Source organism: Synechococcus sp. UW105, from assembly GCF_900473935.1.
Taxonomy (GTDB): Bacteria; Cyanobacteriota; Cyanobacteriia; order PCC-6307; family Cyanobiaceae; genus Synechococcus_C.
This window is the reverse complement of sequence record NZ_UCNN01000019.1, coordinates 281,558-387,099: the sequence shown is the minus strand read 5'-3', so window position 1 is coordinate 387,099 and position 105,542 is coordinate 281,558. Positions and strand designations below refer to the sequence as shown.

Below are 105,542 nucleotides of genomic sequence, written 5' to 3'. Positions count from 1 at the left end.
CCGGGAGGTGGCCTGTGTGGCTGTTCTGTGCGGCGATCCCCACGCCATCGTCACCTTCAGCGTTCCGATTCGATTTCTCACCTCTCCAGCGGAAGACGATGGCAGCGCCGGCTCCACTGACTGAGTCAAAACGAGCCAGAGAGAGGCGAGAAACTGTGCTTATGACTAAAACAACGAGTCTTGCCGCACCGCTGAGCGAGCGACTGAGCGAGCGGGGCCTGCATGCCGCCAACCGTCGCTGAGCCACGGCAGCAGTAGCCCCTCCAACGCCTGAAGCTCGGCACCATGCGCTGGAGCGAGCCAAGCCTCCTCAAGGCCATCAGGAATCAGCACTGGCATCCGTGGGTGCCAAGGAGCAACAAGCGAGTTTGCTGACGTGGTCAACACAGCACAGGTCTCAACTTCACTGCCATCAGCCCCAAGCCAGCGTTCCCAGATCCCACCCATCCAGAACGGTCGTCGGTCATGACGACCAAAGCGATGCCGGCCTTCGAAAAAGGCGGTGGCAGGGATCAGGCAGCGACGGTGGCGCCAGGCACCACGAAAGCTGGGTTTCACTGCAACCGTTTCCGAGCGGGCATTGATCGGTCGCGGGCCTGGGCCAGGATCCTTGACCCAGCCAGGAAGAAAACCCCAAAGCATCAAGGCCTCCTTGCATACCCCCTCCTCCTGGGCCAGGGCCAAAAGGGGCTCGGAGGGCCGAACCAGAGGTCGAGGCCGATAGTGACGGCGATGCTCATCGGACAACGCGGCCTGCAAAGGAAGAGGCAGTTGGTCCGCTGTGCAATCCAGGGAGAAACGACCACACATCGGCAGATCATCGCTGCCTCAGAGGATGGCGCACCCCCAGCCAGGAGCCAAATAGCAATTTGGTAGCAACAGCTACAGAAATGCCCTATAGTGAAAGCACGTTGAGCCCCACCAGGGGCTGCAGTTCGAGCTACGCCAAGCAACGGGGGCGTAGGCACTGTGGAGTTCAACCATGAACACCCTCGAAATCACCCGCAACCGGATGCGTAAGCAGGCAGCCCTGAGCGAAGCTCAGCGGCTAATGGCCAAGGCCTATCGCGGCGTTGAATACATCGACGCCCATCACACCGCCCTCAAGCCCGAAAAGGCAACGGAACTGCGTTATCGCGGCATCCGATACAGCATCTGATCGTCAAATCAAAAAGAGCCCAAGCCCCGCAAGGGGCTTTTTCATGCTGAAAACTGGCCGAAGACGTTAGGGACCCTCAGCCAACTGACGGGTCAAGCGGCGCTCAACCTGAACAAACAAGAGCCACGCCAGAGAAGCACTCACCCCTCCAGCCCAATCCGAGCGCAGCAACTCCACAAGAGCAATGGTGCTGGCAGCAATGCGCAGACCAGCCAAAGCGAACCTGCCCCATCGCCTCCAGCTCTCTAAGCCAGTCGATGGAACACCAGATCCAGCCTGATCAGCCATCAGCAGTCGGAGCAGGAGAACTTCTGCTGCAGGCGATTCTCCAGTTCCGCAAGATCTTCAGACAGCATCAGCAATGCCATTCCCATCAAACAGAGGCTTCCAGCCAGGTCTGCATCCCCATGCATCTCAAGGGTGCGTGCTGCCTGCAAATGCTGAGCCCAGGTCAACCGCATGAAGAAGCCGATGGTTAGCTTCAATCTGAACGAGGCCCCAGTGAGCAGCGAACACAGTTACAACTTGAAATACTGACACAACGCCTGAGCGGTAGAGATCGCTACAGCCCCTCGGATTCAGACCGATACCTTCACAGCATCCTCTGGAGGGAATCATGTCGTCAGGAATCGAACTGAGCACTGAACAGCTCTTCCACCTGGAACACTTCAATCGCGCCCTCGACGCCACCAGCGACCCTGCTCAGCTGAGACATCTGGCTAAGCAGCTGCTTCAGGCTTGGCAAACCCAGAAAGCGGCCACCAAGTGGATCATCCACCAACGCAGCTTTGAACCAACCCGAGCCACCGAAATGATCAAAAGCCTGCCTGATCCGGAGCCTTAAAACTCTCCTCGCAAGGATTCAGGAGAACAGTGGTGAAGCTCCATCTCCCGAACCATCTCACCGGCAAACCAGAGCCCCACAACCTCTGCACACCGATGGTCGCCATCGCAGACCCGATAGCGACCATCGCCAAGAGCTTCAATCGACGACCCCATCGGCGTCGACACAGTCAACACAACTGACTGAATAGCCACGCGTCTCATGCGTCCAGCATCAGTTCTATCAGGTCAAATCCCCTCGAAGCGAATGTTGAGGTTGACCCGGTCAGGCCCCAAAGCCGTGGCCTGGGTGACCAGTACAGCAGTTTTCCCTGCTGGCGTGGCATCAACGCTCACACCGGCAGGGACTGCCCAGGTGGCAGAAAAGCCCCAACCAGCTTTGGTTGTACGAATCGGCTGTTCGCTGTAACCAGCGTTGGCCAGTGCCTGCTTGACCATCGAGAAGACGGAGTCTGGTGTGCCCTGGAGCTGGCCATTCAAACCGGCCTGACCGATGGCATTGCCGCTGAAGAGGGGAGCAAGTCCTGCTTTCACGGCATCCGGCAAAGCGCCCAAAAGCTCGGCAGCCGGCTCGGCCATGGCCGCTGGCGACAACGCCGACAGCGCAATCGCGGCGGCGATCAACAACCCACGCATGCGTTCCAAATAGAAGGCCCTTCGGTCTTAGTCGACCCCTTCTCGGCTGACAACATCAGAGCATCCACCCGTCCATCTCTGGCTAGCTTTGTGCTGCATAGCAGGATCACAATGCATCTTCTCAAGTTCAGCTCGGAAGATTGCGGCACATGCCATCGCATGAGCCATTACGACGCCAAAGTGGCTGAAGAGCTTGGCTGTGATTTCGTTTCGGTGATGATGCAAGACACGAACGCTTATCGCAAATATCGCAAAGTGCTGCTGGCTCAATATCCAAATAAGGAAGGAATGGGATGGCCGACCTATCTACTGGTGAGCAATCCAGAGGCCGAATTCACCATTCATGGAGAACTCAAAGGCGGCATGCAAAAGGGTGACTTTCGAACCAAACTTCAGGCCTTACTAGACGCATGAATCTCCTCCCCTAGGGAGGCTTGAGCCGAACGGCTCGAACGTGAACAGCAAGGAGGACGCCTGGGGACAAGCTCAGAGGGCATTGATGCCAGGGTCCTCGATGTCCATCACCTGCTTCTCGAGGGGCAACAACTCGTCCTCGTCGGAAGCGCGGGTGCGCACCGGCGCACCAAAGCCTCGAGCTCGAACATTGGAGACCTCAAAGGGGCCTGGGGTGCCGGAAGGAACCGCAAGCCGCAAGGCAAAGGGATGCACTCCAGGCTCGACATCTCCAATCGATCCCACTCGGGTGCGGTTCTGAAGCACCGGTTCACCGCTGGCATCGAGAATGCGGGCATAGACATCGGTGTCATACACAAAACGTCGACCAGGATTGGTCACCATGCCGGAGAGCACATAACAGCTGGCACCAGCAGTTCGGCTCACCCCGGAACGTCGTGGATCTCCACTTGGCGCAGGCTGGGCGCCAGGATCAGACTGATCACAAGCAGCAAGGGCCACTGACGTGAGTTTCAGATCGGCTGCCCAGGCAGGCTGCACAGAGGCGGTCAGCATCACCAAGGCGATCATCACACTGAACAACAAGCGCACCATTCGCAAGCTTCAAACCGACTCGTCACATCACATTCTGATCGATTTCAGCCCCGCGCAGTGATGGGCGCCATTACTTGCAGTCTCGAACGATGCTTACGGAGCAACGTCGTGACGTCAGCCACACCCAGCAGACTGGCAGTCGTTTCAAAACCGTCGTACTCATCAGGCCAAGAGCAGACGCCAGGGGAACGGTCATCCGTTAAGTCAAACCAAAAAACGGAGTTAAAAAGACAACATCGAAGCGATCAAACAAATCTTCTCTGGCTCACGACTCACTGCTACGAGCAGCTCTTGGTCTCCTTTACAAGACCAAGAATTGATCATCGCCCTTGCGTTGTTCAAGTTGTTCCTCCTCTAAGGCCAATTGCAGATCAATCCGTGTGATGCGATAGCCAAGGCGGCGAGCAGCGAGCACGAATTCATGGCGGGAGCGGCAACATTTCATCGCCCGTCGAATCACCCCATCGGTTTCAACATCGCTCACCAAACGCTCGAGCTCATGCCAGCTCATGGTTGTGCATTGCCTGAACACCCACCATGCCCTGGGGGCAACACCTCCGCCAGCCCCCTTAGAAGAAAAGCATCACGAGCCAGAACACCAACAGAACAGAGAGTCCAAGCATCGCCAAAACCAAAACGGTCGCGCCTAAGCCAGCTGCCACAAACAGCCGCGAGGCACTTCGGGGAAAGAGCAGATACAGGGTGAGGGCGAGGGCAACCGGCCAAAGAGGCGGAATCAGCAAACAAACGATGGTGACGACCCCGAGCCGGAGGCGCAAAGAGGCCTGAAGTTTCTGCTGCGCCAGGCTTTCACGCTCCGCCTGAGCTTCAGCTTCGCGTTCGTCATCGGACTGCCAGCGCCCAAGCTCCTGGGCCTTGGCCAGCTCTTGTTCAATTTTGAGTCGGCTAGCAGCGTCGCTCATACCCCAGCTTAATCAACCCAAAACAGGCTCTACGGGTGCAAGCCAGCAGGGGAAGCATCAAAAACGAACAGCAAACTCCCTGTCGCGAGCTTAAAAATGGAACCATCAGCCTCAATTAATTGCGATATTGAGCTTTCCAGCCAAAGCAATCGGTACAGACAGCAAGGCAATGGTGTGACCAAGATCACAGCAAATATTGAAGCAGATCAATAAATCGGGTGCCAATCACGGCGATGGTATGTGAGTCGGAGGGATCACCTTCGAATCAACTCACACCAACAAAGAACCATGACCAACTCGTTCCTCAGCGAAACCATTGATCAAGAGATTTCTATTGAAGAAATGGCACAACTCAACGGTGGCAACTACGTGCGTAAAGCCTGGGATTGGCTTAAAGATCAAATCACAGGAGGCAAAAGTGCCAAGGACCTTATCGAAAAAGGCATTATTTGCCAATCAGGCTCTTCTCATCAGCATGGCAACCATCCAGACGCAAACTGCCCAGACAACTCGACTAAGGTTAAAGAAGGAGGCTGCACAGACGACCTGCCTTTTTAACAGATTAATGAAACCACACTTGTCCCGAAAAGCATCTCGATCAAGCCTCGCCAAAAACGGGGCTTTTAGCTGGTTCACGGCAACTCAAAAGCCAGAATCAACTACAATCATTCTGAAACTGATCAGATCGTACAGCCACATCAAAGCTATTTTGGAGACTCACAAAGCCACAAAAAGATACACCTCTGATTTTGACCGACAACTCACCTAAGCAGATTCTTGCAGTCAGGGTTTTCCCTAACCTTGGCAATGGCCTGCCGAAGCACATTCTCATATTTTCTCGTATCTGAATCATTAACTGTTGACTCAATATAAGCTGATAAAAAGCCATTGGCGACTTCGTCATCGATGAGTCCTGCTTTTGCTAATTGACAAGCCGTAGATGCTGCACCACCGGTAAAACCGAACCAATAAGAATAAGGTTCAATTTCTTCTGGCTGGGCCTGGGCAGGCAAGGCAAGCAAAAAACCGGTGAGCAGTAGAAAAACTTTCATTGATTGATCATCTTTCCAATGATTTAGCATGGAGCTTGGGAAAATGACAGCACAGTGTCAGGCCATATCGACTAGTGCTGTTGCAGAGGCAGCCACGATGTCTGCTCCAGAGTGGGTGCCCATAGAGGGCTGAGAGCAGCCTTTGAGCACCAAGTACTTGAACGACGAAGTGAAGAAGCTGGCTGAGGGCGTTACTCCGTGAGATCCTGCAGTGGCTTACCCCACAGATGTGTAAGCGCACGTTTTAAAGGCAAGCACTGACAACGATCCACAACCACTGCTGTGCCGAAGTTTTGGGCGATTCATAAGAACTATCATCTGCTTGCGATCGCGAAGACCTAGACCTGGTGCCGGTGCCGGTCGACAGGCTCTCCAGAGGGAACGGCCATCGGCCGACTTTGAAGCGTTATAGAAACAGCGCCATTAGCCCAGTTCAAGACAAGCCAGTCCATACACATCCTCCAACCCTTGATTGGGGATGCGCCCCCGATACATGCGAAGCGTGCGGGCGAAGGGTTCAAACCCAATCCGTTCCATCAAGGGGGACGCGAACGGATTACCCCCAGGCGAATCGATAATCACAACACCAGGGTGGTCTTGGAGTAACGCGCGGATAAGCAACTCCGCCAGTTCAGGCGAATCGGCAAGCAGAGGGCCGATGCGCCAGCCTTCGCCGTCAATCAGCAGACAGGGGCGGATGCGAGCAAAGCCATGACAAGCCTGATGCTGATCAAGCAAAGCCACGACAGAGCCGGCTGGGTGGTGCAACCAGTCCGAAAGAAAATGGGGCCTCGGGCTCAGCTCCCGCTGAGCGTCATAGATCTGGAGGGCTGGCTCGGGGATGGCATCGCCGCTTAACAGTCGCAAGCCATCAGGCATCGGTAGGTCTGGGCTGCTCCCCAAGGTTGGCGCCGCGGTGGTGCGCCAACGAATGGTTGGAGAAGCGGGCTGAAAACCCCAACGGGAGTAATCATCAATGCGATCCTCCGCAGCTTCCAGGCCAATACAGGCAACACTCTCAAGGTGATCCAAAGCGTGCTGCCAAAGCTCCTTGCCGTAGCCCTGGCCCCTGTGATCAGGCCGAACGATATAAAGCCCGATAAAGCCATAAACAAGGTTGTAGCGAACGCCGGCAATGCAGCCGATCGGCTCACCGCCGAGGCATCCCACCCAGAGACCCTGGCGATCCGTATGCCGATAGATACCAACATCACCCTTGCCTGGAGCAAAACCCTCCTGTCGCGCCCAGCTGGTCATCAACGGCACATCGGCCCGATTGATGGTGCGGATCTTGAGATAGGACGCCATCTCTTCAGCCTGAAGTCAGGCCAACCTGTCGGCAAGCGATGCAGCGGCCTTCCACACAACAGTGTGCTGATCGCAACCGGGCTGAGACGCGATACGAAACAGCCCTCTCAGAGACTGTTTCGGACGATGCGGTCCAATGCCTGACGGAAGAGGTGGTCACGAAGAGGCGCTGGAAGCTGATTGCCCTGATGGCGTCGCCATCACGCTCCGGTCCACCAGTTCTGCAACTTTGCGGCCAGACCCATCGTGACCAGCAGGCTGAGCCTGGGGCAATTCAGCATCAAAGCCGCTGGCAAGACGCAGGATCGTGCAGGATGAGATCTGCTGTTGAGCCACCTTGAAAAATGTCAGCCTGGTTGAAATCCTGCTGCGCAACATCGCCAAGGTTGCGGCTGGCTCAGGTATTGCGGCACTGCTGCTGTGGCTCACCTACGTGATGCTTGACGTGCAACACATGCAGGGTGGCTTCACCCTGCCCCAGAGCAGCTATTGACGAGCTGCGAGCAATGGCTGCCAATGAGACATGGCTGCCAACCAGACATTGCGGCCAACGCGCCAAGGCCGCAAAAGAACAACGGCGGAATGACGATCAACTCATTCCTTCTTTCTGAGCACGCACCCAGCAACACCACAAACAACCTCATAGGCTTCCTCGGTTGTTTCGGTGATGACCCGCTTGGTGTAATCGCGCTTGGTCTCGCCAGCGGATCGGTCAGGAAGGGCATTCAGCAACCCCTTCTTGATCAACCGCACAGCCTCCTTCAGGCTGCTAGCCATCGCTCCTCCTGGCGTAAGCCCCGGTTTCCTGCAATCTCCTTCGGCAAGGGCACCACTAGCGAGTCGGGCAAGCGTGACTGAAACAAAACAGGGGGAAATCTTCTTGTCTCGTTACCCCCGGCCGTCAGCCAACCAGAACTGATCTCAACTCAGAAGCTGTTTGGCGAAGCCATCCATCCGATCAATCGCCAGAGCAAGATTCTGGTCAAGCGAGCGTCCTGAGCTTTTCCTCGGTTTGAAGCTGTGGTCGCCGTCTGGAATCCACGCAACGCTGATCGCGGCGGGCAGCTGATAGCCCTCCACCTCCTTGGGTTTTCCGAACGTATCGCGTTCGCCTTGAAGCACGAGCAGCGGCGATGCAAGCGCCATCAAATGATCCGTACGTAGCTTCTCCGGATGACCCGGAGGATGAAAGGGGTAGCCAAGACAAACGCAGCCTCGAACATTGCTGGAAGGACCAAGCGGCTCCAAAAGCTGGCTGGCCACACGTCCCCCCATGGACTTGCCACCAATGATCAGCCCAGGACGATCCACGAGCGCAGTGATCTGTTCGTGGAAACAAGCCTCAAGAACTGGAAAGCGATCAGGAGCAGCCTTCTTGCCTGTCTGACGGGAGCGCTGCATGTAAGGGAATTCGAAACGCACCACACCCCAATCCCGCTGGGACAAGCCCGTAGCCATTGCCGCCATAAAGGGACTGTCCATCGGAGCACCAGCACCATGGGCCAAAAGGAAGGTGAGCGGTGCATCAGAAGCACCGTCGAGAAGGAGAGGTGAGCTCATGGGCTTGATTCTCCTTCTCGAGTCACCTCAATGGCGAAACAAGAAGGCGCTTAGGCCACCATCGGGTTGGGGAGTGGTGCCCTGGCTCTAGACAAAAAATCGCGAACATCACCGCGAACGCTCAGCAGCTGTCCATTAACAGCCATCTGCCAGATCTCAACTTTGGCATCGATCGGTGCTCTGAAGCCAAAGATTTCGCTTGGCATCACAACTTTCTCCAAGTAAAAGTTGTTCGCACCGATACACTTCAACACCACCATTTTGGGTGATTCGTTCCAGTAAAGACAGTCCTCCATCAGAAAGGGTGCGAGTCGTGTCGTGACAATCTCCGAAATCAGAAGGAGTTTTTGTCAGATCAGCAACAACAAACAAAAGTCTTCCATTTTTCTCCAGAAACCTGATCTCAGCCTGCAGGACTCAGTCCACAAAACGCTTGTAAAGCCAGCGAACGAATCCACCAACCAGAGGCACCGGACCAAATGTGGGGCCAACGAAATCGAAATAGTCACGATGGTCACAGATTTTTCCGTCGCCATTGAGACGCAGGCGACTTGCACCTGGGTAAACGAATTCGATGCCCTTGATTTTTAGGCCCATCTCCCACTCCACAAATGCAAGATCAGCGTCCACGGCCACGGCTGTCGGCAAGAGGTAGACGTCATCGCAGCGCCTGATCAATCCATTTTGAGCGGCGATGTAAGCATCGACGCCGACACGCTCCTGGGTGGGATCCTGAAAATGCACATCGTTGGCATAAAGCGCTCGCCACTGCTCTTCGGACGGGGCAGGTAAGCCATAGGGCTTGGTGAACAGCTCTCTGAGCTGATCAGCAGACACGGCTGACATGGGGCATCCAACAACAGTTGGCTCAGATCCTGACGGATCCGCATAGGCTCATGGCGTTCCATCGGCAGATTCGATCCGTGCCAGACGTTGGCTACAGCTATGAACCGCACGAACCCTTTGGAGAGGGACTAACCACGCGTCGCCCTTGGAACACAGGTGCTCTAACCATGGTGGAGCTGATCAATGGACGCGTAGCCATGCTGGGCTTCGCAGCTGCTTTGATCGGCGAACTCGTGAGCGGACATGGACCCGCAGGTCAAGTGATGGCGATGGTCCGCTGGTATCTCTCGTTGTAAATCACAACCTGATCAAAAACTGACCAGAGACTGCCTCAATTCGAGGCTGAGCCTGATTGAGATGCTGCTGGGAAGAGAGCAAAAGTGATTGCATCAGAACAGCAAAATGCAGTCAACGCATCAATTGATACCCAAAGGAATGAAGTCAATCCTTAAGACTCATCCCTAAGACCTCAAGGTCAAGGCGCATGCATCGACAAACACGTCGATCGCCCACTCTGGGCTGAAGTGCAACGAAGGGCCAGGGAGCCAAGCAGCGGCGCAGCCGCTTCATACCAAGGCGCCGACCTTGCGGTTGCGCAACAGCAGAACTCATATTCCCGCCGCTGCGCTAGCTTTTTCACAGGGAGTGGAGGCTCCCTGTCGATGGTTGGTTAGGACGATGCTCCCTGGCCTTCACTCGGAGTCGGGATGGAGCTTGTTTCGCTCGGAACAAGCTCCACTCCTGATCGCCTCCTCTTCAGCCCAAAGGCCTCTGAAGCGTGAGAGCCTTCCTCTGCTTTGCCTCGCCGGCACGAGTGTTCGAACGCAGGATCACAGTGTTGCCTTTGGTGCGTTGAGATCAGGCTGTGGGGCGGTGAGCTCATGCAGAGCTGAATAGTCATCCCCATCCAACGGCGATCCCTGCGCTCGTTCCAGCAAAGTCATCAAGCCCTGGAGACCGCTGGCCTCAAGACCGATCAGATCAGCCTCACGCAAGAAAAGGGCAAGATCCTTGCGCAACAGGGCTGTACTGAAGTTGGGATTGGCGTAGTCGTGGGCAAGCATCCGCACCAGCTTCTTGTCCACGGTCGGTGCATACAACGCTGACGGCCTCAACACCTCCATGAACCGTTCAATATCGAGCCCAGAGGCCTGAACCAAGCGAAGCGCCAGGGAATAGCCATGGGTGAGGCTGGCGATCAACTGATTCAGGGCCAACTTGCTAGCGGCCCCGCAGCCCGTCGCCCCCATCAGCTTCGGATCTTGGCTCAGCATTCGCAATAGCGGCAATTGCGCCTCAAACAGAGCCCCATCTCCCCCCGCCATCACCAACAGCCTGCCCTCCAGAGCCTCCGGTTTGCTGCCGAGTACTGGTGCTTCCAGGTAGCGGCCATTCTGCGCCTGCACCTGTGATTCCAGCTGCCGTGATTCGCTGATCCCCATCGTGCCCATCGGCAGACAACAGGCACCGCCAAGATCGCCAAGACCAGCAACCACCTCCGCAGTCACCGGCCCATCACGCAGCACCGTGATCACGGCATCACAGCTCTTGGCTGCGCCAGCCAAGAGCTGAATCGGCTGCGCACCTGCTGCCACGAGCGTGGAACATTTCTCAGAGCGACGGTTCCAGACGTGAAGGTTCACACCCTGGTGCAACAAACGGCATCCGATCGCCTCGCCCAGCAAGCCTGTACCGAGAAGAGCAATCTTGAGCATCGAAACAGAGCGTCTGCGTGCTGCCGATCATCCCCTGCCTCGCGGCAGCCTGTGAAACATGGTGGGTTGGTCAGGAAGGATGGGGGGACATCAGAGTCACCATCTCCGCAGGGCTTGAAGGCGACGGCATCGGATCGGGAGCCAGTGCAGGCAGGAAACTGACAGCAAGCACAACGCCCGCAATCAGTTTCAACGGCACCCCCATGCCCAGCTTTGACCTTGCCGACGAACCTCGGTGAGGGTTGGGATCGGTCACGAAATAGGCCGGCGCAAGATCGGCTGGCAGTGGCTTGAAGCAACTCGGACAGCTGCCGCCAAGATCAGCCGCCTGGGCGCGAATGCTCAAACAGTGGGGACAGCGATAAATAGCCTTGGGAGTGCGGGCCATCGATAGCGGAGCGATTGCTCACACCTTCACGGCAGCCTGAACCAACGTTGCTGATGGTGATCACGTGCCGTTGTGATCCTGGTCACTCAGTCAAAAAAGGGCGCGGATCCTGATCAAATCGATGCTGAAGAGGAATCGCCTCAGGCTGCTGATCGCCATCCAAAGCAGCGGTTTGCTCAAGGGCCTGGCGCAGTAGTCGACCGCTGAGCAGGGGCATGTCGCGAGGAACGCAGATGCGGTCTCGCAAGTAACGCAAGCCCAAGGCGGAGCCGGCCATCGGCATGACCGGAGTGCCATGCAACAGCAATGTGAGGGCAGCGCGCAGGGGCTGATCAAAGGCGACGCCAAGGGGATTGCGGGCCATCAGGGTGAAGCGATGGCGAAGCACCGGTTCAAGCGCAAGCAGTGCAGCCGCACCGGAATCAACGTCATCGTCAACGAGATGGCGCTCCCAGCAGGCCAAACCTTCGCCAACATCGATCGCAGCGGCACAGCGACGCTGCTCCGCCGTGCCGTTCTCCCAGCAGCCCCCCATCTGCGGTGGAAGGTCATGGGCGTGGGTATGGAAATCGCTTTGAGTGCCGCGATAGGTCGTCAACTGTTCAAGGGCCCTCAGCCAAGAATCAATGCCTGGATGTTCGTTGCGCAGGCCGAAGCCTTTGAAGTAGGCCAACGACGCGTTCATGCGCTCCACATAGGGAACAAACACCAAGTCAGCGCTGCCGGGTTCCTCTGCGAGCGGGGCGTCTGGATCGAGCCAACGCCCTCCCCCCCGAGCCAGAGCCTGCTCCATCCGCCGCGCGATGGCCTGGAACTGCTCGCGAGCTTTGTGGTCCTGACGTTCGGTCAATCCAGGGGAGCAAAGCCAAATGCACCAGGCACGAAACAGCAAACGCTCCAATTGCCGCAGGTCCCGCACCCGCCGGTCCAGCATTGATGCTCCAAGCGGACCAAAGGCCTGCTCCAAAGCCAGGAGGATGTCATCGCTTTCGGTAATTAGCCGGCCATCAAGCTCCAGGGCCGGAAGCATCCCGGATGGGATTTTGGAGGTGAACCAAGGCTCCTTCGGGCCGTAACAGCGCATGGTGACCTTACGGATCCGGTAAGGGATCCGCCGGAACTCAAGCCAGAGCCATACCTTTTGGCAGTACGGGCACCAAGCATGATGATCCCGATACAGCGTCACCCTCACGGATGCCTCGGACTGACCGAAGAGGCGCAGAGTGGCCTGAGCATTGGTGGGACCGTTGATCCGGTCGATCAAGGCTGGGGCCATCGCCTCAAGTGCATCCCAGTGCAGGGCCTGATCAACAGACGCGACATCAGGCATCACGAAGGTGTTCGATGAGGTCGCCATGATGGCGCCCAGGGACGACAGCCTGCCCAGCAGACAAGCAGCAACCAGCAGCAACCAGCCGCGACCTCGATTGACACATTTGTACTACTCGAGTAGAACAGGCGTACCAGCAGCAGGCCCATGGCGCCCAGCTCCCCTTACGCCCCGTTCAAAGCCGAGGAGTGGATGCGCACCTCTGCGATCACCCCACGAAAGCGATGCCAAGGCATGGTTGGATCCAGGATCCCCGCACCAGCGAAACCAAACGGTTCCATGCCGACGAAAAAAGCTGGGGCCAGGATCCTCGCGTGTTCGTGGATTCAGGGCGACCTGTTCCTGGAGAAGCCCCATTGCTGAAAACCAGGGTGCACCTCCGCCGCGAAACGGCCGAGCTGCTTTGGCAGGAATTGCTGCGGGTGGGTTGGCGCACCTGCATTCCCCAGTGGGGAGCCGATGTCGACATTTGAGCAACCCCACCCGCCTCAACCGAAGCGGTAGTGCTTACGCACTGGCTTAGTGACATCCCAAGTGCAACAAAGGCCTGCGGAAAATTCCACCAGGTCTCCAGCGCCGAATCGCACCGGCTCTCCACCGTCAGGCGTCACCGTCACTTCCCCTTCCAACAGCAAGCAGGTTTCCCGCTGGTCGTATTGCCAGGGGAAGGTGCTCACCTCACAAGCCCAGATCGGCCAATCGCGTGCACCCAAAGCAACGATCACGCTCTCCGAGCATGGCGAGATCACATTGATCGCCACAGATCCGACACCGGAACAATCAACCTTCATCATTGCGCGGAGCCTGCCCGTCACCGGCAATCAAGCCCCGCTCCCAGCGCCTGCACTGACGCATCAGCAATCCAGCAAGCAGGCCAAGCAAAAGGCCACACCAGCTCAGAGGCCCGAACTGCCCCAGTCCCACCAGGGCTGCAGACACCCAGAGAATGCCCCAGCACCAAGGGCGAAGAGCACGAAGCCGTCTCAAGGCCGTCGAACAACTACGGCAATGGCGAGTGTGGCTGTGATAGCGATCCATCAAGAGATCTAGGTTCTGGCGCGGCGGCAACGAAACGCCATCAAAAGGCTCTCCGCCATGGGCCGTCAGCCAACGGTGCAGAGCGGCCACATACACATCGGCCTGACAGGGCATAAAAAAGGCACGGGTTGCTGCAGCACTGCCCCCTGCAGCATCAAGAACCCGCTCCTGATGGTGCAGAAACACCTGATCGTCTTCCAGCACCTTGTGATTAGCGATGTGCTGCAACCAACGAGGTCTGGCACCAACCAACAACCGCGGCAACCACGAATGAAATTGAAAAGGGAAGCGGGCAAACAATCGACATTCGCCACGGCGTGTCGGCACTGCGTACACCACGGTGAGGATGCGGGCGAACCCCTTGGCGTCCAGGTCATGCCAGATCAGCTGGGGGGCACGAAAGGTGGTGAACTGCGACCCCAGCGACCCCAGGCGAGGCCCCTCGTCCCATACGGCTGAAAAGCCATCAGCGTCTTCATGGCTGATCCTTGCTCTGACTGGAGAAGCATTGCTGCGTCGTCCAACAGTGCGATGGTGCGTGAAGGGCACATGGCTCACATCCAACACGTTTTCCAGCAAGGTGAGGGCATCCATCGGCAGGTCCCGAAAGGTGTCCTGGATGGTCCAAGTGTCCGCGGACATGTCCAGTGCCGGCACCAAAGGCACGGCCTCCGGATCAACTGAGCTGGGATCACCGCTCCAAACAAACAACAGACCCTGTCCGCTGCTGCAAGGGAGGCTGATGCAACGGGCGCGAACGCTATCGCTTCTTGTACCTGCCTCGGCCTGGGGGATCCGCTGACACCGCCCTGCACCATCAAAACTCCAACCGTGATACGGGCACTCGAGCTGGCCATCCGCATTCAGCCGTCCTTCACTCAAAGGCACCAGACGATGGGGACAGACATCGGGGAAGGCGCACCATCGCTCTTGCGAACGATCCCACCAGAGCACCAAGTCTTGATCAAGCAGGGTGAAACGATGCGGCTTTGCGGGATCGAGATCGCGCAAATAAGCCACTGGCCACCACTGCTCTGTCCAGGAAGGGAGATCCGTTCCCCACTGGCTTTTAGATGGATTAATTGAGAGCTTGTCTGGTTGCGATCGAGTTTCTGACGCCAAAGCTCCACACGAAAACCAAGGCCTTAGACGGTAAAGGGCAAGTGCTCTGTGACGAGAGAGGTCCTTTTATTTGGCTCTACACGGAGCGCAACGGGAAGGGCGAATACCGCAGACAACAACTCAATACAGCAAACGCTGTCGATACCTGTGTTGAACCACTTGGCGTTACCACGAGGGAAAGACAACAGGAGAACAAGGCTCAACCTTCTCGAAAAGCCAGTGAAGGCAAAGAAGACAGACGAATGGGTTGGATGGATTGGGGATGGGATCACGAGCACAAAGAAGATCAGAAACATCTGATCTGATCAGCATCAACAACCAGGCACATAGAAATAACTATGAACACTGATACTTGACCCATTCGACAGGCTTCTGATCTCCAAGGTCTACGGCCCGCCTCCAATCACCGCAAGCACCCTCAAGATCATTTGCCAATTCTTTCGCAATGCCACGGTTGGTATAATGATCGGAATCCTGCGAATTAATCTCAATTGCCTTTGTATAATCGGCAATGGCGCCTTGGTAGTCTTCTAAATTAAACTTAGAATTGCCACGATTGTAATAGTAATAGTCGTCCTGCGGATCAATCTCTATGGCCTTGTCAAAGTCAGCAATTGCTGCTTGGTTATCTTCTGAACTAGACCTTAGATTGCCACGGTTATTGTAGGCATCGGCATGCTGCGGATCGATCTCTATCGCATTTGTGTAATCGGCAATCGCTCCTTGGTAATCCTCTAGATCGTACTTGACAACACCACGATTATAATAGGCATCGGCATACCGCGGATTCACCTCTATCGCCTTTGTATAATCCGAAATTGCTCCTTCATAATCACCTAATTCATCCTTGGCATTTCCACGCTTGAGGTAAGCATCGGCATACCGTGGATTAATCTCAATCGCTCTTGTGAAATCAGCAATTGCCCCTTGATAATCTCCTTGCTCATACTTTTCCGCGCCACGGCTAGAAGAGATGATTGCCAAGGGATTCGTGCAACCGGAAATCAATGGAGACCCAAGGGCAAGCACAGACAGCGCAGCAGCAAGAGCAGTAGGCCTAAGAGACATCTTCCCAAAATCGTTTAAACAACAATAATAGACATACCCGGGACAGCCAGGATCAATTGAACGGCATTAGTGCACAAGGGCACTTATATCTAAGAAGACAACTATTGATGCGTTGCCTGGAGGATTCCGACAAGGCTTCGAACGTACCGACGCCGACAGGTGCGATGACTTATTCGACTGATTGATTCAGTAGCAGAAGTGCTCGATCGCTGTATACCTGTTCGGATTCCCTATGTCGAGCGGATTAAATTTCAGGAGCAGGAACTGCCGATTAGCATCATCCTCTCTGCAAGCATACATAACACGAACTTCCTCATTTTTGCTGTTAGCAGCTCGCTGGCAAGCAGAGTATGCAGCTTGACGAGAGTAGACTTTACCTAAGCCAATATCATACGGAAGAGACAATATGAATGATAGAGGCGCTAGCAGAAGCACTTGAATCACCATAGGTTCAGCCTCCGCTTGGTAGCGGCATCCATTGCATCCAATCAAACCGACCAGAAGAAGAAGAAGAAGAAGAAGAAGGGCAACGGGCTTTAAATAGAGAGAGATACCTATCGAATTGATTCCGCATAGAGCTAATTGTTGTCGTTGTTGAGCCGTTCTCGCCTTTGCTGCGCTCTCTTCATACGCTCTTGCACCTCATAGTTTGTTGTGCGGGTAAATGAGTAGACGAGCACGACCACGATCGCAGCAAGCCCAAGAGCAAGAAAGACAAGATAATAGCTTGGCACTAAGTCCAGCATAGACTTGATTGGAAGCTTTAAACGTCATTCATCATAGGCAAAAGACTTGCCCACCGCTTATTTATTTTTCCGGCCAAGACCTTTCGCTTACAAAGAGGTCTTAGGCTCTCTATAACTGCCATTGCAGTGAACAACAATCTCGTCCAACAGATATTTAGGATTTTCTTCAATATGATGCTTCATGCAGTGGTTAAAATAGTTCGCTTCTGTTTCAATTGATCCCATCTTCTGATTGATCTGGATGGCATTAACCATCCCGATACCCAAAAAAATTGTGCCTAGTGTTGCCAGCACTGGATACAGATGGGCATTAATCAAATCACGAGCGTTGGTCATAGCGGTCTAAGGGTCTGAGTCACTTACTAGCCAGGACCTTCCGCTCAGCCCACTTCGTTCTCACAACTAGGTGCCAGGGGTTGCAGAGATGCGGAACAACTTTCTGCAACCGCTTTGCTCGTTCTATCGCGATCTGGGCGCCATTTATCTGGTTCTTGACTGGTCAAGTCAAAAGCGAGAAATACAAGTGGTAGACAGCAAATGCTGACCATTCTGTCCAGCTGGATGCATGCCAGCTCAGGAGGACGAGGCATGATCGCGGCCATGGCCCTTCTTCTGCAGTGATGACTCGGCACGATGCTCAGACGCTCCTTGCGATGGAGCGCCACGTTCGTCAGCACGGCACAAGCATTAAGGCAGAAGACCTTGATGGCCGCTGGATGCTGCAGAACGTTTGGCCAAAAGGAAGCATCAAGACGGCGGCTCTGAGCAACTGGAGCCTGCGGGGTCTCCAGGCCAGGCTGGACATCACGGCGGTGTCGTCACAATGCCTCCAGATCAGAAATGCGGTCAGGCTTGGACCGTTCGAACTGCGCTTCGAGGGAGAGGGGGCGCTGGAAGGGCCACGCCCCTTACTGACCTTTAGCTTCAACCGCTTGGAGTTGCACGCCTGGGATCGCCCGGTCATCCAGCGCAGCCTCGACGCACCTGCACCAGGTCGACGCCCCTTCTTTGCATTGATCAACCGCGACACCAATGGCTGGTTGGCAGCAAGGGGCCGTGGGGGTGGCCTCGCGCTCTGGAGCCTGGATCAGAAGATGGACAATGGCCAACCAACCAGCGGACACGTCGCGCCAATCCATGCGAGTTGATGAGGGACCGTACGGCGATCCACCCAAAACACGCCGCCGTGATTACTCGATGGTGCTGGCCCAGCTGCTCTGGCGCATGCGCTTCGATCTGCTGCTGTTGCTGGGGTTCTGTGGCCTCGTACTGAGCAACCTGTTGCCAGATGAATGGTTTCAAAGCGAAAGCTTCATTCGCACGTTGGGCATTGCTGTGTCGATCTTCATCGGCTTCCGCAATACCCAGGCGATCAATCGTTGGTGGGAAGCCCGCAAACTCTGGGGATCAGTCGTCAATCACAGCCGCAACTGGAATGACAACCTGACGTCCTTACTAAGCCGTCAGCAACTTCGATCCCAAAACGGACAGAAACTGCTCACGCTGCAGGTGGCAATGGTGTGGCAGCTCAACTTCCAGCTGCGCAACTTCTGGCATAGGGACCTGAGGCATCTACAGGATGGGCTGCTCGCAAAGCTCAGGCTGCCGACCACAGCCACGCTGCGTGAGTTGTCGGAGACCCGAGCCAAAGCTGTGCAAAGCCTGCATCAAGAGGGATGGATCGATGGCTGGGGTCGCCAACAGTTGATGACGGTGGCCAACGCCTGTACCGATGCGATTGGGGGGCTAGAGCGCATCCGCAATACTCCACTACCAGCGTCCTATGACGTGTTTGTGCGCCTGATCAACTGGGTCTTTGGTTGGGAGGTGTTGGTGGAGTTTCACCGCCAGGGAAGTGGCTGGCCGAGCATCCTGATTGGCGTTGCCATCTTCACTTGCTTTCTGATGGCAGAACGAATTGGTGCCTATGTGGAAGGCCCTTTCGATGCTGACGGCAGCAGTTTCTCGCTTCCGCTGAACACCATCTGTCTGACCATCAGTCGCGATCTACTCGGGGACCAGTTCGATCATCTGATCCACCATGATTGCCGCGATCCCGTCCGCTGGAGCTGAGCGAGTGTGCGTCAGCCTTCAAGCCTGCGCCAGAAAGGGCTCCAAAAACTGCAGCGGCCTCGCCATCGTTTCCGAGAAGCCGAGGATGCCCCGATCACGATGCTCATAAAGCACGCTGTCGTCACCATCGAGCAGGAAGGTTCCACCACGCTGAGTGAGCCAATCATCAGAAGGGACGTAGGTGCGCCATTGACCAAGCACCTCGACCATGTTCTGCAAGCGAACACTGGCGAGCTCAAAGGGCCGCTGAAATCCCTCACCACCCGCCAAGCGGAACAGTGGGGTGGCCAAGCGCTGGGGGGCAGAACGATCGCCTGTATAACCCCGCACCACCTCCGCCAACGTGCCTGGGGAACCAATGCCGGCGCACATCATCAGCAAGTTGGGCCATGCACCGCCAGGCACCTGGAGGCCTGCATAAAGCCCTAGCTGTCCATGCAGACAGTTGTCAGCATCCACCTGAAGATGGGTGCGTGGCAGCTTGGTGTAGGAACAAAAACGGTCAGCACTGCCCTGATCACCGATGCCGATGGCCAACAGGTTCAGCCCTGACTGATGCAATAAAGGCAACAGAGGAACGAGAGCCTGGGCGTACTCAATCGAATCAAAGTCGCCAAGCTGGCCAAAGACAATCACAAGCCTGCGGCTGCCTGGCTCCATGCCCTCGACCAGCGCCAACCGCTTCAGTAATGCTTGAGGTGCCTGCATCCCCACCGGTGATCGAATCCAGGCATGATCGCCGATCCAGTTCAAGACCGACAGCGATGACCGCTCTGCTTGCCATCACCCTGCCCTGGCTTCTGGCCCTACTGCACCTGGTTGGACCTGTTCCTGCGGATCTAGGCCTCCAGGGAGACAGCCTGCGGCCATGCCCAAGCCCAGCTCACTGTGCCCAGAGACAATGGCCCGTGAACGACACCACAGCGGCGTTCGCAGCCCTGGAGCACAACCTGCAGACAACTCCACGCACAATCGTGGTCACGACTGACTCCGAGTTGGGCTATTTGCATGCCACAGCAAGCAGCAGCCTGTTTGGCTTTGTGGATGACATTGAAGTGCATGCCGACAACTCACGAGGCCTCATCGAGGCTCGATCAGAATCACGACTCGGAGACTCAGACCTTGGCGTCAACGCCCGACGTCTTGACGCGATGGCTGAAGCACTGAGCTGAAGAACGGAACAGCCTTGACCAAGCGAAGGCCGCATTCTGAAGACCAACCCTCGACACCTCAGATACAATGACAGCCATCAATCCTGCTACTTGCAGACAACAAAAGCGACGAGACAAAGGCAATCATCAAGCCAACCAGGCGCAATCAAAACAAGCACAGCGTAAAGCTGTGCCAGAAGCATCGACGATGCATCACCAAGCTCAGCACTGGATTACCGGATTAAACTCATAATGGCGATCACACTAAATACTGCATGACTGACAAAGACTGTGGTCGACAACGCTGTCACGGCGAAGCCCAGGCCTTGACTTGAGTAGCGTCGGCGCACCAACGCGATGACCGACACCACAAGCGCGATGAAGGCCAACAAAACAATCAATCCATTTGGCACAACAGTACCAATCACGTGCATTAGCTTCCAATCCATTTCTGGCTGGAGGGAGTTCATCAGAAGCCAGAATATCGACTGAAAGAGCTGGAGAAAACCAGCAGCAAGCAAAAGAAGAATTGGCGTGATTTGCATGGTCAACGGCCGTTTCCTCGATGGTTCATGGCGACTTATCGCCATCTCCATAGCCTATCTCTTTACCGAAAACAATCCAGCCCTCTTTAACCCCTAATCCCTAGCATTGAAGGGTGAAACCGAAGCCAGTGCATCAAGGGTGCAAGCAGCGTTGTGAATCCCCAAAACCCTGTAAACGCCACAGACATCATCAGCGCCTAATTTCATTAAAAAAAGCTTGCCGAGGCTTGGAGAAGAGCCCAATAACCTTCGCAATATTTAGAAGAAATGAGTCAGTCTTCGATCATGAAGAGAGGAGCCACCGCCCCTCTTTGCCGCTCAGCATTCAGAGCGCAAAGGATGGCCATCCAAGAGTCAGCCTCACCAGGTGGCAATCGCCTCATCCAGACTGATCAAAGGCTGGTCTATGCCGCTCGTCACCTCGATCACACGGCCAATCGCGGCAGGCGTGTGTAGCGCATCGACACAGCAGCGGGCCACAAGACGGCGTGGGATCGAATCACTGTCCTGCTGATCAGCTGGTGAATAGCGAATTCCTTCAGCCTCAATCCCTTCTTCGCGCTCCGAAAGGCCTCCAGGTCGCACCACCGTCCAGTCAAGACTGCTGGTTTCAAGCACCCGCTCGCCGACGCGCTTCCACACCAGAATCAAGCCAAACAAATTCAAGGGATGACGCCAACGACCGGTGCAAAGCGAGCTCACTAAAACCACCCGACGCACACCCACCCGCAGGCAGCTCTCAACCTGACGTTGAACCCCCCAGGCATCCACGCGCATCGGCCCGGTGAGATCGATCGAAGGACGAGCTCCTGTGGCAATCACAAGCGCATCCACGCCGGAGAGGGCCGCATCCAGGGCTGAAGAATCCGTCAACGACAACCTGTGTTGATCGCAGCTCGACAGCGAAGCGGGGAGCTTGGAATCAGTCCGCAGCAACAATCTCGGTCGATCTCCCCTTGCCTGCACTTCTTCAGCAATCCGATACCCGGTTTTGCCGGAAGCGCCGCTAATGGCAACGTTGAGCGTCATGGTCTGCAGGCAGGGATGCGACGCTAACGGCCGACACCAACCGCCGCCAGCGTTGCCATGGGTTGGAAACCTGCACAAGCGTGGACCAGCCAGGAGGCTGTGGGGGGCTATCGCCATTTCCGCCTGGTGATGCAGGGAGGGCGTGGAAACGAACGGTGGGTGGAACTTGAGGCTGTTCTCGACGCCAGCACCCGCAGGCGAATTGCTTGGCGAGATCTTTGCGACCGAGAGCAGTGGAGCAGCGGCTGGCAACAGATCCCCCCACAAGAAACAGTGGAAACGTCCAGGCCCGAGAGGCCTGAAGCCGACGCTGATCCCAGCAGCCACAACAACGCCAAAGCTTCGCAATGATGCGCAGATCGGTGAGGACTGTCTTTGGTATCCCAGGTGCTGACCCAGGCCCAGCGCATCAAGCTGGACAGCGATGACGACGCGGTCTTTTATCGCGATCCCCGCTTTGTTCATCACCTCGATGCCGGCTTCCGGCAGCGCCTGACCCAGCTCTACCGAGAGCGGCTTCACCCCACGGCAACCCTGCTGGATCTGATGTCGTCATGGGTCTCCCACCTCCCCGACGACATCCGTTATGAGCGGGTCATTGGCCACGGCCTCAACGGACAGGAGCTGGCTGCCAATCCTCGACTTGACAGTCACTGGATGCAGAACCTCAACCTCGAACAGACCCTGCCACTTCCGGACAACTTCATCGACACCAGCCTGATCGTGGCGGGATGGCAGTACCTGCAATACCCGGAAGCAGTGGCCGCCGAGCTGCTTCGCATCACGCGGCCTGGAGGCCAAGTGATCGTGTCGTTCTCCAACCGAATGTTCTTCACCAAAGCCCCTCAGATTTGGACCGAGGCTGATGACCGTGGACATCTTGATTACGTTTGCGACGTGCTGACAGCACAGGGCTGGAGCGACCCGATCCGAATCGCCGAGGAGACAAAGGCGACCGGGATGATGGGACTTCTGGGAGGGCAAGGGGATCCCTTCTTATCCGTGACGGCCAGTAAGCAGTAGCCGTGACGACCAAACGCCCATGTCAATGATGAGAGTCGTTGGCAGACGAAGTGACCATGGCTAGCCCGGGATCAAGTTCCAGGAGACAAGGCCATGGCTCCCATCGACAAGCATCTCTACGACGACACCATGGAGGAGCCAAGACACGAAGGGGTAGCCGCACCACCCAGGCCAGACCCTCTCGGCAACGAAGCGGCTGCGGGAACAGGCCAACTCAACGTGGCGCGGATGCGTCAAATCCTGAGTGAGCAGGGCCGCCAGGTTGCCGATGCGATCGATCCGCTCCAGAAAAAACTGGATCTCAAGCTGCACGAACTGGATGAAACCCTGCGGCCGAAGCTGCAACAGCCAGTGAAGGAGAAGCCCCTTCTCTCCGTGGCCATCTCAGCCGGGGTCGGGGTCTTGCTGGGCAGCCTCGGTGCCTTGACCCTCCTGGGCGGTTCCAGATCCCGTTCAGGCGATTGAGCCGTCGGATTAAAGCCCGAGCGTGTCTAGCAATTGCTGCTGGACACGCGGCCCAGCGATCGCATGGGCCGCCATCGCACCACTGGCTGCCACAGGCGGGATGCCGATCCCCGGGAACGTACTGGCACCGCAACGCCACAATTGCTTGAGGGGAGTGTTGACGCCTGGGAATAACCCTTTCGCGGCAGAGAGTGCAGGTCCGTAGCTCCCCTGATGCACGTTGAGATAATGACGATGGGTCAGCGGTGTGCCCTCCATCACCACATGGCAGCGATCGCGCAAATCGGGGATCCGCTGCTCCAACACTGACCAAAACAACTGACAACGCTCCTGCTTAAGCGCTCTGTAAGCAGCGGACCCCCGTTCCAACTCGGCCCAGCGATGCCATGGCTCACTCGCCGGGGTGTAGGCGTGCAGGACATGGTGGCCGTCAGGTGCCATCGCCGGATCGAGCACGGAGGGGATCGAGAACACGGCCGTGTTCTGCTCGGCATCAATCGGTCGATTCCAATCGCCCACCCACACCTGATGCAGGGGAAGGGGGTCGAGGCCGCTGGCGTCAAAGCCGAGATGAAGATGGAGGAAAGAACCACAAGCCGGGGTCATCTCAAGCTGCTTGCGCCAGCGCCGGGCGGCCCCATCCGGCAACATTTGCACCGTTCCCCAGGCATCGACATTGCTCACAACAGCATCGGCACCAATTCGATCGCCATTGCTGAGTTGAACGCCGCAGACGCGGTCGCCGTCGAGACAAAGCTGCCGCACTCTGGTCTGGCAGCGCAACGTACCGCCGTGCCGCACCAGACCCTCCACCAGTGCATGAACGACAGCGGCACTACCGCCCTTGGGGTAATCCAGACAAGCCTGCGGCTCAAACCACTGAGCGAACAAGCTGGCCATGGCTGCGGCATTTGTTTGCCCCATCGGCATGCCACTGATCAAGAAGCAAAGAAGATCCACCCAATGGCGTAGGAACGGATCCTGGAGATGGCGATCCACCAGCGGACCAAACGCCCCGTTCAGATGACGCAGAGCCGGTAGATGGGGAAGCAGGCGCCCACCACGCCGCAACAACGCTCCCATGGCATCAGCCCCGGGGGGAAGGGCCAGCAAGGGAAGGGCCTCGGCGGCGGCAGCCACCGGTTGCAAGGCCTTGGCAAAGTTTCGCCACTCTGCTTGCACCGGAGCACCACGCAGACTCTTCACCACCTGCTCGAAGCCGCTGCTGCCGACACCGATGCGCAGATCTCCTTCGGGACACAGCACGTCCCAATCGCGATAGGTGATCAGATCAAGGGGTTGATCAAGGGCCCGCAGAATCTGGGCCAGGGGATTGGTGCTGGGCCAGCAACTGAGACCGCTCCATAACGATGGGCCCGATTCGAAGTGATAACCGGCACGATTGAAACCATGGGCTGCACCACCGGGAGTTGCATGATCTTCCAGCACCAGTACCTCATGACCGGCCCTCGCCAATAGGGCCGCACAGCACAGCCCGCCGATGCCGCTGCCAATCACAATCACCTCAGTGCGTTCTTGCGTCATCGCCGACCTCCATCGCAGCAAAGGCTTGATTGAGCAAGCAGACAAGAGACCAGATCCACGGCGCTTCCCATGGGCGATGGGGCCAAGGGAAGCGCCGTGGCAACACCCGGAGCCTTGATCGAGTTACCGCAGAAGCCAAGCGGAAACCATTCACACCCCTGCCATGCCGCTGGCAGGGGATGGGAGGCGAGCACAGAGGTGCCTGCGAGCCTTTCTCCGATCAAAGCCAAATCGCAGTCGCACCTGGTCATAGGTCAACCCCGATCACCAAAGACGTGATCCTGTTTCACTTATAGGCTGCAGGCACCATGATCGAGGCAAGCTCCATGCCGGCATCAGCAACTGCAGGCCAACGCATCGTTGCCATGCTGCGCCGAACACCTCCCCTGGTGTTGCCGATGCTGGTTCTTAGCGCCGGACTTGTGACCGCGGGATCCGTCGCCGTGCGTGGGATCCGCACATCCGCTGACACGATCACGGTGACCGGGGCCAGCACCGAGCGCATCAAGAGTGACTATGTGGACTGGACGGTGGAAGTGCGGGGCAACGGCTCCAGCCAACAAGAGGCCTATCAGGCCCTCGAGCCCCAGGTGGAGCGGGCCGTGGCTTTCCTCAAGGAGCAGAACGTACCGAAAAGCTCCATCCAACTTGGAGTGATTCAGTCGAGCAGTCAAGACGTGCGCAACCGCGTCACCGGCGCCCTGATCACCACCCGATGGACCACCCGGCAGCCGATCCTGATCGGCAGCAGCGATGTCGGTCTGATTAGTGGTGTCTCGCGCCGGATCGGCGACCTGGTGGGCCAAGGCGTTCCCATCAGCATCCGCCAGCCGGCCTACACCTTCACCCGCCTCTCGGAGAAACGGGTCGACATGCTGGCCAAAGCCACAGCTGACGCCAAACGCAGAGCAGAAGCCATTGCCCAGCAGGCTGGCTCGGGGATCGGCGCGATCACCAAGGCCGACACAGGAACCTTCCAGATCACGGTGCCCAACTCCACAAGCATGAGCAGTTACGGCTCCTACGACACCAGCACGATCTGGAAAGACATCACCGCCGTGATGGGTGTGACCTTCCGGGTCCAGTGAGCCCAGCGGATCAGGGCCTCCCTCCCTGGCGACCGTTGTTGAAACATGCCCGCCTGAAGGAAGGGCATTCTCCGATGGGGCGATGGCTACAACTGGCATCGATTGGCCCGGATGGGAGTCCAAGGGTTCGAACCCTGGTGTTCCGAGGATGGTGGAATCACAACAGCCTTGAACTGCTCACGGATGGGCGGAGCGCCAAGCAACAGGAACTGCAGCGCGATCCTCGCTTTGAACTGTGCTGGCTGCTGCCCAAAGCCCAAAGCCAATTCCGCCTGCGCGGACATCAACACCACCTGGATCGGGATGAACGGATGCAAAGGCAACGCCACCACTGGCTAGGGCTGCAACCCGAGGCACGCGCGTTGTGGGGATGGCCACCGCCCGGCCAGGAGCTAGACAGCGCAGGCGACTGGCCTACTGCGATTCCAAACGGCACAACGATGCCCGACAGCTTTGCGCTGCTGCGTCTGGAGATCACCCATGTGGATCTTCTTGAGCTGACTCAGTCGCCTCACCGTCGCCGATGCTGGAGCGCCGAAAATGGGTGGAAGGAAGTCGCACTGAATCCCTGACCACCCCCGCCCCCAGGCCTCAGCCAGCCATCTCCTGGTCGCTGCTGCTTCCCCTTGTGCTTGTGGGGATCGCATGGCTCCAAGAACTGCTTGACACCGTTTTATTTGGGGGCCAATGGAACCTTCCCCTCGGTCCTGGCACCCCCTGGTGGTCTGTATTCACAGCCCCTTTCAGCCACAGCGGCTTCGGCCATCTACTCACCAACACGCTGGTCTTTCTCCCCCTCAGCTATCTCGTCATCAGCCAAGGGATGCGCTCTTATCTGGCCGTTTGGATTGGCGTGATCAGCGTCGAAATCCCGATCTGGCTGTTATGGCCAGCGGGAAGTCACGGCCTCTCAGGCATCGTCTATGGACTGCTGGGCTACCTGCTTCTGCTGGGATTGATCGAGAAGCGTTTGATCACATTGGGGCTGAGCGTGCTGGCCTTGAGCCTCTATGGCTCTGCTCTGATCGGACTGCTGCCCTGGGCCTCTCCCCCTGGTGTGAGCTGGATCGGCCATGCCGGAGGATTCATCGGAGGCGTGCTGGCCGCTGTGATCACGGCCCGTCCGAAGGATTAACCCTGAGCAGGTATCGCTCGTTCCACGCAGGTCCCTTTCGCTTCGATTTTGAGATCCTGCCTTGAGGTCTCTGGGATCTTGAAATCCATTTGAACAGCCATGGTCTGCTCAAAGGAGAAGGAAAGACGCCGGGGATTCAGGCGCAGTAGTCCTGCCGTGCGCAGTCGTCCCATGCTTTGAACAGGTGCTTCTGGTTCGCTGGGAGGCAACACGATCAAGGGATGCTCATAGGCAAAATCCATCAGCACCTGCCCCCCCTCCAAGCGCGGAGTGCCATCGGTTAGATGACGCAAATCACTGCGCTCCTCAGCCAGATTTCGCGGCGTGATCGCGATGGGAACACCGCCCTCAGCCATGGTGAGCGTGAACGCAGCCTTCTCCGACTTGATGGAGGTTGGCGCCACCGGCTTTCCATTGGATGTGACCCGCTCTGGATCGATCGTGCAACGCAACAGGTAAACCGGCGGTAGAGAGTTCTGAACCTGAGCCTGAGCCAACAGCAGCAGCGCAACCGGGATCACGGTTCCTCCTGGGAGAGAAAACGCCCTGAGAACCGAACAGCCATGACGACACTTGCTGCGCCATAAGCGATGAAGGTGGTCGCCTGGGCGAAGGAACCAGTGCTGTACACCTCGCCAGCGAGCAGGAGCGAATCGATCAAGGAGGCGACGGTTCCCCACAGGACCACCCACACGGAGACGTAGATCACACCTCTCACAACGGGACTCATTGTCATCACTGCAGGGATGGTGAGGTTAGAGGCAACCGTTCTCGAGGCTGCTGTGAAGAGACTGCTTTGGCGATGCTGCTGTGAAGAGGCGGCTCAGCCCCCTTCCATCGATTGCTGATGGCTGTGCTGCCGGTAAAGGTCACTGATCGGGTCGATCGGATCATCCGCCACAGGAGCAGAGTCGCAGCCCCCTGAAGGGGACGAGGGAGGCTTCGCCTTGGACTGTTCAAGGTCCTTCTCCTCCCGCTTCAGGATCCGGGCGAAGGCGTCGCTGGAATCATCCCGCTGACTGGATCTGCGTTGAGAGGCCATATACCGATCCGAGAGAACAGTCTGACGAACGCCTCAGGCAGGCGGCTGCTGGGAGCTGTGGCTGGATAGCTCACAGCCGAACTCGCAGCTGTTGAGGCCCTGTGCCTTTGGGTCAGCATCCTGGAGCCGCTGAAGGATGTGGCGAAGATCAGAGCCTGCCAGCTCACCATTGGATTCCCACTTCAGGCTGGTTCCTCGACGGGGATTACCTGCGTTGGTCATACGTCTTCCTCGGCAACAACACTCTGGATCGCCGCAACAGCAGCACGCAAAACAGAGCGACAAGCCTTAATGGAAGTTAAAAATGGTAGCGATTGCTACACAAAGCCTCGCAAGCGGCCTGTGGCCCTAGGGTCCGCCCCTGTCGTGGCGCGCAACCCTTGAGACAACGAGAGCGGGCCAACCACGTCCTCCAACGGCTGAACGAGGCCTACCCAGAACCACCGATCCCCCTTGACCACAGCGACCCTTTCACGCTGCTGATCGCCGTTCTGCTCAGCGCCCAGTGCACTGACAAAAAAGTGAACGAAGTCACACCCGCGCTCTTCGCTGCTGGACCCACCCCGCAGGCCATGGCCGGCCTCGAGGAAGACACGATCCGCCACCACATCCGTCAGCTGGGCCTAGCCAAAACAAAAGCACGAAACGTCAAAAAGCTGGCCCAGATCCTTGTGGTCGCCCACAACAGCGAAGTGCCCGCAAGCTTTGAGCAACTCGAGGCACTCCCCGGGGTTGGCCACAAAACGGCCAGCGTGGTGATGGCCCAGGCCTTCGGGGTTCCCGCCTTCCCCGTTGACACGCACATTCATCGTCTGGCCCAACGCTGGGGGCTCAGCTCAGGCGACAGCGTTCAGCGCACCGAGCAAGACCTGAAGAGGCTGTTTCCAGAAGACGCCTGGAACCGACTGCATCTGCAGATCATTTTCTACGGACGAGAACACTGCACAGCGCGTGGCTGCAACGGCACCACCTGCCCGCTCTGCCGAGAGCTTTACCCAAACAGAAGAAGACCAGTCCCTTACAAAAAGGCCTAGGAGAAGGGACTGATCCCGCAAAGGTCTGTTACATTTGTAAATAATTCGACATCTCAACATGGCCAACCAGCAAGCCACAGAGAAATGGTTCCAAGACAGTGCAGCCCGATCCATTCATACCGACCAGCTGCGCAAGGTCGAGCTCTTTAACGGCCGTGCCGCCATGCTCGGCTTCGTGATCGGAGTGATCGTGGAAGGGCTTACCGGCCAGGGGATACTCCATCAGATCGGCCTTGGACCTCTGGTGGATGGCTATGCAGCCTGCAGCACAAAGATGCTTCCCTTCTGCTTCTGAACAGTCCTCTAGCACCCTGTTGTCGGGCGGGTCGGGCGTAGCCTGACCCTTCGCGACAACCCAGGGATGGCCCGAAAGAGGCGCAAGCTTAATAAGGAGATGGAAGCGGAGATTGCCGCTGCACAAAAGAAGGTGGAGTTCATCTCGGCGATGATCCGCGACATCACCGAAGAAGACATCCAAAACGAATACGCCGAAGCATTTGCCCAAGTGCACCTCGCTGCCAAACACCTGGAAGAGCTCTACAAACTCGAGGGCTTTACCGAGGAAAGCGAGGGCACCTTGGCGCTTTACAACGGATTGCTGGCCAACTTCGAAGAGGAATACGAGCTCTAAGCGCTGATTTGCAATCTCGGCAGAGCTGCAACGATCAGCGCATAAATGCGGTGGAGACGGCGACAAGCCTGTACAACCGGTCCATCACCGTTGTTTGCCGCGGAGACCAAGCATGTCCGAGGTCAAAGGGACTTCAACTGCGCCGACCGCTTCTTGGTTCACGTTGGCCATGGCTTGCCGATGGCCCCTGGCCTTGGTGCTGAGCGCTTGGGCTCTCGCCGTGGCGGCCATTCAAATTTTGCGGGAACCCATCCCCATTGCTCTGTCACAAGACCAACCCTTCCCGGTGCGCTTGGTCGGTGATCTCAAGATCGATTCCCTGCGCCAACCCGTGAGCATTCAAGGGGCGGAGGCTCTCCAAATCCAAGCCGTCGACACCTTGCCGGTGCAAGGGCAGGTCGACGTCAAAGGCGATGTCGACATTGCCGGCAACGTCACGGTGGATGCGGTCAGAGATCCGGTCAGCGTGCAGGGTGAAGACGCAGGTCCTGTTCTCGTGGGAACGAGCCAGGATCAACCCATTCAAGTGGACGTGAGTGGTGGCATCGATGTCAACCAAGTGAACGGAAAGATCAATGTGCAGCTGCGGAATGCAGCCAAATCGATGCTGCCGATTCCCTGATGGCGGCGAATCACGCTGATCATGGGCTGAACCTGCCGCCCCTCAAGCTGGCCGTCGTCGGCCATCAGGAGTGGGTGACCTTTCTGCAGGTCGACGCCTTGCCCCGGCCGGGACGCGTGGGCCGTGCCCATCGATCTCTGGAGGAACCTGCGGGAGCCGGAGCAGTCGTCGCGGTCCAGCTGGCGCGGCTCACGGGGCGACGGGTGCACTTTTTTACAGCTCTCGGCCGGGATGCAATCGGCGAACGCAGCATCGAACGTCTGCGTGAGCTGGGCGTCGACCCGCTCGTCGCCTGGCGAGATGCACCAAGCCGACGCGGCATCAGCCTTGTGGAGAGGGGGGGGGATCGAGCAATCACCGTGATTGGTGAGCGCCATAGCCCGCTTGCAAGCGATGACTTGCCCTGGGAGCTTCTCTCCAGCTGTGATGGCGTGTTTGTCTCAGCCACCGATGCTGCCGGCCTGCAGCGCGCACGACGATGTTCCCTGCTCACCGCAACGCCCCGCCTCTCGATAGGCGTGCTGCAAGAGGCAGGGGTTGGAATTGATGCCCTGATCGGCAGCGCACTCGATCCGAGCGAACAAGTGCCAGAGGATGCTTTACAGCCTGCTCCTCAGCTCACGATCAGGACCGAAGGAGAGCAAGGGGGTGATCTCAAGCCAGGCGGTCGTTATGCAGCATGCACCCCCACCCATGAGCCTGTTGACTCGTATGGATGTGGAGATAGTTTTGCCGCAGGCGTAACAGCCGGACTGGCAGCTGGGTGGACGCCAGCTGAGGCAGCACGCCTGGGAGCATGGTGTGGCGCCGAATGCGTTACACGCTTCGGACCTTACTGATCATCTTTCGGCACGAAGGCCTGCGACAAGGCCACCAGAATGCCGGCAATCAGCAGGGCGGGAAGGATCACAGTTGGGCCGCCAGGAGACGTCTGAGAGGCAAACAGCAGAGGCATTACTCACAGTCTGATGAACGCTGACAGCCTGCCTGAAGCAGGTGGCAACAGCACAAGCGGCAACCTTTCGATATGAAATCCACCCAGCCACGTGATGACGTGCATTGCTGCGACTGCGATGTGCTGCTGTTGTTCTCCTGCAGGGGCGTCGGACCTCACTCGGATGCGTTCACCGTGGTAACAAGGCCCTCGCGACGCCAGATCTAGGAGCTTTCCCCGGAAGAGTTCCCTCTGTTCTCACTGCTGACGCACAGAACCCCAGACACAGATCACAGGGCTTGAGCATTAAGGACACGATTTAGCCATTGCTCGAGCCCCACAAAGAGTGTGCCTTAAATCACATCGCTTCGTTCACGTGTCGAAATGATCATCGATCCCTTCCACGCAATTTTGACGAGGTTAGAACCAAGGGACTTCTCCATATCGACATGGCCAACTACAAGGTGACCATTCTCAGCGAAGGCCAAGAAACAGTCTTCGACTGTCCCGATGACCAATACATCCTCGATGCAGCAGAAGAGAAAGGACTGGACCTCCCATATTCATGCCGTGCAGGAGCCTGCTCGACTTGTGCCGGCAAAGTGATGACTGGTTCTGTCGATCAAAGTGATCAGAGCTTCCTCGACGACGACCAGATCGAAGCAGGATTTGCGCTGCTCTGTGTCGCCTATCCCACCAGCGACTGCAAAGTGAGCGCTAACGCCGAAGAACAACTGTATTGAGTTCGTCGTCAGAGGCCCAAAATGATGGCCATCGCCGAGCGCGTGCCTGCCAACAACCCAGCGGGCGACCATTCCCAGCAATGAGATCGAGCCATCGCTGAAGCTAACGACCTGAAGCGACGCAACCAAGGCCCTCTCCAATCATGCCTGCCTGCGATCATCCAAACGATGATTGCAGGCAGATCTCATCGCAAGAACAGTCATGCTTGCCGAAGAATGGTTTCTGGGCGTACTGATTCAATTCAAGCAACACCCCGAACAAGACTGAAGTCAGTCGCGTCAACACCAAGTTGTTGCAACTGATACCCATTTCTCATATCTATTCACATCAACAGGGCTAAAAGGGTGCGATATCAGCATGATCCCGAAATGAATCAATGCCTTTCATGCATTGCGCCGCGATACCTCAAACCTATGCCTATCGACTGCACAGAATCATGATCCGACTTCAAAAGCTAACTCCCAGTGGCTGGACCAACCTCGCCTTTGACCTGGAAATCAATGAAGCCGTCTCGTTAGCCAAATACCTGTCGCAACAACATCAATTCTCCTATCGATTGATTACCGACGAGATGGAGACGCTTTGCTTGATCCGAAGCGATTCATTGGGTGCGAGCGAAAAGACCCTGAAAGGGTCACTTCCCACCGTCGCGCCCTGAAGCCCAAAGCCGTCGCTCACAGAAACAGAACGGAACCGTTACATTTCTACATGCAGGGCCTCAGGGACGGGGTCACTAAGGCCTTAGGTGTTTGGAGCCTGGGGCCCTTTTTCTTGGCTGGTTTGCGTTCAGGGAGGCGGAAGCCGAGAATTGACAACACGGGTTCCTGCTGATCTGCCTTGAAGCGATAAGGCCAACGCACCCCGCCGACCTTGATCCAGGCGTCCGATGTTGATGAGCAGGGTTGTCGCAAAGAGTCGTCCATAGCCTTCTCCCAGGAAGGCCAGCTTTCATCAAAACGGTGCCTTTAAAGACGTTCGCCCTCAGCAAGACACAGCACAATTACCTAGTCGGCCTGAGGGGGCCGAGCGTCGTGCCTGGGAGTCTTCTGAGGGGAGGCTCTTTTTTTTGGGTTGAGGCCAATCGCGCCCGAGCCAAAACAACCAACGGCTCATCGGCTTGCATCTCACCATCACCCAGCCAGGAAGAGACTCGTGCGAGCGATTCAGGCAACGGAGTGGGATCAGCCCCAGCCCTGGCTGGCGTTGCCCTCATGCTGAAGCCCTAGCTGGAAGGCCATACCATCGCCTCCAATTCAAAGGCGCTCAACGCTCAACGCTGTTAGGTGTTCCAGCCATGAGGGCATCAGCCACCTCCCTGGCACCGGTCATCCAGGATCTGAACAGATCGGGATCAGCCCCAGGCCGTTGGCCACGCTCCACCTTTCGATAAAGATCGGCGACGCACCAGGCTTGCGTCAGCGGGTCGCTGCCGAAGCGGGGAATCAGATGAAGGTGAAGGTGACGAGCACCCTCACCAAAGGCGATCACATAAACCCGGTCACAACCACTCACCTGCTTCACCAACTGGGAGGCACGTTGCACAATCAGCCCCCATTCACGCGCTTCCTCCGGCCAGAAGTCGGCGGGTCCGCCAAGGTGGCGACGAGAATCCAACAGACACCACCCCGACAAGGGCGCCGGCAGGGGGTGATGACGCAGGAGCCATCTCTCACTGCGCCAGATCTCGAGGGCCTCGAGTTGTTCAGAATCTCTGTGAACGGAGCAGATGCCACAACTCAATTGGGATTGGTCTCCAATGGGATTGAAGCCAACAACAGCAGCAGCATGACTGCTGTGTTGTTCAAGATCACGATGGCAGATAGACCGATCAACAGAACACGGCGAGAGAAAGACTCATGCCCATGAAAAAGCCCCCACCTAGCGGCGGGGGCTTTCCGATTCAGCTTGCGCTGAATCGTTTGGAGACTTCAGCCAAAGGCTGTCCCGATCAACCGATGGCAGGTGCTTGCAGAGCCACAGGAGTGGACTCAGCAGCAGCCAGGTCGAGGGGGAAGTTGTGAGCGTTGCGCTCGTGCATCACTTCCATGCCGAGGCCGGCACGGTTGAGGATGTCAGCCCAGGTGTTCAGGACGCGGCCCTGACCATCAAGGATGGACTGGTTGAAGTTGAAACCGTTCAGGTTGAAGGCCATGGTTGACACGCCCAGGGCGGTGAACCAGATGCCGACAACGGGCCAGGCAGCCAAGAAGAAGTGAAGGCTGCGGCTGTTGTTGAACGAGGCGTATTGGAAGATCAGGCGACCGAAGTAACCGTGGGCAGCCACGATGTTGTAGGTCTCTTCCTCTTGGCCGAACTTGTAGCCGTAGTTCTGGGACTCGCTCTCGGTGGTCTCGCGGACCAGGGAGGAGGTCACCAGGGAGCCGTGCATGGCGGAGAACAGTGAACCACCGAAGACACCAGCCACACCAAGCATGTGGAAGGGGTGCATCAGGATGTTGTGCTCAGCCTGGAACACCAACATGAAGTTGAAGGTGCCAGAGATGCCCAGGGGCATGCCGTCAGAGAAGGAACCCTGACCAAAGGGGTAGATCAGGAACACCACGAAGGCAGCAGACAGCGGAGCGCTGTAAGCAACGCAGATCCACGGACGCATGCCGAGGCGGTAGGAGAGTTCCCACTGACGCCCCATGTAGGCAGAAATGCCAATCAGGAAGTGGAAGATGCACAGCTGGTAAGGACCGCCGTTGTACAGCCACTCATCAAGAGAAGCCGCTTCCCAAATGGGATAGAAATGCAAGCCGATGGCATTGCTGGAAGGAATAACAGCACCAGAGATGATGTTGTTTCCATAGATGAATGAGCCGGCAACGGGCTCACGGATGCCGTCGATATCAACCGGAGGAGCGGCGATAAAGGCAATGATGAAGCAGATGGTGGCCGCCAGAAGGGTGGGGATCATCAGCACACCGAACCAACCCACATAAATGCGGTTATTGGTGGAGGTGACCCACTGACAAAAGTTTGCCCAGGTACTGGAGCGACCGCTGCGAATGGCAGTAGCCATGACGAAACAAGGAGGACGGGACCTGACCTAAATGCCTTCAACAGACATAAGGGCAGGGCCTAAGCCTATGGAGGGCCGATTGTTTTTTGCCAGATTTAAAAACTTCGAGTCATTGCGCAAACTTCCTTCATGAAGAGCTTCATGAAGAGTTCATGAAGCAATGTTAATCATGCTGTTTTTGCTGATGCTTGGCCCTGCATCCAGCGGCCGGCCTGTTGAAGGAATCCCTGCCAATTCAATCGCTCCTGTTCCGAAGCCTTCGCCACAAGTAAGGGAGCTTGTTGCTTCAACAGCTCCAGATCTGGCTTTGCCACACCGGCATTGAGGGCCATCCAATCAGCCATGGAGACACCCACAACCCTGGTGAGATAGGCAGCACTGAGGCCCTGCATCATTCCAGCCGCCATCCAACTTCCACCCTCCAACTTGGCCAGACCCAGCAAAGCCTGACCACTCCACTCCACCACCCCCTGTGCAAGGGCCGCAGCCGCAAGATGCTTGGCCGCCACCTGCAGAACATCGGGCGTCCAACGGCAACCCCAGATCGAACCCATTTCACTCAGCATCAAGCCATTTCCCACGGCCACAGCAAGCAAATCAGTGCTGGGTAAAGGTGAGGCGACAACAGCGCCTGCCACGAGCCACTGGCTGCGTTGAAGCAACCCACGGAAGCGTTGACGCCGCAGGCTTTCCAGCTCCGCCTGCCAATCGCGATGCAGGGCCTCCAGCAACCGTTGACGGGTCAGATCGAGACCAAGGTTGGGTTGCTGAAGCAGCTGTCGAATCGGCAGCAGAAGGGACCTGAGCTGATCGGGCGACCCATCCCAAACCAGCAAGCGTTGATGCCAACGGTCTGGCAACTGGGCCAGCAAAGCCTGGTGAGCAGCGTCCCAATCCCCCTCAAGCTCCGCACGATTCACAGCCAGCCAGGCCGGCTGGCGCAACGGCACCTCCTGCAGACGCAAGAGATCTGCCGCACGAAGCGGCAGAGGAAGGATGAACAGCAACGCATCCTGTTGCTGAATCGTGAGAGGCCAAGCCCAGCTATCACTGACGCTGGGGAGAGGATGTCCGACACAAAGGTTGAGGGCATGGCGCCCACTCAGCGCTTGCTGGAGTGACTTGCTCTCTGGCAAAGCCACCCCTTCCGATCCCACCACTGCAACTGTCAGAGGGCCGGAACGCTCCACGACCTGGTCAAGCGCGCGCTGACGTTGGTCACGGCTTGCAGCCGTGCCGGCAAGCTCTTCAAGCGCATCGAATTGGTCAAGCACGGCATCACAGCGCTTCAACCATCCCTGCACTGAAGCTGGGGACTGAAAGGCAGGTGCCTTTGCAGGCCGGCTCAGCCACCAGATGCCGCCACCCACTGCCAGCAACCCGAGGCCACCCCCAGGCACGTGGAACACGTCTGCCAGAGCCCACTGCGCCACCAGAAATCCCCCTCCTGCCACAGCGATGCCACGCAGGAGCCTCGGCTGGGCGAGGAGGGAGCCGATTGACGGCACCGGAAGCATGCGGAACGGGCCAGAAGTGTCGTCTTCCTAGCTCACCCTCGGCAAGCCGACCAGTGGGCGTTGCAGAAGCGAGGCAGAGAGCAATCCGCCCCCCGGTAGCAGACGCACGGCGTGGGACTCCATAAGTTGATTCAGTGAGTGCAGCTCTCAATGGCGAGCCACCCCGCCGGAACCGATCGACGCAAGGATGTGAAAAGAGTGCTGGTGACAGCACTGTTCATCAACCTGAGCATGACCGGCCTGAAGCTCACCATTGGTGTGCTGAGTGGCTCGCTGGCTGTGGTGGCTGATGCAATGCACAGCGCCACAGACGCCCTCTCAAGCCTGATGGGCCTGATCACCAACGGCCTTTCTGATCCAAGACCGGATCGTGATCATCCCTACGGCCACGACAAATACGAAGGCGTTGGGGCCCTCGCCATTGCAGGCTTCATCCTGTTCACGGCGATCGAGATCCTGCTGAAGGCCGGCGAACGGTTCATGGAAGGCGTGCCGCCCCTCCGCCTGAGCGGCCAGGAACTCCTGCTGCTGTGCCTTGTTCTGGGCTTCAATCTCGCTCTAGCCCTCTACGAACGTCGGGAGGGCAAGCGACTGAAGAGTCCGCTGCTACTCGCCGATGCAAAGCACACCACCAGTGACATATGGACCACTGTGATCGTGCTCGTGGGACTGACAGGTGCCTGGTGGTTCCGACTGAACTGGCTGGATGTGGCTCTAGCGGCTCCACTCGCCCTACTTCTAATCAGGGTGTGCTCGCAGGTGGTGCGGACCAACCTTCCATGGCTCGTTGATCACATTGCGATCGCACCTGAAGCCATCCATGAACAGGCCATGGCTGTTCCTGGAGTGCTCAACTGCCACGACATTGCCAGCCGTGGCGTCTTGGGACAGCGAGTCTTTATCGATATGCATATGGTCGTTGACACCGACGATCTGCCCACTGCCCACGGCATCACCGAGCGCGTTGAGGAGCAACTGGAAACGCGCTTCGGCCCCGTTCGATGCACCATCCACTTGGAACCGAAGGACTACGCCGAGCAACAGATCACCTTTCGAGGCACCCACGGCTGATTGGGCCGGTCGTCAGGGCGGCGCTATCAAGTACCGACTCCCCCCCTGTGATGCGTCACACTTGCGCCTGACTGCAGGCCACGGGCCATGACTGATTCCTACGGAGATTCCCAACAAAATGGGGGACAGGGTGAAGGTGGCCGTGATGGCGGACGCGATGGTGGTCGCCGTCGCGGTGCCGGGAATCGCGAAGGTGGTGGCTTCCGCATCCGCCTGAGTGATAACGAGATGCGCTCCGTGCGTGCTCTTCAAGAAGCCTTCAACCTGCGTTCCACTGTTTCGGTGCTGGGCTTTGCGGTGCGGAGCCTCGGCCAGATGCTCGAAGATGGCCAGTTGGATGCCCTGATCGAACAGGAGCGTGCCCGTGCCCCCCGAGGCGGCGGACGTCGTAGTGAAGGTGGCAGGGGTGGTAGCCGAGGAGACGGTGGCCATCGCGGCGACACTGGCAGAGGCGGCGGTGGCAGAGGCGGTGATCGGCCTGATCCGTTTGCCCGGCCGGCCAAACCACAGCAGGCCCCTGTGGAGGAAAGCGTGGACGCCCCAGAACCTGAGGTTGCTGCGCCAGCCAGCGAGGCACCCGAGAGCGAAGCCACGATCGAAGCCAGTGTTGCCAGCACTGTTGACAGCCCTGTTGACAGCTCTGTTGACAGCGACGCCCCTAGCGAAGAAGCACAAGCCAACCAGGAGTAATCAATGGTCCAGTCGCGGGTTCTTTCCGGCGTCCAGCCCACCGGTGCACTCCATCTGGGCAATTGGCTGGGCGCCATCCGCAACTGGGTGGAGCTTCAGCATGATCACGACACCTTTTTTTGTGTCGTCGATCTCCATGCGATCACCGTGCCGCATGATCCCCACCGCCTGGCCGAGGACACCCTCAGCACAGCGGCTCTGTATCTGGCCTGCGGCATTGACCCGAAGTGCAGCACGGTGTTCGTTCAGAGCCACGTTCAGGCCCATGCCGAACTGTGTTGGCTGCTGAATTGCGTCACGCCGCTCAACTGGGTCGAGCGGATGATTCAGTTCAAGGAAAAGGCGGTGAAACAAGGGGACAACGTGTCCGTTGGTCTTCTGGACTATCCGGTTTTGATGGCCGCCGACATTCTTCTCTATGACGCCGATCTGGTGCCGGTGGGAGAAGACCAGAAACAGCATCTCGAACTGGCCCGCGACATCGCCCAACAGCGCATCAACGCCCGCTTCGGCAGCGACGATGCTCCAGTGCTGAAGGTGCCCAAGCCCTTGATCCTCAAGGAAGGGGCCAGGGTGATGAGCCTGACGGATGGTCGCAGCAAAATGAGCAAAAGCGACCCCAACGAGGGCAGCCGGATTGCCTTGCTCGATGCTCCTGAATTGATCACCAAGAAGATCAAACGCGCCAAAACTGATCCCCAGATGGGGCTTGAGTTCGATAACCCCGAGCGCCCGGAGACGGAGAACCTGCTGGGTCTTTACGCCATTCTCAGTGGCAAGGGGCGCCAAGCCGCCGCCGAAGAATGCGCCGAGATGGGTTGGGGCAAATTCAAACCGCTGCTGGCGGAGGCTGCCGTCACGGCCCTGGAACCGATCCAGACTCGCTACCGCGAACTGATCCAAGACCGCGCCGAACTCAACCGTGTTCTGGTCGACGGCCGCGATCGCGCCAATGCTGTGGCGGAAGCGACGGTGGCAAGAGTGCGGAGCAGCCTGGGGTTTTTGGGCACCCCCTGATCAGCTCATTTCCACTGAACTGCACGGATCAGACCACTGGGAGCTAATCAGTGCAGGAGCTTCAGAAAAGCTGCGCTAATGATTAAAACTTCCTGAGAGCTTGAAGCATTCTCAGCCAGGCCATTGGAGCCCACCCCAGTGACAGCCATGGGTCCCATGGGTCCAAGCTCCTGTGCGGCCTAAGAATAAGTGCTTAAACACATGCCAAGACTCCCGTCAAGACCGGTCCCAGACCACTCGCATCCGAACCCCTCGGGTCTGCATCGTGATGGGCCCTTGAACGGACTGTGTGCCCGGACCCTTGCAAGCATGGATGCCCAACATTCTCGGTCGCGTTTTCAATGCTGACCGCCGGATGCACCTGCTTCCTGTAGCCGGAGTCATCGGAACTGTCCTGGTCACAGGACAGGCCTTGCAAGCTGAGCGCTCCGACGGACGCCTGGCTCAAGCCGAAGCAGTCAAGGCCCATCTACAAGCAGAGGATCAGAGCGTCCGCTCTGAACTCAGTGGTGGTCATTACCGAATCACCCCAGAACGCAGGGCTCTTCTGAACACCATCCGTTATGCCGAAGGCACTTGGAAGGACGGCAAAGACCTCGGCTACAAAACTCTTTATGGAGGAGGCCAGTTCGCTGACCTTTCCCGCCACCCCGATCGGGTGGTGGTGAAGCGATACGCCAGTGCCGCAGCCGGTGCCTATCAGTTTCTGCCTTCCACATGGCGGATTGTTGCCACCGAACTCCAGCTCACCAGCTTTGAACCAAAGCACCAGGATCAAGCGGCGCTGCGCTTGATTGAGCGACGCGGTGCGCTCGAGGAAGTTGACAGCAACGGCCTGACCAAAACGGCGATGCATCGCCTAGCGCCGGAATGGGCCTCGTTTCCCACCCATGCAGGCTCCAGCGCCTATGGCCAGCCGGTCAAGAGCCATGCAGAGCTTGCGAAGTTCTACTCGGACAATCTGCGTCAGATCCGTCTAGGGGCATGAGCCTGCAGGGGCAACGGCCCCGATCAACGTTCTCCACCCTCATTCGACTGCAACGAATGTTGCAGTCTTAATTCAGCTGTTCTGAGATCCGCGCCGAGAGCGACCACACCTCGGTCATCAGCTGATGCCAGGGAGACATCGCCCCCATTGAGACAGCCATCGCCTCAGGGGATGCCTCCAGAAGGGCACGGGTCGCTGTAATCGCCTTGCGCCCCTCGACAAGGCGTTCGGCCATGGCCAGGCGCTGCTCAGGGTCCATCACCTGATCCGGGCAGACCGCCAACAATTGCTCCCCACGGTTGAAACAGTCGCTGAAGTCTTTGAGCAATGAGTCGAGCAATGACCGAAGCAGCGCCTCAGCCTGCTCATCCCTGCGAGGCTCTTCGGAGCCAGACGACGTCGATTCCATAGAGCTGCATGACACGCCCATAAGATGGCGGCTGACACGCAATTACCGGTGAGCAGCACAGCAGTAACCGCCCTTCCCCCGAACGAAACGGTGGTGCTGCCTAAAACCAGCGAAAGCGAAACGCTGCTGCGCATCCGCCACTCCATGAGCCACGTGATGGCCATGGCGGTACAGAAGCTTTTCCCCAAGGCGCAGGTCACGATCGGCCCCTGGACCGAGAGCGGCTTTTACTACGACTTCGACAATCCGGATCCATTCACGGAGGCCGATCTGAAGGCGATCCGCAAGGAGATGATCAAGATCATCAACCGCAAGCTGCCCCTTCAGCGGCTGGAGGTGGATCGAGCCGAAGCAGAGGCCAAGATCACAGCTCAGAACGAGCCTTACAAGCTGGAGATCCTGGCAGGGATTCAAGAACCGATCTCCCTGTACACCCTGGGCGACGACTGGTGGGACCTCTGCGCCGGCCCCCATGTCGCCAATACCAGTGAACTCAACCCCAAGGCATTCGAGCTCGAAAGTGTGGCCGGCGCCTACTGGCGTGGTGATGAGACGAAGGCGCAGCTTCAACGCATTTACGGCACCGCATGGGAAACCGCTGAACAGCTGGCTGAACATCGCCGTCGCAAAGAGGAAGCCTTGCGCCGCGATCACCGCCGCATCGGCACCGATCTCGACTTGTTCTCAATCGAAGACGAAGCAGGGGCAGGACTTGTGTTCTGGCACCCGCGCGGCGCACGCATGCGCCTCTTAATCGAAGACTTCTGGCGTCAGGCCCACTTCGATGGAGGCTACGAACTCCTCTACACACCCCACGTTGCAGATATCAGCCTCTGGAAGACCTCAGGTCACCTCGACTTCTACAGCGAAAGCATGTTTGGGCCGATGCAGGTTGACGAACGGGAATACCAGCTCAAACCGATGAACTGCCCGTTCCATGTGCTCACTTACGCGAGCACCCTGCGCAGTTACCGGGAGCTCCCCATTCGCTGGGCCGAGCTGGGCACTGTGTATCGATACGAACGTCCCGGTGTCATGCACGGTTTGATGCGCGTTCGGGGCTTCACGCAAGACGATGCCCATGTGTTCTGCCTGCCAGAGCAAATCAGCGATGAAATTCTGCGCATCCTTGATCTGACCGAACGGATTCTCTCCACCTTCGATTTCTGCAATTACGAGATCAATCTCTCCACCCGCCCGGAGAAATCAATCGGCGAAGACGCCGTGTGGGAACTGGCCACCAACGGACTGATTGAGGCACTGAACCGCAAGGGCTGGGCCTACAAGGTGGATGAAGGGGGCGGTGCTTTTTACGGACCAAAGATCGACCTCAAGATCGAGGATGCAATTGGTCGGATGTGGCAATGCTCCACCATCCAGCTCGACTTCAACCTGCCCGAGCGCTTCAAGCTTGACTACGTGGCTGCCGATGGCTCGAAGCAACGGCCGATCATGATCCACCGTGCCATTTTTGGATCCCTGGAGAGGTTTTTCGGGATCATGACCGAAAACTATGCCGGTGACTTCCCGTTCTGGCTGGCCCCGGAACAGATCCGCCTTCTTCCCGTCACCGACGAGGTTCAGGGCTATGCCGACGACCTCTGCCAGCAGCTCACCAGAGCTGGTGTGCGCGCCTGCGTTGACCGCAGCGGCGAACGGCTGGGCAAACTGATTCGCACCGGTGAAAAAATGAAGATCCCCGTCTTGGCGGTGATTGGAGCCAAGGAAGCCGAACAGAGTGGTGCAAGCCTGCGCAGCCGTCGCGATGGTGATCTGGGCCTTGTCGATGCCGAAGTCCTGATCAAGGCGGCCAGCCAGGCCAATCAAAGCCGCAGTCAGAGCCTGTCGTTATGACTGAGAACCCGATTCAATGCCTCGAGGATTTCGCCACTCTGCGAACGGCACCAGAGCTGAATGACAACCAACGCGCGGCATTGCGACCCTCACTGGACGACGCGATGGCGTCATTTGAGTGGTTCACCGTGGGGATCATGGCCCCATCCAAGGAAAACGCCCTCAACGCTTTGCGCAGCCTGGAGAGCTCCCTCTCCTGGGAAGCGATGACGATCGAGGCGGAAGCCGAGGATGTTGGCCCTGTGTTTCTCAAGGCCAATCAATCCAATGGTCTAATCCGCATCCGTGTGGAACATGGACTTGGAGAAGGCATCCTGATCTCTGGCCACAGCAACATCCCAGAGCAAACCGGGATGACTTGGGGCCCGCTTCCACTCGATTTCTTCGCTTGACCTCCCAGTGCCTGCTTGCGGTTTTCATGCCCTGCAAGCAGCCTGAGGATCAATAGCATCACAGCCCTCGGAATGGCGGCGAACACCTTTCTGGCAGGCGATGTGGGAGGAACCAAAACCCTTCTCGCGCTGTACGGCCAACGCGAAGGGCAGCTCCAAGCCCTCTATTCCCAGCGCTATCGCTCAGGAGAGTGGTCCTGCCTTGAAGGCATCGTCCACCACTTCCTCTCCAGCCTGCCGGCCGACCTTCCCCGCCCAAAGACCAGCTGCCTTGCTGTCGCCGGCCCTGTGCAAAACGGCACCGCCACACTCACCAATCTGCCTTGGGTTCTGAGCGAAACGCTGCTGTGTGACGCCACGGGACTCAAGCATCTCGAGCTTGTGAACGACTTTGCAGTGCTCATTCACGGCCTGCCCCATCTCGATGATCAGCAACAGGTCGTTCTGCAGGGGGGGCATCCCTCTCGTTCAGCAACCTTGACCCAGGGGGGGGCAGTGGCGGTTGTCGGTGCCGGAACAGGGCTAGGGATGGCCCGCGGGATTCCTGGCCCGCATGGTTGGTTGGCCGTGGCCAGCGAAGGTGGTCATCGCGAATTCGCTGCCCGCACAGAGGACGAATGGCAGCTGGCTTCATGGCTCAAGGCTGACCTTGACCTCGATCGCCTGTCCGTGGAGCGCATCGTCAGTGGAACAGGCCTCGGCCATGTGATGCGTTGGCGCTTGCAACAACCGGACGCAGTCGGCCACCCACTGCAGAGGGCTGCCGAAGCTTGGCGCAGCCAACCGGTGGATTCAAAGGCATACCAAGACCTACCGGCCCTGACCGATCAGGCTTCACAGAGCGGTGATCCCTTGGCCCGCCAAGCTCTCGACCTATGGCTCGGCGCTTATGGCTCAGCGGCCGGCGATCTGGCCCTGCAGGAACTCTGCAGCGGCGGGCTATGGATTGGCGGAGGCACCGCCGCCAAACACCTGAAGGGACTGCAGTCCGCCACCTTTCTTGAACCCATGCGCAGCAAAGGACGCTTCCGCGCCTTCATCGACGGGCTCCGTGTTCATGCTGTGATCGATGCGAATGCGGGCCGATTTAGCGCAGCGTGCAGAGCTCGGGATCTCGCGACTGAGATCGAATCCACCTAGCAACGTTGGTGGCCACAATCGTCAAGCGGCGGCCTCTCAGGTGAGACACTGGCTTGAACAGAACAGCAGGGATGGTGCAACCACGCATTGGCCAATCGGTGGTTGTTGATGTTCCTGCCACCTCAGCCAATATCGGCCCTGGATTTGATTGCCTTGGTGCCGCACTCGATCTCAACAACCGGTTCACGATGCGTCGGATCGAGGGAGATGGAGAACGGTTTGAGCTGATCATCGAAGGACAGGAAGGAAGTCATCTAAGGGGTGGCCCCGACAACCTCGTTTATCGAGCCGCCCAGAGGGTCTGGAAAGCTGCTGGTGAAGAACCAGTGGGACTCGAAGCGCGTGTGCGTCTGGCGGTGCCCCCAGCACGAGGGCTTGGCAGTAGTGCCACAGCAATCGTGGCAGGCCTGGTGGGAGCCAATGCACTGGTCGGAGAGCCCCTGAGCCGCGAAAAGTTGCTCGAGCTGGCGATTGATATCGAAGGGCATCCCGACAATGTGGTTCCGTCCCTCCTCGGTGGTCTCTGCATGACGGCGAAGGCCGCATCCCAGCGCTGGCGGGTTGTGCGCTGTGAATGGGTGCCAACGGTGAAAGCGGTCGTGGCCATCCCCTCGATCCGACTGAGCACCAGCGAAGCGCGCAGGGCCATGCCCAAAAGCATTCCGTTGGGGGATGCCGTCGTCAATCTGGGTGCCCTGACGCTTCTCTTGCAAGGACTGCGCACCGGCAACGGCGATTTGATCGCAGACGGCATGCACGATCGACTGCATGAGCCCTACCGCTGGCGCCTGATCAAAGGCGGACAGGAGGTTCGCGAAGCCGCTCTCAAAGCAGGGGCGTGGGGCTGTGCCATCAGCGGAGCGGGCCCCAGCATTCTTGCCCTTTGCTCCGAAGAGGTCGGTGCCGCCGTCAGTCAGGCGATGGTCCGGGCGTGGGAAGCCGCGGGTGTGGCCAGTCGGGCACCACTACTGAACCTCCAGACCACAGGCAGCCACTGGCATCCAAAGGAATCTGAGTAAATTTACTCAGTTCCGGGCGCGGCCCTGATAGGTTCAACATCCATTAGATGGATGCCATGGACGTCAATCTCCCTCTGATTGCCACGTCCGATGCCACGTTTCCCTGGCTTTCGCTGATCATCCTGCTCCCCGCAGCTGCTGCCCTGGTGATGCCGCTGCTGCCGGGCGATGAGAGCAATCCCTCACCCTGGCCCCGCAACCTCGCCTTGGGGGTTCTGGCAGTCGACTTTGCCCTGATGCTGGTGGCCTTCAGCCGCCATTTCAATCCACAGGACCCCTCACTCCAATTGGTGGAGCGTCTCAACTGGGTACCGGCCATTGGCCTGGAATGGTCAGTCGGGGCCGACGGTCTATCGATGCCCCTGGTGGTTCTGAGTGGCCTGGTGACCATGCTCTCGGTGGCGGCGAGCTGGAAGGTTGAACACAAAGCCAAGCTCTACTTCGGCCTGCTGCTCGTTCAGGCCGCCGCCCAAGCCCTGGTCTTCCTCTCTCAGGACTTCCTCTTGTTCTTCCTGGCCTGGGAACTGGAACTGGTACCGGTGTATCTGCTGATCGCCGTTTGGGGAGGCCAGAACCGCCAATACGCCGCCACAAAATTCATTCTCTACACAGCCCTGGCCTCACTGCTGATCTTGATCAGCGGCCTGGCACTGGCTCTTTCCGGTGACCAGTTCACGCTCAACCTGAGCGAACTGGCCCAACGCTCTCCTGGCGGCACCTTTGGGCTGCTCTGTTACCTGGGCTTCCTGGTGGGATTCGGTGTGAAATTACCGATGTTCCCTCTCCATACCTGGTTGCCTGATGCCCACGGCGAAGCCAACGCTCCGGTCTCCATGCTCCTGGCTGGAGTGCTGCTCAAAATGGGCGGTTATGCCTTACTGCGCTTCAACGTGCAAATGCTGCCGGATGCCCACCTGGTGTTGGCACCTGCACTGATCGTGCTGGGGATTGTCAACATCATCTATGGCGCCCTCAACGCCTTTGCTCAAGACAACGTCAAACGCAGGATCGCCTGTAGCTCGGTCAGCCATATGGGCTTCGTTCTGGTCGGCATTGGAGCAATCGACGCCCTCAGCATCAGCGGAGCGATGCTGCAGATGATCAGCCATGGCCTGATCGCCGCGGCCATGTTCTTTGTGACCGGAAGCTTCTACGAACGCACCAAGACCCTCTCCATTCCAAACATGGGTGGACTCGCGAAAGTGCTGCCAATCACCTTCGCTTTTTTCCTGGCCAGCTCACTGGCATCCCTGGCTTTGCCTGGAATGAGTGGCTTTATCAGCGAGATCACCATCTTCCTGGGCATCACCAGCCAAACCACCTTCACGACAGGCTTCCGCGCGATCACGATTGTTGCCGCAGCGATTGGCCTGGTGCTCACCCCCATCTATTTGTTGTCGATGTGTCGCCGCATCTTCTTCGGGCCAAGGATTCCGGCTCTGGCCTTTGTGGGCGATATGAATCCGCGCGAGCTCGTGATCGGCCTCACCCTGCTGGTGCCCACACTCACCATCGGCATCTGGCCCAGGGTGGCGATGGACGTCTACGAGGCTTCCACCGATGCTCTCGCCAGCACGCTGTCAACCCATAGCCTGATCGCGCTCCACAATCTTCTGCCCCTGGGCTGAAGCGATACGGCATGACCAGCACCAGCCAGCCGGCTCTCCTCAAGGGCCGTGGTCTTCCTGACTACGCGGCAATCACCCCTGAAGCGGTGGGAGAGCATCTTCCAGGTCTGCTGCGACGACTGGAGGAGCAATTGGTGTCTCTGGAGACAAGCCTCCAGCAGAAGCTGGGCCAGGGGGAGGCGATCAGCTGGACTGATGTGATGCCGCCTTTGCAGCGCATCGGTGAGCAGATGCGCTGGAGCTGGGGCGTGGTCACCCACCTGAATGGCGTCTGCAACAGCCCGGAATTACGAGAAGCCCATGCAAGCCAACAGCCTGAGGTGGTGCGCTTCGGCAACCGCATGGGCCAGAGCTCGGTGCTGCATCAAGCCCTCGAACAGTTGCGACATCATCCAGCCCAGTCGCTTGATCCCACCCAAGTGCGGATCGTCGATGCTGAGTTGCTCTCGATGCAGCAGAGGGGGGTTGGTCTTCAAGGCGACGACCAAACGGCCTTCAACCAAGCCAGTGAGCAGCTGGCCGAGTTATCAACCCAGTTCAGCAACCACGTCCTTGATGCCACCCAAGCCTGGAGCTTGGTACTCCACGATTTGGATGAGGTCGCCGGGCTTCCACCACGCGCTCTCGACACCCTCGCTTCCGCGGCTCGAGATGCCGATGATCGTCACCGTGACGGCAGCGAAGCAAGCGCTGAACGCGGCCCATGGAGGCTTGGCCTCGACATGCCCCGCTACATCCCCTTCCTGACCTATGCCGAAAACCGAGCCCTGAGAGAAACCCTCTACAGAGCCCATGTGGGACGTGCCAGCAGTGGCGATCTCGACAACACTCCTCTCATTGAATCGATCCTCAGCCTGCGGGCTGATCAGGCCAAGAGACTGGATTATGCCCACTGGGCCGAACTCAGTCTGGCCAGCAAAATGGCAGACAACGTCGACAGCGTTGAGGCTCTACTTGAAGAGCTGCGCGCCGCGGCCAAGCCAGCCGCCGAAAGGGAGATCGACGCCCTGCGGGACTGTGCTCGTCGCCACCAGGCACCGGAAGCGGACTGCCTGGCCCCCTGGGATGTCACCTACTGGGCCGAGAAGCTGCGCCAGGAACAGTTTGATCTCAACCAAGAAGCTCTGCGCCCATGGTTCCCACTGCCCCAGGTCCTTGAAGGGCTGTTCGGACTGTGTGAACGCCTGTTCTCAATCCGGATCGAGGCCGCTGATGGGGAGGCGCCGATCTGGCATCCGGATGTGCGCTTTTTCCGCGTCTGCGAGCACGACGGCACACCCCTAGCCGCCTTTTATCTCGATCCCTATAGCCGTCCATCCAGCAAACGTGGCGGTGCATGGATGGATGAATGCCTGAATCGTTCCCGCAGCGAATCAGGCGAGTTGACCTTGCCGGTGGCTTATCTGATCTGCAATCAGACCCCTCCCACGGACAACACCCCAAGCCTGATGAGCTTTGAAGAGGTGGAAACCCTCTTCCATGAGTTTGGCCATGGCCTTCAACACATGCTCACCACCGTGGAATATCCCCAGGCCGCGGGCATCAACAACGTCGAATGGGATGCCGTGGAGCTGCCCTCCCAGTTCATGGAGAACTGGTGCCTCGACCGCGCCACCTTGATGGGAATGGCCCGGCACTGGCAGACCGGTGAACCCCTCCCAGAATCCGACTTCCAAAAACTGCTGCAGGCGCGCACATTCATGGCAGGGTGCGCCACGCTCCGCCAGGTGCACTTCGCACTCACAGATCTCCGCCTGCACAGCCAATGGTCGAAGCAGCTCGGGATGAGTCCCGATCAGCTGCGCAGGCAACTTGCAGCCTCCACCACAGTGATGCCGCCGATCGCCGAGGATCACTTCCTCTGCGCCTTTGGCCATATCTTTGCCGGTGGTTATTCCTCTGGCTATTACTCCTACAAATGGGCTGAAGTGCTCAGCGCCGATGCCTTCGCAGCCTTCGAAGAAGTCGGCCTCGACCAGGAGGAGCAAGTGCAGTCGACCGGTCAGAGATTCCGCAACACCGTGCTCAGCCTCGGCGGCAGCCGGTCGCCCGCCGAGGTGTATGCCGAATTCCGAGGACGAGCCGCCAGCACCGATGCTCTGATCCGCCATTCAGGACTCACCCCCTCTACCCCATGACGAAGCAGGGGTCTGGATCAAACCATGACCCGCTCTCCATCTCTGAGGCTTGGGGGCACCAGGCTGATGATCAGATTGAAGAGGCAGCCCTCATCAGCTTCGAGGCAGCACTGGACACAAGCTGGCTGCGTCGAGGCATCAGCCGTGAAGCCTTCCTGTCTGAACTGCTCAGGGATCTGCATCAGCGCCACCTGATCCCCCTGCTCGCCATCCTTCCCCGCAAATGGAGGCACGCTTCAGCTGTCCTCCCAGACCATCTCCGCGGTCTAGGGGCCGTGCTTGAGGGAGGACTGATCAGCCCGCTGATGCTGGCGGCCCTGGCCGACGACCTGCAGCACCTGATCCCCGCAACAGAGGCGACCCAGCCGTCACGAGGGGACGCCCTCCAGAGATGGTCTGCGCTCACGATCCAAGCCGGCGAGACACCGCATCTGCTGCCTAGCTCACTGGAAGCGTGGCGCAGGCAGGCCAAACAGCTTTCGGATTCAGCCAGGGAAGAGAACAACAGCTCATCCAATGCGCGTTCAGGACTGCGCAGCCTGGGCGCGGGGCTGGTCTGGCGGAACCACGGACTGAAGCATCGACAGACCGGCGAAAGCCGCTGGTGCAACACACTCCTGGCCCAGGTCTTGAACGCTCTCGGAGCGAACCGACTGCTCACGAGCAACGGCTGCTACGGCAGCCGCTCAGCCCCATTCACGTTCGAGGGCACAACCAGCCCCCGTGAGCTGATTGCCCGACTAAGCGATCGTGGCTGGACCTGCGGGGCTCGCATCCGAGCCAGTGTCGCCAGCTTTGGAATGGGCGCCAGCTGTCCAAACGCCCCGAAAGCAGAGGCAGGCAGCGCCTGGAATCAGGTGCCGCTCGGGGTGGCGTACCGCACAGGATTGCTACGCCAAGGCCAAGAGCTAGAGGCTCTGCTACCTCACTGCAGCTTCGAACTGGAGCTGATTCCGCCGGACGGAACAGCCTGCACGCTGCTGCAGTACTACCAGGGCACTGAGGGGCTGAATGGCTGGGCCGCCATGAACGACCTGCATCGCCCCTGGCAGAACGATCGCGACAATGGAACGGTCGCCTACCCAGGCCAGGCCATCAGAGCTGAGCAACTCTTGCTAGCCCTCGACCTCTGCGACCTGATGGCCGCGGTCCACAACACGACTGCCTGCCGAGGACATCTGCACTCCGGGGGCTATGGCGCCCTGGGATTCTGCATTGATTCAACGGCTCTACTCGAGCAGGCGCTCACGGGACGCAGTCATTTGTTCCCACTCACCCTCGGCGGAATCTGGCGTGAACGCCTGAACGAACAACTCGATCAACTGCTCCAGCATGGTTTGAACCCGGGCATTGGCACGGATCGTGAGGACTGCGTCGGTCGCTATCAAAACGCCCTTCGGGCCCTCCCTTCAGATCTGATCCTGCAAGGTGATGCCTGTGCTCCAGCGCTCAGTCGCCTGGTGGCTAGCCAACCCCGTCATAGCCCTTTCGATTTGGTACGCCGCCTCAACGGAGAGGAAAGTCTCACCCCGCCTGCGTGAGCGCTAGCTCACTGCAAATGGCTGCCACCACTTGGTCGCGATAGTGCCGACTGAACGGCCCGGAATTGCCGTTGTGGCTCATCGAAGCAATCTCGTAACGATGCAAGCGTCCGTAGGTCAGCCAACGATTCCAATTCGAGAGCGGAAGCAGAGGAAGTCGTCCCGGGTAGGCGATCCTGCCGAGGGCAGCCACAGGATCCTTGGCACCCACCACCATCGACACGTGCTCAAGCGTCTCCAGATCACCATTGCCGCTGAACACCCCGCAGACAGTGATCACCTGTACAGGCACATGGCACAACTTCTGAAGCATGGCCGCCGTGCCGATGGCCATCTCGCCTCCACCGCTGTAGCCAACAAGAACGACGCGGCTAGCTCGACTGGGATGGAAGCCGATAGCAGCTAAACGTCTGGCGATCTTTAATGCCAATTCGTAATTCATCACCGGGCCGTAACGCCGATCCGATGAAATCCCCACCTTGATAACATTGTTGGCTTGCACACAGAAGGAGCAGAGAAATCGCACCCAGCCATTGGGGTGGTGCTCCTGAAGTGAAAAGAGGCGTTGCCAAAACCAGTGACCAAAGGGGGTGGATTTCAGGCCAACTGGGGTAATGGTGTAGGCCTCAATCCCCTTAACCAACAAAGAATCACGGTCGATCGCCTGCTCCAGATGCTGCAGAAATTCACTGACGCGCGGCGGATGATCCTCCTCGCTCTGGTGAATGCCATCGAGATACACCAGGTAGTGCCGGTGGCCGGAAGCATTCGGATCCAAGGCAGGGAATAGATCTCGGGGATCCGGCAATCCCTGCATCCAGCCTTCCCAAAAGACGAAATCCACCATCACCGAATACACCCCCACCAAGGCCACCACCACGACCAGCAAAGCGCCAACCATGGTCACCAGTTCACGGATGGACTCAGAGTTAAGCAGGATGGCCGCGTCTTGGCGAACCGCACTCACCCCGAGGAAGGCCAACACCGAGGTAATCAGGAGGAGGATCACCACCACTCTCCAGCCCAAGCGCAGATGGTTGCGGTGATGCTGAATGGCGGCGCTGCGCTCACTCATGTGCCCACCTCTCGCGCCAGGGTGTTGTAACTGGCTCGCCAGCGCTGGGCAAACACCAGAGCAATCAGCACCAAGGCCAACACAAAACCAGGAAGAGACACCACAAGGCCTTCCTGAAGAGGAATGCCGTAGTGAACCTGAAGCAACAAGATCACGTTGAGGTGAATCCAGGCCAACAGCGTGACGGCGATCAAATCACTGATATACGGGGCCGCAACAAGCACATAGAACAAACCAGGCCACAGGGCCGCTCCCATGCGATTCGCCATCATGATCGGCTGCGGTGGAACATGTTCCATCAACATCAACATCAAGCTGTGGCAGAGAATTCCAAGGCTTAGAGCCAAGCTGAGAACAAGGGCATCAACCACCATTTGCAGCGCGATCTGGCGCAGACAGAGTCGATTCGCCAGGAGCGAAAACAAATGCGAGGCAGACATAGAGAGGCCAACGCCGATGACCAGACCAAGGCCCGTATCCATGGCCAACATGGCTTGAACCATGGACTCGAGCAAAGCGCTGAGCGGAAATCCCACAGGATCAAGCACGACGCATTTCCGGACGATTCACGATCCAAATCACCATGATTGACAACACCGCACAGTAGAAGCACCAAACAGAATTGAAGGTGGCGCTGTATGTCAGCCAGGTCAGAAAAATTGAGACAAAGATGAGCACGCCAAACAACCTCACAGCCCTATCACTCACCGCTAAAAGGGGCAAAACGATGAAGCCCCAATACACCAATTCGCCAACAGGTTCGGTGTTGACGAAGTTATGCCAGATACTGCCAAGCCCACTGAGGTCATACATCAATCTGCCGGTGCTGTGAACTGCAGGCTGCACAGCCGGCATATTGAAAAGCAACGGGGTATAGAAGAGGATTCCCAGCACCGTTGCAACAATCGCCACCCATTGCAAACGACTCTGTAACCCTCGAGAGTCAGTACTGCGACTGATGGACCATGCACTCCATGGAATCCAGATCATCCAGAAGCAATAAGCAAAGAAGAGAAAGCCCAGGGCACCAAAGGTTGCCAGTGGTTCCATCGGCGGAGCCGATCCATTGCCAATGGCCGTCCACTCCAGTCCTTCAACAAACTGCTGCACACCGAAAAAGAATGGAACCAGTGCAAGAGGTTGATATCCAGGGCGTTCCGCCTTGGAAGCCAGATGATGGGAGTAGAGCCCAAGGGGCATCAAAACCGCTGATGCTGTGAAGCTGGCTGAAGCCGAAAAACACATCGGTTGCGATGGGAAGGTCTTTTTTCAGTGTGTCCACGTTGCAGCGAACTGCCACTCAATCCTTCAGGATCGTTTTCATCAAGATCTCAAGAGATAAAGGGTGAGCCATCAGCTGCTGATGGCTCAGCACCGGCACCTCCTCCTGCGTCCCCATTGGCAGCACGGCCTGCCAACCAGGAACCACCATCAGGTCCCAGCGGCAAAAGAAACTCACGCATTCCACACGTTGCAAGGCCGTCAGGTCGGCATTGAGGTGGTTGAGGAGGGGACTACCCCGTTTCATATCGGCAAGACCGGCAAACAGCCAGCGCGGAATCCATTGAGCCGTCAGCGTGCCTTGCTGAGGACTTCCCACGCTGATGAACCGACGGCAGCGCCTAAACCCCCCAAAGTCCTGAAGCCAAACACGACTGATGACGCCACCCATCGAAAAGCCGAGGAGATCAATCTCCTGATCCCCCCAGCGAGCGGCGATGCACTGGTCGAGCTGTCGAGCCAGAGTCGTCAGGGGAACCGCCCCGAGACGATGGGGGAGGTGGGGCACCAGCAGAGAGATCTGATACTGCTCGAGACGGCGAACCAGGCGCCGGAACAGGTGGGGCGTGTCCCACAATCCATGCACCAGAACCAGGGGTCTGGAGTCGTTCACACCGTCCAGTGGCGATGGCGTTCAACGGCAACCGTACCCCCGAATCCAGGGATGGGCGCCGCACATTTGCGCAGGAGAACGCGCATGGGCACTGGTCCGTAGAGCTCTTCGAGTAACGCCAGAACCCGCTCACTGAAGTGCTCAATGGTCTGACACTGAAGCGAGTTGGCGAGCGACTGGACAGCCTGCACCGCAAGGCTGTAGTCAGCGGAACGGGACAGATCATCGTTGCGAGCGGCATCGTCCAGATCGAGCCACATACTCAGATCCAACGAAAACCATTGGCCATCGCGGCGCTCGTGATCGAGCACACCGACATGGGCCCAGACCCGCAGGTCAGAGATATGGAGGGCGTCCTTCAAAGCTTCAGTTGTCAACGCGGTCAGGGATCAAGACAGGAACGATCAAGGCGAGAAGCATTAAGGCGGGAACCGTCAAAGAGGGAACCTTCAAAGCGGCAGATCCCGATGGCTGAACTGAGGCTCCCCTGTCGCGAAGTCTGCAGCGAGATGACCATCGCCACGCAGGCGGTAGCGGTAGGTCACCAGACCCTCCAGTCCGACGGGGCCGCGGGGAGGAAGGGTCTGGGTGCTGATCCCCACCTCAGCACCGAAGCCATAACGGAAACCGTCAGCAAAACGGGTGGAGCAGTTGTGATAGACCCCCGCACTGTCGACCGCACGCAGGAAACGCTCGGCAGTCGTGCGATTCGCGGTGGCGATCGCTTCGGTGTGACGAGAGCCATGGCGACGGATGTGTTCAAGAGCCGTCTCCAGATCAGGCACCACCCGCACGGCAAGGATCAGATCGAGATATTCGCGACCCCAGTCGGCCTCATCAGCGGGATGGGTCACACCCAGAGCCATGCAGGCCTGATCACCGCGCAGTTCGACCCCTACACCAGCAAAGGCGGGAATGGCGTCCTTCAGAAAACGTTCAGCGATCGCCTCATGCACCAGAAGCGTTTCAATCGCATTGCAAGCGGCGGGGTACTGGGTCTTGCTGTCAATGGCGATGCTCAGAGCCTGGCCACAGTCAGCCTCAGCATCCACGTAGAGATGGCAAACGCCATCAGCGTGGCCAAGCACTGGGATACGGGTGTTGTCCTGAATGAAGCGCACTAGCTCATTGCTGCCGCGGGGAATGATCAGATCCACCAATCCATCCAACCGCAGCAGGGCCAGACTTTCCTGACGCGTGGTGAGCAGAGCGAGGGCATCAGCGCTCACCACCGAGTGAGCCAGACCCTCCTGCAAGGCTGCCATCACCGCCTGATTGGTGCGGTTGGCTTCGCTGCCTCCCTTGAGGATGGCCCCGTTACCGGAGCGGATCGCCAGAGACGCAATCTGGATCACGGCGTCGGGGCGGGCCTCAAAGATCACTCCAAGCACACCCAAAGGCACTGTGATGCGCTCCAGCACGAGTCGCTCGCTCAGCTCCCGATGCAATTGCCTGGATCCGAGGGGATCCTGCAGGTCAGCGACCTGCCGCACGCCCTCAATCGCGCCGGCGAGCTTGGCCTGATCCAGCTTGAGCCTGGCCACCAGGGCCGGAGCCAGGCCTTCAGCCGCAGCCTGCTCAAGATCGGCGGCATTCGCAGCCGCGATCCGATCCGCATGGGCCTGAAGGGCTGCAGCCATCGCCGCGAGGGCCTGCTGACGCTGCTGATCCGTGGTCTGCCCCAGATCGATGGCGGCGCGGCGAACCGCCGTTGCCAGGCGCAGCAGCTCAGCGGACGGTTCGGGCACAGCCTGGCTGGTCATCGACACGAGATGGGATCTGGGATGCATCATCCCGTTTCACGGGGCAACACCGAAGCTCAGCCACTGCGGCATCCAGCTCAGGTCAGTCGGTCTAAGGCCAAACGAGCAGCCCCAAGCCGGCCTGCACCGTTGCCGAGAGCACAGGCTTCGATGCACAGCCCTTCACGACTGACAGCCTGCACCCGCTCTTCCACCTCGCGACGCACAGCCGGCAGGAAGTGCTCCGAGGCAGCTGCCAACCCACCACCGAGCAGCACCCGTTGCGGGGTGAAGACATACACCAATGAGCTGATCCCCACCCCGAGGGTGCGGCCGTAATCCGACCACACCGCCCGAGCCTCAACGTCTCCTTGCGAAGCTCGGCGGGCAAGCTCAGCTGGATCCCCATCCCACAGCCTGCGCAGAGCGGCGATGCTGGCGAACTGCTCGAGGCTGCCTCGATTGCCGCTGTTGCAGGACAAACCATTCGGGTCAATGCTGATCAGTCCTGGTTCGGCAGCAGCACCGTTGTGGCCGGTGAACAGCGTGCCACCAAGCATCACGCCACCCCCCACACCGGTGCCAAGGGTGAGCAACACCACGTCCGTGCAGTCACGGGCAGCACCAGACCAAGCTTCTCCCACTAAGGCGCAATTGCCATCGTTGGCCAGGGTCACCCTGCGCTGGAGACGGGGCTCAAGCCAGTCCGCCAGCGGCACCTCTTCCCAGCCAGGCAGGTTGATGCACACCCGCGCCACCCGGGCCGCTGCATCCATCGGCCCGGGCAGACCGACACCCACCAGCGAGGCACAACGATCAGGATCCAGCTGTTCGATCGCCTCGCAGAGCGCCATGCAAATGGCGCCGGGCATGGCCGGCTGCGGTGTGGGGATCTGCTCTTCCGCCAACAACAACCCGTCACGGGTGAAGCGCGCCAGCTTGATTGCTGTGCCCCCCAAATCCACCCCGATCACCTGCTCAGCCGATGCCATGGTCAGAAGCGGAAGAACACCTGGAACTGGCTCTGCCAGGTGCCCTGATTGTCAACCGAGCCTGACAAGCTGAGGTTGGGATTGATCTGATAAGACAGCGTTCCCTGGGGGGGAATGTCATTGCGATTGGGTGCCGCGAGCACCGAGAGATTGAAGCGGTCAGTGAGGTCAACTCCCAGTTCGGTCACCAGAGCCAACTGAGGTGGCACTTGGCCAGACACACGCTCTTTCTCATCCTGAATCTGCGGAGTGACATAGGTGGGATAGAGAGCGAACTGGAGCCGCTGGCTGAAGGCATCCGTGAGCGTCCCGATCACGGGAGTGAGCAACGACTGGCCCAGCAACGCCGCCAGAGCGGTTCCCCCTCCGGCACCGGACAATCCAGCAAGGGAGTTGCCACCAATCAGCCCGAGGAGCTGGGCGCGGGGCATGGGAGGTGAACTACGCAACGTGAAGTTGTCGGCGAGACGGTCTGCCGGGCCGCTGGCTTCCACCATCACCTTCACAAGCCTGAGCTCACCACCAGCGCCAAGACTGCCGCTGCCATTGGTCTCAAAAATGTTGGTGGATACGGCGTTATTGCCAGTGCCGATACTCACACTGTCTGAGACGCGGCTGGTGAGAGCCACATCGACGTAAGGGATCAGCCCCATCGAGGGAGTGAAGATGGCCACGTTGGCCGCACGACGGTCGAGCTGAAAGCTGGTGGTGAAGAACGAGATGCGTCCAGTCAGCATCTGCACCACACCCTGAAGCTTGAGACTGGGATCCAGAGCACCATTCAGGGTCAGTCGCCCCCTGGTGGTGAAAGCGGCCACCGGCGCGACGGTGACCGCCAACTTCGGACCAAAAATCACACGCAGGTTGTTGAAGCCCAATGCAGGCAGCTTGGGCATCGCAGCCTTCAGAGACCGACTTGAGCTGGCCTCCACCTCTGGGCCCAAAAGCACCAGGGGCTTCTGAAAATCCCATTGATCTTCAAGCAGGGTGTTGAAGGCCACCGGCTGATTGGCCGATTCCTGCTCTCCGTCACCAGACTGCACGCGCTTCCTTGAGAACAACGAGGGGGCCGGCCGGATCGTGCCATTACTGATTGCCAGTGCACCACCGATCCGCGGACGCACCAGTGCACCAATGATCTTGAGATCCGCCGTGACCTCAACATCAGCAATCGGCAGATTGAGACGGGTCTTACTGAGGGACAGAACGAGCGGCTGAGGCTCGGGCAGTGCGGTGAATAAGCCAAGGCCGCCCTTGCCCTCCAAGCGTCCGTTTTTGCCAACCCGAGCCTTCAGCGACTGAACCTCAAGTCGGTTGAAATCAAAGACGACGGAGGTGTTGAAGGCACTGATGTCCTGCTTCTCAAGTTGGAAGCCACCCTTGTCGACCACCAAGAAACCGTTCGCCTGCGGCTGACTGAGAGTGCCGCTCAAAATCAGACGAAGGCGGGCATCACCTGTCGTCCAAACGAGGCGATCATTGGTGAAACCCGTGAGGAAGCGAAGACCGTCGCCTCGGGTAACCACGCGCACATCGAGAGCACTCGACGGCTCCAAAGGCACCTGTCCGGTGACCACGACAGCCTGCTCAGCCGACTCATCACGCAAGGCCAGATCCAGCAGCAAGGCGTTGCCGGCCAGGGTGATCTGACCCTTGTCGAGGGTGAGGCGATGGGCACCGATCCGGGCATCTTCAAGAACCAGTTCCGTCGTTAGCTGAGGAGCTCCATCACCAAGTCGATAGCGGCCCGAAAGGCCAACGGCCCCGAGCAAAGCAGGGGGAACCGGTGCCACGAGCGCCAGCAGAGAGAAGGGCAGATGCTGCAACGAGAACTGCCCTTCACCCGCCCCAATCGGACCGCTGATCGTGGCGACAAACGGTTCGATTTGCAAAGCATGATCCACGTCACCCCCTTCCACCCAGAGGTGGCCGCTGGCCTTGAGCTCAAGATTGAGGTCAGCCAGATGGTCTCCACTCAGGCTGATGCGGGCATCAACCTGACCACGCAGATCCTCGGGGTGGAAGGCGGAGCGATTGCGGACTTTCTGCTCGTGAGCGTCGAGGTCTTGCTGCACCGCGTTCAGGGCCTGAAGCTGTCCATTCAGCGACCCACCAAAGGTGTTCACAAGCAGGGTGCCGAGATCCTCCGCCCTTCCCTCCACAGCAGGAAGATCATCGGTGAGGTTCGTGAGGCTGAGCACACCGCGTGTGAGCCAACGCGCACTGAGGCCCAGGGCATCCACCTCAGCATCCAGGCCAGCACCAAGACGACCTTCGGCCTTGAGCAGCACTTGGCCGGAATCAGGCGGGAGCAATTCACCGGTGAGTTGATACCGACGGTTGCTGTAGGTGCCCTGAAGCTGGGCCTGACGAAGCTGAACGCCAAGCAGTCCCGGACGGTCAAAGGTGAGGTGTCCCTCCATTGCAAGAGGCTGCAGTCCGAGAGTGCCCTCCCCAGACAAGCGGCCATAAAGCCCTTCAAACCGCCCCTTCGGAGGCAGGGCTAATTCCAAACCCTCCAACGGCAGACGTCGAGCCTGCCATCGGTAGGAAGCCGGAGTGCCAGCAAGGCTGAGCTCGCCCCCCTGACGGACCAATGTGACGGTGGTCGGAAGCCAGTTGCGGCCGAGCCTGGCCTGAAGAGATCCTCCGATCACAGCATCTGCGGCGGTCATGCTCAACCGACCACCTCCGCCAGGCCGCCCCTCAAAGCGCCCCTGCCACACTTCAGACAGGCGAAGGAGTCCAGCTTCCGGCGTCACCAGCTGAAGATCCAGATCAGGGCGCAGGGCGTTCAATGGACCGCTCAGCTCACCGAAGGCCGAGAGACGGCCCGCCATCGAGGTGCCAACGATGGGGCCAATCCGCGCCAGGGGGAAGTCCTTGAGTTGAATGCCCGCCTTGAGAGGGCCCAGCTGCAGACGGCGACCAGTGAGTCGCAGGGGTAGCACCGCCTGGGCCTGAAGGTCAGGGCTGGTGAAACGATCCAACCGAACCAGGCCCTTGGCTACATCCCAGTCGGCCTTCAAGGACCAGTCCTGCAGCAAAGGATTGGCCCGTTGGCCAAGGGTCAGACTGAACTGAGGCTTGGTGGTCTCCCCACGAAGGCGAACGACGCCGCGAACAGGAGTGTTGTCGCCAAGCAACTCGGGCACCAGCGACAGCTGACTCCAGGCTGATCCAGCCATCTCAAACTGCTGGCTGGCAACTGCCATGCGGGGGTAGAGGCCCCCAGCGGCCCTGAGTTTGAGCCCGGGCCCGTGAAGATCCAAACGATCAAGGCTGGCTGTGATGGCCTCTTGGTCACTCCAGTCGCCGCTCAGCTCCAGATCAAGCTTGAACGGCCCCTTCAAGGCAACGGACGTTGGCGGGCTCCACCGACCGTCGATCCGCAGTCGAGGTTGATGCCATGGCCCCTTGAGATCAGCACGAAGCTGACGGTCCCTGCCAGGTTCCTGAAGATTCAGATGCAGATTGAAGGACCGGTTGAGCGCCACATCGCCTTGCAAGGAGGCTTGATAAGCACCAAAGCTCCAGGGGCTTCGCGGCAGCGTCAGCCGATCCCCCTTACAGCTGATCTGCAACTGAGGGCTGCGGAGCGGTGCCTGTAGAGCCGGTGAGTTCATTGCGAACCCAACCAAAGAGATCCCTCCATGGCAACTGGCCTTGCCGGCCTGCCAGCCAAGTTGGAGGTCCCCCCCTAACTGCCCCTGAAGTGCGACTTCACTGGCGGGGGGAATCAACCCCTGGAGGGACTGAAGACGCAGCTTGTCAATCCTGGCCTGAAGGTCGAATTGAGGGTCTCGCCAGCGTCCCTTCAAACGCATCGCCACCTTGCCCTGTTGGGGAAGAGTCAGCTGAACAGCCGAATCGGCCCAGGACTGATCCAAATGCACATCAGCACGGCCCGCTGCCCGCACAGTCAGGTCCGCAGGCTGAATCCTGATCTGGGCCGGATCCAACAGACGGATCAAGAGACCGAGCTTCGGAGGAGGCTGATCACCGGCAGGACCTGGCACCCAGTAGGCCCCCTCGGCATTCCGACGCAAATCAACCCGCACGCCACGCAACTTGACCACCGCCACAGGCTTCCAGCGGCGCAGACTGGCCAGCGGCGCCAGACCGACAGACACCGCTTCAACCGATGCGGTGGAGTCATCCAGCAAACCGCGCTGGACTTCGCTGGGGCCGAGGGAGACACCCGAAAGACTCAAGCCCTTGTAAGGGCCAATCCGCAGGGGATGGCCAAGGGGCTTGGAGAGCTGCTGCTCAAGGCTGGGACGCATCCGAGCAACCACCGAAGCGGCGATGCGATCCGCACCGATCCAACAGAGTCCACCGGCAACGGTGAGAATGACTCCCCTAGTCAGGAGCAGACGCGAGAGGGTCTGCGGTGGTGACCCACTGCCCATCGACCGCGTCAGTCCCTTCAGAAGTCAGCGCAATATAAAGAGCACAACCGCTGATCACCAGCCCATGAATCTGCCTCTGCTGCTTCAGAGTTCCACGCAATGGTTGGTCTGGAGCGGACTCGGCTTCGCCGTGGTCACAGCAATCGCCTTCGCAGCACGCTGGGGACTGCGATTCCGTCTCGTGGGAGTGACCAGCTTCACGCTTCTGCTCGCCGCGAGCAGCTGGGCGTTCTCGGTGAGTTACACCCCGCCCGTTGCAATCGAAGGAGCTGTAAGGGCACCGGTGGTGTTCGACAACGGCAACGATCTAGTGGTCGCGAAGGCCTCACCGGAGATGGATCTCGACTCGGTCGATCCAACCCTGCAACAGCTAGCGGGGAATTTGCGTCCAGGTGGACGCAGCAGCGACGTGGTGATCGTCCGCTTACGCCAGCTGCAACCGGCCGGCGACGGGTTGAGCAAACCAGTGGTCCTCGGCCAGACCGAAGTGAAAACGAGAGCATCGGCAAGACTGAACAAAGAATGAGCAGCGAATCTCCACTTCAGGAGCTGCCTCAGAGCTTCCGTGATGAGCAGCGGGAACTGGTGGCTGCAGGTATCGACACCTGGGGAGCCCTTCAGCAACTCAGCGACCACCAGCTCAGCCAGCTCTCCCGCCGCGGCCGTGCCAGCGCCCGAAACTTCAAACGGCTGAGGGGCATGGCCGAGCTGGTGTGCTGCCTGGATCTCGCACCGGCCGATGCAGCCCTGCTGATGCATGCAGGCCTGGCAACAGTGGCAGCACTTTCAGCAGCCTCACCCCAGGATGTCGTCACGCGTACGGGACGACTCGAACGCCAGCTCCGAAGTGGACGACCACCAGTGGTGGATCTGGCGGTGGCCCAACGCTGGATCAAAGCAGCCCAAGCATGGCAACCAAGAAACTGACCCCAGAGCGCTGCCAAGCAAGCTGATTGCCACTTCAAATGCAGTTAGTCCTTAAGGAGGGTGTATGCGCCACCTCCAAGCCTCTCTGCTGTTGTGCGCCCTTGCGGCGGCGGCGGGTGCAGCGACGTCAAGCGCGGTGGCTGCACAGTCTTCGCTTCTGGAAAGCGTCAAACGCAACCCCAACGAAGCCAGAGCCTTGTGCAGGCAGTTCAAGCAACTCAATGCCCAGGGGGTCTCGGCCACATCCAATACCGCCATCGCGGCCCTGGCCTCTCAGCGCAATCTGACGACGCAAGACGCCGAGATTTTGGCCACGTATGTGATCGGCCTTCACTGCACAGATGTGTCCTAAGCGGTCCACCTCACCCTCAGAATCCGGGCCCATTGATCCACGCTGATCACTCCCTGACGCTTGAAGACGGTGTCGATCTGATCGCAAGGATCTGGCAGCCATCCGGATCTGGTCCGTGGCCCGCTCTTCTGATGCGCCAACCCTACGGACGATCCATCGCCTCGACACCGACCTATGCCCATCCTTCCTGGTGGGCCGAACGTGGATTTCTGGTTGTCGTTCAGGATGTGCGTGGCCAGGGCTCCTCTGGTGGCTGCTTCCGTGGCTTTGCGCAAGAGGCACGCGACACCACCGCCACCTTGTCGTGGCTTCGTTCCCTGCCTCAATGCAACGGACGGATCGGTCTTTACGGCTTTTCGTACCAGGGATTCACCCAATTAGTGGCCGAGGAAGGCACCCCTCCACCCGACTGCCTTGCACCGGCGATGACCGGTTTACACGAAAGAGACCATTGGAGCTGCGAAGGGGGAGCCCACTGGTGGCACCTTGGACTGGGCTGGGGTCTACAGCTCGCCGCCCTGCAAGCCCAACGCAGGGGGGACGCAACCGGATGGGATGCAATCCGCTGCAGCCTTGAAGACAACCGATACTGCCGTGACGGATTGGATCTGCTGCGTCGCTATGACCCGGAAGGGATGGCAGTGCGCTGGCTTGATCGCTCCCCGGAGGATCCTGACGCCTGGACCTGCTATCACCCACCGACCAGCTGGCTACGCCTGCCCATGCTGCTAATCGGAGGCTGGTGGGACCCCCATCTGCGCGGCGTGCTGGATCTGCATCGTCTCAGCCTGGAGGCAGGTGGTCAGCCAGATCTGCACATCGGGCCTGCAACGCACCTGAAATGGTGGCCAAACGCCCAGCAACTTCATCTGGACTTCTTCCAACGCAACCTGATCGACCCCTCTGAGCATCCATCCATCCAAAGGGAGGAGCCCGTTGGTTGCCGAGGATCTGTCATGGCCTGGGACCTCTGCGAACAGCGCTGGCAACCCATCACCGACGCCAGAAGCAGCAGCGGTGGACTATGGCAACTCAGCGGCAGCTCCCTGGCCTGTCTTGATCCCAGTGCCGGTGAGTTGAAGGCCCTGTCCTCCGCCAGCCACGCACTCGGCTGCTTTGCTGACTCCAGCGTCAACGAGCAAGACCTCAACCGATCCGAGACTGTGGTTCCTGAGACTGTGGTGATCGTCCATGATCCATGGCGTGCCGCCCCGGCAATCGGTGGTCACCTCAGCCCCACCCCTGGCCCCTGCGATCGATCCGAGCTGGATGCCCGCAGCGATGTGGCCACCTTCACCACGGCTCCTCTGAGCCTCAACTGCCAGTTGCGCGGCCGACCTGTTCTGTCGCTGCTGGCGGCTGCAGATCAATTGGGATTTGATCTGTGCGTTGCCCTCTCCGTCTGTCCATCAGGCAGCGATCAGGTGCAACAACTCAGCACTGGCGTCACCCGCGTGAGTGGCCTCAAGGCCTGCCAAGCATCGAGCCAAAGGGTGGCACTGCAACCACTCGAAGCCAGGCTGAAACCAGGAGATCGGTTGCGCATTTCGATTGCGGGAGCCTGCTGGCCCGCAATCGCGATCAACCCTGGCCATCCCGATAGCCCCTGTGGTGCACCCAGCAGCGCATGCCGTGTCACCAGCATTGAACTGACTCTGAATCAGTGCCAATTACGTTTTGAGCCACTGATCGGTTCACCGGAACGCTGAACCTCCGGCAAACTGACGCCAAACATGCGTCGCCTTCACGCCGTGAACACCACAGCCTGCGTTCTCGCCCTTGCGCTTTGCAGTCCGATCGCATCCGTGATGCCGATGCACGGCAGTCAGGCGCTCGAGATCGCCCAGGCCGGAGCTGCTGCTACAACGACACTCACCGCCGCCCAGGCCACCCGCGCCGCACGTGAGCTTCTGGAAGCCCTGAAAGTGCAGGATGCCGCTGGCATCTATGCCGGTTTATCCACCCCTCTGCGCAGCACAACCGACGAGGAGGCAGTGCGGACCAGGCTGCGCAACAGCCCATCCCTCAGTGACTATCGGATCAGCGCAATCTCCCGCGGCATGGATGACACCACCGTGGAAGCCGTGGCTGTGCTGGCCGATGGAACCAAGGAGGCACCGCTCCTGCTGGTGCTTGACGATGAAGGGAAGCTGGTGGCTTGGAAATGGGTGGGCACGACTCTGCCCATCGAGCAGAGCGCTCTCAACTTTGTGCAGGACCTGAACGCCCAACGCTGGGTCGCCGCTCGCTACTACCTGGATCTCGACTTCCAGAAGGAGATTGGCCCTCAAGACCTCAAGCGCAAATGGAGCAAACTTGCCCGGGTCCTTGGCGGCACGAAGCAGATCAAGAGCGCTCTCGTCGCAAGCCAAGGAGGCGAGCAACAGCTCGTGCTGGTCACGATCGAATTCGGCAAGGTGACCGACAATCTGTTTGTGATTTTCAACCGCGAAGGCCGAATCATCAACGTCGATTTCTCGGCTGATCTGGTCTGATCGGTTCAAGGGCTGGCAACCGACCGCAGGAACCAGGGCTTTTCCGCCTAAGCTCCCGGCCAATAATGCCTTTAGGTCATGGCTGCTGCGGTCCTCGACTGGATGATTGAGGATGGTCTGCGGCTGGCGGAATGCCGCCACGACCATCCGCTGTCTGTGCTCGGGCCCCAGACCACAGACAGCGGCTGGACTGTGCGTGCCTGGATGCCTGAAGCCGATCGTGTCGACCTGGTGGTCAACGGCGAGGTCATCAGCACCACCACCCCCCACCACCCCTGGCTGTTTGAAGCGGAGCTAGCGCAGGATCCAGGTCAGGCCTATCGCCTGCAGGTGAGCCGTGGCGGCATCAGCCACGAGCAGAACGATCCCTGGGCGTTCAGGGATGAATGGATGGGCGAGATGGATCGCCATCTCTTCGCCGAAGGGAACCATCACCACATCTGGCGAAAGATGGGTGCCCATCTCACCACAATCGGCAACGTTGCAGGGGTGATGTTCTGCCTTTGGGCACCGCACGCTCGAAGTGTGAGCGTGATCGGTGACCTCAATGCATGGGATGGACGCCACCACCCCATGCAGCAGCGCAACGGGGGCATCTGGGAATTGTTCGTTCCCGGTTTGAACGAAGGAGCTCTCTACAAATATGAAATTCGGACCCAGGAAGGGCACTGTTATCAGAAGGCCGACCCTTACGGCTTCCGCCACGAGGTCCGTCCGGCCACCAGCTCATTGGTGTCCCGTCTCGACAACTTCCAGTGGACTGATTCCGCCTGGATGCATGAACGGGACCGTCGCAATGCTCTCGATCAACCGATCTCGGTCTATGAGATGCACATGGGCAGCTGGATTCATGCCGCTGCGGATCAACCCTTTATCGAAGCCGACGGAACTGCTCGCCCTCCCGTTCCTGCCGCGGACCTCAAACCCGGTGCCCGCCTGCTCACGTACCCGGAACTCGCGGATCGAGTGATCCCCTACGTGAAGGCACGCGGCTTCACGCATATCGAATTGATGCCGATCACCGAGCATCCCTTCGACGGTTCCTGGGGATATCAGGTGACCGGTTGGTACGCCCCAACCAGTCGTTTCGGCAACCCCGATGAATTCCGCGCCTTCGTCGACCGATGCCATGCCGAAGGCATCGGCGTGATCATCGACTGGGTCCCTGGGCATTTCCCCAAAGACAGTCATGGTCTGGCGTTCTTTGACGGCACACACCTGTATGAGCACTCCGATCCCCGGATCGGTGAGCACAAGGAGTGGGGCACGCTGATTTTCAATTACAGCCGCAACGAGGTGCGGAACTTCCTTGTTGCCAACCTTGTGTTCTGGTTTGAGCAGTTCCACATCGACGGCATCCGGGTGGATGCGGTGGCCTCCATGCTCTACCGCGACTACTTGCGACCCGATGGCGAATGGCTGCCCAACGAACATGGCGGCCGCGAAAACACGGAAGCGGTGCGCTTCCTGCAGCAAGCCAATCATGTGCTGTTCCAGCACTATCCAGGCGCACTTTCGATTGCAGAGGAATCCACAACCTGGCCGATGGTGACGCAGCCCACCGACATCGGCGGGCTCGGCTTCAATCTGAAGTGGAACATGGGCTGGATGCACGACATGCTCGATTACTTCGAGCTCGATCCCTGGTTCCGCCAGTTCCACCAGAACAACATCACCTTCTCGATCTGGTACACCTACACCGAGAACTTCATGCTGGCGCTAAGCCACGATGAGGTGGTTCACGGCAAGAGCAATCTCCTGCACAAGATGCCTGGAGATGACTGGCAGAAATACGCCAACACACGTGCGCTTTTGGCCTACATGTGGACCCACCCCGGCAAGAAGACGATCTTTATGGGGATGGAATTCGGTCAGCGGGCCGAATGGAATGTGTGGGGAGACCTGCAGTGGGATCTGTTGGGATACGAGCCGCACCAGGGCGTGCAGCGACTGGTCGATGACCTCAACGTGCTCTACAAGGCAGAACCAGCCCTCTGGCGCGATGACTTTGATCAGTACGGCTTCCAGTGGATCGACTGCAACGACAATCGCCACTCCGTGATCAGTTTCATGCGTCGGGAAAGTACTGGCGGTAGCTGGCTGGTCGTAGTGGCCAACTTCACACCCCAGAGCCATGCCCATTACCGCGTGGGCATTCCCCTCGCCGGCTTCTACACGGAGATCTTCAACACCGATGCGGAGCGCTACGGCGGCAGCAACCTGGGCAACATGGGTGGGAAGCATTCAGACGAGTGGGGAATCCATGGTTACGACAACTCCCTCGACCTCTGTCTGCCTCCCTTGAGTGTGATGGTGTTCAAGCACGATCCAAAGCGGAGCCTCGCCCCAGACTCCGCTGCTGGCGGAGTTTGAGCCCCAAAGCGTGTGACGAAGCAGATGCTTTACCTGAGAAGAGCCTCGGTTGCTCAGGTTCTCTCAGGTAGGTTGCCCGCTTGATCTCCACTTCCCGATGAGCGACTCCCTGCCCCTGCTGCTGCGTGCTGCCCGCGGAGAGGCTGTTGAGCGTCCCCCGGTGTGGATGATGCGCCAGGCAGGTCGGTACATGAAGATCTACCGAGACCTGCGCGACAAATATCCCAGCTTCCGAGAGCGCTCAGAGAACCCTGACCTCTCCTACGAGATCTCGATGCAGCCGTTTCGGGCCTTCAAGCCTGATGGTGTGATCTTGTTCTCAGACATCCTCACGCCGCTACCTGGGATGGGGATCGACTTCGACATCATTGAGAGCAAGGGGCCCCAGATCGGTGATCCGATCCGCAGCATGAACCAGGTGGACGCACTACGGACCCTCAATCCGGCTGAGTCCATGCCGTTTGTGGGTGAAGTCTTGGGTCGCCTGCGCCAGAGCGTTGGCAATGAAGCCGCAGTGCTTGGTTTCGTGGGTGCCCCCTGGACCCTGGCTGCCTATGTGGTGGAGGGAAAGAGCAGTAAGAACTACGCGGTGATTAAGGCCATGGCCTTCCAAGAGCCCGAGATGCTGCACAAGCTGCTCGATCACTTCGCCGAATCGATTGCTCATTACCTTCGCTACCAGATCGATTCGGGTGCCCAAGTGGTGCAGATGTTCGATTCCTGGGCAGGCCAGCTCAGTCCTGCCGACTACGACACCTTCGCTGCCCCGTATCAAAAGAAGGTGGTCGATCTGGTCAAGCAAACCCACCCAGACACCCCTTTCATCCTTTACATCTCCGGCAGTGCGGGTGTGCTCGAACGCATGGGCACCACCGGTGTGGACATCGTGTCGCTCGACTGGACCGTGGACATGGCCGAAGCCCTGGCCCGCCTACCCGAACACATTGGGGTCCAAGGCAACGTCGACCCAGGCCTGCTGTTCGGAACCCCCGAAGCGATTGAAGCCCGCATCGATGACTGCGTCCGCAAGGCCCGGGGTCGCCGCCACATTCTCAACCTTGGCCATGGCATCCTCCCCGGCACACCCGAGGAGAACGGTGCAGCCTTCTTCCGCTCTGGCAAGAGCGTGATGGAACGTCTGGGCACCGCGGCCTGAGCCACTCTCCCTTGCGCAAGGAATCCTTGACCACAGCACCGGCACGCATCCTGATTACGGGCGCCAGCGGCTGCGTCGGCCAGTACACCACTGCCTGGCTTCTTGAGCATTCCGATGCTGAACTTCTGCTGTGGCTCAGGGACCCCAGCAAGCTATCGGCGATTCCCCTCGATCACCCGCGCATCAAGCTCCTCGTTGGTGATCTGAGGGAGACCGATCGCTTCGCGACCGATCTAGGCAGCGTTAACAGGGTGATTCACACCGCCACAGCCTGGGGGGACCCTGAACGTGCGCAGCAGGTGAATGTGGTAGCAGTGAAGCGGATGCTGAGCCTGCTTGATCCCGACAAGCTCGAGCAGGTGGTGTACTTCTCCACGGCCAGCATCCTCAACCGCGATCTGCAGCCGTTGCCCCAGGCCCTGGCCTACGGCACCGAATACATCCAGACCAAGGCCCAATGCCTGAAGGATCTCGAACACCATCCGCTCGCTGAACGGATCGTGGCCGTGTTCCCCACGTTGGTCTTTGGTGGACGCATCGACGGCAGCAGCCGCTTCCCGACGAGTTACCTCACCGAAGGCCTTGCTGAAGCCAGCAAGTGGCTCTGGCTGGCGCGATGGCTACGGGCCGATGCCAGCTTCCACTTCATCCATGCCGCCGACATCGCGGCCATCTGCGGAGCGTTGGCCACGACTCCCCATCAACGAAATCCCGAGCCGGGGCAGGGCCCGGTCCGCCGGATCGTGATGGGCCAGAAAGCGATCAGTGTGAATGAAGCGGTGGCCACACTCTGCCGCTGGCGTGGTGTCGCCAGAACGCCTGGAATCCCTCTATGGCCCTGGCTGATCGAAGGGCTGATCAGGGTGCTGCCCATCGAGGTGAACGACTGGGATCGTTTCAGCATCCGCCAGCGCCACTTCATTCACAACCCAGTGACCCAGCCTGAACGCTTCCAACTCACCAGTCATGGACCGGATCTTGAAACTGTTCTTGAGGACTCGGGATTGCCTAGACGTGGACAGACTTAAATGCAGCTAAACTTACGGAAGTGACTTTTGACGTGATGATCCATCATCTGCGTTCCCTTCTTTCGGCCTGTATCGCCCTCGTTTTGGTGATTGGCATGGGTGTGGCCTCCGCAAGCGCCGCCACTGTTGAGGTGAAGCTCGGATCCGATTCCGGCATGCTGGCGTTCGAGCCCAGCACCGTGAACATCAAGGCGGGCGACACCGTCAAATTTGTGAACAACAAGATGGCTCCTCATAACGCCGTCTTTGATGGGCACGATGAGCTCAGCCACTCCGACCTTGCCTTCGCTCCAGGCGAATCATGGGAAGAGACGTTCTCGACCGCTGGCAGCTATGACTTCTACTGCGAGCCTCACCGTGGCGCCGGCATGGTTGGCAAGGTCATCGTTGAGTGATTGCCATGATCAGGAGCTCTCTGATCTGACCAGTTCGAAACAAAAGCCATAACTCATGCCCCTCGATGTGAATCAGTAATCACATCGAGGGGCTTCACATGAGCGTCGCCATGGATAAGGTTGAAGTCCACCATGTGCCGCGTTCGACCATGCCGCAGCCAGCAGCGATTCTCCCCTTAGTTCTGGCGATCGTGATCGGCCTATTCGGGGTTCTTCCTGTTGGCGCGACTGAAGCTCAACCAGACCTGGAAAACGGCGGTCAGATCTTTTCGGCCAACTGTGCCGCCTGTCACATGGGTGGCGGCAACGTTCTAAGCGCCAGTCGCACCCTCAGCCAGCCTGATCTCCAGGCCCATCTGAACGCCTACAGCCAAGACCATCTTGAGGCGATTGAGCACCAGATCGAAAACGGTAAAAATGCCATGCCTCCCTACGAAGGCAAACTGAGCGAAGACGATATCGCTGATGTCGCAGCCTATGTCGAAGAACAAGCCGAGCGGGGCTGGCAGCGATGAGCCGCCAGGGTCTCAAAGATTTTGTTCATGCTGTTGAACACAGTGCAGCTCTGCGAAGGGAGTTTCACCAACTCGATTCCATGCATGCACTCCTAGCGATGGCCCACAAATTTGGTTTCAGCGTGAGCGAGACCGATCTCAAGGATGATGAAACCTGCGCACAGATCGAGACCTGGTTCGCGCGAAGCTGGATTTCTTGAGCTCAATCAGCCATTGAGCTCAAGCCATTCGAAAGGATGGCGGATGGGATCCGCATCAAGCTGATGGCATCTGCCCAGCGCAGGCCAAGCAGCCACCATTGATGCGATAGGGGGCCAGATGATTGCGAAGGCAACGGGTGCCGCGGAAAAACAGCAGCTCTCCCCGCTCCCTGGCATGGGCATCGGTGAGTGGCAACGACAGCCACCGCTCCGGCACGGTTCCCTTCAATTCAGCTCGAATCCGCTCAGATTCTAGGCGACGACGACGCTCCTCTCGGTCATTTTTGGCGCAAACCGCCTCCACCTGCAGTTCACGGGAACAGACGAGGCAGGCCATCACCACGGGTTTCTTCCGTGCTGTGTTGTGAGACAGCTTGTCGCTGGGCACTTCCCGCTCTCGTCCACAACTGCAGCGACACCACCAGAAGGCATTCCCACTTTTCGTGCGCCGCTCTGAAGCCCTCACCACCAGCAGTTGGCCGTAGACCTCACCAACGCGGTTGCGGGGCTTCGATGGCATTCGATCTTCAAGAGCGCTACCACCAGCATGGGATCCCAAGGTCAACCTCTGCCATGGATGCAACAGAGCAACTCCGGGCTGACGCACTTGCCTGCCTGAAGCGCAAACGGGCATTCCAAAAACAACTGAAGACTTACGTGTTAGTTAGCCTCACGCTCATCCTGATCTGGTGGGCAGACGGGATGGGTGACTTTTGGCCCATCTGGCCGATTGCAGGCTGGGGCCTGGCGTTAATCATCCAAGGGTGGAGCATGTCTCACACCGAGCGACCGATCACAGATCGGGAGATCGAGACCGAAATGGAGCGGATACGGTCAGAGTCCTAGTCCGTACGATCGTTCGAACCCTTGACCTCGCCCGCTTCGATCGTTGGACGCTGTCATGGATTCGGCCTGAGCAGACGGATGATCACGCAGCCGGATGATCATGCAGACGACAGATCAGACTGAGTGAATTCGCCGCTTAACGCCATGGCTGTGGTGACCCTGCTCAGCGATTTCGTCGACGGCACCTCCATGGCTCTGAGCGAGGACACCGAGGCAGAGACTCTGAATGCATACATGACTGCTGCTGCTGGACGTCTTTGGGCTGGCATCCAGCAGCGTCGCCTGGCACGACATCTCACCCGTGAACGCCGCGGCCCTGGCACCCTTTACTTCGCCTCAACGGCAGAGGCTCACGCCAAGGTGATGGCGTATCTACAGAGCGACACGGGGTCCAGCGAGGAGAGCAACAAGCTCAAAGCGATCCAAGCGGCAGGGGTTGAAATAGCTCCACACATCGGCAAGGCATCAGAACGAGACGTTCTAATCCGAGGCCAGCAGCGTGATCTCACCGCTCAGGCCCGAGCGAAAGGATTCGGCTAACCCACGTCCACTTCGGATGAACGCCAGAGCCACGACGCCGCAACGAGCAACGGCTCTTCGTCAGGACACGGCTCAACAAACTCCGTGAGCAAGCTCACCAGCGCAACCACTTGCTGTCATCAGCTGCTGCCTTGATCAAAGCAAGGGTGAAGGCATCCAAGAGAGCCAACCCTCTCCACCCCCATGCATCAGCCATGAATGCTTTCACCAAAACTCTCACCTGTGTTGCCCTCGCCGCAGCCAGCCTCGGCGTCAGCCAACAGGCAGCGGAAGCCCACTCCATCGCCTCTCGATCTAACTGGAATTACATCGGCCCCACCCGCTCCGGGCAGAACATCTATGCGTCCATCCGGCAGGTGGGATTCAACGGTGCTCCAGTGATCACCTACGACCGATTGGCGATCAAACGCCATGGCCGTCGCCGCTATCAACTGGTCCACGCGCTTTGCAATCGCCGTGGTCTTTACCGAATCAACAACGGCTTTTTCAAGACAGCTCGCTTCGGCTCATTCCGCCACTACGAGATCCAGCGTGTCTGTGCCAAGGGTCGCTTCTGGAGACGGCAGCCGTTCCGTCAAACCGTCATGCCCTTCGCTGCCCGAGCCTTCAGTTCCGGCGGCCACGCCCATTGATCCGGCGCAAACGCTTTCAACTCACGAGCCCGCAGTGCCATCAACCAGGCTGGTGCCACTGCGTGCATCGCTGATTACAGCGAGATAAAGATCCTCATTCACCTCGCGAATGTCGTACTCCGTAGGCATGACACCGTGATGATGTTCATGCACCACCATCCAACACATCCGTTCCAGATCCCTTGGAGTGGATCCATACAGCTGGTGCAACCGCTGCACCAGCGCTCGCACCAGCTCCGCATCCAACGCGCTGCTGTCGTCCATCGACCTGGCTCTGATCGGCTGACCCTACAGAGCCAGGTCGGTTTGCCGCAGTCTGGTGGGCAGACCGACCGCGATGGATCGGTTCTCCGCTCGAAGACTGCGACCAATCCCCATACGGTCGGAACAACCGCGCGAAGGACATGCAACCAACAGCAGAACAATTCACTGAGAAAGCCTGGGCCACGATCGTTTCCTCACAACAATTGGCGCAGAGTCAGCGACACCAGCAAATCGAAACCGAGCATCTGCTGCTGGCACTGCTCCAACAAAATGGCCTGGCCAACCGCATTCTCGAGAAAGCAGGTGCCTCTCCACCCGAACTTGAGGCAGGGGTTGAACAACACCTCAAACAACTGCCAGCGCTCCAGCACCGACCAGAGTCGGTCTATCTCGGCAAAGGCCTCAGCGACGGGCTTGACCGTGCCGACAGCCTCAAACAGAGCTATGGCGACAGCTACATCTCCATCGAGCACCTGCTGCTCTCCCTTGCTGATGATCAGCGCTGCGGGAAGCGGCTGCTGAACCAGGTCGGCGTGAACGCAACATCCCTGAAAACCGCTATCGATGCCGTGCGTGGCAGCCAAAACGTGACCGATCAGAACCCTGAAGGAACCTATGAATCCCTAGAGAAATACGGTCGCGATCTCACCGCAGCCGCCCGCGACGGCCAGCTCGATCCGGTCATCGGTCGCGATGAAGAGATCCGCCGCACGATTCAGATCCTCAGCCGCCGTACCAAGAACAACCCTGTGTTGATCGGTGAACCTGGGGTCGGCAAGACGGCGATTGTGGAGGGATTGGCGCAACGCATCGTCAATGGCGATGTCCCTCAGGCTCTACAGAACCGACAGCTCATCGCTCTCGACATGGGTGCCCTGATCGCTGGCGCCAAGTATCGGGGTGAATTTGAGGAGAGGCTCAAGGCCGTACTCAAGGAAGTGACCTCCTCGGAAGGGCGGATCGTTCTCTTTATTGATGAGATCCATACCGTGGTGGGAGCAGGAGCGACCGGCGGGGCCATGGACGCCAGCAACCTGCTCAAACCGATGCTGGCCAGGGGTGAACTGCGTTGCATCGGCGCCACCACCCTCGATGAACACCGCCAGCACATCGAGAAGGATCCAGCCCTTGAGCGGCGCTTCCAACAGGTTCTGGTGGATCAGCCAACAGTGGAAGACACCATCTCGATCTTGCGCGGCCTGAAGGAGCGCTATGAGGTGCATCACGGCGTACGCATCGCTGACAGCGCTCTTGTGGCCGCTGCCATGCTCAGCAGCCGCTATATCGCTGATCGGTTCCTACCCGACAAAGCCATCGACCTGGTGGATGAATCCGCCGCCCGCCTCAAGATGGAGATCACCTCCAAGCCGGAGGAGATCGACGAAATCGACCGCAAGATTTTGCAGCTCGAGATGGAGAAACTCTCCCTCGGCCGCGAATCCGATGCCGCCAGCCAGGAACGGCTGGAGCGATTGGAACGCGAACTCGCGGAACTCTCCGAGCAGCAGAGCACTCTGAATGCCCAGTGGCAACAGGAGAAAGGAGCGATCGACGCGCTCTCCACCCTCAAAGAGGAGATCGAACGCGTGCAGTTGCAAGTGGAACAAGCCAAACGCAGCTACGACCTCAACAAAGCAGCGGAGCTGGAATACGGCACGCTTGCAGGCCTGCAGAAGCAGTTGGCCGAACAAGAAGCGGCTCTGAGCGAAGGCACGGATGGCAGCGAGAAGTCCCTACTGCGCGAAGAGGTCAGCGAAGACGACATCGCCGAGGTGATCGCCAAATGGACCGGTATTCCAGTCGCCAAGCTAGTGCAGTCGGAAATGGACAAGTTACTGAGCCTCGAGGCACAGCTGCACGAACGCGTGGTGGGCCAGCAGCAAGCCGTCACCGCCGTCGCCGATGCCATTCAGCGCTCTCGCGCAGGCCTCAGTGACCCACATCGTCCCATTGCCAGCTTCCTGTTCCTCGGCCCCACCGGAGTCGGCAAGACCGAGCTATCCAAAGCCCTTGCGGCGCAGCTGTTTGATAGCGAAGACGCCATGGTGCGCATCGACATGTCGGAATACATGGAGAAGCACAGCGTCAGCCGATTGATTGGCGCACCTCCTGGTTATGTGGGCTACGAGGCCGGCGGTCAGCTCACCGAAACGGTGCGCCGACGCCCCTACGCGGTGATCCTCTTCGACGAAGTGGAAAAGGCCCACCCCGATGTCTTCAACGTGATGCTGCAGATCCTCGATGACGGTCGCGTCACCGACGGACAGGGACGCACTGTGGATTTCACCAATGCGGTGCTGATCCTTACCAGCAACATCGGCAGCCAAGCCATCCTCGATCTGGGCGGCGATGACGACCAGCATGAGGAAATGGAGCGTCGGGTCAACGACGCCTTGCGCGCCCACTTCAGGCCCGAGTTTCTCAACCGACTCGATGAAACGATCATCTTCCACAGCCTGCGACGCGAGGAACTACGCCAGATCGTGAGCCTGCAGGTGGATCGGCTACGCAGCCGCCTGGATGAGCGCAAATTGAACCTCAGCATCAGCGATGACGCCACCGACTGGTTGGCGAATGCCGGCTATGACCCGGTCTATGGCGCCAGGCCTCTGAAACGAGCCATTCAACGTGAGCTGGAAACGCCGATCGCCAAGGCGATCCTGGCTGGGCGCTACAGCGATGGCAGTTCGGTCGACGTCACGATCGACAGCGGTAGTGGCCCCGATGGCCAGCAGCGTCTGGTTCTGCGCTGATCAGCTAGCAACAGCGCTGAACCACGCAGGCCAGTCTTCATAGCTGGCGGCATTGGCCCGATTCTCACGGGCCTCCACCTTCCAACAGCAACTGCGGCTGCCGTCCCGCTCATGCAAGAGAGCATTGGCCCACTCCCAGACCAGCCTGGCCGTGGACTCCATACCAACGTTCTCCATGACCCGTAGGTCTAGAGCTCCTTGGTCATGGAGGGCTTGCCACTGAGAGAGAAGGGGATCATCACCATTGACAAGAAACGTGTGATCAAACTGCTGGCGCAGCTGGGCTTCCAGGGGTCTGAGACTGGAGAAATCGACGACAAAGCCACAGGCATCCAGCTCTTTTGCCGCAAACCAGACCGTGAAACTGCGGCTATAGCCATGCACGAAGTGGCAATGGCCAGGATGTCGCCACTGCCTGTGACAACAGGGATAGCCCTCGAACTGCTTGCTGCAGGTGTAAGCGGTGGGGGGCAGAGGCATCGGGCAGAGGGACGGGACGGCACTGCGGCAGGATTCTTCCTGTCTACATCTGCAACACGCCCCGCCCGATGCAGCCGCTCACCTCAGCCTTCATTGATCAGCTCCGTTTCAATGAAGCGGGCCTGATCCCAGCAATCGCCCAGGACTGGCTGGACGGTGCCGTGCTGATGGTGGCCTGGATGAACAGGCAGTCGATTGAACTCACCTTGAGCACGGGAGAGGTGCATTACTGGAGTCGCTCACGCCAAGAGCTGTGGCACAAAGGAGCCACCAGCGGCCATACCCAGGCAGTGCGGAACATCCGTTACGACTGTGATGCCGACGTGATCCTGGTCACGATCGAACAGAGTGGCGACGTCGCTTGCCACACCGGAGCGCGCAGCTGCTTCTACGAAGACAGTGACCAACGTGCCCCTGGTGGAGCCGATGCGCTGCCACCACCTGCTGACGCCTGCACAGAGCTGATGCGAGTGATCGAGGCACGCCGTGATCAACCGGAGCAGGGCAGCTACACCAACAAGCTGCTCGACGGTGGAGACAACAGCATCCTCAAGAAGATTGGCGAGGAAAGCGCAGAATTCGTGATGGCCTGCAAGGACAACAGCCCAGAAGAGATCGCCGGCGAGGCCGCCGACATCCTGTTCCACATGCAGGTAGCACTGGCCCATCACGGCGTGAGCTGGCGGCGCGTGCAAGAAGTGCTGGCCAAACGCCGGGGAGCACCTCGCAGGGAGTGATCAGGGTGTGCAGGGCGAGTCGGATGCGATCACCACTTCATCACCGAGCTGCACGCTGTTCAGCAGGGCCTCCATTGTCTGGCCATTCACATTGATGCAGCCACCGGTGACAGACTGACCAACCCGGCTGGGATCGTTGGTGCCGTGAATGGCAAAGCTGTACCAGCGGAATGTGCCGTCGTAGTTGTTAAAACGGAATGGCTGTGGAGTGGCAGACACAGGCGCAAGGCTGATGTAACCCTTGCCGTACTCACCGGTTTCGCCATCTCCCTTGAAATCGATAGAACTCATGTTGCGAAACAGGCTCTCGCGGAGATAGGCCTCGGTCTTGCCAGACTCTTTGATCAGCGCAGGGTCCATCTCGAAGCGGTCATCACTGAGAATTGCGTTGACACGGAAGGTTCCGAGGGGAGTCCATCCCTCCTCAAATGTCGACCCCGCGCAAGCGATGCCATTTCGCCCATATCCAACCGGAAAGACGAAGGGGCCGTCTTCTCGCTGCAGCGTTCCCTTACTGCTAGACGGCTGCTTGCCATCCAAGCTGATGCGCAGGTCTTGCTTCAGCTCAGGCTTGCCACCACTGACTCCATCAATCCAGCCACAGCCCGCGAGCAGGGCAAGACCAAGGGGCAAAAAGGCTGAACTGGAACGCATATCAACGATGCAGCGGCGCGCATCATGACCGGTTCTCAGCCCAACGGCACGACCAGCCAAGGGCCTCGGTCAAGAAAAACCGGTGCTGTCTTGCGAGCCGACACACCGTGCGTGGTCCAACCAGGGGCGATCGATTGCTTCAACGCACCTCTGGCAACAGCGCATCCGAGGGGCGCTGCCCGAAACGAGTGGGCTGCGCCTGCAGCCAACGAAGGGTCTCCCGATCTCGAGCCGTGAGCCTCAGCACAGGCAAGTGCCCCTGATGGACCGCCATCACATCACCTGGATCATCACTGTGCCCCCAGAGCCCAAAAGCATGCCCCAGCTCGTGCAGGGCTGTGGATCGAAGCACCGATGCCCTCAACTCTGGCGACACCAGCACGGTGACACGCGGTTCCAATGACCAGCTCCCGTCACGACGCACGGCGAGAACCTCCAACAAACTGCGTCCATTGCTCGCACGCCAACCGTTGGCCAATTGACGCAAGGGCGGGCGCCGACGCTCGATCAGAATCTGGGCTCGCTCCGGCTCCTGCACGCGGATGATCGGCAGCACTTGCTGCCAGGTGGTGAGCGCTGCATCCACAGCTGAAAGCCAGCGCTGCTCCCACCGATTGGCCGTCGCCGCCTGCGCTGGTTCCAGCCAAACGCACCAGCGAGGCAGGGTCGGTGGCCCCTGGGGAGAGGTGGCAAGTCGATGCCCATAGCCAGGAGGATCTCCTGGCTGAGCAGCCTGAAGCGCCATGTCGATGGGGCGCACGTCCTGTTGCGGCGGGCAAGGATCAGGGATCATTCAACCGTGCTCCCAACAGGCTCAGGCGGGAGGAAGACCAACTCCACGGGCCATCAAAGTGGCCAAGAAGGGAATGAGGGCAAAGCCAACCAGTTCAATATTGATAATCCAGGCCAAACGCGAAGCCAACGCTTCAGAGACTTTGGGGAGTTCTCCTTTCCGTAGAGGAATGGCCCAGAGCACGTAGGTGATCGTGGGATACAGCGACAGGCCACCAACGGACAGGTAAAGGCCGACCTTCCACCAAAACAAGGGGTTGACGGTATAGAACTCCGTGCCCTGCCCGAAGTAAAGCACGCGCAAAATGCCGCTCAGCAGCACCGCCAACGCTGCCATCCCGTAGACGATGTCAGTAATCACCATCACCGTTGCAGTCCGACGGTCGGGATCGGGACGAATCAGACGACGTTCAACCACAAGCGCGGCAAAACAGAGCATGAAGCTCAGGTAATGGACGTATGCAACCCCGGCGCTTTTGGCGATTTCGGGGGTCAAGATCGTGGCCAAGGTCATGGCATTCACCGCGGAGCCGTGAGAGTAGCGACCGTCGCCACCATCTGGTCAAGCCGGAATGGGGCAGAGATCACCTGCCCAACGGATGCAGAACTCTCCACCAAGAGCCTCGAGTCGCAGCGCAATGGAGGAGAAACAGATGCGTTGACGACATCGCAAAACATAAATAAAAAAAGAAAGCGGAATAACGCATCAATCATTAATTCCGCAGTCTTTATTACACCCCTGGGTCGCAATCATTTCCGCCCTAGGTTCAAAAAAAGACAGGAGTTGAAGATGGTGAGCTCCCTGAGCGCATTCCTTGGCGAAATCGGCAGACACCAGCTGCTGACTCCTGAGCAGGAGTTAACCATGGGCCGCAAGGTTCAAGCCATGGTTTCGATCACAGAACGTTGCATGCTTGCAGGGGGCGCTGGCCCGGCATGCGATTACAGCGATGACGAGAAGAGGACAATCAAGAGAGGAGAAAAAGCTAAGAATCAGATGATCACGGCCAATCTTCGTCTCGTGGTCAACCTTGCCAAGCGCTATCAGGGCAAGGGACTTGATCTTCTCGACCTGATCCAAGAGGGAACTCTTGGCCTCACTCGGGCGGTGGAGAAATACGACCCAACCCGCGGACATCGATTCTCAACCTATGCCTACTGGTGGATTCGCCAAGGTCTCAATCGAGCCCTATCCACCCAGAGCCGCACGATTCGAATTCCCGTCAATGTGAACGAAAAGCTCACAAAACTACGTGCCGCCAAAGCACGATTGATGCAACGGAATGGACAGGCCGCCACTCCAGATCAGCTGTCGGAAGCGATGAATCTTTCCAGAACCGAAGTGGATGACCTGCTCGGTTGTGAATTGCGCAGCGTGACCGTGAGCCTGCAAGGCATTGTGAAATCAAAATCCGACCCTTCGGAATTGGTTGATGTGCTGCCAAGCGATGAATTACCTCCGATGGAACGGGCCGAAATCGCTGAACGATCCGCCTCAGCCTGGAAGCTGCTCGACAAATCCAATCTCACCCCCAAGGAACGCACGGTGGTGATGCTGCGCTTCGGACTTGATGGTTCCAACGAATGGCGCACCCTGGCCGAGGTCGCCCGCCATATGGGCTGCAGCAGGGAGTACTGCCGTCAAGTGGTGCAACGCGCCCTGCGCAAACTGAGAAAGACTGGGATTCAGAACGGCCTGATCGAGGCCCGGGCAGAGGCCTGAGGGCGAGAGTGGGGTAGACGTGACACCAGGAGAGACAGGCCATGGCTGAGGCTTCCGCGTTCCACGAGCCAGCTGTCGATGCCGAAGTCATCGACAGCTCTGTCATCGATGAAGGCAACCTGCGGCGTCTGCTGCGCCGAGCCGGTCGCAGCGTCGCCCGACCAGCCCTGGAAGTACTTGAACTCCTGCTCGACCAAGACACTCCACATCAGGCCCGCCTGACCCTGCTCGCGGCTCTGACCTACCTGTTGATGCCTGCCGATCTGCTGCCGGATTTTCTACCTGTCGTGGGCTTCAGCGATGATCTCGTGGCACTCACAGCCGTGATCGGACTGTGCCGACATCACATCACTGATGACATCCGCCTCAGGGCACAGCGCAAACTGGATCGGTGGTTTCCGCCCGGTCGCCCTTGACCGGATCGCCCATGAGTCAGTGGAATAGGGCCATGGAGGATGAGCTGGTCTTGCTGCTTAAGGACTGGCTCAAGCACCAGGGGCGAACACAGGCGGACTTGCGCCGCTGCCTGCGGGCAAGCTCCACGCGGATGCCAGCACTGCTTGAAGTCCTCGAGCGGGAACATCGCCAGGGAGGACTGCCAAAACTGGCGGCCCGGCTTTGTGCGATCGAAGCCGATTGGAGTCGTTCACCCTCCACATCCATCGGCAGTGAGAGTGCTTCAGGGGAAGCTGCAGAGGTGGATCCTTTCGGTCAGTTGGATCTGCTTCTCCAGGAAATCCGCGACGATTCCGTCAGCTGACGCCGATCCCATGCAAAGTGTGGGAAGTCGACCGCAAGACGTGTCCGTTGGATCTGGCCTGATAGCCACAGCAGCCGCGCTGATCAGCCTGCAGATGGCCGCCATCCCACCCGTGATGGCTCAGAGAGAAACCTGGCTCCTAGGCCCTGACAGCCGTACGGGACAGGAAAGCAAGGTGGTGCCCACTGACTGCGTCCAAAACAGCGACGGATCCATCACCTGCAACACCAAGATCGAGAATCCTCCAGGGGATACACCAGCACGCCCCTCCTATCAGCCCTTCACCAACTGAGAGCATCCGTGACGCGATCACGACCGTCCTGGCCAACCTTTCTGAAGGTTGTTGATTCGGCCGAGCGCAAAGTAGCCAAGTTGCTCACCGTGATCACCGGGGTGGTGATCGTGGCCGCTCTGGTGCAATTGACCATCAGGGTGGGAACTGACTTGATCAGTCCACAGCCCGCCAACTGGTTGGGGGATGGACTGATCAAAGTGCTTGGTGATCTGCTCACCGTGCTGATTGCGCTCGAAGTGCTGCAAAACGTCACCAGCTATCTGCGCCGCCATGTGGTGCAACTGGAACTGGTGCTGGTCACCGCTCTCACTGCGGTGGCACGGAAAGTGATCGTTCTCCCAGCCAGTTCCGAAAACAAGCCAGAGCTACTGATCGGATTGGGCTTGGCCTCCGTGTCCCTGGCTTGCGCCTATTGGTTGGTGATGCGTGCAGGATCTGGGCGCCCCTCGCCAACGGACTCCTCCCAGTAGAGCGCCAACCACAAGGTTCCAGGGTCAGGATCGGTGCGTTCCAGCCGATGACGACGATGGGGGGGCAGATAAAGACTGTCTCCAACCGAAAGATCGAGCATCTGATCAGGCTCTGCCAGGCAAAGCCGCGCACTGCCACGCAACAGGGTGAGCCACTCATGTTCGCTCTGGTCGTACCAGAACTGAGGAGGACTGCAGGCCTCACAAGAATGAATCAGATCGAGCCGCCAGTCAGAACCACGCTGTAATTCGCGCACCCGCTCCGTTCCGGCTGGGGGCAGGGGACTGCGCAGCAGTGGCTCTGGATCGAGCCCGAATGGAGATCTGCATGGAGCCTCAGCCATGCTGCCCTCCAGATCCGCTGAAGCCTCACCCCAGCGCCGACCGATCTCAAAGCCCCAGGAACGGGCGAGCTGAACCACCTGGTTGTGGTCGACACAGGCCGCGAAGGTTTGCCGGAGCAAAGGATCCTCCTCCAGGGAGGCAACCAAGGCGTTGAGCTGCTCCACTTTACGCAAAAATCGCTGCAGATCTGCTTCCGCCAATCAATCCTCCAGATCCAACACTCTGATCCTGACAAGCACCAGAGGAAGCCATGCCCCCGGTCTTGCCGAGCAGTCACAAGATCATCATGGCGACTGCAAAAGCCGCCGTGTCGATGGGAGCTCGAGAGGATTGGTTAACGCCCTACTGACTGGCTGGCACTGCGCAGGCTGATCAAACAGGAAAACGAGCTCCAAAGCCTTCAACAAATGCATCGCTGGGATGATCTCCACCGACTGGACACCACGCGCGCCAGAAAGTCTCGATCCCCTGCAGACCTGATGACCCACTATCAAGACTGATTGCAACCTGTAGGAGCAGAATGACCCTGCAGGAGCCTGGATTGCATGGCAGCCGATCTGACCAACGCCTTATCGATCGTTCGCCACCGATTGATGAGGCTGATGCTGATTGTGGCGGTCGTGATCGGCCTTAGTGGGGTTGCTTTTCCTGCCCAAGCGCTCACAACTAGCGGAGAGGAGTTGTTCAACAACCACTGCATCGGCTGCCATGTCAATGGAGGCAACATCATCCGCCGCGGCCGCACCCTTAAACTCGCGGCCTTAAAGCGCAATGGGGTCGATGATCCTGAAGCGATCGCCAGAATCGCCCGGGAGGGAATCGGCCAGATGTCCGGTTATGGGGATGTTCTAGGTGAAGGTGGAGACCGACTTGTTAGCGAATGGATCTGGGACCAGGCTCAAAATGCCTGGATCCAGGGATAAACCTCAAGGGCCGTCCAGATCCCTTGCCGCCAATACACATCCTGCTCAAGCAGATCACGAAGCTGCTGCTCATTTGCAGCTTCAAAAATCCCAAAAACATGAGTACTGGCTTGGGTTGGTCCCAGGGTGATCAGTGTGCCCTTTTCCTGAAGAGTCTTCAAACGGCTCAGATGCTCATCACGAAAAGGGGTGCGCTTTTCAAGAGCATTTTCGCAGTAAGTCCCCCAAAGAACGAAACGAGCCATCGACGCTTTCTGCTCCAAACCAGGCAAAATAACCCTCTGAGAATGGCACAGTGGAATCATCAAAGGCTATGTTCATGATGTAGATCTTCTCTCAAACAATCATGCTCACAGGGAGTGACCTGCTCAACAAGGTCAAAGAGCTAGGCGATGTCAGCAAATCCGATCTTGTCAGGGCCTGCGGCTACGTATCGGGCAAGAAGGATGGTGGTGAGCGCCTCAACTTCACTGCGTTCTATGAGGCCCTTCTTGAAGCCAAGGGTGTGAACCTTGGCCTCGGTGGTGGTGGTGGTGTCGGCAAGGGCGGCCGCAAGCTTTCCTACGTCGCAACCGTTCAAGGCAACGGCAACCTGCTAATCGGCAAGGCTTACACCGCCATGCTCGATCTCAAGACCGGCGACGAATTCGAGATCAAGCTCGGTCGCAAACAAATCCGCCTCGTTCCCGTCGGCGGGAGTGAAGAAGACGAAGAGTGATTCAATCGGCAGCCAATCTCAGCTGCCGGCAAAATTCACCAGCCTGTGCGGCAGCTGAGATTGGCTCTGTTGCCGCGATTCTTTTCACTAAAGCACTGCCTACAATCGCTCCATCCGCCCCCCAGGATTTCACTTGCTTGACCTGATCGGGTCCCGAAATCCCAAATCCCACAGCCACTGGAATGGGGCAGCACCCTTTGAGATCTGCCACGAGAGATGACACACGACTCTCGAGGCTGACTCGTTCTCCAGTCACACCCGTGACGCTCACTAAATAGGTGAATCCACGACTGGCAGAGGCGATTCTTTGCATCCGATCAGCTGGCGTGGTTGGCGCCACCAGCAGCACGAGATCAATCCCATGGGCTTGTGCCAAAGGAGACAGGCGCTCGGCCTCCTCGAGGGGGAGATCTGGAACAACAAGGCCACACACTCCAGCGGCGGCCGCATCAGCGAAAAACTCCTCGGCGCCACGGTTCAGCAGTGGATTGCTGTAAGTGAAGAGGATCACAGGGATTGTCAGCTTGCCCTTCAAACCGGAGAGCATCTCCAGAACGCGGCCGGGGGTTGTCCCCGCAGACAGAGCTCGATAGGCAGAGGCCTGGATCACCGGTCCATCCGCCAGTGGATCGCTATAGGGGATCCCCAGCTCCACCATGTCAGCTCCGTTCTCTTGAAGGCTGAGCAGCACGTCAGAGGTGGTGGACAGATCGGGGTCTCCAGCCATCAGAAACGGCATCAGGGCCATCCGTCCCTGCTCCTGCAGACCGGCGAAGCGTGCCGCAATCGGTGACGGGGAGTCGGCTGCGGACACGGCAGATGGGGTCATGGAAGCCAAGAACGCTGATTCAGCGCAACACAAGCACTGCGGGAGCCTACGAGTCGGCGGAGGTTTCAGACGAGATCTGCTGCAGAAGAGCTTGTTGTTCCTCAGGGCTCAGAGAGTCAAAACGGTTCTGAAGCTGCTCATCGGTGATCTGGTCGTAACCCTCGCGGTAGCGACGCCGCTGCTCCATGTAGGTCATCTTTCCAGTCACAACGCGGAACAGATAGGAACCAGTCCACACCACCACGATCACGATCAGAACAGCTTCCGCCGCGATCCCCGCAGAAGCATCCTCGAAACCTGCTGCGGAAAAAACGCCGTAACCGATGCCCCCCATCACCAGCACGAGGAGGCCAATCAACAGAACATTGAGACGGGTCAATGGATCAGACCTCACCCTGGCCTTGAAGCCTGAAATTGAGAAAGGGAGCAAACAAAATCATGCCCGGGAAAAAGAGAAACACCATCCCGTAGACGCCCAGTCGCTCCACCTTGCCCATGCAGTACCAGCGTTTGTTCATCCACAAATAGAGAACAAGCGGAATCACCACCAGGTAAAGGCCACCCAACACCGTGTAGGCAGCAAGCACAAGCAAGGTCTCAAAGCTGACCACACTGGTGAGGGCATCCGGCAACACGACAGTTCCGCTGAGTGATCGAAATCTAAGATGCCGTGCAGGGCACTGACAGGAGCCTTACCGCCGGGGGCATGGCGGAATCGGTAGACGCACGCGACTTAAAATCGCTTGGGATGAAAATCCTGTGGGGGTTCAAGTCCCCCTGCCCCCATCAATCCTGGGCATGGCGAGATCGTGCAGGGAGTCTTGAAAGTCGAGGGCCGGCAGGTCTTCATCCTCAGCTCGACTGGCTCAGCTCGATGGCCTCCGCTCAGAGCTCACCACCCGCCAGAGCAGGGTTTCCCCGGCATGGAACAACAGGGGAGCCTGGTCAACCGCCAGAGAGGGTTCATCGTCAGGAGCGGAGAAGGGTGGATCCAGCCGTTGGGGCACGGTCTGTTCACTGCGCTCAAGGGTGACGGTCTGCTCATTGAGGGGAAGCCCATAGAAACGAGGCCCGAATTCACTAGCAAAAGGTTCAAGCCGATCCAGGCATTCCTCCTGCTCGAAGATGGCGGCGTAGCTCTCGAGTGCGTGCACGGCATTAAAAATGCCAGCACATCCGCAGGCGCTTTCCTTTCCCGCTCTGGGATGGGGCGCGGAATCAGTTCCGAGGAAAAAGCAGGGCTCACCACTGGTCGCAGCGCGCACCAAGGCACGGCGATGGGTTTCACGCTTCACCACAGGAAGGCAGTAGAAATCGCTGCGCAAGCCACCGGCAAACATTGCGTTGCGGTTGAGATGGAGATGATGAGGCGTGATCGTGGCCGCCAGTCGCCGATCTGATCCGGACACATAATCCACGGCCTGTTCCGTGGTGATGTGTTCCAGCACAACGTTGAGCCCAGGGTGCCGGCGGCGCAGTGGGATGAGATGACGCTCAATAAACACCGCTTCCCGATCAAAGATGTCGACCTCCGGATCCGTGACCTCACCATGGATCAACAGGGGCATGCCCAGACGTTCCATCGCCTCCAGCACCGGATCGATCCGTTCCAGGTCAGTCACGCCTGCTGCTGAATTGGTGGTGGCATTGGCGGGGTAAAGCTTGGCCGCAGTGATCACCCCTTGGCGGTGCCCCCTCTCCAGCACCTCTGGCGCCAAATCATCGGTGAGATAGGCCGTCATCAAAGGAGTGAAGTCCAACCCCTCAGGCACAGCCGCGAGGATTCGATCGCGGTAAGCAACAGCCGCCTCAACGGTCGTAATCGGAGGGCGGAGGTTGGGCATCACGATCGCCCGAGCAAACACCCGTGCTGTGGCAGGCACCACGGCATGCAGCATCGCCCCGTCCCGAAGATGCACGTGCCAGTCGTCAGGACGGCGCAGTGTCAGACGGTTGGGGGATGCCACAGGAGACGCAAAGGGGAGCTAGTTCAGGGCAGAGACTGCGCGCCGCAGGGCTTCGCAGCGATCGGAGGTGATGCACTCTTCAGGGAGCTGTTGCAACAACTTCAACTTCTCAAGCCGTTTGCGAGTCGCACCAGGCAAGAGCACAAGATGCACTGTGCGGCCCACCTCAATCGCCTCCTTAATGGCATTTTCAAGCGCTAGCGAAGCGGTGACCCCGAGGTGAGAGACCTCATGCAGATCAAAGACTACGGACTCACAATCGCCAATGGCGTTGTGCTCCCTGGAGATGGCCTTCGCCACCCCAAAAATCATCGGGCCTGCCAACTGGAACAACAACACCCTGCCAGCGGCCTTGTCAATGAGCTCCTGCTCCTCATCAGAGAGTTCCACATCATCATCCGCGGTGCTAATCGTTTTCACCCGCTTGGACTGCAGGGCACTCATCCGATCAATGGTGAGCACATTGGCCACGAACACCCCGATGCCCACGGCGGCGATCAGATCCACCAGCACCGTGAGTGCGATCACGCCATAGGTAATCAGCGCTGCCTTGAGAGAGAGGTGGTGGGCTCTCTGGAGGAAATCCCAGTCGATGATGTCGATACCAACCTTGAGAGCGATTCCGGCAAGCACTGCCAGAGGAATCGTTGAAGCCAGCGGCGCCGCGGCGAGGATCACCACCATCAGGATCACCGCACGAATGATCCCGGACAGGGCCGATCGTCCACCGGCCTGAATATTCACCACGGTGCCCATGGTGGCGCCGGCTCCTGGCAAGCCACCAAACAGTCCGGAGGTGATGTTGGCCAGCCCCTGGCCAACAAGCTCCTTATTGGAGTTGTGCTCGGTGCGGGTCAGGCTGTCGGCCACCACGGAGGTGAGCAGGGCATCGATGCAGCCCAGCATGCCCAGGACGGCACCGTCCACGAACATCAAACCGAGCTGATCACTGCTGAAGTTGGGAACATTGAACCCAGGCAGGCTTGCCTTGAACTCAGGAATCCTGGCCAGATCAGCAGCTGCAAGAGCAGGCAGATAAAGAGACAGAAGTGTCCCGATCACAAGGGCCAACAGCTGCGGAGGGCAAAACCGCTTGATCGCTGCAGGCGTGAACCAAAGGATGGCGACAGTAATCAGCCCCAGAATTAGCTCAGGCTGATCCACATGAGTGATCAGGTAGGGAATGCGCATCAGCGTTCCCTTCACCCCTCCTTCCACCTGCTGCCCAAGGAAGGCCGGTAGCTGAAGGATCACCAGAATGGCGCCAATCCCAGACATAAAGCCTGAGATCACCGTGTAAGGCATCTGGGTGACATAACGCCCCAGGCGGAACACTCCAAACAGGATCTGAAACAGGCCCGCAAGAATCACCACGGTGAAGGCCATGGCCATCCCGGTCTTCAGCTCCTCAGCACTGCTGGCCTGGGAGGTGAAACTGAGGAACACGGTTGCAAACACCACAGTCATCGGACCCGTGGGTTCCGAAATCAGGGTGGGCGTGCCCCCAAAGAAAGCCGCCACGAGGCCGATGATCACGGCTCCCCAAAGACCTGGGCCAGGATCACCACCCGTGGCTGCAACACCGAAGGCAAGTGCCATCGGCAGGGCCACAACCGCTGCCGTCAGCCCACCAAACGCATCTCCTTTGATGTTTTGGGTGCTGATGTGGTTCAAAAACACCGGCAGGCGTTGCGTAGGTCGCGGAATGCTAGGCCTCGCTGCAAATTGCGAGCATCCGGTCTGATCAGTAATGCAAATCCACCCGAGGCAGCAGAATCAGACCACCTTCATCTGCTGTGATGCCGCCGTTCCTACTCGCCGCCCTGGAAGTGCTGGTGGGGATCGGCCTCCTCTTCGGCGGAGGTGAACTGTTTGTTCAGGGAGCTGTGACCCTTGCCCTGATCTTCGGCATCCCCCAGCTGGTGATCGGTCTCACGGTGGTCTCGCTGGGGACAAGCGCACCGGAGTTCTTCGTCAGCATCAGCTCGGTGCTCAATCAGTCCGATGCTCTTGCTGTCAGCAATGCGGTCGGCAGCAATATCTTCAACGTGATGGTGGTTTTGGGAAGCAGTGCCTTGGTGCTTCCTCTCAAAGTGGAAAGCCGGCTAGTACGGCGAGATGTGCCCCTCCTGCTCGCCGTTTCCGCCGCCGTTTGGGGGATGGCATCAACGGGCGAGGTCACATGGCAGTCAGGCATTGCCCTCTTGCTAGCCCTTGTCATCAACACCATCTGGGAAATCCGCACCGCTCGGGAAGAACCGGAGGAGATGGAGAATGCCGAGCCTGAGATCAATGCCGAAACCGCCGAGGGCGGCTGGATCAAAGCCACCATCCGTCTGGCCGCAGGCATTGTGGTGCTGGGCTTCGGCGCCAGCATCCTGGTCAAAGGAGCCAGTGCCGCCGCGCTGCAACTGGGGGTCAGCGAAGCCGTGATCGGTCTCACGATCGTTTCCGCCGGCACCTCAATGCCAGAGCTGATCACATCCTTGGTGGCCGCCCTACGAGGCCGCACGGATCTTGCGATCGGCAATGTGGTGGGCAGCTGCCTGCTCAATCTGCTGCTGGTGCTCGGCGGGGGAGCTCTGGCTGCCGGAGGCCGCGGCCTCAATGTGAGCCCGGAGCTGATCAATGAAGATCTGCCGGTAATGCTGCTCACCTGCCTGGCCTGCTTCCCAATCTTCTGGACCAAAGGCGTGATCTCACGCCTAGAGGGAGGCCTGCTATTGGGCCTCTACATCGTTTACATCACGGACAACGTGCTTCCCCGGACCAACCTGGCGTCTTGGGCTGATGAATACCGTTTAATTGTTCTCTGCTTGGTTTTGCCGGCCGTGATGGTGATCATCACGACGCAGGCCTTGGTGTATTGGCGACAGTTGCGACAGCAGAGGTCCTAGAGGCGAACTTGAGTTGTCGACAACGTGACCAACGATGGCCTCTGCCATGAGCTCGACAACCTGTACATCGCTGACACCAGCGTGTTCCCCAGCTGCCCGAGCGTGGGTCCAGGCCTCACCACCCTTGCCATCGCCCTGAGACTGAGCAACCACCTCGATGCCCGACTGCATGGCTAGGGCCAGCCAGAAGGGATGACGAAAACGGTTCAGGAACCAGCAGGAGTCAACGGAGCGACAGCCTTCAAGCCATCGTCACAAATTCTTCGGAGACCGTGGGATGCAGAGCCATCGTGCGGTCGAAATCCTCCTTGGTCGCCCCCATCCCAACGGCGATGGCAGCCATCTGGATAATTTCAGCCGCATGCTCACCAACCATGTGGCATCCGAGAACCTTGCCGCTCGAAGCTTCAAGCACAAGCTTGAGCAAACACCGGGGCCCACGCTTAGGCAGAGCTTGAGCCATGGAGCGGAAGCGGGCGCGATGCACGGTGACCGCCTCTTTGCCAAAACGCTCGATTGCTATTTCCTCACTGAGCCCAACCGTTGCGAGCTCAGGCTGACTGAACACAGCACTGGCAACGAGGTCGTGATTCACCTGTCGATGACGACCGGCAAAGGCGAAATCGGCGTAAGCACGCCCTTCATCCACCGCCACCGGAGTGAGGCAGACGCGATCTGTCACATCACCAACGGCGTGGATGTGGGGCCTGTTCGTGGCTTGATCGGCATCAACAGGAATGCGGTGGCCATCCACCACCACAGCCGCCGCGCTCAGATTGAGCCCTTCAAGGAAAGGGCGTCGCCCGGTGGCAAGAAGCACACCACCACAACCAACAGACTCACCCTCACTGGTGACAACAGTGAGCTCACCGGGCTGACCTTCAATTGCCTCCGGACTGACCTGGAAGCGGATCTCGACACCCTTCTCCTCCATCCCCTCTTGGACAACAGAGGACAGCTCCCGGTCAAAACCACGCAGCAGGTGGTCGCCACGCACGAGCTGAACCACCTCCACCCCAAGCCCCTTGAGGATGCAGGCGAATTCGCAGGCGATGAAGCCGCCTCCAACCACAACAACCCGCGCCGGAAAACGGTCCTGAAGGAACATGTCATCACTCACCCAAGCCAGTGCAGCACCGGGGATCTCGGGTCGATGAGGGCGACCACCGACCGCGATCAGAATGCGTTTTGCCTCCAGCACCCTGTCTTGACCCATGCCGTCGGCGTGGCTCACGGCAATCCGATGGCTATCAAGGAATCGGCCCCAGCCTGGAACCAACGTCACACCTGCCTTGGCGAGAAAATCGATGTGCAGAGCATTCAGACGATCCACCTCCTGGCGTACATGGCGCAACAGCACCGCCGTATCCCGTTGCACCACTCCTGGCACGACGCCGTAACTCGGAGCTGAGTCCAGCTGTTCCTGCACCTGGGAGCCGTACACCAGCAACTTCTTCGGGACACAGCCTCGGATCACGCAGGTACCACCGACCCGATCGCCTTCCACCAACGCCACCCGTGCACCATGAGAGGCAGCTCGTTTGGCGGCCGCAAGTCCACCAGAACCGGCGCCGAGAACGACCAGATCAAAGGAGTCTTCCAAATCTCCGCAGGGCACAACGCCGCCAACTGCCGGCATTGTGCACGTGCGCTGGAACACTGTCAGAAGGTGATGAACTGATTAAGTTCAGACCAAGAAAGCAAAACCTCTGTGCAACGACGACGTCGCAAGAACAACACTTCAGTCATGACGACAGCCCTCTCGCTTCGAGAGATCGCAGAAACAATCACGTCAGGCGACATGAGCACCAGACTGAACCGCCTGGCCAAGGAGGGGCGCCGAGATGACTGCCTGGCCCTGATGCAGGAGCTTGGAGACTGGCAGAGCTGTGATCCAGATCTGATCGCCGAGGTCCTATATATCCCCGATCTGACCCACAACTTGAGCTAAGGGAGCATCAAATCGAGCAGCCCGAACGGTGGCAAAAGCATGTCAAGGCGTCGAGCGAAGCAGTCTGGCCAAACGTTCCAAGCATCGTCAGACTTTCCCAAGTCACCACGAGCAGCGATGCGTGCAATCTCCACTGGGCTGATGGCCAGCCTGCTGTTCGCCATCCCCGCAGCCTTTGGGGTCGAGGTGAATGGCCGCAGCAGTTTTGTTGCAGTGCCAACCCAAACAGAGCTGATTAATTACGAGAGCATTTCCTTCAGCGGTGGTGCAGTGTTTTATTTGGTTTTGGAAATGCCCAAGGGTGCGGATGCCGACCTTGCCGAAATCAATTTCAGCCAGATCCGAGGAGCCCAACCGGCTTTTTATTACGGCCCTGTGCAGCCGACCGCCTTTCTTGGCCGCCCACGACATGAAGGGAAAAACCTGCCTGTCTCGGCAGAATTCTCCAACGACAACCGTTCAGTAGCCATCCGTTTTCAGGAACCCGTTGTTCCAGGAGAAACAGTCACCGTCGCTTTTCGCATTGGGGTCAATCCCCCAGCCGACATCTACACCTTCTCAGTGTCAGCAACACCATGGGGACAACAACCGATTGCTCAGACGGTGGGTGTTGTGCAGATGAGTATTTATGAGAACACTGATTTTTAAACGCTCCATTGCCCGTAATCGCGGCATCGTGCGCTCATCAAATGAACACTAGATCCCTGCATCTCGCCCATTACGACCGCATCCCTGATCCCGACGACGGCTTCACGTTGTTCGAGGTGGAAGTGGGCCGTCTACAACCCACACAGATGTGCATCGGGCTGGCTGAAGTGCGCAGTCGGCAGCGGGATTTCCTCCAGGACAGCGAACAGGAGCGCCAGCGTTATTTGCGAACAAAACCGGTGCCCTTGGTGCGCAATGGCCGCGGAGACTTATGGATGGTTGATCGCCATCACCGACTCAGAGCTTTATTGGAGCTGGACCCGACAGTCACCACCTTCGGTTATGTGATTGAGGAGTTGGCTCAGACCAACAGGGTCGACGTTCTCCAACACCTACAGAACAGAGGTTGGCTTTACCTGTTTGATGGCCGTGGCAATGGCCCGCAGTCACCCGAGGCCTTGCCATCCAATCTGTTGTCGCTGCTTGACGATCCCTACCGGAGCCTTGTCTGGAAACTGAAAAAGGAGCGCGCCATCAAACCCCAGCCCCTGATTCCTTATCACGAATTCCGGTGGGGAGCCTGGCTGCGACGCCGTCCGCTTCCTCCCTTCTCCTCGCTGCAACTTGATCCGGCCCTTCCGGCAGCACGGAGGCTGGTGAGATCCGCCGGAGCCTCACATCTTGCGGGCTGGACAGGAAACAGCTCCTTGCAAGGGTCTAACGACGGCGACGGGAATCGATCTGGAGTAAATCCTTGACCTTCTGCACCTGGCTGGCGAGCTGAGGATCAGACGAAAGTTTCTTTTCCACCTGCTCAATCGCATACATCACCGTGGTGTGATCCTTGCCGCCAAAGGTTTCTCCGATCCGCGGCAAGCTGAGATCCGTGCCCTTGCGCATCAGAAACATACCCACTTGACGCGCCTGGCTGACGGCCCTGCGGCGGCTGCTGCTGCGCATGTCATCGGCACTGACATCAAACACCTCAGAGACCTTGTCAATCACCTGTTGCGGTGTCACTTCCACACCACGCCCACTCGGATCGAGCATCGGAGCTACCGATTCGACGGTCATCGGCAAACCAGTAATGGAGGCAAAGGCCACCGCCCTGGTGAGAGCACCCTCCAACTCACGAATGTTGGACGTAAAACGACCAGAGATGTACTGAATCAGTTCTCGCGGCAGGGAAACTTTCTCCTGCTCAGCCTTTTTCTGAAGGATCGCCATCCGGGTTTCCAGATCAGGGGCCTGGATATCGGCGATTAAACCCATCGAAAAGCGTGAAATCAGACGCTCCTGCAACCGAGGAATCTGGCTGGGTGGACGATCACTCGCAATCACGATCTGACGGCCTGCTTCATGCAAGGCGTTGAAGGTATGGAAGAACTCCTCCTGCGTGTATTCCTTGCCCTCAATGAACTGAATGTCGTCCACAAGAATCAAATCTGTCGCCCGGTACCGATCACGGAATGCCTGCATACCGTCCTTACGGATCGCCAAGATCAGGTCATTGGTGAACGTCTCCGTCGAGACGTAATACACCCTGGCACCGGGATCGATCTCAAGGCGGTAGTGGCCGATGGCCTGCATCAAGTGGGTCTTGCCGAGACCAACACCACCACAGATGAACAAGGGATTGAATTCCCGCCCTGGGGATTCAGCCACAGCAAGGGCAGCAGCATGAGCCATCCGGCTGTTCGGGCCCACCACAAACCGATTGAACACATAACGACGGTTCAACCCAGGCAGTCGACGAGGCTGACGCCCGGGGACACCGCTGGTCGGCGTGGGTGAGGGCAATCCTCCTGTGGTCGGTGTGGCCGGAGGCTGCGGTGCAGCAGCTGGAGCAGCACCTGCAGGGCCGACTGATCCGGAGGCGACCTCCTGATCATCCTGACGGGCCAAAACGGTCACAATCACGGGATTGCCAACGATGTCGCTGGCCAGTTCAGTGATCGTTGTGAGGTAGTTCTTTCTCAGCCAGTTGCTGGCAAAGCTGTTTGGGGCCTGAAGACAGAGCTCACCATCGGAGAAACCACTGCAGCGCACCGGCCGCAACCAGGTTTCAAAGGTTGGCTTGCTCAGACTGCCCTGAAGAGCGTGCTGCACCTTGTTCCACAGCTCACTCCCCGTCAGCACAAGCAGCCCCATTCGAATTGGGAATCTACGCACCTTGGTGAGTTTGTCTGCTCTTTCGTGAGACCCTGTCAGAAATCGGTGAGATGTTATGGGCCGCGCCGCTCACACTCTGAAACGACGCCCTTTCCACTGGCTCGGGATCGTGCTGATTGGAGCTGGCCTCAGTGGCTGTGATCCCAACTGGAAACAACAGCTGGGCATTAGGCCTGAGACCACACCCGACAAGCTCCCAGAAGTCAGCGACGCACCAAGTGCCGCTCCACTCAAGCCTGGCCGCAACGTGATTGTGTCCGCAGTGGATCGCGTCGGTGCTGCGGTGGTGCGTATCGACACCGTCAAACGCGTCAACAATCCGCTAGGAAAACTGTTTGGAGGTGCGCCTGCAATCCAGCAGCAGCAGGGGCAGGGGTCAGGCTTCATCACCCGATCCGACGGGCTGATTTTCACCAATGAGCATGTGGTGGAAGGAGCTGATCAGGTGTCTGTGACCCTGCCGGACGGCCGCAGCTACAACGGCAAAGTGCTCGGAGGCGACCCTCTCACGGATGTGGCCGTGGTCAAGGTCGTCGCCGACAAGCTGCCGGTCGCCCCGTTGGGTGACTCCAACGACCTCAAGCCTGGGGAGTGGGCGATCGCCATTGGCAATCCCCTCGGCCTCAACAACACCGTCACCGCCGGAATCATTAGCGCCGTTGACCGCACCAATGCCCTTGGGTCCGGTCAGCGAGTGCCCTATATCCAGACCGACGCTGCCGTCAACCCTGGCAACAGCGGGGGGCCGCTGATCAATGCCGCCGGGCAGGTCATCGGCATCAATACAGCGATCCGCAAGGCCCCAGGGGCAGGTCTCAGCTTTGCCATTCCGATCAATCTGGCTAAACGAATCGCCCAGCAGATCATCAGCACTGGCCAAGCCTCCCACCCCTATATCGGAGTCCGGCTTCAGAGCCTCACACCTCAGCTCGCGAAAGAGATCAACGCCACCAGCACAACCTGCCGTGTACCGGAGACCAACGGCGTACTCGTGATCGAAGTGGTTGAGAACACCCCTGCCGCTCGAGCTGGAATCAAGACGTGCGACTTGATCCAGTCCGTGAATGGCAAGCGGGTGAAGGATCCCTCTGAAGTCCAACTGGCGGTTGACCGTGGGACCGTGGGAGAACCGATGCCGCTCACAGTGGAGCGGAACGGTGAAGAGGTTGAACTCTCCGTCCGCCCAGCGGAACTGCCTAGACGTTGATGAACGCTGCCGATGTGGCGGGTCGGCCCGTGCTGGTGATGATGAGTCGCTGGCCAGCCTTCGGCCGATGCAAACGCCGGCTTGGAGCCACGATCGGCAGCACGGCTGCAGCAACGGTGCAGGCCCGCCTAAGAACCCACACACTGACCGTGGCTCAAGAGCTACACAACGAAGGGCTGCTCAGCTTGAGGCTCGCCCTCAGCGGAGGGCCACGCCGGCTGGAGCAGCAACGACTGAACGCCAAGGTGATTGATCAGGGGAAGGGCGGCCTTGGCTTGCGGATGCGCAGGCAGATGCTTGAAGCCAGCAAGGGAAGCTCTCCGCATCCTGTGCTGATCATCGGCACAGATTTACCTGATCTGTCTCGCCGGGATCTTTGTTGCGCGATCGAAGCCGTGCACCATCACCCGCTTGTGCTCGGTCCAGCCCGAGATGGTGGGTACTGGCTACTCGGGCTCGGACAGCGCCAGGCACAGACCTGCCCTGCATGGCTCTTCTCCGGCCTGCCCTGGGGGAGCGAGCATGTGCTCGGCGCCACCCTGCAGCGAGCTCAGTCCAGAGGATGGTCCGTGCGGCTCCTTGATGAGCACAACGACATCGACCGGCTGGAAGACCTTGCTCCATGGCTGGCCTGACATTGGGACGACCAAGGGGATGACGCCTCAGGCATTGCCCCTGGCGATCGCCCCGCTTCTTGGATGGATGCTCAAGGCTTGGTGCTGGTTGCCTTTCCATCGAGCGGCAGGATGCAGGCCCTGATTCACATCAGGACCTGAAGACCATCAGCACGGTGAACGACTGATCCCAACAACAACCTGATATTTCCGAGCATCAGACCTGCCAACGGGGGATCGTGAGTCGTACTGCGATTGCGACTGGTGTTCACAATCGAAAGATTGAACGAGTCATGGGTGTCAGGCGAGGCATGGATACCAGAGATCCAGTATGAAACTGAATTCAAAGCCTTCGTGTGCGCTCGCACGAAATGCATGGCAACGGGACGCAGCTACCGAGTGATCAACCCCAGCCATGAAGTCCAATGCATCATCACACTGGAAGACTGCAAAAAGCATTTCGGGCTTGGTTGAACTGAACTGCCATTGCGCAGCAGAGCGGCCGCGGCCAAGTAGTTAGATAGAGCGTCCGTAAATCAGTTTGCAGATCTCAGGGGTAACAACAGCAGCAACATCCTGCTCCCGATCAACGACCCGATAGGTCTGACCAGTTGCCATGCACCTCGAACGCGCCTGAACAAAGGCCTTAATTTCCGTCCTGTATGCAATTTCAGGAACCCAGTGTTCTTCTGATTTGCGTTCGATTGTGAACATGGCTTCAACTAGTCTTCTTAAAGAATGCAGCCAACACGAACCTTGGCACCAAAATTCAATGATCTACTTGGGATCATCGAAGAGATAAATGACAGAGCCCAGGATTAGCAACACTCCACATCCCTAAGCCAAAACAAGCTCGGCTCTGCTATTGAGAGCCATCAGAACAGCACCATGAGGGGAAAAACTTTGACAACGAAAGGGGGGAGGCGATTGACCTAGAGGTCCCGTGCTTCCCCGCATGGGCCCCTTGGCAGTAACAGGCTTGGGATGAAAGGGTTGGCCTAACAACGTTGGGCATCCCCACAAGAGCCTCTTTTAGCTGTGATGGGCGTACCAAATCAATAGAGAAGAGATCAGAGCCACAGCAAAGAATGAACCTTGCTTCTGCATGGGAAGCAGGTCACCAGTGGCCAGATACGCACCGATATTGAGATACGCCCAAAGAACAGGCGTCCACTTGATCAAATCCATCTCGCCTGAGGGGAGTCCAAGGCAGAACCAGCCAAGCAAAAGCGGGGGCTCATCCAGCCACGAGCCCTAGTGCACACGATGGGGCCAGCACCGAATCTTCAGGAGCCAAACAATTGTCTTGATGCTCAATTCCGGGCAGATCGCAATTCGCTGCACAGACCGACAAAGCATGCACTCGATCAGCAGCACAGGAAAGAATCAAGGCTGCATGACCTTGCCGGCACCTGGGATCACGAATCCAGCTGCGCAACCAAGTCAGTCGACCAACCCTCACCCATCCTGATCCGACGATTCACGACGGGCAGTGCAAAAAAGCTCGCAAAGTGGATTGACATCAAGCTGTCTTGCCACAAGCTCAAACGTCACAGCTTGGGCTCTCCTGAACCAAGCAACAGAGCATCAAGAGGGCGGACACAGCCAGAACATCGGCGCGCCCGATCACCGTTCTGCTTAGCCGTACTCAGGAGCCCATCCGACCTGCTTGCGCCAAGTCGGCGCCCATTGGTGGCATCGCTTGGTGAGGTGAGCACCCTGCTGCAACTGCTTTCTCTTCAGGTTGCACGCCACCAAAGTGCGACTCTGAGCATCCACTCCATAGACGAAGTGCTCACAAGTCATGCAAATACAGGCGCCCTTCCAGCCGCTGAGCTCCTGCTCATCAACGAAAGCCCAGTCCTCCACGCAAGCCCCAAAATAGTTCTTATGTACTAGCTCAGGGTGTGAGCTGCGTCAAGGCCGTGCCAGATCGTTCCTCAAGAGACCAATGCTGACAAGGGGAAACGATCAGCCACCTCTCAGCCAATCCTTCATTGCCGAGAGGGAAAGACAGCTTTCGTAGGTCCATACAGGGCTAACGAGCGATCGAGGCATGCGAATCGACAAGCTGACGGGTCTCACCGCTGTGATTCGAATCGATGCACTCACGGGGCTTAGCGAGGTCTGCCTCACACCTCCGGAAGGTCTGGCGAGTGATCGACAGCTTCAGATCAACGCTCAGGCTGAGGACTCTGTCGTTCAATCTGAAGCACTGGAGCGAGACGGACTGATCAAGCTGACAGCTCAGGATGAACCCTGTATGGAGGCCCCGGACCGGAAACGAGAACAGCAACCACGACACCAACACCAACCACAACACAAACAAGATCGCAGTGGTTCCTCCCCGAGGCCCTTGCAGGATGCCGCCTTCAATCAGCCTGATGGATGTTTGAGACCCCCCCATGGCTGGCATGAACGCTGGGCTGCCCTCGTTGAGCATCGTCATCCCGTGCCTGAACGAAGCTGAGCGCCTGCCCCTGCTGCTTGCCGATCTGCAGTGCTGGCAGGGGAGGATTCAGATCGTGGTCGTCGATGGTGGCAGCCGCGACCGCAGCCGCTGGATCGCACGCATGGCCGGGGCCGACTGTGTGCCTTCACCGAGACCCGGGCGGGGGGCTCAGCTGCAATACGGCGCCGCTCAGGCCCTTGCCCCCTGGCTTCTGTTCCTCCATGCCGACAGCCGTCTCAGGCCCGGTTGGGCTGAACGTGTACTGGCCGTACTGCAGGATCCCGCTGCCATCGACGCCGCCTGGTACTTCGACCTCCGCATCGAACCTGGCCGGCCGGCTCTACGCCTGCTGGAGGCCGTCGTGGGACTACGCAGCCGATGGCTGCAGCGGCCATATGGTGACCAGGGGCTGCTGTTGCATCGAGAGCTCTACCAGCGCTGCGGCGGTTATGCCTCTCTTCCATTGATGGAAGATCTCGATCTGGTGGAGCGCTTAGCCCCTAGGGCACGGCTGAGGCCCCTGAGACAACCACTTGTTAGTGATGGTCGACGCTGGAGCGGAAGCAGCGTGCTTCAACGCAGCTGGAGCAATGCCCGTCTGCGTCAGCGCTGGCGCAACGGCGAGTCAGCGGAGCGATTAGCAGCCACCTATTACGGCCGTCGCCACAACGATTAAGTGGCGTACCAAAAACCGCAACGATGCCCGTACGGCTCCAGCTCCCAGCCCAAGCGCTGATAAAAGGGCAGAACACCAGGGTCCGCAAACAGCGTGACCTTCTCAGTGCCCATCTCCCGCAGAGCGTCCAGCACGTAATCCATCAACTGTTTGCCAAGACCAGAACCCTGATAGAGGGGATGGATGGCAACATCCCAGATCGTGGCATCGAGCACCCCATCTCCGGTGCACCGTGCAAAACCCACCAGGCGGGGCATACGAGGATCATGACGCCAGAGGCCCACACAAATCAAGCTGCATTCGAGTGCACGGCGCACCCGGCGCACAGGTCTGCGACTCCAGCCCACAGACTCCAATAGGCGCTCCAGCTCCACTAGATCCATCGGGCGGGCCTGACTGAACACCAGACTGACCTGAGGGTTGGCCGTACGGCAGAAGCGGGCCTTGTCGCCATAGGCCTGCACCAGCGTCTCCTGTGTGAGTGCAGGCGTTTCGATCACCCAGCCGTTGCGAACAGATACTGATCTTGGCGTATCAGCACGGGATGCCACGGCAATGTGGAGATGCCATGTCAGCTGTGATGTCTTCAACGCCTCTCGTCGTCGGTGCCCATGGCTGGCTACTGAGCAAGAAGGTGTGGACCCCCCTAGAGCGGCTATGGACGAAGGCGCAGACGGCCAATCAGCGCCAAGGAGGATGGAGCCTTTGGTGCCCAGACCTGCCTGGATTTGGGCACCGCCCTCGCCCCCACAGCCTGCGACCCACGCTTGCTGCCTACGGACGTTGGCTGGGGGATCAGGCCCTGAGCCAGGCAGCCGGACAACCGGTGGTTTTAATGGGTCACTCGCTTGGGGCCAGCGTTGCACTGCATGCAGCCCGATATCTGCGCGAACGCGCCCCAGAGCAATGCAAAGGAGTGATCTGCATTGCGGCCGGTGGGGGCATTTATCAGCCGCGCCCCTTTCAGAAGCTGCGCCAGGGAGGACGATGGGTCGTCCGCTTAAGACCACCACTGCCGCTTGAGCTTGGACCCTTCCAGGCAGAGCAGCGCGCGGCCCTAGGCCTCCTGATCAATAGCACTTGCCGTGGGGCAATCCGTCAGATTCCAGGTCTTGTGGCCGACCTCACCGTGGCCAGCCTCTGGATCAGCGGCAGCCGGGATCAAGTGATGGAACCAGGCTACGTCCGACACCTCGCCGGTTACAGCCGACAACCCAGCCTGGTGATGCTTGAAAACTGCGGTCACCTGCCGATGCAGACGCACGCATCAGCTCTCAAGCAAGCCCTAGAGCCCTGGCTGAACGAACGACTCTGAGATCAGGAGTCTTGAACACAGCCATCACAGCGTCGCCAAGCCTCGCTCTTGTAACTCCGCCAGTTCGGCATAGAGCCCTCCCAGTGCCCGAAGCTCCAGATGGGTGCCTTGCTCGATCACCTGTCCGCGGCGCAACACGAAAATGCGATCGGCTGCCTCCACCGTGGCCAGACGATGGGCAATGACCACGGCGGTGCGTTTCTCCAGCAAACGATCGAGATCCCTTTGCAGGGTTGCCTCAGTGGAAGGATCCATGAAAGCAGTGGCTTCATCCATCACCAACACCGTGGGATTGCGAATCGCCACACGGACGACTGCTAACAGCTGCCGCTCTCCGGATGAGAGGTTGCCACCACGCTCCCGCAAGGTGGTATCGAGACCTTCGGGCAGACGGTCCAAGAGGGGTTCAAGACCCAGGTCCCGGCAGATGTCGCCCAGGCGGGCGTCATCGATCGGGACATCGAGACGAAGGTTCTCTCCCACCGTGCCACTGAACAAGAACGTGTCTTGCAGCACCACGCCAAGTTGTTGGCGCAACTCCTGCATGGGCAAATTGCGAATGTCTTGGCCGTCAAGCAAGATCCGCCCTTGCTGTGGTTCATAAAGGCGGCACAGCAAACGGATCACTGTGCTTTTTCCCGATCCGGTTGGCCCCACAAGGGCCACGTGCTCACCGGCAGCGATACGGAAGCTGAGGTTGCGAAGAATCGGCTCGTCAGGTCGATAGGCAAAGCTGACGTTGTCGAACACCACCTCTCCGCCCAGACCACGAGGGGAGCCAAGCTGGCTTACGGGGGCAGGAGCGGAAACCTCAGCGCCGCGATCGACAATCTCCAAAGGTTCCTCCAGCAGCTCGCCGATCCGCTCGACGGCCGTGAGACCCCCCTGAATCTGGGTGAAGCGCTCAGCCAACTGGCGCAGGGGATCAAACAGCCGCTGGGAATAGAGGATGAATGTCGTGAGCGTGCCCAAACCCATGGCGCCGGCAGTGACCATCCATCCACCGAGAGCCAACACGATGGCCACGGCACCGAGGGCCACCCATTCGATGAAAGCGGAGATGCTGCTGTCGAAAAAGATGGTGCCGTTCACCGCCTGTCGGTAGGCCTGACCGGTGGCGTGAAAGCGCTTGCCGTTCACGGACTCCCTCCGGAACATCTGCACCACCTCCAGCCCTTGGAGGTTCTCCTGGAAATCTGCATTCAGCTGGGAAAGCTCCTCCCTGACGCGGTAATTGGCTTTTCGGTAGCGACGCTGCAGCCAGAGAATCACCAGCGTGACCGGAATCTGAGCTGCGAGCAGCAGCAGTCCCAGCCGCCATTCCACGAGCAACATGGTTGCGGCAATCACCACCAGAGTGACCAGGTCACCGAGCACGCCGACAGCACCACTGCCAAACACTTCGGCGAGGGCATCCACATCACTGGTGAGACGCGTCAGGAGCTTGCCCACGGGCATGCGGTCGTGGAAGCGAACCGACAGGTTCATGGCATGGGCAAACAGGTCTTGACGGATCCGGGCCGTCAGCCGTTGTCCCACAGCTTGGATATTGAAGGTCTGCAGCCCTTGAAGGGCCAGACGCAGCAACACCGAACACAGCAAAACCACCACGATCAGCCTGACGGCCACAGGGGTATCGAGCCCCTGAAGCAAAGGCAGAACTGATTCCTTCGTATCCCCTCCGAAGCGGCGCAGCACAGCAATCGCCTGCCCCACCAGCAAGGGCTGGATCGCCCCAGCAAGGGCCACCGGGATCAACAACACCAGAGTGAGGGTGAGGCGACGGCGGTCTCGACCGAGATAGCGCCCCAGCCGCAAAACCCGTTGCAGGTCAGAACCTGCCATTAAGCCGTCACAACCGGAGTCGGGGTGGCATCCCGCATCGCATCGATAATCTCCCGAAGCTCACCCCGATCCAGCCGCAGCGAAAGGGGGTGGCCCACCAATCGGGCCGTGGTTTGAAACAGGTCTTCGATCGCAACCAAGCCGTTGTCTTTGAGTGTTCGCCCAGTAGCCACGAGGTCAACAATCGCCTCAGCGATCCCGGTGATCGGCCCCAGCTCGACTGAGCCTGTGAGATGGACAAGCTCAACTGGGAGCTCCAGAGCGTCGAAATAAGCACGGGCACAGCGGGTGAATTTGCTGGCCACCCGGCAATGGGGAGGGAGATCAGCAGCGCGCTCGTAACCACTGCTCTCCTTGACAGCTACGGCCATGCGACAGCCGCCGAAATTGAGGTCCACCAATTGAGCAACAGGCATCTGGTGCTCGCGCAACACGTCGTAGCCGACCACTCCCAGCTGGGCCTGTCCATAAGCCACGTAGACAGGAACGTCGCCGTTGCGGACGAGCAAGGCCCTGGCTCGCCCGCATTGGGAAGGAACCATCAGCTGACGGTTGTCGGGGTCCAGTACGGCTGAGAAGTCGAGGCCGGCTGCAGAGAACCTCGCCACCGATTCCTTCAAGAGCGCCCCCTTGGCCAGAGCGACGGTGATCATGGACTGATGCGTCGACTTGGACTTTAACGATGCCCCCTTCCTCAACGGTGCCTACCAACCCGATTCCGTTGAATGACGGCATTCATCAACTGCCGGTTCTTAACGACAACATCATCTGGATTTGGGTGTGGGGCCAGTGCGCCGTCGTGGTGGATCCTGCCGTAGCAGAGCCTGTCATCAGCTGGATTGAAGCCCGTGGACTGCAGCTGGCTGCGGTGTTACAAACCCACCACCACGCTGATCACATTGGGGGCACACCACAACTGCTCAGGCACTGGCCGGACGCCGAGGTCATCGCTTCAGCCGCGGACCGGGAAAGAATTCCTTTCCAAACAATCTCTGTGCAGGGTGGGGACCGGCTCAGCCTGCTGAATCAGCAGATTGAGGTCATCGACGTGCCGGCGCACACCTGTGCGCACATCGCCTTTCTGCTACCAGCGGGCGGGAAGCCGGGAGATGATCCGGCCCTGTTCTGTGGCGACACGTTGTTCAGCGCAGGCTGCGGACGGTTGTTTGAAGGAAGCGCCAGAGACATGCACCAGGCTCTGCAACGGCTCGGTCTCCTGGCTGACACCACAAGCGTGCATTGCGCCCATGAATACACCGAGGCGAATCTGCGCTGGGCAGCGCAGCAACGTCCGCAAGATTTGCGAATCCGATCCCGCCTGGAACAGGTTCAGACCTTGCGCCGCCGAGGCGATAGCAGCTTGCCGAGCACCCTGGCGATCGAGTGGGACACCAATCTGTTTCTGCAGGCGTCAGACCCCGACGAACTCGCAACGCTGCGCAGCCACAAGGATCACTGGCGCGGTTAAGGGGCTCCCACCAGAGCTGTTCGCTCGGGATAAAGCAGAACGGTTTCATCCGGCCGCAGCGAAAGTCGGCAGCGTGTGCCTCGGCGATAGTCATGCTGAAGAGGAAGCAGGAGCCTGAGCTGCTGACCGCCGGCTTCAACGCGATACAGCCATTCCCGGCCGAGGAACTCCCGACCCATCACGCAGGCATCACCATCTGGATCGAGGCGGAGATCAATCGCGGCTGGATCAACTAGCAACACAGGATCTTCACGTCCAGGTCCCGTCGAATGCCCCTCCAATGTCGAGTCAGGCTCTGCGCAGCGAACCTGCTCAGGCGCCCCGGACTGAACAGCCTGCAACGGTCCCAGCAGACAGTGCCAGCGGCCTGAGGCCTGCCGCTCCACAGGGAGAAGATTTCCCTGGAGGACGAAGCGACCCACAAAGGAAGAGGCTGGCGATTCCACCAGGGTGCGCGGCGTCGCGCATTGATGCAGGATCCCGTCCTGCATCACGGCCACCCGATCACAGATCGCTAGGGCTTCGCCGGGATCATGGGTGACCAGCACTCCAGAGGTGCCACAGCGACTGAGGACAGCAGGCAATTCGCTGCGCAAACGGAGCCGAACCTCCACATCGAGGTTGGAGAAAGGTTCATCCAACAACACCACCGCGGGGGCTGGGGCCAGAGCCCTGGCCAGAGCCAGTCGCTGGCGTTGACCACCCGAAAGTTCATGGGGGTAGCGACGGGTGAGCCGCTCTAAGCCCAGCAACTCAAGCAACCAGGCCGCGCGGCTGGTGTCCTGTCCGCGCCGCAGCCCAAAGCAGGTGTTGTCCCAGGCAGTGAGGTGGGGGAAGAGGGCGTAATCCTGAAACACCATTCCCACACCACGACGCTCCGGCGGAATCCAGCGCTGAGCCGTAGCCACGGGCTGGCCATGCATGCGCACCTCTCCAAGCGAGGGCACCTCAAAACCGGCAATCAGCCGCAGCAAGGTGGTTTTGCCGCAACCGGAAGGTCCCAGCAATCCCACGAGCTCACCAGGCTCCAGTTCCAGATCGATACCCTGCAGCGTCCAGTCGTTATGGGCAGATCGATAGCGATGCCAAAGCCCTCGCACCTCCACCGGTGCGGCCTCAGCCTTGGGCTCCACCAGGGAACGTCCTCCCTTCGAACTGTCTCTGGACACCGTCAAAGCGAATGGGCCCCCAGCATGAACACCGAGGGCGATGATGCAATCCCCATTGTGCGTCCCAACCATGTCGCCCTCCCCGACTCAGGCGATCACCACCGCTGCAGCTCCCGCCCCCGTCGGCCCCTACAACCAAGCCGTGAAGGCGGGCGACTGGCTGTACTGCTCGGGTCAGATCCCCCTCGATCCCGCCAACGGCTCCATGGTGGGTGATGGCGATGTGGAGGCTGAGACACGCCAGGTGCTCAAAAATCTCACCGCCGTTCTCGAAGCAGCTGGGACCGATGCCTCACGGGTCGTCCGCACCACGGTGTTCTTGGCCGATCTGAACGATTTCCAACGCGTCAATGCTCTCTATGCCGAGGTGTTTGGCACGGGCGTGAGTCCAGCGCGAGCCTGCGTGCAGGTTGCGGCCCTTCCCAAGGGGGCGAAAGTGGAAATCGACTGTGTCGCTTATCTGGGCTAAACCCAGAAAAACATCGGGGTCGACCAGCGATTGCATAGGTTGAGTAATGCGCTGCGAGACTCCATGGCCCAGGCCAAACTCACCATTGGTGAACTCGAAGCGGGATATCCCCTCTACTGCAAGGCCCTCAGACGCCTGCTGAAAGAGGGGCGAAGCATCGAAGACATCAAGAAAACGGTCTGCTGGGGTCACCTGGAAACCCTCAACCGCTGCTTGCCCGGTCGCTACAAAGCCCCCTCGTATCTCCTGGCCCTAATCCGTCGCGACCTTGAATCGCCAAAGGATTGATCCCTCATGGCAGTGGGGTGAGAGGGCGAGCCGGGTCTTGCCCCTCCACTTCACCTTGAAACACACGACTGCTGAGGATGTCAGCTGCCGTGATTGTGATCAGATCATCGCGGCTGAGGCATTCACCCATCCGTGAGAACAAGCGATTGGCCTGACGAAGGCGCATGCGATCAATCGCATTACGAATAGAACGAGCATTGGCAAAAAATGGCAACTGACGTCGCCTAAAAATGTAGTCAGCAAAAACCACTTTTGCCTGAGAGTCAAAACGATAAGCCTGCTTCTCTAACAACATCTGAGCAATCTCCATCAGCTCTTGATCACTGTAATCAGGGAAGTCCACATGATGAGCAACGCGAGACTTTAGGCCAGGATTGGACTGATAGAAAGCATCCATCTCATCCTTATAGCCCGCAAAGATGACCACAAAATCACTCCTCTGACGTTCCATATCCTGGAGAAGAATTTCAATCGCCTCCGCGCCATAATCCCTTTCGTTTCCTGACTTATACAGGTAGTAAGCCTCATCAATGAACAGCACACCACCTTGTGCACGCTTGATCATTTCCCGGGTTTTAGGCGCAGTATGCCCCACATATTGCCCAACCAGATCATCACGAGTCACCGTCACTACATGGCCTTTGCGTAGGTAACCGAGACGATGGAGGATCTGAGAAATTCTGACCGCAACAGTGGTCTTCCCAGTTCCAGGCCTACCTGTGAACGACATGTGCAATCCCGGCGCACCACAAGGCAGATCCAGAGCCTGACGCGCTTGTTCCACCAGAAGCAATGCCGCGATCTCACGAATCCGAGTTTTGACTGGAAGCAGACCCACCAAATCCTGATCAAGCT

General features: G+C 58.7%; 137 protein-coding genes, 1 tRNA gene and 1 pseudogene (2 of these 139 running past the window's edge). 73 read left to right on the top strand and 66 right to left on the bottom strand.

The genetic code is table 11. The features are described from left to right. On the top strand, positions 1–124 hold the 3' portion of the coding sequence (locus DXY16_RS09230) for a hypothetical protein (protein WP_371410896.1). It extends 482 nt beyond the left edge of the window; 124 of the gene's 606 nt are visible here — the last part of the coding sequence; the start codon falls outside the window, past its left edge; the stop codon is at positions 122–124. 41 nt (positions 125–165) lie between these two features. Here the strand turns inward: DXY16_RS09230 and DXY16_RS09225 are convergent, their stop codons facing one another. Continuing rightward, positions 166–810 carry an SOS response-associated peptidase gene (locus tag DXY16_RS09225; protein ID WP_115120893.1) on the bottom strand — a complete coding sequence of 215 codons (645 nt, stop codon included), beginning with the start codon at positions 808–810 and terminating at the stop codon, positions 166–168. Between the two features lie 172 nt (positions 811–982). Between DXY16_RS09225 and DXY16_RS14795 the strand changes: the two genes are divergently transcribed. Further along, positions 983–1,159 carry a hypothetical protein gene (locus tag DXY16_RS14795; protein WP_170953906.1) on the top strand — a complete coding sequence of 59 codons (177 nt, stop codon included), beginning with the start codon at positions 983–985 and terminating at the stop codon, positions 1,157–1,159. A 66-nt stretch (positions 1,160–1,225) separates the two neighbouring features. Here the strand turns inward: DXY16_RS14795 and DXY16_RS09220 are convergent, their stop codons facing one another. Further along, the gene (locus tag DXY16_RS09220) at positions 1,226–1,447 is read right to left on the bottom strand and encodes a hypothetical protein (protein ID WP_115120892.1); all 222 of its coding nucleotides are present in this window, start codon (positions 1,445–1,447) and stop codon (positions 1,226–1,228) included. Then, a complete protein-coding gene (locus DXY16_RS14790) occupies positions 1,447–1,620 on the bottom strand; it encodes a hypothetical protein (protein ID WP_170953905.1) in 174 nt (57 codons plus the stop codon). The genes DXY16_RS09220 and DXY16_RS14790 overlap by 1 nt, the downstream gene beginning before the upstream one ends. A 155-nt stretch (positions 1,621–1,775) precedes the next feature. Here DXY16_RS14790 and DXY16_RS09215 point away from each other — a divergent pair, with 155 nt between their 5' ends. Beyond that, positions 1,776–2,003, top strand: a complete 228-nt coding sequence (locus tag DXY16_RS09215; RefSeq protein ID WP_115120891.1) for a hypothetical protein — start codon at positions 1,776–1,778, stop codon at positions 2,001–2,003. Here the strand turns inward: DXY16_RS09215 and DXY16_RS09210 are convergent. After that, complete coding sequence (locus DXY16_RS09210) at positions 2,000–2,206, bottom strand: hypothetical protein (RefSeq protein WP_115120890.1); 207 nt, start codon at positions 2,204–2,206, stop codon at positions 2,000–2,002. The genes DXY16_RS09215 and DXY16_RS09210 overlap by 4 nt on opposite strands. Before the next feature lie 24 nt (positions 2,207–2,230). After that, positions 2,231–2,638 carry a hypothetical protein gene (locus DXY16_RS09205; protein ID WP_244281638.1) on the bottom strand — a complete coding sequence of 136 codons (408 nt, stop codon included), beginning with the start codon at positions 2,636–2,638 and terminating at the stop codon, positions 2,231–2,233. Positions 2,639–2,749: 111 nt separating this feature from the next. On the opposite strand from DXY16_RS09205, the gene DXY16_RS09200 reads away from it, so the two are divergent. Further along, a complete protein-coding gene (locus DXY16_RS09200) occupies positions 2,750–3,052 on the top strand; it encodes a thioredoxin family protein (RefSeq protein ID WP_115120888.1) in 303 nt (100 codons plus the stop codon). 72 nt (positions 3,053–3,124) lie between these two features. On the opposite strand, the gene DXY16_RS09195 is transcribed toward DXY16_RS09200, so the two are convergent. The 3 genes from DXY16_RS09195 to DXY16_RS09185 form a co-directional block, all read right to left on the bottom strand. Next, a complete protein-coding gene (locus DXY16_RS09195; protein WP_115120887.1) occupies positions 3,125–3,646 on the bottom strand; it encodes a hypothetical protein in 522 nt (173 codons plus the stop codon). Between the two features lie 301 nt (positions 3,647–3,947). After that, positions 3,948–4,157 carry a Nif11-like leader peptide family natural product precursor gene (locus tag DXY16_RS09190; RefSeq protein WP_115120886.1) on the bottom strand — a complete coding sequence of 70 codons (210 nt, stop codon included), beginning with the start codon at positions 4,155–4,157 and terminating at the stop codon, positions 3,948–3,950. Positions 4,158–4,215: 58 nt separating this feature from the next. Then, complete coding sequence (locus DXY16_RS09185; protein ID WP_115120885.1) at positions 4,216–4,569, bottom strand: hypothetical protein; 354 nt, start codon at positions 4,567–4,569, stop codon at positions 4,216–4,218. A gap of 288 nt (positions 4,570–4,857) precedes the next feature. On the opposite strand from DXY16_RS09185, the gene DXY16_RS09180 reads away from it, so the two are divergent. Next, entirely contained in the window at positions 4,858–5,127 is a 270-nt protein-coding gene (locus DXY16_RS09180; RefSeq protein ID WP_115120884.1) for a hypothetical protein, read from the top strand. A gap of 203 nt (positions 5,128–5,330) precedes the next feature. Here DXY16_RS09180 and DXY16_RS09175 read toward each other — a convergent pair whose 3' ends face one another. The 3 genes from DXY16_RS09175 to DXY16_RS15020 all read right to left on the bottom strand — a co-directional run bounded on the left by DXY16_RS09175 (position 5,331) and on the right by DXY16_RS15020 (position 7,265). After that, positions 5,331–5,651 (bottom strand): hypothetical protein, encoded by a 321-nt coding sequence (locus DXY16_RS09175; protein WP_137007081.1) that lies wholly within the window; start codon positions 5,649–5,651, stop codon positions 5,331–5,333. Positions 5,652–6,044: 393 nt separating this feature from the next. Beyond that, positions 6,045–6,929 carry a GNAT family N-acetyltransferase gene (locus tag DXY16_RS09170; RefSeq protein ID WP_115120882.1) on the bottom strand — a complete coding sequence of 295 codons (885 nt, stop codon included), beginning with the start codon at positions 6,927–6,929 and terminating at the stop codon, positions 6,045–6,047. A 156-nt stretch (positions 6,930–7,085) separates the two neighbouring features. Continuing rightward, positions 7,086–7,265, bottom strand: coding sequence for a hypothetical protein (locus tag DXY16_RS15020; RefSeq protein WP_115120881.1), 180 nt, complete (start codon positions 7,263–7,265; stop codon positions 7,086–7,088). A 1-nt stretch (position 7,266) separates the two neighbouring features. Here DXY16_RS15020 and DXY16_RS14785 point away from each other — a divergent pair, with 1 nt between their 5' ends. After that, entirely contained in the window at positions 7,267–7,422 is a 156-nt protein-coding gene (locus DXY16_RS14785; RefSeq protein WP_170953904.1) for a hypothetical protein, read from the top strand. Positions 7,423–7,523: 101 nt separating this feature from the next. Here DXY16_RS14785 and DXY16_RS09160 read toward each other — a convergent pair whose 3' ends face one another. From DXY16_RS09160 to DXY16_RS09145, 4 genes are all read right to left on the bottom strand, one after another. Continuing rightward, positions 7,524–7,706: a hypothetical protein gene (locus DXY16_RS09160; protein WP_115120880.1), complete on the bottom strand. Its 183-nt coding sequence runs from the start codon at positions 7,704–7,706 to the stop codon at positions 7,524–7,526. A 144-nt stretch (positions 7,707–7,850) separates the two neighbouring features. Continuing rightward, positions 7,851–8,489 (bottom strand): alpha/beta fold hydrolase, encoded by a 639-nt coding sequence (locus DXY16_RS09155; protein WP_115120879.1) that lies wholly within the window; start codon positions 8,487–8,489, stop codon positions 7,851–7,853. A gap of 50 nt (positions 8,490–8,539) precedes the next feature. Further along, a complete protein-coding gene (locus DXY16_RS09150) occupies positions 8,540–8,785 on the bottom strand; it encodes a DUF1830 domain-containing protein (protein ID WP_115120878.1) in 246 nt (81 codons plus the stop codon). 121 nt (positions 8,786–8,906) lie between these two features. Continuing rightward, the gene (locus DXY16_RS09145; RefSeq protein ID WP_115120877.1) at positions 8,907–9,335 is read right to left on the bottom strand and encodes a nuclear transport factor 2 family protein; all 429 of its coding nucleotides are present in this window, start codon (positions 9,333–9,335) and stop codon (positions 8,907–8,909) included. 50 nt (positions 9,336–9,385) lie between these two features. Here DXY16_RS09145 and DXY16_RS09140 point away from each other — a divergent pair, with 50 nt between their 5' ends. Then, positions 9,386–9,631 (top strand): chlorophyll a/b-binding protein, encoded by a 246-nt coding sequence (locus DXY16_RS09140; protein WP_170953903.1) that lies wholly within the window; start codon positions 9,386–9,388, stop codon positions 9,629–9,631. Positions 9,632–10,165: 534 nt separating this feature from the next. On the opposite strand, the gene DXY16_RS09135 is transcribed toward DXY16_RS09140, so the two are convergent. The 3 genes from DXY16_RS09135 to DXY16_RS09125 all read right to left on the bottom strand — a co-directional run bounded on the left by DXY16_RS09135 (position 10,166) and on the right by DXY16_RS09125 (position 12,795). Then, positions 10,166–11,050, bottom strand: a complete 885-nt coding sequence (locus DXY16_RS09135) for an NAD(P)-dependent oxidoreductase (RefSeq protein ID WP_115120876.1) — start codon at positions 11,048–11,050, stop codon at positions 10,166–10,168. Between the two features lie 70 nt (positions 11,051–11,120). After that, a complete protein-coding gene (locus tag DXY16_RS09130; RefSeq protein ID WP_115120875.1) occupies positions 11,121–11,438 on the bottom strand; it encodes a hypothetical protein in 318 nt (105 codons plus the stop codon). Between the two features lie 82 nt (positions 11,439–11,520). Continuing rightward, positions 11,521–12,795, bottom strand: coding sequence for a glutathione S-transferase family protein (locus DXY16_RS09125; protein WP_371410895.1), 1,275 nt, complete (start codon positions 12,793–12,795; stop codon positions 11,521–11,523). A 197-nt stretch (positions 12,796–12,992) separates the two neighbouring features. Between DXY16_RS09125 and DXY16_RS09120 the strand changes: the two genes are divergently transcribed. After that, entirely contained in the window at positions 12,993–13,241 is a 249-nt protein-coding gene (locus tag DXY16_RS09120) for a DUF1651 domain-containing protein (protein WP_115120987.1), read from the top strand. Positions 13,242–13,256: 15 nt separating this feature from the next. Here the strand turns inward: DXY16_RS09120 and DXY16_RS09115 are convergent, their stop codons facing one another. From DXY16_RS09115 to DXY16_RS09090, 4 genes are all read right to left on the bottom strand, one after another. Next, positions 13,257–13,562, bottom strand: a complete 306-nt coding sequence (locus DXY16_RS09115; RefSeq protein ID WP_115120874.1) for a cupin domain-containing protein — start codon at positions 13,560–13,562, stop codon at positions 13,257–13,259. Continuing rightward, positions 13,549–14,826, bottom strand: a complete 1,278-nt coding sequence (locus DXY16_RS09110) for a Rieske 2Fe-2S domain-containing protein (RefSeq protein ID WP_371410894.1) — start codon at positions 14,824–14,826, stop codon at positions 13,549–13,551. Before DXY16_RS09110 ends, DXY16_RS09115 begins: the two co-directional genes overlap by 14 nt. Before the next feature lie 438 nt (positions 14,827–15,264). Further along, positions 15,265–15,912 (bottom strand): tetratricopeptide repeat protein, encoded by a 648-nt coding sequence (locus DXY16_RS09100; protein ID WP_244281620.1) that lies wholly within the window; start codon positions 15,910–15,912, stop codon positions 15,265–15,267. Positions 15,913–16,829: 917 nt separating this feature from the next. Further along, positions 16,830–17,078, bottom strand: a complete 249-nt coding sequence (locus DXY16_RS09090; RefSeq protein ID WP_115120870.1) for a hypothetical protein — start codon at positions 17,076–17,078, stop codon at positions 16,830–16,832. Positions 17,079–17,362: 284 nt separating this feature from the next. On the opposite strand from DXY16_RS09090, the gene DXY16_RS09085 reads away from it, so the two are divergent. Further along, positions 17,363–17,890 carry a hypothetical protein gene (locus DXY16_RS09085; RefSeq protein ID WP_115120869.1) on the top strand — a complete coding sequence of 176 codons (528 nt, stop codon included), beginning with the start codon at positions 17,363–17,365 and terminating at the stop codon, positions 17,888–17,890. Beyond that, positions 17,844–18,815: a bestrophin family ion channel gene (locus tag DXY16_RS09080; RefSeq protein WP_244281619.1), complete on the top strand. Its 972-nt coding sequence runs from the start codon at positions 17,844–17,846 to the stop codon at positions 18,813–18,815. Before DXY16_RS09085 ends, DXY16_RS09080 begins: the two co-directional genes overlap by 47 nt. An 18-nt stretch (positions 18,816–18,833) precedes the next feature. Here DXY16_RS09080 and DXY16_RS09075 read toward each other — a convergent pair whose 3' ends face one another. Continuing rightward, positions 18,834–19,523, bottom strand: a complete 690-nt coding sequence (locus DXY16_RS09075) for a peroxiredoxin-like family protein (protein WP_115120985.1) — start codon at positions 19,521–19,523, stop codon at positions 18,834–18,836. A 56-nt stretch (positions 19,524–19,579) separates the two neighbouring features. Here DXY16_RS09075 and DXY16_RS09070 point away from each other — a divergent pair, with 56 nt between their 5' ends. After that, positions 19,580–19,987, top strand: a complete 408-nt coding sequence (locus tag DXY16_RS09070; protein WP_115120867.1) for a DUF1499 domain-containing protein — start codon at positions 19,580–19,582, stop codon at positions 19,985–19,987. A gap of 212 nt (positions 19,988–20,199) precedes the next feature. Here DXY16_RS09070 and DXY16_RS09065 read toward each other — a convergent pair whose 3' ends face one another. Both DXY16_RS09065 and DXY16_RS09060 read right to left on the bottom strand, forming a co-directional pair. Beyond that, a complete protein-coding gene (locus DXY16_RS09065) occupies positions 20,200–20,511 on the bottom strand; it encodes a hypothetical protein (RefSeq protein ID WP_115120866.1) in 312 nt (103 codons plus the stop codon). A gap of 360 nt (positions 20,512–20,871) precedes the next feature. Then, the gene (locus DXY16_RS09060; protein ID WP_115120865.1) at positions 20,872–21,540 is read right to left on the bottom strand and encodes an NAD(P)H-binding protein; all 669 of its coding nucleotides are present in this window, start codon (positions 21,538–21,540) and stop codon (positions 20,872–20,874) included. A 57-nt stretch (positions 21,541–21,597) separates the two neighbouring features. Here DXY16_RS09060 and DXY16_RS09055 point away from each other — a divergent pair, with 57 nt between their 5' ends. From DXY16_RS09055 to DXY16_RS09045, 3 genes are all read left to right on the top strand, one after another. After that, entirely contained in the window at positions 21,598–21,891 is a 294-nt protein-coding gene (locus DXY16_RS09055) for a TIGR02450 family Trp-rich protein (RefSeq protein WP_115120864.1), read from the top strand. A 24-nt stretch (positions 21,892–21,915) separates the two neighbouring features. Further along, the gene (locus DXY16_RS09050) at positions 21,916–22,563 is read left to right on the top strand and encodes a class I SAM-dependent methyltransferase (RefSeq protein WP_115120863.1); all 648 of its coding nucleotides are present in this window, start codon (positions 21,916–21,918) and stop codon (positions 22,561–22,563) included. A 93-nt stretch (positions 22,564–22,656) separates the two neighbouring features. After that, a complete protein-coding gene (locus DXY16_RS09045; protein ID WP_115120862.1) occupies positions 22,657–23,028 on the top strand; it encodes a hypothetical protein in 372 nt (123 codons plus the stop codon). Between the two features lie 9 nt (positions 23,029–23,037). Here the strand turns inward: DXY16_RS09045 and DXY16_RS09040 are convergent, their stop codons facing one another. Together DXY16_RS09040 and DXY16_RS09035 are read right to left on the bottom strand one after the other, a co-directional pair. Beyond that, positions 23,038–24,573 carry an NAD(P)/FAD-dependent oxidoreductase gene (locus DXY16_RS09040; protein WP_115120861.1) on the bottom strand — a complete coding sequence of 512 codons (1,536 nt, stop codon included), beginning with the start codon at positions 24,571–24,573 and terminating at the stop codon, positions 23,038–23,040. Next, positions 24,570–24,824 (bottom strand): hypothetical protein, encoded by a 255-nt coding sequence (locus DXY16_RS09035; protein WP_115120860.1) that lies wholly within the window; start codon positions 24,822–24,824, stop codon positions 24,570–24,572. Before DXY16_RS09035 ends, DXY16_RS09040 begins: the two co-directional genes overlap by 4 nt. Before the next feature lie 75 nt (positions 24,825–24,899). Here DXY16_RS09035 and DXY16_RS09030 point away from each other — a divergent pair, with 75 nt between their 5' ends. The 3 genes from DXY16_RS09030 to DXY16_RS09020 are packed head-to-tail and all read left to right on the top strand — an operon-like array spanning position 24,900 to position 26,796. Continuing rightward, a complete protein-coding gene (locus tag DXY16_RS09030; protein WP_115120984.1) occupies positions 24,900–25,661 on the top strand; it encodes an SIMPL domain-containing protein in 762 nt (253 codons plus the stop codon). Then, positions 25,658–26,233, top strand: coding sequence for a pyridoxamine 5'-phosphate oxidase family protein (locus DXY16_RS09025; RefSeq protein WP_115120859.1), 576 nt, complete (start codon positions 25,658–25,660; stop codon positions 26,231–26,233). The genes DXY16_RS09030 and DXY16_RS09025 overlap by 4 nt, the downstream gene beginning before the upstream one ends. Beyond that, positions 26,185–26,796, top strand: coding sequence for a rhomboid family intramembrane serine protease (locus DXY16_RS09020; RefSeq protein ID WP_115120858.1), 612 nt, complete (start codon positions 26,185–26,187; stop codon positions 26,794–26,796). The genes DXY16_RS09025 and DXY16_RS09020 overlap by 49 nt, the downstream gene beginning before the upstream one ends. Here DXY16_RS09020 and DXY16_RS09015 read toward each other — a convergent pair. The 4 genes from DXY16_RS09015 to DXY16_RS09000 form a co-directional block, all read right to left on the bottom strand. After that, positions 26,793–27,317 carry a hypothetical protein gene (locus tag DXY16_RS09015; RefSeq protein WP_115120857.1) on the bottom strand — a complete coding sequence of 175 codons (525 nt, stop codon included), beginning with the start codon at positions 27,315–27,317 and terminating at the stop codon, positions 26,793–26,795. The two genes, DXY16_RS09020 and DXY16_RS09015, sit on opposite strands and share 4 nt — an antisense overlap. Next, positions 27,314–27,526 (bottom strand): hypothetical protein, encoded by a 213-nt coding sequence (locus tag DXY16_RS09010; RefSeq protein WP_115120856.1) that lies wholly within the window; start codon positions 27,524–27,526, stop codon positions 27,314–27,316. Before DXY16_RS09010 ends, DXY16_RS09015 begins: the two co-directional genes overlap by 4 nt. Positions 27,527–27,619: 93 nt before the next feature. Beyond that, positions 27,620–27,838 (bottom strand): hypothetical protein, encoded by a 219-nt coding sequence (locus tag DXY16_RS09005; protein WP_115120855.1) that lies wholly within the window; start codon positions 27,836–27,838, stop codon positions 27,620–27,622. Between the two features lie 33 nt (positions 27,839–27,871). Continuing rightward, positions 27,872–28,060 (bottom strand): hypothetical protein, encoded by a 189-nt coding sequence (locus DXY16_RS09000; protein ID WP_115120854.1) that lies wholly within the window; start codon positions 28,058–28,060, stop codon positions 27,872–27,874. A gap of 158 nt (positions 28,061–28,218) precedes the next feature. Between DXY16_RS09000 and nth the strand changes: the two genes are divergently transcribed. From nth to DXY16_RS08975, 5 genes are all read left to right on the top strand, one after another. After that, the gene (gene nth / locus DXY16_RS08995) at positions 28,219–28,872 is read left to right on the top strand and encodes an endonuclease III (protein ID WP_115120853.1); all 654 of its coding nucleotides are present in this window, start codon (positions 28,219–28,221) and stop codon (positions 28,870–28,872) included. A 58-nt stretch (positions 28,873–28,930) separates the two neighbouring features. Next, positions 28,931–29,167 (top strand): chlorophyll a/b-binding protein, encoded by a 237-nt coding sequence (locus DXY16_RS08990; protein WP_115120852.1) that lies wholly within the window; start codon positions 28,931–28,933, stop codon positions 29,165–29,167. Positions 29,168–29,233: 66 nt separating this feature from the next. Beyond that, positions 29,234–29,503 carry a hypothetical protein gene (locus tag DXY16_RS08985; protein WP_115120851.1) on the top strand — a complete coding sequence of 90 codons (270 nt, stop codon included), beginning with the start codon at positions 29,234–29,236 and terminating at the stop codon, positions 29,501–29,503. Positions 29,504–29,672: 169 nt separating this feature from the next. Further along, on the top strand, positions 29,673–30,125 hold the full coding sequence (locus DXY16_RS08980) for a hypothetical protein (RefSeq protein ID WP_115120850.1): 453 nt from the start codon (positions 29,673–29,675) through the stop codon (positions 30,123–30,125). Then, complete coding sequence (locus DXY16_RS08975; RefSeq protein WP_115120849.1) at positions 30,125–30,964, top strand: PfkB family carbohydrate kinase; 840 nt, start codon at positions 30,125–30,127, stop codon at positions 30,962–30,964. The genes DXY16_RS08980 and DXY16_RS08975 overlap by 1 nt, the downstream gene beginning before the upstream one ends. Here the strand turns inward: DXY16_RS08975 and DXY16_RS15290 are convergent. Then, positions 30,958–31,080 (bottom strand): hypothetical protein, encoded by a 123-nt coding sequence (locus tag DXY16_RS15290; protein WP_256359591.1) that lies wholly within the window; start codon positions 31,078–31,080, stop codon positions 30,958–30,960. The two genes, DXY16_RS08975 and DXY16_RS15290, sit on opposite strands and share 7 nt — an antisense overlap. A gap of 428 nt (positions 31,081–31,508) precedes the next feature. Here DXY16_RS15290 and DXY16_RS08970 point away from each other — a divergent pair, with 428 nt between their 5' ends. Next, positions 31,509–31,802, top strand: a complete 294-nt coding sequence (locus DXY16_RS08970; RefSeq protein ID WP_115120848.1) for a ferredoxin — start codon at positions 31,509–31,511, stop codon at positions 31,800–31,802. Positions 31,803–32,239: 437 nt separating this feature from the next. Continuing rightward, positions 32,240–32,461 (top strand): hypothetical protein, encoded by a 222-nt coding sequence (locus DXY16_RS08965; protein WP_206749556.1) that lies wholly within the window; start codon positions 32,240–32,242, stop codon positions 32,459–32,461. A 605-nt stretch (positions 32,462–33,066) separates the two neighbouring features. On the opposite strand, the gene DXY16_RS08950 is transcribed toward DXY16_RS08965, so the two are convergent. The 3 genes from DXY16_RS08950 to DXY16_RS08940 form a co-directional block, all read right to left on the bottom strand. After that, positions 33,067–33,417 (bottom strand): HIT family protein, encoded by a 351-nt coding sequence (locus DXY16_RS08950; protein ID WP_371410892.1) that lies wholly within the window; start codon positions 33,415–33,417, stop codon positions 33,067–33,069. A 334-nt stretch (positions 33,418–33,751) separates the two neighbouring features. Next, the gene (gene psbA / locus DXY16_RS08945) at positions 33,752–34,828 is read right to left on the bottom strand and encodes a photosystem II q(b) protein (protein WP_115120843.1); all 1,077 of its coding nucleotides are present in this window, start codon (positions 34,826–34,828) and stop codon (positions 33,752–33,754) included. Between the two features lie 167 nt (positions 34,829–34,995). Further along, the gene (locus DXY16_RS08940; RefSeq protein ID WP_115120842.1) at positions 34,996–36,345 is read right to left on the bottom strand and encodes a YcjF family protein; all 1,350 of its coding nucleotides are present in this window, start codon (positions 36,343–36,345) and stop codon (positions 34,996–34,998) included. A 150-nt stretch (positions 36,346–36,495) separates the two neighbouring features. On the opposite strand from DXY16_RS08940, the gene DXY16_RS08935 reads away from it, so the two are divergent. The 4 genes from DXY16_RS08935 to DXY16_RS08920 all read left to right on the top strand — a co-directional run bounded on the left by DXY16_RS08935 (position 36,496) and on the right by DXY16_RS08920 (position 40,111). After that, entirely contained in the window at positions 36,496–37,416 is a 921-nt protein-coding gene (locus DXY16_RS08935) for a cation diffusion facilitator family transporter (RefSeq protein ID WP_115120841.1), read from the top strand. A gap of 87 nt (positions 37,417–37,503) precedes the next feature. Beyond that, positions 37,504–38,106 carry a hypothetical protein gene (locus DXY16_RS08930; RefSeq protein ID WP_115120840.1) on the top strand — a complete coding sequence of 201 codons (603 nt, stop codon included), beginning with the start codon at positions 37,504–37,506 and terminating at the stop codon, positions 38,104–38,106. Between the two features lie 3 nt (positions 38,107–38,109). Then, positions 38,110–39,123 (top strand): tryptophan--tRNA ligase, encoded by a 1,014-nt coding sequence (gene trpS / locus DXY16_RS08925; protein ID WP_115120839.1) that lies wholly within the window; start codon positions 38,110–38,112, stop codon positions 39,121–39,123. Positions 39,124–39,478: 355 nt separating this feature from the next. Continuing rightward, positions 39,479–40,111 (top strand): glycoside hydrolase family 104 protein, encoded by a 633-nt coding sequence (locus DXY16_RS08920; protein WP_115120983.1) that lies wholly within the window; start codon positions 39,479–39,481, stop codon positions 40,109–40,111. 67 nt (positions 40,112–40,178) lie between these two features. Here the strand turns inward: DXY16_RS08920 and DXY16_RS08915 are convergent, their stop codons facing one another. Next, positions 40,179–40,520 carry a DUF2605 family protein gene (locus tag DXY16_RS08915; RefSeq protein WP_115120838.1) on the bottom strand — a complete coding sequence of 114 codons (342 nt, stop codon included), beginning with the start codon at positions 40,518–40,520 and terminating at the stop codon, positions 40,179–40,181. Positions 40,521–40,544: 24 nt separating this feature from the next. On the opposite strand from DXY16_RS08915, the gene thrS reads away from it, so the two are divergent. From thrS to DXY16_RS08880, 7 genes are all read left to right on the top strand, one after another. Further along, positions 40,545–42,374, top strand: coding sequence for a threonine--tRNA ligase (thrS, locus tag DXY16_RS08910; protein WP_115120837.1), 1,830 nt, complete (start codon positions 40,545–40,547; stop codon positions 42,372–42,374). Further along, positions 42,371–42,766 (top strand): DUF1824 family protein, encoded by a 396-nt coding sequence (locus DXY16_RS08905; protein WP_115120836.1) that lies wholly within the window; start codon positions 42,371–42,373, stop codon positions 42,764–42,766. Before thrS ends, DXY16_RS08905 begins: the two co-directional genes overlap by 4 nt. 72 nt (positions 42,767–42,838) lie before the next feature. Beyond that, on the top strand, positions 42,839–43,906 hold the full coding sequence (locus DXY16_RS08900; protein WP_115120835.1) for a glucokinase: 1,068 nt from the start codon (positions 42,839–42,841) through the stop codon (positions 43,904–43,906). Positions 43,907–43,977: 71 nt separating this feature from the next. Next, complete coding sequence (gene thrB, locus DXY16_RS08895; protein WP_115120834.1) at positions 43,978–44,925, top strand: homoserine kinase; 948 nt, start codon at positions 43,978–43,980, stop codon at positions 44,923–44,925. A 56-nt stretch (positions 44,926–44,981) separates the two neighbouring features. Next, positions 44,982–46,553, top strand: coding sequence for an NAD(P)H-quinone oxidoreductase subunit 4 (locus DXY16_RS08890; RefSeq protein WP_115120982.1), 1,572 nt, complete (start codon positions 44,982–44,984; stop codon positions 46,551–46,553). An 11-nt stretch (positions 46,554–46,564) separates the two neighbouring features. Continuing rightward, positions 46,565–48,691: a M3 family metallopeptidase gene (locus DXY16_RS08885; protein WP_115120833.1), complete on the top strand. Its 2,127-nt coding sequence runs from the start codon at positions 46,565–46,567 to the stop codon at positions 48,689–48,691. Then, positions 48,688–50,232 carry an arginine repressor gene (locus DXY16_RS08880; protein WP_115120832.1) on the top strand — a complete coding sequence of 515 codons (1,545 nt, stop codon included), beginning with the start codon at positions 48,688–48,690 and terminating at the stop codon, positions 50,230–50,232. The genes DXY16_RS08885 and DXY16_RS08880 overlap by 4 nt, the downstream gene beginning before the upstream one ends. On the opposite strand, the gene DXY16_RS08875 is transcribed toward DXY16_RS08880, so the two are convergent. The 8 genes from DXY16_RS08875 to DXY16_RS08840 form a co-directional block, all read right to left on the bottom strand. After that, entirely contained in the window at positions 50,216–51,307 is a 1,092-nt protein-coding gene (locus tag DXY16_RS08875; protein ID WP_115120831.1) for an alpha/beta hydrolase, read from the bottom strand. The genes DXY16_RS08880 and DXY16_RS08875 overlap by 17 nt on opposite strands. After that, on the bottom strand, positions 51,304–51,810 hold the full coding sequence (locus DXY16_RS08870; RefSeq protein ID WP_170953913.1) for a hypothetical protein: 507 nt from the start codon (positions 51,808–51,810) through the stop codon (positions 51,304–51,306). The genes DXY16_RS08875 and DXY16_RS08870 overlap by 4 nt, the downstream gene beginning before the upstream one ends. A gap of 37 nt (positions 51,811–51,847) precedes the next feature. Then, positions 51,848–52,552 carry a hypothetical protein gene (locus DXY16_RS08865; RefSeq protein WP_115120830.1) on the bottom strand — a complete coding sequence of 235 codons (705 nt, stop codon included), beginning with the start codon at positions 52,550–52,552 and terminating at the stop codon, positions 51,848–51,850. Positions 52,553–52,607: 55 nt separating this feature from the next. Beyond that, positions 52,608–53,210, bottom strand: a complete 603-nt coding sequence (locus DXY16_RS08860; RefSeq protein ID WP_115120829.1) for a triacylglycerol lipase — start codon at positions 53,208–53,210, stop codon at positions 52,608–52,610. Then, positions 53,198–53,563 (bottom strand): dihydroneopterin aldolase, encoded by a 366-nt coding sequence (gene folB, locus DXY16_RS08855; RefSeq protein WP_115120980.1) that lies wholly within the window; start codon positions 53,561–53,563, stop codon positions 53,198–53,200. Before folB ends, DXY16_RS08860 begins: the two co-directional genes overlap by 13 nt. A gap of 87 nt (positions 53,564–53,650) precedes the next feature. Next, complete coding sequence (locus DXY16_RS08850) at positions 53,651–54,964, bottom strand: glutamate-5-semialdehyde dehydrogenase (RefSeq protein ID WP_115120828.1); 1,314 nt, start codon at positions 54,962–54,964, stop codon at positions 53,651–53,653. 77 nt (positions 54,965–55,041) lie between these two features. Then, on the bottom strand, positions 55,042–55,935 hold the full coding sequence (locus tag DXY16_RS08845; RefSeq protein ID WP_115120827.1) for an ROK family protein: 894 nt from the start codon (positions 55,933–55,935) through the stop codon (positions 55,042–55,044). A 2-nt stretch (positions 55,936–55,937) separates the two neighbouring features. After that, the gene (locus tag DXY16_RS08840) at positions 55,938–60,347 is read right to left on the bottom strand and encodes a translocation/assembly module TamB domain-containing protein (protein ID WP_115120826.1); all 4,410 of its coding nucleotides are present in this window, start codon (positions 60,345–60,347) and stop codon (positions 55,938–55,940) included. Positions 60,348–60,411: 64 nt separating this feature from the next. Between DXY16_RS08840 and DXY16_RS08835 the strand changes: the two genes are divergently transcribed. The 11 genes from DXY16_RS08835 to DXY16_RS08785 all read left to right on the top strand — a co-directional run bounded on the left by DXY16_RS08835 (position 60,412) and on the right by DXY16_RS08785 (position 69,788). Next, complete coding sequence (locus DXY16_RS08835; RefSeq protein WP_115120825.1) at positions 60,412–60,873, top strand: Ycf51 family protein; 462 nt, start codon at positions 60,412–60,414, stop codon at positions 60,871–60,873. After that, positions 60,870–61,274 (top strand): DUF4332 domain-containing protein, encoded by a 405-nt coding sequence (locus DXY16_RS08830; protein ID WP_115120824.1) that lies wholly within the window; start codon positions 60,870–60,872, stop codon positions 61,272–61,274. The genes DXY16_RS08835 and DXY16_RS08830 overlap by 4 nt, the downstream gene beginning before the upstream one ends. Before the next feature lie 64 nt (positions 61,275–61,338). Next, entirely contained in the window at positions 61,339–61,626 is a 288-nt protein-coding gene (locus DXY16_RS08825) for a hypothetical protein (RefSeq protein ID WP_115120823.1), read from the top strand. Positions 61,627–61,661: 35 nt separating this feature from the next. Continuing rightward, the gene (locus tag DXY16_RS08820) at positions 61,662–63,335 is read left to right on the top strand and encodes a CocE/NonD family hydrolase (protein WP_244281636.1); all 1,674 of its coding nucleotides are present in this window, start codon (positions 61,662–61,664) and stop codon (positions 63,333–63,335) included. A gap of 24 nt (positions 63,336–63,359) precedes the next feature. Beyond that, positions 63,360–64,121, top strand: a complete 762-nt coding sequence (locus DXY16_RS08815; protein WP_170953902.1) for a DUF3887 domain-containing protein — start codon at positions 63,360–63,362, stop codon at positions 64,119–64,121. A 78-nt stretch (positions 64,122–64,199) separates the two neighbouring features. Beyond that, positions 64,200–66,494: a 1,4-alpha-glucan branching protein GlgB gene (gene glgB / locus DXY16_RS08810; protein WP_115120822.1), complete on the top strand. Its 2,295-nt coding sequence runs from the start codon at positions 64,200–64,202 to the stop codon at positions 66,492–66,494. A 97-nt stretch (positions 66,495–66,591) separates the two neighbouring features. Further along, entirely contained in the window at positions 66,592–67,650 is a 1,059-nt protein-coding gene (hemE, locus tag DXY16_RS08805; RefSeq protein WP_115120821.1) for a uroporphyrinogen decarboxylase, read from the top strand. A gap of 26 nt (positions 67,651–67,676) precedes the next feature. Beyond that, entirely contained in the window at positions 67,677–68,678 is a 1,002-nt protein-coding gene (locus DXY16_RS08800; protein WP_115120977.1) for an NAD(P)-dependent oxidoreductase, read from the top strand. Positions 68,679–68,713: 35 nt separating this feature from the next. After that, positions 68,714–69,073 (top strand): plastocyanin, encoded by a 360-nt coding sequence (gene petE, locus DXY16_RS08795; RefSeq protein ID WP_115016921.1) that lies wholly within the window; start codon positions 68,714–68,716, stop codon positions 69,071–69,073. A 110-nt stretch (positions 69,074–69,183) separates the two neighbouring features. Beyond that, positions 69,184–69,588 carry a c-type cytochrome gene (locus DXY16_RS08790; RefSeq protein ID WP_371410891.1) on the top strand — a complete coding sequence of 135 codons (405 nt, stop codon included), beginning with the start codon at positions 69,184–69,186 and terminating at the stop codon, positions 69,586–69,588. After that, positions 69,585–69,788, top strand: a complete 204-nt coding sequence (locus DXY16_RS08785; protein ID WP_115120820.1) for a Nif11-like leader peptide family natural product precursor — start codon at positions 69,585–69,587, stop codon at positions 69,786–69,788. The genes DXY16_RS08790 and DXY16_RS08785 overlap by 4 nt, the downstream gene beginning before the upstream one ends. A gap of 55 nt (positions 69,789–69,843) precedes the next feature. Here DXY16_RS08785 and DXY16_RS08780 read toward each other — a convergent pair whose 3' ends face one another. Further along, a complete protein-coding gene (locus DXY16_RS08780) occupies positions 69,844–70,308 on the bottom strand; it encodes an early protein (E6) (RefSeq protein ID WP_115120975.1) in 465 nt (154 codons plus the stop codon). A 53-nt stretch (positions 70,309–70,361) separates the two neighbouring features. Here DXY16_RS08780 and DXY16_RS08775 point away from each other — a divergent pair, with 53 nt between their 5' ends. The 3 genes from DXY16_RS08775 to DXY16_RS08765 all read left to right on the top strand — a co-directional run bounded on the left by DXY16_RS08775 (position 70,362) and on the right by DXY16_RS08765 (position 71,806). Further along, entirely contained in the window at positions 70,362–70,634 is a 273-nt protein-coding gene (locus tag DXY16_RS08775; protein ID WP_115120819.1) for a 2TM domain-containing protein, read from the top strand. A gap of 123 nt (positions 70,635–70,757) precedes the next feature. Next, positions 70,758–71,174, top strand: coding sequence for a hypothetical protein (locus DXY16_RS08770; protein ID WP_244281618.1), 417 nt, complete (start codon positions 70,758–70,760; stop codon positions 71,172–71,174). A gap of 194 nt (positions 71,175–71,368) precedes the next feature. Continuing rightward, complete coding sequence (locus DXY16_RS08765) at positions 71,369–71,806, top strand: hypothetical protein (protein ID WP_115120817.1); 438 nt, start codon at positions 71,369–71,371, stop codon at positions 71,804–71,806. Between the two features lie 21 nt (positions 71,807–71,827). Here DXY16_RS08765 and DXY16_RS08760 read toward each other — a convergent pair whose 3' ends face one another. Next, the gene (locus DXY16_RS08760) at positions 71,828–72,070 is read right to left on the bottom strand and encodes a hypothetical protein (protein WP_115120816.1); all 243 of its coding nucleotides are present in this window, start codon (positions 72,068–72,070) and stop codon (positions 71,828–71,830) included. Positions 72,071–72,210: 140 nt separating this feature from the next. Between DXY16_RS08760 and clpB the strand changes: the two genes are divergently transcribed. After that, on the top strand, positions 72,211–74,823 hold the full coding sequence (clpB, locus tag DXY16_RS08755) for an ATP-dependent chaperone ClpB (protein WP_115120815.1): 2,613 nt from the start codon (positions 72,211–72,213) through the stop codon (positions 74,821–74,823). On the opposite strand, the gene DXY16_RS08750 is transcribed toward clpB, so the two are convergent. Continuing rightward, positions 74,824–75,303 carry a 6-carboxytetrahydropterin synthase gene (locus DXY16_RS08750; RefSeq protein WP_115120814.1) on the bottom strand — a complete coding sequence of 160 codons (480 nt, stop codon included), beginning with the start codon at positions 75,301–75,303 and terminating at the stop codon, positions 74,824–74,826. A 68-nt stretch (positions 75,304–75,371) separates the two neighbouring features. Here DXY16_RS08750 and hisIE point away from each other — a divergent pair, with 68 nt between their 5' ends. Beyond that, positions 75,372–76,040: a bifunctional phosphoribosyl-AMP cyclohydrolase/phosphoribosyl-ATP diphosphatase HisIE gene (gene hisIE / locus DXY16_RS08745; protein ID WP_115120813.1), complete on the top strand. Its 669-nt coding sequence runs from the start codon at positions 75,372–75,374 to the stop codon at positions 76,038–76,040. On the opposite strand, the gene DXY16_RS08740 is transcribed toward hisIE, so the two are convergent. From DXY16_RS08740 to DXY16_RS08730, 3 genes are all read right to left on the bottom strand, one after another. After that, positions 76,041–76,694, bottom strand: a complete 654-nt coding sequence (locus DXY16_RS08740; RefSeq protein WP_115120812.1) for a L,D-transpeptidase — start codon at positions 76,692–76,694, stop codon at positions 76,041–76,043. Between the two features lie 139 nt (positions 76,695–76,833). Next, positions 76,834–77,487: a matrixin family metalloprotease gene (locus tag DXY16_RS08735; protein WP_115120811.1), complete on the bottom strand. Its 654-nt coding sequence runs from the start codon at positions 77,485–77,487 to the stop codon at positions 76,834–76,836. Between the two features lie 21 nt (positions 77,488–77,508). Beyond that, complete coding sequence (locus DXY16_RS08730; RefSeq protein ID WP_115016985.1) at positions 77,509–78,000, bottom strand: DUF2214 family protein; 492 nt, start codon at positions 77,998–78,000, stop codon at positions 77,509–77,511. 276 nt (positions 78,001–78,276) lie between these two features. On the opposite strand from DXY16_RS08730, the gene DXY16_RS08725 reads away from it, so the two are divergent. The 5 genes from DXY16_RS08725 (at position 78,277) to DXY16_RS08705 (ending at position 80,734) form a co-directional block, all read left to right on the top strand. Further along, entirely contained in the window at positions 78,277–79,209 is a 933-nt protein-coding gene (locus tag DXY16_RS08725; protein WP_115120810.1) for a sigma-70 family RNA polymerase sigma factor, read from the top strand. 41 nt (positions 79,210–79,250) lie between these two features. Further along, positions 79,251–79,625 (top strand): YkvA family protein, encoded by a 375-nt coding sequence (locus DXY16_RS08720; RefSeq protein ID WP_115120809.1) that lies wholly within the window; start codon positions 79,251–79,253, stop codon positions 79,623–79,625. Positions 79,626–79,636: 11 nt separating this feature from the next. Beyond that, the gene (locus tag DXY16_RS08715; RefSeq protein WP_115120808.1) at positions 79,637–79,969 is read left to right on the top strand and encodes a hypothetical protein; all 333 of its coding nucleotides are present in this window, start codon (positions 79,637–79,639) and stop codon (positions 79,967–79,969) included. Positions 79,970–80,063: 94 nt separating this feature from the next. Beyond that, positions 80,064–80,261: a hypothetical protein gene (locus DXY16_RS08710; protein ID WP_244281635.1), complete on the top strand. Its 198-nt coding sequence runs from the start codon at positions 80,064–80,066 to the stop codon at positions 80,259–80,261. A gap of 8 nt (positions 80,262–80,269) precedes the next feature. Beyond that, positions 80,270–80,734, top strand: coding sequence for a phosphate-starvation-inducible PsiE family protein (locus DXY16_RS08705; RefSeq protein ID WP_115120806.1), 465 nt, complete (start codon positions 80,270–80,272; stop codon positions 80,732–80,734). On the opposite strand, the gene DXY16_RS08700 is transcribed toward DXY16_RS08705, so the two are convergent. Continuing rightward, positions 80,674–81,279, bottom strand: a complete 606-nt coding sequence (locus DXY16_RS08700; RefSeq protein ID WP_115120805.1) for a Nif11 domain/cupin domain-containing protein — start codon at positions 81,277–81,279, stop codon at positions 80,674–80,676. The genes DXY16_RS08705 and DXY16_RS08700 overlap by 61 nt on opposite strands. Positions 81,280–81,432: 153 nt before the next feature. On the opposite strand from DXY16_RS08700, the gene DXY16_RS15385 reads away from it, so the two are divergent. Further along, a complete protein-coding gene (locus DXY16_RS15385; protein WP_115120804.1) occupies positions 81,433–81,579 on the top strand; it encodes a DUF3136 domain-containing protein in 147 nt (48 codons plus the stop codon). A gap of 102 nt (positions 81,580–81,681) precedes the next feature. After that, positions 81,682–82,002 (top strand): c-type cytochrome, encoded by a 321-nt coding sequence (locus DXY16_RS08690; RefSeq protein ID WP_371410901.1) that lies wholly within the window; start codon positions 81,682–81,684, stop codon positions 82,000–82,002. Here the strand turns inward: DXY16_RS08690 and DXY16_RS08685 are convergent. Then, positions 81,978–82,247, bottom strand: coding sequence for a YciI family protein (locus DXY16_RS08685; protein WP_115120973.1), 270 nt, complete (start codon positions 82,245–82,247; stop codon positions 81,978–81,980). The two genes, DXY16_RS08690 and DXY16_RS08685, sit on opposite strands and share 25 nt — an antisense overlap. A 101-nt stretch (positions 82,248–82,348) precedes the next feature. Here DXY16_RS08685 and DXY16_RS08680 point away from each other — a divergent pair, with 101 nt between their 5' ends. Next, a complete protein-coding gene (locus DXY16_RS08680; RefSeq protein WP_115017398.1) occupies positions 82,349–82,720 on the top strand; it encodes an AbrB family transcriptional regulator in 372 nt (123 codons plus the stop codon). A 1-nt stretch (position 82,721) separates the two neighbouring features. Here DXY16_RS08680 and trpA read toward each other — a convergent pair whose 3' ends face one another. From trpA to DXY16_RS08665, 3 genes are read right to left on the bottom strand one after another with little or no spacing between them, the layout of a single operon-like run. Further along, positions 82,722–83,549, bottom strand: coding sequence for a tryptophan synthase subunit alpha (gene trpA / locus DXY16_RS08675; protein WP_115120803.1), 828 nt, complete (start codon positions 83,547–83,549; stop codon positions 82,722–82,724). Between the two features lie 46 nt (positions 83,550–83,595). Beyond that, entirely contained in the window at positions 83,596–83,928 is a 333-nt protein-coding gene (locus DXY16_RS08670; RefSeq protein ID WP_115017003.1) for a DUF3007 family protein, read from the bottom strand. A 4-nt stretch (positions 83,929–83,932) separates the two neighbouring features. Further along, positions 83,933–84,184, bottom strand: coding sequence for an NAD(P)H-quinone oxidoreductase subunit L (locus DXY16_RS08665; RefSeq protein ID WP_115120802.1), 252 nt, complete (start codon positions 84,182–84,184; stop codon positions 83,933–83,935). 65 nt (positions 84,185–84,249) lie between these two features. On the opposite strand from DXY16_RS08665, the gene DXY16_RS08660 reads away from it, so the two are divergent. Further along, positions 84,250–84,335: transfer RNA gene (locus tag DXY16_RS08660), tRNA-Leu, on the top strand. A gap of 80 nt (positions 84,336–84,415) precedes the next feature. Here DXY16_RS08660 and pyrC read toward each other — a convergent pair. Further along, positions 84,416–85,516 (bottom strand): dihydroorotase, encoded by a 1,101-nt coding sequence (gene pyrC, locus DXY16_RS08655; protein ID WP_115120801.1) that lies wholly within the window; start codon positions 85,514–85,516, stop codon positions 84,416–84,418. An 18-nt stretch (positions 85,517–85,534) separates the two neighbouring features. Beyond that, positions 85,535–87,196 carry a SulP family inorganic anion transporter gene (locus DXY16_RS08650; RefSeq protein ID WP_115120800.1) on the bottom strand — a complete coding sequence of 554 codons (1,662 nt, stop codon included), beginning with the start codon at positions 87,194–87,196 and terminating at the stop codon, positions 85,535–85,537. Positions 87,197–87,315: 119 nt separating this feature from the next. Here DXY16_RS08650 and DXY16_RS08645 point away from each other — a divergent pair, with 119 nt between their 5' ends. Together DXY16_RS08645 and DXY16_RS08640 are read left to right on the top strand one after the other, a co-directional pair. After that, positions 87,316–88,413, top strand: coding sequence for a calcium/sodium antiporter (locus DXY16_RS08645; RefSeq protein WP_115120799.1), 1,098 nt, complete (start codon positions 87,316–87,318; stop codon positions 88,411–88,413). A 36-nt stretch (positions 88,414–88,449) separates the two neighbouring features. Then, positions 88,450–88,590: pseudogene (locus DXY16_RS08640) on the top strand (GMC oxidoreductase); the annotation flags it as partial. A 64-nt stretch (positions 88,591–88,654) separates the two neighbouring features. Here the strand turns inward: DXY16_RS08640 and gorA are convergent. Then, on the bottom strand, positions 88,655–90,016 hold the full coding sequence (gene gorA / locus DXY16_RS08635) for a glutathione-disulfide reductase (RefSeq protein WP_115120972.1): 1,362 nt from the start codon (positions 90,014–90,016) through the stop codon (positions 88,655–88,657). Between the two features lie 198 nt (positions 90,017–90,214). Between gorA and DXY16_RS14780 the strand changes: the two genes are divergently transcribed. The 3 genes from DXY16_RS14780 to DXY16_RS08620 all read left to right on the top strand — a co-directional run bounded on the left by DXY16_RS14780 (position 90,215) and on the right by DXY16_RS08620 (position 91,770). Continuing rightward, entirely contained in the window at positions 90,215–90,364 is a 150-nt protein-coding gene (locus tag DXY16_RS14780; protein WP_170953881.1) for a hypothetical protein, read from the top strand. A gap of 117 nt (positions 90,365–90,481) precedes the next feature. Next, on the top strand, positions 90,482–91,012 hold the full coding sequence (locus DXY16_RS08625) for a DUF2808 domain-containing protein (RefSeq protein WP_115120797.1): 531 nt from the start codon (positions 90,482–90,484) through the stop codon (positions 91,010–91,012). Between the two features lie 41 nt (positions 91,013–91,053). Continuing rightward, on the top strand, positions 91,054–91,770 hold the full coding sequence (locus DXY16_RS08620) for a ParB-like protein (protein ID WP_115120796.1): 717 nt from the start codon (positions 91,054–91,056) through the stop codon (positions 91,768–91,770). Here the strand turns inward: DXY16_RS08620 and dnaA are convergent. Further along, positions 91,730–93,163, bottom strand: coding sequence for a chromosomal replication initiator protein DnaA (gene dnaA / locus DXY16_RS08615; RefSeq protein ID WP_115120795.1), 1,434 nt, complete (start codon positions 93,161–93,163; stop codon positions 91,730–91,732). The two genes, DXY16_RS08620 and dnaA, sit on opposite strands and share 41 nt — an antisense overlap. 76 nt (positions 93,164–93,239) lie before the next feature. Between dnaA and DXY16_RS08610 the strand changes: the two genes are divergently transcribed. Together DXY16_RS08610 and DXY16_RS08605 are read left to right on the top strand one after the other, a co-directional pair. After that, positions 93,240–94,391: a trypsin-like peptidase domain-containing protein gene (locus tag DXY16_RS08610; RefSeq protein WP_115120794.1), complete on the top strand. Its 1,152-nt coding sequence runs from the start codon at positions 93,240–93,242 to the stop codon at positions 94,389–94,391. Beyond that, positions 94,391–95,026, top strand: coding sequence for a TIGR04282 family arsenosugar biosynthesis glycosyltransferase (locus DXY16_RS08605; protein WP_115120793.1), 636 nt, complete (start codon positions 94,391–94,393; stop codon positions 95,024–95,026). The genes DXY16_RS08610 and DXY16_RS08605 overlap by 1 nt, the downstream gene beginning before the upstream one ends. Positions 95,027–96,037: 1,011 nt before the next feature. Here the strand turns inward: DXY16_RS08605 and DXY16_RS14775 are convergent. Together DXY16_RS14775 and DXY16_RS08580 are read right to left on the bottom strand one after the other, a co-directional pair. After that, on the bottom strand, positions 96,038–96,193 hold the full coding sequence (locus DXY16_RS14775) for a hypothetical protein (RefSeq protein WP_170953901.1): 156 nt from the start codon (positions 96,191–96,193) through the stop codon (positions 96,038–96,040). A 450-nt stretch (positions 96,194–96,643) separates the two neighbouring features. Beyond that, on the bottom strand, positions 96,644–96,874 hold the full coding sequence (locus DXY16_RS08580; RefSeq protein WP_115120790.1) for a hypothetical protein: 231 nt from the start codon (positions 96,872–96,874) through the stop codon (positions 96,644–96,646). 187 nt (positions 96,875–97,061) lie between these two features. Here DXY16_RS08580 and DXY16_RS14770 point away from each other — a divergent pair, with 187 nt between their 5' ends. After that, positions 97,062–97,475: a hypothetical protein gene (locus DXY16_RS14770; RefSeq protein WP_115120789.1), complete on the top strand. Its 414-nt coding sequence runs from the start codon at positions 97,062–97,064 to the stop codon at positions 97,473–97,475. Further along, positions 97,441–98,133 (top strand): TIGR04283 family arsenosugar biosynthesis glycosyltransferase, encoded by a 693-nt coding sequence (locus DXY16_RS08570; protein WP_371410890.1) that lies wholly within the window; start codon positions 97,441–97,443, stop codon positions 98,131–98,133. Before DXY16_RS14770 ends, DXY16_RS08570 begins: the two co-directional genes overlap by 35 nt. Here DXY16_RS08570 and DXY16_RS08565 read toward each other — a convergent pair. Next, complete coding sequence (locus DXY16_RS08565; RefSeq protein WP_115120787.1) at positions 98,130–98,633, bottom strand: GNAT family N-acetyltransferase; 504 nt, start codon at positions 98,631–98,633, stop codon at positions 98,130–98,132. The genes DXY16_RS08570 and DXY16_RS08565 overlap by 4 nt on opposite strands. Before the next feature lie 80 nt (positions 98,634–98,713). On the opposite strand from DXY16_RS08565, the gene DXY16_RS08560 reads away from it, so the two are divergent. Further along, the gene (locus DXY16_RS08560; RefSeq protein ID WP_115120970.1) at positions 98,714–99,448 is read left to right on the top strand and encodes an alpha/beta fold hydrolase; all 735 of its coding nucleotides are present in this window, start codon (positions 98,714–98,716) and stop codon (positions 99,446–99,448) included. A gap of 24 nt (positions 99,449–99,472) precedes the next feature. Here the strand turns inward: DXY16_RS08560 and DXY16_RS08555 are convergent, their stop codons facing one another. Beyond that, on the bottom strand, positions 99,473–101,293 hold the full coding sequence (locus DXY16_RS08555; protein ID WP_115120786.1) for an ABC transporter ATP-binding protein: 1,821 nt from the start codon (positions 101,291–101,293) through the stop codon (positions 99,473–99,475). Next, positions 101,293–101,946 (bottom strand): ATP phosphoribosyltransferase, encoded by a 654-nt coding sequence (hisG, locus tag DXY16_RS08550; RefSeq protein ID WP_115120785.1) that lies wholly within the window; start codon positions 101,944–101,946, stop codon positions 101,293–101,295. Before hisG ends, DXY16_RS08555 begins: the two co-directional genes overlap by 1 nt. 29 nt (positions 101,947–101,975) lie before the next feature. Here hisG and gloB point away from each other — a divergent pair, with 29 nt between their 5' ends. After that, entirely contained in the window at positions 101,976–102,761 is a 786-nt protein-coding gene (gloB, locus tag DXY16_RS08545; RefSeq protein ID WP_115120784.1) for a hydroxyacylglutathione hydrolase, read from the top strand. Here the strand turns inward: gloB and DXY16_RS08540 are convergent. Further along, positions 102,758–103,867: an ABC transporter ATP-binding protein gene (locus DXY16_RS08540; protein WP_371410900.1), complete on the bottom strand. Its 1,110-nt coding sequence runs from the start codon at positions 103,865–103,867 to the stop codon at positions 102,758–102,760. The genes gloB and DXY16_RS08540 overlap by 4 nt on opposite strands. 133 nt (positions 103,868–104,000) lie before the next feature. On the opposite strand from DXY16_RS08540, the gene DXY16_RS08535 reads away from it, so the two are divergent. Together DXY16_RS08535 and DXY16_RS08530 are read left to right on the top strand one after the other, a co-directional pair. Then, positions 104,001–104,399 carry a Rid family detoxifying hydrolase gene (locus DXY16_RS08535; RefSeq protein ID WP_115017047.1) on the top strand — a complete coding sequence of 133 codons (399 nt, stop codon included), beginning with the start codon at positions 104,001–104,003 and terminating at the stop codon, positions 104,397–104,399. Between the two features lie 63 nt (positions 104,400–104,462). Next, on the top strand, positions 104,463–104,687 hold the full coding sequence (locus tag DXY16_RS08530) for a DUF3136 domain-containing protein (RefSeq protein WP_115017413.1): 225 nt from the start codon (positions 104,463–104,465) through the stop codon (positions 104,685–104,687). A 4-nt stretch (positions 104,688–104,691) separates the two neighbouring features. Here the strand turns inward: DXY16_RS08530 and cbbX are convergent, their stop codons facing one another. Continuing rightward, a protein-coding gene (gene cbbX, locus DXY16_RS08525) for a CbbX protein (RefSeq protein ID WP_115120782.1) crosses the window boundary here: on the bottom strand, positions 104,692–105,542 show its 3' portion. 64 nt of this gene lie beyond the right edge of the window; only the last 851 of its 915 coding nucleotides appear in the window; its start codon lies beyond the right edge, outside the window — the gene reads right to left on this strand; its stop codon occupies positions 104,692–104,694.

Excerpts from the sequence above, each read along its gene's own strand:
- DXY16_RS08905 (WP_115120836.1), top strand. The coding sequence starts at position 42,371 with ATGACTGAGAACCCGATTCAATGCCTCGAGGATTTCGCCACTCTGCGA.
- DXY16_RS08530 (WP_115017413.1), top strand. The coding sequence starts at position 104,463 with ATGGCCCAGGCCAAACTCACCATTGGTGAACTCGAAGCGGGATATCCC.
- DXY16_RS09220 (WP_115120892.1), bottom strand. The coding sequence starts at position 1,447 with ATGGCTGATCAGGCTGGATCTGGTGTTCCATCGACTGGCTTAGAGAGC.
- DXY16_RS09075 (WP_115120985.1), bottom strand. The coding sequence starts at position 19,523 with ATGCAGGCACCTCAAGCATTACTGAAGCGGTTGGCGCTGGTCGAGGGC.
- thrS (WP_115120837.1), top strand. The coding sequence starts at position 40,545 with ATGGCGGCTGACACGCAATTACCGGTGAGCAGCACAGCAGTAACCGCC.
- DXY16_RS09160 (WP_115120880.1), bottom strand. The coding sequence starts at position 7,706 with ATGGCTAGCAGCCTGAAGGAGGCTGTGCGGTTGATCAAGAAGGGGTTG.
- DXY16_RS09080 (WP_244281619.1), top strand. The coding sequence starts at position 17,844 with ATGGCCAACCAACCAGCGGACACGTCGCGCCAATCCATGCGAGTTGAT.
- DXY16_RS09000 (WP_115120854.1), bottom strand. The coding sequence starts at position 28,060 with ATGACCAACGCAGGTAATCCCCGTCGAGGAACCAGCCTGAAGTGGGAA.
- DXY16_RS09200 (WP_115120888.1), top strand. The coding sequence starts at position 2,750 with ATGCATCTTCTCAAGTTCAGCTCGGAAGATTGCGGCACATGCCATCGC.
- DXY16_RS08605 (WP_115120793.1), top strand. The coding sequence starts at position 94,391 with ATGAACGCTGCCGATGTGGCGGGTCGGCCCGTGCTGGTGATGATGAGT.
- DXY16_RS09155 (WP_115120879.1), bottom strand. The coding sequence starts at position 8,489 with ATGAGCTCACCTCTCCTTCTCGACGGTGCTTCTGATGCACCGCTCACC.
- DXY16_RS08740 (WP_115120812.1), bottom strand. The coding sequence starts at position 76,694 with ATGCGTTCCAGTTCAGCCTTTTTGCCCCTTGGTCTTGCCCTGCTCGCG.
- DXY16_RS09060 (WP_115120865.1), bottom strand. The coding sequence starts at position 21,540 with ATGACGCTCAACGTTGCCATTAGCGGCGCTTCCGGCAAAACCGGGTAT.
- DXY16_RS08560 (WP_115120970.1), top strand. The coding sequence starts at position 98,714 with ATGTCTTCAACGCCTCTCGTCGTCGGTGCCCATGGCTGGCTACTGAGC.
- trpA (WP_115120803.1), bottom strand. The coding sequence starts at position 83,549 with ATGACCCCATCTGCCGTGTCCGCAGCCGACTCCCCGTCACCGATTGCG.
- DXY16_RS08970 (WP_115120848.1), top strand. The coding sequence starts at position 31,509 with ATGGCCAACTACAAGGTGACCATTCTCAGCGAAGGCCAAGAAACAGTC.
- DXY16_RS08735 (WP_115120811.1), bottom strand. The coding sequence starts at position 77,487 with ATGATCCCTGATCCTTGCCCGCCGCAACAGGACGTGCGCCCCATCGAC.
- DXY16_RS08835 (WP_115120825.1), top strand. The coding sequence starts at position 60,412 with ATGAATCTGCCTCTGCTGCTTCAGAGTTCCACGCAATGGTTGGTCTGG.
- DXY16_RS09170 (WP_115120882.1), bottom strand. The coding sequence starts at position 6,929 with ATGGCGTCCTATCTCAAGATCCGCACCATCAATCGGGCCGATGTGCCG.
- DXY16_RS09065 (WP_115120866.1), bottom strand. The coding sequence starts at position 20,511 with ATGCAAATCACGCCAATTCTTCTTTTGCTTGCTGCTGGTTTTCTCCAG.
- DXY16_RS14780 (WP_170953881.1), top strand. The coding sequence starts at position 90,215 with ATGAGCACCAGACTGAACCGCCTGGCCAAGGAGGGGCGCCGAGATGAC.
- DXY16_RS08915 (WP_115120838.1), bottom strand. The coding sequence starts at position 40,520 with ATGGAATCGACGTCGTCTGGCTCCGAAGAGCCTCGCAGGGATGAGCAG.
- thrB (WP_115120834.1), top strand. The coding sequence starts at position 43,978 with ATGGTGCAACCACGCATTGGCCAATCGGTGGTTGTTGATGTTCCTGCC.
- DXY16_RS08865 (WP_115120830.1), bottom strand. The coding sequence starts at position 52,552 with ATGTGTTTTTCGGCTTCAGCCAGCTTCACAGCATCAGCGGTTTTGATG.
- DXY16_RS08785 (WP_115120820.1), top strand. The coding sequence starts at position 69,585 with ATGAGCCGCCAGGGTCTCAAAGATTTTGTTCATGCTGTTGAACACAGT.
- gloB (WP_115120784.1), top strand. The coding sequence starts at position 101,976 with ATGCCCCCTTCCTCAACGGTGCCTACCAACCCGATTCCGTTGAATGAC.
- DXY16_RS09005 (WP_115120855.1), bottom strand. The coding sequence starts at position 27,838 with ATGGCCTCTCAACGCAGATCCAGTCAGCGGGATGATTCCAGCGACGCC.
- DXY16_RS08975 (WP_115120849.1), top strand. The coding sequence starts at position 30,125 with ATGGCGGCGAATCACGCTGATCATGGGCTGAACCTGCCGCCCCTCAAG.
- DXY16_RS08815 (WP_170953902.1), top strand. The coding sequence starts at position 63,360 with ATGCGTCGCCTTCACGCCGTGAACACCACAGCCTGCGTTCTCGCCCTT.
- petE (WP_115016921.1), top strand. The coding sequence starts at position 68,714 with ATGATCCATCATCTGCGTTCCCTTCTTTCGGCCTGTATCGCCCTCGTT.
- DXY16_RS14790 (WP_170953905.1), bottom strand. The coding sequence starts at position 1,620 with ATGCGGTTGACCTGGGCTCAGCATTTGCAGGCAGCACGCACCCTTGAG.
- DXY16_RS08980 (WP_115120850.1), top strand. The coding sequence starts at position 29,673 with ATGGCTTGCCGATGGCCCCTGGCCTTGGTGCTGAGCGCTTGGGCTCTC.
- DXY16_RS08620 (WP_115120796.1), top strand. The coding sequence starts at position 91,054 with ATGAACACTAGATCCCTGCATCTCGCCCATTACGACCGCATCCCTGAT.
- DXY16_RS08610 (WP_115120794.1), top strand. The coding sequence starts at position 93,240 with ATGGGCCGCGCCGCTCACACTCTGAAACGACGCCCTTTCCACTGGCTC.
- DXY16_RS09090 (WP_115120870.1), bottom strand. The coding sequence starts at position 17,078 with ATGACCAACGCTCGTGATTTGATTAATGCCCATCTGTATCCAGTGCTG.
- DXY16_RS08825 (WP_115120823.1), top strand. The coding sequence starts at position 61,339 with ATGCGCCACCTCCAAGCCTCTCTGCTGTTGTGCGCCCTTGCGGCGGCG.
- DXY16_RS09030 (WP_115120984.1), top strand. The coding sequence starts at position 24,900 with ATGCCGGCATCAGCAACTGCAGGCCAACGCATCGTTGCCATGCTGCGC.
- DXY16_RS09010 (WP_115120856.1), bottom strand. The coding sequence starts at position 27,526 with ATGAGTCCCGTTGTGAGAGGTGTGATCTACGTCTCCGTGTGGGTGGTC.
- glgB (WP_115120822.1), top strand. The coding sequence starts at position 64,200 with ATGGCTGCTGCGGTCCTCGACTGGATGATTGAGGATGGTCTGCGGCTG.
- DXY16_RS09175 (WP_137007081.1), bottom strand. The coding sequence starts at position 5,651 with ATGCTAAATCATTGGAAAGATGATCAATCAATGAAAGTTTTTCTACTG.
- DXY16_RS08715 (WP_115120808.1), top strand. The coding sequence starts at position 79,637 with ATGAGTCAGTGGAATAGGGCCATGGAGGATGAGCTGGTCTTGCTGCTT.
- DXY16_RS09135 (WP_115120876.1), bottom strand. The coding sequence starts at position 11,050 with ATGCTCAAGATTGCTCTTCTCGGTACAGGCTTGCTGGGCGAGGCGATC.
- DXY16_RS09190 (WP_115120886.1), bottom strand. The coding sequence starts at position 4,157 with ATGAGCTGGCATGAGCTCGAGCGTTTGGTGAGCGATGTTGAAACCGAT.
- DXY16_RS09125 (WP_371410895.1), bottom strand. The coding sequence starts at position 12,795 with ATGGCGACCTCATCGAACACCTTCGTGATGCCTGATGTCGCGTCTGTT.
- DXY16_RS08790 (WP_371410891.1), top strand. The coding sequence starts at position 69,184 with ATGGATAAGGTTGAAGTCCACCATGTGCCGCGTTCGACCATGCCGCAG.
- DXY16_RS08965 (WP_206749556.1), top strand. The coding sequence starts at position 32,240 with ATGATCCGACTTCAAAAGCTAACTCCCAGTGGCTGGACCAACCTCGCC.
- DXY16_RS09045 (WP_115120862.1), top strand. The coding sequence starts at position 22,657 with ATGGCTCCCATCGACAAGCATCTCTACGACGACACCATGGAGGAGCCA.
- DXY16_RS08645 (WP_115120799.1), top strand. The coding sequence starts at position 87,316 with ATGCCGCCGTTCCTACTCGCCGCCCTGGAAGTGCTGGTGGGGATCGGC.
- DXY16_RS08685 (WP_115120973.1), bottom strand. The coding sequence starts at position 82,247 with ATGGCTCGTTTCGTTCTTTGGGGGACTTACTGCGAAAATGCTCTTGAA.
- psbA (WP_115120843.1), bottom strand. The coding sequence starts at position 34,828 with ATGGCTACTGCCATTCGCAGCGGTCGCTCCAGTACCTGGGCAAACTTT.
- DXY16_RS08880 (WP_115120832.1), top strand. The coding sequence starts at position 48,688 with ATGACGAAGCAGGGGTCTGGATCAAACCATGACCCGCTCTCCATCTCT.
- DXY16_RS08935 (WP_115120841.1), top strand. The coding sequence starts at position 36,496 with ATGGCGAGCCACCCCGCCGGAACCGATCGACGCAAGGATGTGAAAAGA.
- DXY16_RS09145 (WP_115120877.1), bottom strand. The coding sequence starts at position 9,335 with ATGTCAGCCGTGTCTGCTGATCAGCTCAGAGAGCTGTTCACCAAGCCC.
- DXY16_RS08680 (WP_115017398.1), top strand. The coding sequence starts at position 82,349 with ATGCTCACAGGGAGTGACCTGCTCAACAAGGTCAAAGAGCTAGGCGAT.
- DXY16_RS08775 (WP_115120819.1), top strand. The coding sequence starts at position 70,362 with ATGGATGCAACAGAGCAACTCCGGGCTGACGCACTTGCCTGCCTGAAG.
- DXY16_RS08750 (WP_115120814.1), bottom strand. The coding sequence starts at position 75,303 with ATGCCTCTGCCCCCCACCGCTTACACCTGCAGCAAGCAGTTCGAGGGC.
- dnaA (WP_115120795.1), bottom strand. The coding sequence starts at position 93,163 with ATGGGGCTGCTTGTGCTGACGGGGAGTGAGCTGTGGAACAAGGTGCAG.
- DXY16_RS09040 (WP_115120861.1), bottom strand. The coding sequence starts at position 24,573 with ATGACGCAAGAACGCACTGAGGTGATTGTGATTGGCAGCGGCATCGGC.
- DXY16_RS09035 (WP_115120860.1), bottom strand. The coding sequence starts at position 24,824 with ATGACCAGGTGCGACTGCGATTTGGCTTTGATCGGAGAAAGGCTCGCA.
- DXY16_RS09120 (WP_115120987.1), top strand. The coding sequence starts at position 12,993 with ATGCCAAGGCATGGTTGGATCCAGGATCCCCGCACCAGCGAAACCAAA.
- DXY16_RS08940 (WP_115120842.1), bottom strand. The coding sequence starts at position 36,345 with ATGCTTCCGGTGCCGTCAATCGGCTCCCTCCTCGCCCAGCCGAGGCTC.
- DXY16_RS14795 (WP_170953906.1), top strand. The coding sequence starts at position 983 with ATGAACACCCTCGAAATCACCCGCAACCGGATGCGTAAGCAGGCAGCC.
- DXY16_RS09055 (WP_115120864.1), top strand. The coding sequence starts at position 21,598 with ATGGGTTGGAAACCTGCACAAGCGTGGACCAGCCAGGAGGCTGTGGGG.
- hisG (WP_115120785.1), bottom strand. The coding sequence starts at position 101,946 with ATGATCACCGTCGCTCTGGCCAAGGGGGCGCTCTTGAAGGAATCGGTG.
- DXY16_RS08840 (WP_115120826.1), bottom strand. The coding sequence starts at position 60,347 with ATGGGCAGTGGGTCACCACCGCAGACCCTCTCGCGTCTGCTCCTGACT.
- DXY16_RS15290 (WP_256359591.1), bottom strand. The coding sequence starts at position 31,080 with ATGCCTCTGCTGTTTGCCTCTCAGACGTCTCCTGGCGGCCCAACTGTG.
- DXY16_RS08760 (WP_115120816.1), bottom strand. The coding sequence starts at position 72,070 with ATGGACGACAGCAGCGCGTTGGATGCGGAGCTGGTGCGAGCGCTGGTG.
- DXY16_RS09115 (WP_115120874.1), bottom strand. The coding sequence starts at position 13,562 with ATGATGAAGGTTGATTGTTCCGGTGTCGGATCTGTGGCGATCAATGTG.
- DXY16_RS08765 (WP_115120817.1), top strand. The coding sequence starts at position 71,369 with ATGAATGCTTTCACCAAAACTCTCACCTGTGTTGCCCTCGCCGCAGCC.
- DXY16_RS09130 (WP_115120875.1), bottom strand. The coding sequence starts at position 11,438 with ATGGCCCGCACTCCCAAGGCTATTTATCGCTGTCCCCACTGTTTGAGC.
- DXY16_RS08780 (WP_115120975.1), bottom strand. The coding sequence starts at position 70,308 with ATGCCATCGAAGCCCCGCAACCGCGTTGGTGAGGTCTACGGCCAACTG.
- hemE (WP_115120821.1), top strand. The coding sequence starts at position 66,592 with ATGAGCGACTCCCTGCCCCTGCTGCTGCGTGCTGCCCGCGGAGAGGCT.
- DXY16_RS08690 (WP_371410901.1), top strand. The coding sequence starts at position 81,682 with ATGCTGATTGTGGCGGTCGTGATCGGCCTTAGTGGGGTTGCTTTTCCT.
- DXY16_RS09215 (WP_115120891.1), top strand. The coding sequence starts at position 1,776 with ATGTCGTCAGGAATCGAACTGAGCACTGAACAGCTCTTCCACCTGGAA.
- DXY16_RS08990 (WP_115120852.1), top strand. The coding sequence starts at position 28,931 with ATGGCCAACCAGCAAGCCACAGAGAAATGGTTCCAAGACAGTGCAGCC.
- DXY16_RS08870 (WP_170953913.1), bottom strand. The coding sequence starts at position 51,810 with ATGGTTCAAGCCATGTTGGCCATGGATACGGGCCTTGGTCTGGTCATC.
- DXY16_RS09085 (WP_115120869.1), top strand. The coding sequence starts at position 17,363 with ATGACTCGGCACGATGCTCAGACGCTCCTTGCGATGGAGCGCCACGTT.
- DXY16_RS08875 (WP_115120831.1), bottom strand. The coding sequence starts at position 51,307 with ATGAGTGAGCGCAGCGCCGCCATTCAGCATCACCGCAACCATCTGCGC.
- DXY16_RS08535 (WP_115017047.1), top strand. The coding sequence starts at position 104,001 with ATGTCGCCCTCCCCGACTCAGGCGATCACCACCGCTGCAGCTCCCGCC.
- clpB (WP_115120815.1), top strand. The coding sequence starts at position 72,211 with ATGCAACCAACAGCAGAACAATTCACTGAGAAAGCCTGGGCCACGATC.
- DXY16_RS09180 (WP_115120884.1), top strand. The coding sequence starts at position 4,858 with ATGACCAACTCGTTCCTCAGCGAAACCATTGATCAAGAGATTTCTATT.
- DXY16_RS08730 (WP_115016985.1), bottom strand. The coding sequence starts at position 78,000 with ATGACCTTGGCCACGATCTTGACCCCCGAAATCGCCAAAAGCGCCGGG.
- DXY16_RS09195 (WP_115120887.1), bottom strand. The coding sequence starts at position 3,646 with ATGGTGCGCTTGTTGTTCAGTGTGATGATCGCCTTGGTGATGCTGACC.
- DXY16_RS08885 (WP_115120833.1), top strand. The coding sequence starts at position 46,565 with ATGACCAGCACCAGCCAGCCGGCTCTCCTCAAGGGCCGTGGTCTTCCT.
- DXY16_RS09210 (WP_115120890.1), bottom strand. The coding sequence starts at position 2,206 with ATGAGACGCGTGGCTATTCAGTCAGTTGTGTTGACTGTGTCGACGCCG.
- DXY16_RS09185 (WP_115120885.1), bottom strand. The coding sequence starts at position 4,569 with ATGAGCGACGCTGCTAGCCGACTCAAAATTGAACAAGAGCTGGCCAAG.
- DXY16_RS08710 (WP_244281635.1), top strand. The coding sequence starts at position 80,064 with ATGGCCGCCATCCCACCCGTGATGGCTCAGAGAGAAACCTGGCTCCTA.
- DXY16_RS09140 (WP_170953903.1), top strand. The coding sequence starts at position 9,386 with ATGGCGTTCCATCGGCAGATTCGATCCGTGCCAGACGTTGGCTACAGC.
- DXY16_RS09020 (WP_115120858.1), top strand. The coding sequence starts at position 26,185 with ATGCTGGAGCGCCGAAAATGGGTGGAAGGAAGTCGCACTGAATCCCTG.
- DXY16_RS08930 (WP_115120840.1), top strand. The coding sequence starts at position 37,504 with ATGACTGATTCCTACGGAGATTCCCAACAAAATGGGGGACAGGGTGAA.
- DXY16_RS14770 (WP_115120789.1), top strand. The coding sequence starts at position 97,062 with ATGCGAATCGACAAGCTGACGGGTCTCACCGCTGTGATTCGAATCGAT.
- DXY16_RS09150 (WP_115120878.1), bottom strand. The coding sequence starts at position 8,785 with ATGGAGGACTGTCTTTACTGGAACGAATCACCCAAAATGGTGGTGTTG.
- DXY16_RS09225 (WP_115120893.1), bottom strand. The coding sequence starts at position 810 with ATGTGTGGTCGTTTCTCCCTGGATTGCACAGCGGACCAACTGCCTCTT.
- DXY16_RS08985 (WP_115120851.1), top strand. The coding sequence starts at position 29,234 with ATGGCCCGAAAGAGGCGCAAGCTTAATAAGGAGATGGAAGCGGAGATT.
- DXY16_RS14775 (WP_170953901.1), bottom strand. The coding sequence starts at position 96,193 with ATGGATTTGATCAAGTGGACGCCTGTTCTTTGGGCGTATCTCAATATC.
- DXY16_RS08900 (WP_115120835.1), top strand. The coding sequence starts at position 42,839 with ATGGCGGCGAACACCTTTCTGGCAGGCGATGTGGGAGGAACCAAAACC.
- hisIE (WP_115120813.1), top strand. The coding sequence starts at position 75,372 with ATGCAGCCGCTCACCTCAGCCTTCATTGATCAGCTCCGTTTCAATGAA.
- DXY16_RS08720 (WP_115120809.1), top strand. The coding sequence starts at position 79,251 with ATGGCTGAGGCTTCCGCGTTCCACGAGCCAGCTGTCGATGCCGAAGTC.
- DXY16_RS08920 (WP_115120983.1), top strand. The coding sequence starts at position 39,479 with ATGCACCTGCTTCCTGTAGCCGGAGTCATCGGAACTGTCCTGGTCACA.
- trpS (WP_115120839.1), top strand. The coding sequence starts at position 38,110 with ATGGTCCAGTCGCGGGTTCTTTCCGGCGTCCAGCCCACCGGTGCACTC.
- DXY16_RS09070 (WP_115120867.1), top strand. The coding sequence starts at position 19,580 with ATGACCGCTCTGCTTGCCATCACCCTGCCCTGGCTTCTGGCCCTACTG.
- DXY16_RS08725 (WP_115120810.1), top strand. The coding sequence starts at position 78,277 with ATGGTGAGCTCCCTGAGCGCATTCCTTGGCGAAATCGGCAGACACCAG.
- DXY16_RS08890 (WP_115120982.1), top strand. The coding sequence starts at position 44,982 with ATGGACGTCAATCTCCCTCTGATTGCCACGTCCGATGCCACGTTTCCC.
- DXY16_RS09205 (WP_244281638.1), bottom strand. The coding sequence starts at position 2,638 with ATGCGTGGGTTGTTGATCGCCGCCGCGATTGCGCTGTCGGCGTTGTCG.
- DXY16_RS08830 (WP_115120824.1), top strand. The coding sequence starts at position 60,870 with ATGAGCAGCGAATCTCCACTTCAGGAGCTGCCTCAGAGCTTCCGTGAT.
- DXY16_RS08850 (WP_115120828.1), bottom strand. The coding sequence starts at position 54,964 with ATGACCAGCCAGGCTGTGCCCGAACCGTCCGCTGAGCTGCTGCGCCTG.
- DXY16_RS08625 (WP_115120797.1), top strand. The coding sequence starts at position 90,482 with ATGCGTGCAATCTCCACTGGGCTGATGGCCAGCCTGCTGTTCGCCATC.
- DXY16_RS08555 (WP_115120786.1), bottom strand. The coding sequence starts at position 101,293 with ATGGCAGGTTCTGACCTGCAACGGGTTTTGCGGCTGGGGCGCTATCTC.
- DXY16_RS08845 (WP_115120827.1), bottom strand. The coding sequence starts at position 55,935 with ATGGCATCGGCTGAGCAGGTGATCGGGGTGGATTTGGGGGGCACAGCA.